Annotated in this window: 86 protein-coding genes, 3 tRNA genes and 1 pseudogene (1 of these 90 cut by a window edge); 69 read left to right on the top strand and 21 right to left on the bottom strand. The window is 48.1% G+C overall.

What is annotated here, in order from left to right; genetic code table 11:
- On the bottom strand, positions 1-776 hold a 776-nt coding region (gene fliG, locus GBAG_RS12050; protein ID WP_034496255.1), incomplete at its 3' end, for a flagellar motor switch protein FliG.
- Positions 773-2,452, bottom strand: a complete 1,680-nt coding sequence (gene fliF, locus GBAG_RS12045) for a flagellar basal-body MS-ring/collar protein FliF (protein ID WP_034496252.1) — start codon at positions 2,450-2,452, stop codon at positions 773-775. The genes fliG and fliF, both read right to left, overlap by 4 nt.
- A gap of 230 nt (positions 2,453-2,682) precedes the next feature.
- Between fliF and fliE the strand changes: the two genes are divergently transcribed.
- On the top strand, positions 2,683-2,994 hold the full coding sequence (gene fliE, locus GBAG_RS12040) for a flagellar hook-basal body complex protein FliE (RefSeq protein WP_034496249.1): 312 nt from the start codon (positions 2,683-2,685) through the stop codon (positions 2,992-2,994).
- Positions 2,995-3,029: 35 nt separating this feature from the next.
- Here the strand turns inward: fliE and GBAG_RS23100 are convergent.
- Positions 3,030-3,278 (bottom strand): annotated as a pseudogene (locus GBAG_RS23100) (integrase); the annotation flags it as partial.
- Positions 3,279-3,390: 112 nt separating this feature from the next.
- On the opposite strand from GBAG_RS23100, the gene GBAG_RS12035 reads away from it, so the two are divergent.
- From GBAG_RS12035 to GBAG_RS22915, 7 genes are read left to right on the top strand one after another with little or no spacing between them, the layout of a single operon-like run.
- Positions 3,391-4,056: a hypothetical protein gene (locus GBAG_RS12035; protein WP_034496247.1), complete on the top strand. Its 666-nt coding sequence runs from the start codon at positions 3,391-3,393 to the stop codon at positions 4,054-4,056.
- A complete protein-coding gene (locus GBAG_RS12030; RefSeq protein WP_034496244.1) occupies positions 4,056-4,283 on the top strand; it encodes a hypothetical protein in 228 nt (75 codons plus the stop codon). The genes GBAG_RS12035 and GBAG_RS12030 overlap by 1 nt, the downstream gene beginning before the upstream one ends.
- Before the next feature lie 41 nt (positions 4,284-4,324).
- Complete coding sequence (locus GBAG_RS12025) at positions 4,325-4,822, top strand: hypothetical protein (RefSeq protein ID WP_034496241.1); 498 nt, start codon at positions 4,325-4,327, stop codon at positions 4,820-4,822.
- Positions 4,822-5,289: a DUF1833 family protein gene (locus GBAG_RS12020; RefSeq protein ID WP_034496239.1), complete on the top strand. Its 468-nt coding sequence runs from the start codon at positions 4,822-4,824 to the stop codon at positions 5,287-5,289. Before GBAG_RS12025 ends, GBAG_RS12020 begins: the two co-directional genes overlap by 1 nt.
- On the top strand, positions 5,282-5,749 hold the full coding sequence (locus GBAG_RS12015; RefSeq protein WP_051873703.1) for an NlpC/P60 family protein: 468 nt from the start codon (positions 5,282-5,284) through the stop codon (positions 5,747-5,749). Before GBAG_RS12020 ends, GBAG_RS12015 begins: the two co-directional genes overlap by 8 nt.
- Positions 5,661-8,144, top strand: a complete 2,484-nt coding sequence (locus GBAG_RS12010; RefSeq protein ID WP_034496236.1) for a host specificity factor TipJ family phage tail protein — start codon at positions 5,661-5,663, stop codon at positions 8,142-8,144. The genes GBAG_RS12015 and GBAG_RS12010 overlap by 89 nt, the downstream gene beginning before the upstream one ends.
- A 60-nt stretch (positions 8,145-8,204) precedes the next feature.
- Positions 8,205-10,124 (top strand): tail fiber/spike domain-containing protein, encoded by a 1,920-nt coding sequence (locus GBAG_RS22915; protein ID WP_034496234.1) that lies wholly within the window; start codon positions 8,205-8,207, stop codon positions 10,122-10,124.
- Positions 10,125-10,167: 43 nt separating this feature from the next.
- On the opposite strand, the gene GBAG_RS12000 is transcribed toward GBAG_RS22915, so the two are convergent.
- A complete protein-coding gene (locus GBAG_RS12000) occupies positions 10,168-12,162 on the bottom strand; it encodes an acyltransferase family protein (protein ID WP_034496232.1) in 1,995 nt (664 codons plus the stop codon).
- Positions 12,163-12,327: 165 nt separating this feature from the next.
- Here GBAG_RS12000 and GBAG_RS11995 point away from each other — a divergent pair, with 165 nt between their 5' ends.
- Both GBAG_RS11995 and yedD read left to right on the top strand, forming a co-directional pair.
- Positions 12,328-12,708: a HumD family translesion DNA polymerase gene (locus GBAG_RS11995; protein WP_034496229.1), complete on the top strand. Its 381-nt coding sequence runs from the start codon at positions 12,328-12,330 to the stop codon at positions 12,706-12,708.
- Positions 12,709-13,115: 407 nt separating this feature from the next.
- A complete protein-coding gene (gene yedD / locus GBAG_RS11990) occupies positions 13,116-13,529 on the top strand; it encodes a lipoprotein YedD (RefSeq protein ID WP_034496320.1) in 414 nt (137 codons plus the stop codon).
- Between the two features lie 47 nt (positions 13,530-13,576).
- Here yedD and amyA read toward each other — a convergent pair whose 3' ends face one another.
- The 4 genes from amyA to fliD form a co-directional block, all read right to left on the bottom strand.
- A complete protein-coding gene (gene amyA, locus GBAG_RS11985) occupies positions 13,577-15,064 on the bottom strand; it encodes an alpha-amylase (protein ID WP_034496227.1) in 1,488 nt (495 codons plus the stop codon).
- Between the two features lie 102 nt (positions 15,065-15,166).
- The gene (gene fliT, locus GBAG_RS11980) at positions 15,167-15,529 is read right to left on the bottom strand and encodes a flagella biosynthesis regulatory protein FliT (protein ID WP_034496224.1); all 363 of its coding nucleotides are present in this window, start codon (positions 15,527-15,529) and stop codon (positions 15,167-15,169) included.
- Positions 15,529-15,936 carry a flagellar export chaperone FliS gene (fliS, locus tag GBAG_RS11975; RefSeq protein WP_034496222.1) on the bottom strand — a complete coding sequence of 136 codons (408 nt, stop codon included), beginning with the start codon at positions 15,934-15,936 and terminating at the stop codon, positions 15,529-15,531. Before fliS ends, fliT begins: the two co-directional genes overlap by 1 nt.
- 15 nt (positions 15,937-15,951) lie before the next feature.
- Complete coding sequence (gene fliD, locus GBAG_RS11970) at positions 15,952-17,352, bottom strand: flagellar filament capping protein FliD (RefSeq protein WP_034496219.1); 1,401 nt, start codon at positions 17,350-17,352, stop codon at positions 15,952-15,954.
- A gap of 242 nt (positions 17,353-17,594) precedes the next feature.
- Between fliD and GBAG_RS11965 the strand changes: the two genes are divergently transcribed.
- From GBAG_RS11965 to sdiA, 8 genes are all read left to right on the top strand, one after another.
- Positions 17,595-19,169, top strand: a complete 1,575-nt coding sequence (locus GBAG_RS11965; RefSeq protein WP_034496216.1) for a flagellin N-terminal helical domain-containing protein — start codon at positions 17,595-17,597, stop codon at positions 19,167-19,169.
- A 175-nt stretch (positions 19,170-19,344) separates the two neighbouring features.
- The gene (locus GBAG_RS11960) at positions 19,345-20,064 is read left to right on the top strand and encodes an RNA polymerase sigma factor FliA (RefSeq protein ID WP_034496214.1); all 720 of its coding nucleotides are present in this window, start codon (positions 19,345-19,347) and stop codon (positions 20,062-20,064) included.
- Positions 20,065-20,096: 32 nt separating this feature from the next.
- A complete protein-coding gene (fliZ, locus tag GBAG_RS11955) occupies positions 20,097-20,648 on the top strand; it encodes a flagella biosynthesis regulatory protein FliZ (RefSeq protein WP_034496211.1) in 552 nt (183 codons plus the stop codon).
- Between the two features lie 85 nt (positions 20,649-20,733).
- Positions 20,734-21,534, top strand: a complete 801-nt coding sequence (tcyJ, locus tag GBAG_RS11950) for a cystine ABC transporter substrate-binding protein (RefSeq protein WP_034496208.1) — start codon at positions 20,734-20,736, stop codon at positions 21,532-21,534.
- A 124-nt stretch (positions 21,535-21,658) separates the two neighbouring features.
- Positions 21,659-22,645, top strand: coding sequence for a D-cysteine desulfhydrase (gene dcyD, locus GBAG_RS11945; RefSeq protein ID WP_034496206.1), 987 nt, complete (start codon positions 21,659-21,661; stop codon positions 22,643-22,645).
- A gap of 22 nt (positions 22,646-22,667) precedes the next feature.
- Positions 22,668-23,336 (top strand): cystine ABC transporter permease, encoded by a 669-nt coding sequence (gene tcyL, locus GBAG_RS11940; RefSeq protein WP_034496204.1) that lies wholly within the window; start codon positions 22,668-22,670, stop codon positions 23,334-23,336.
- The gene (tcyN, locus tag GBAG_RS11935; RefSeq protein ID WP_034496202.1) at positions 23,333-24,085 is read left to right on the top strand and encodes an L-cystine ABC transporter ATP-binding protein TcyN; all 753 of its coding nucleotides are present in this window, start codon (positions 23,333-23,335) and stop codon (positions 24,083-24,085) included. The genes tcyL and tcyN overlap by 4 nt, the downstream gene beginning before the upstream one ends.
- 116 nt (positions 24,086-24,201) lie before the next feature.
- Complete coding sequence (gene sdiA, locus GBAG_RS11930) at positions 24,202-24,924, top strand: quorum-sensing transcriptional regulator SdiA (protein WP_034496200.1); 723 nt, start codon at positions 24,202-24,204, stop codon at positions 24,922-24,924.
- Between the two features lie 73 nt (positions 24,925-24,997).
- On the opposite strand, the gene GBAG_RS11925 is transcribed toward sdiA, so the two are convergent.
- Positions 24,998-25,222 carry a DUF2594 family protein gene (locus GBAG_RS11925; RefSeq protein ID WP_034496197.1) on the bottom strand — a complete coding sequence of 75 codons (225 nt, stop codon included), beginning with the start codon at positions 25,220-25,222 and terminating at the stop codon, positions 24,998-25,000.
- Between the two features lie 422 nt (positions 25,223-25,644).
- Here GBAG_RS11925 and uvrY point away from each other — a divergent pair, with 422 nt between their 5' ends.
- The 20 genes from uvrY (at position 25,645) to GBAG_RS11825 (ending at position 46,063) form a co-directional block, all read left to right on the top strand.
- Positions 25,645-26,304, top strand: coding sequence for a UvrY/SirA/GacA family response regulator transcription factor (uvrY, locus tag GBAG_RS11920; protein ID WP_034496195.1), 660 nt, complete (start codon positions 25,645-25,647; stop codon positions 26,302-26,304).
- Entirely contained in the window at positions 26,297-28,129 is a 1,833-nt protein-coding gene (gene uvrC, locus GBAG_RS11915) for an excinuclease ABC subunit UvrC (protein WP_034496192.1), read from the top strand. Before uvrY ends, uvrC begins: the two co-directional genes overlap by 8 nt.
- A 57-nt stretch (positions 28,130-28,186) precedes the next feature.
- A complete protein-coding gene (gene pgsA / locus GBAG_RS11910) occupies positions 28,187-28,735 on the top strand; it encodes a CDP-diacylglycerol--glycerol-3-phosphate 3-phosphatidyltransferase (RefSeq protein WP_034496190.1) in 549 nt (182 codons plus the stop codon).
- 158 nt (positions 28,736-28,893) lie between these two features.
- Positions 28,894-28,969: transfer RNA gene (locus GBAG_RS11905), tRNA-Gly, on the top strand.
- A gap of 49 nt (positions 28,970-29,018) precedes the next feature.
- Positions 29,019-29,092, top strand: a tRNA-Cys gene (locus tag GBAG_RS11900).
- Between the two features lie 12 nt (positions 29,093-29,104).
- Positions 29,105-29,191, top strand: a tRNA-Leu gene (locus GBAG_RS11895).
- A 316-nt stretch (positions 29,192-29,507) separates the two neighbouring features.
- Positions 29,508-30,419 carry an N-acetylmuramic acid 6-phosphate etherase gene (gene murQ / locus GBAG_RS11890; RefSeq protein WP_034496318.1) on the top strand — a complete coding sequence of 304 codons (912 nt, stop codon included), beginning with the start codon at positions 29,508-29,510 and terminating at the stop codon, positions 30,417-30,419.
- On the top strand, positions 30,419-31,861 hold the full coding sequence (murP, locus tag GBAG_RS11885) for a PTS N-acetylmuramic acid transporter subunit IIBC (RefSeq protein ID WP_034496187.1): 1,443 nt from the start codon (positions 30,419-30,421) through the stop codon (positions 31,859-31,861). Before murQ ends, murP begins: the two co-directional genes overlap by 1 nt.
- 163 nt (positions 31,862-32,024) lie before the next feature.
- Positions 32,025-32,609, top strand: coding sequence for a UPF0149 family protein (locus tag GBAG_RS11880; RefSeq protein WP_051873702.1), 585 nt, complete (start codon positions 32,025-32,027; stop codon positions 32,607-32,609).
- A gap of 322 nt (positions 32,610-32,931) precedes the next feature.
- Positions 32,932-34,347, top strand: coding sequence for an undecaprenyl-phosphate glucose phosphotransferase (locus tag GBAG_RS11875; RefSeq protein ID WP_034496185.1), 1,416 nt, complete (start codon positions 32,932-32,934; stop codon positions 34,345-34,347).
- The gene (locus GBAG_RS11870) at positions 34,337-35,623 is read left to right on the top strand and encodes an outer membrane beta-barrel protein (protein WP_034496183.1); all 1,287 of its coding nucleotides are present in this window, start codon (positions 34,337-34,339) and stop codon (positions 35,621-35,623) included. Before GBAG_RS11875 ends, GBAG_RS11870 begins: the two co-directional genes overlap by 11 nt.
- 1 nt (position 35,624) lies before the next feature.
- Positions 35,625-36,182 carry a polysaccharide biosynthesis/export family protein gene (locus GBAG_RS11865; RefSeq protein WP_034496180.1) on the top strand — a complete coding sequence of 186 codons (558 nt, stop codon included), beginning with the start codon at positions 35,625-35,627 and terminating at the stop codon, positions 36,180-36,182.
- A 2-nt stretch (positions 36,183-36,184) separates the two neighbouring features.
- Entirely contained in the window at positions 36,185-38,323 is a 2,139-nt protein-coding gene (locus GBAG_RS11860) for a GumC family protein (protein ID WP_034496179.1), read from the top strand.
- Complete coding sequence (locus GBAG_RS11855; protein WP_034496176.1) at positions 38,320-39,531, top strand: lipopolysaccharide biosynthesis protein; 1,212 nt, start codon at positions 38,320-38,322, stop codon at positions 39,529-39,531. The genes GBAG_RS11860 and GBAG_RS11855 overlap by 4 nt, the downstream gene beginning before the upstream one ends.
- The gene (locus GBAG_RS11850; RefSeq protein WP_034496175.1) at positions 39,528-40,901 is read left to right on the top strand and encodes a hypothetical protein; all 1,374 of its coding nucleotides are present in this window, start codon (positions 39,528-39,530) and stop codon (positions 40,899-40,901) included. Before GBAG_RS11855 ends, GBAG_RS11850 begins: the two co-directional genes overlap by 4 nt.
- Position 40,902: 1 nt before the next feature.
- Positions 40,903-41,892, top strand: a complete 990-nt coding sequence (locus GBAG_RS11845) for a glycosyltransferase family 2 protein (protein WP_034496173.1) — start codon at positions 40,903-40,905, stop codon at positions 41,890-41,892.
- Between the two features lie 9 nt (positions 41,893-41,901).
- Complete coding sequence (locus GBAG_RS11840) at positions 41,902-43,113, top strand: glycosyltransferase family 4 protein (protein WP_034496171.1); 1,212 nt, start codon at positions 41,902-41,904, stop codon at positions 43,111-43,113.
- Position 43,114: 1 nt separating this feature from the next.
- Complete coding sequence (locus GBAG_RS11835; RefSeq protein ID WP_034496169.1) at positions 43,115-44,227, top strand: glycosyltransferase family 4 protein; 1,113 nt, start codon at positions 43,115-43,117, stop codon at positions 44,225-44,227.
- A gap of 2 nt (positions 44,228-44,229) precedes the next feature.
- Positions 44,230-44,637 (top strand): hypothetical protein, encoded by a 408-nt coding sequence (locus GBAG_RS11830; RefSeq protein WP_034496166.1) that lies wholly within the window; start codon positions 44,230-44,232, stop codon positions 44,635-44,637.
- Between the two features lie 31 nt (positions 44,638-44,668).
- Complete coding sequence (locus tag GBAG_RS11825; RefSeq protein WP_034496164.1) at positions 44,669-46,063, top strand: DUF4832 domain-containing protein; 1,395 nt, start codon at positions 44,669-44,671, stop codon at positions 46,061-46,063.
- 56 nt (positions 46,064-46,119) lie between these two features.
- On the opposite strand, the gene galE is transcribed toward GBAG_RS11825, so the two are convergent.
- The 4 genes from galE to yecR form a co-directional block, all read right to left on the bottom strand.
- Positions 46,120-47,136: a UDP-glucose 4-epimerase GalE gene (gene galE, locus GBAG_RS11820; protein ID WP_034496161.1), complete on the bottom strand. Its 1,017-nt coding sequence runs from the start codon at positions 47,134-47,136 to the stop codon at positions 46,120-46,122.
- An 88-nt stretch (positions 47,137-47,224) separates the two neighbouring features.
- Complete coding sequence (locus tag GBAG_RS11815) at positions 47,225-48,148, bottom strand: glucosamine inositolphosphorylceramide transferase family protein (protein ID WP_034496158.1); 924 nt, start codon at positions 48,146-48,148, stop codon at positions 47,225-47,227.
- Between the two features lie 249 nt (positions 48,149-48,397).
- Positions 48,398-48,898: a non-heme ferritin gene (gene ftnA / locus GBAG_RS11805; RefSeq protein ID WP_034496153.1), complete on the bottom strand. Its 501-nt coding sequence runs from the start codon at positions 48,896-48,898 to the stop codon at positions 48,398-48,400.
- Between the two features lie 201 nt (positions 48,899-49,099).
- A complete protein-coding gene (gene yecR, locus GBAG_RS11800; RefSeq protein ID WP_034496151.1) occupies positions 49,100-49,444 on the bottom strand; it encodes a YecR family lipoprotein in 345 nt (114 codons plus the stop codon).
- Positions 49,445-49,782: 338 nt separating this feature from the next.
- Between yecR and GBAG_RS11795 the strand changes: the two genes are divergently transcribed.
- Together GBAG_RS11795 and GBAG_RS11790 are read left to right on the top strand one after the other, a co-directional pair.
- Positions 49,783-50,937 carry a methyl-accepting chemotaxis protein gene (locus GBAG_RS11795; RefSeq protein WP_034496149.1) on the top strand — a complete coding sequence of 385 codons (1,155 nt, stop codon included), beginning with the start codon at positions 49,783-49,785 and terminating at the stop codon, positions 50,935-50,937.
- 161 nt (positions 50,938-51,098) lie between these two features.
- Positions 51,099-51,737 (top strand): RpiB/LacA/LacB family sugar-phosphate isomerase, encoded by a 639-nt coding sequence (locus GBAG_RS11790; protein WP_034496146.1) that lies wholly within the window; start codon positions 51,099-51,101, stop codon positions 51,735-51,737.
- Positions 51,738-51,795: 58 nt separating this feature from the next.
- Here the strand turns inward: GBAG_RS11790 and GBAG_RS11785 are convergent, their stop codons facing one another.
- Positions 51,796-53,214, bottom strand: a complete 1,419-nt coding sequence (locus GBAG_RS11785) for an MFS transporter (RefSeq protein ID WP_034496144.1) — start codon at positions 53,212-53,214, stop codon at positions 51,796-51,798.
- A 216-nt stretch (positions 53,215-53,430) separates the two neighbouring features.
- Between GBAG_RS11785 and azuC the strand changes: the two genes are divergently transcribed.
- The 6 genes from azuC to GBAG_RS11760 all read left to right on the top strand — a co-directional run bounded on the left by azuC (position 53,431) and on the right by GBAG_RS11760 (position 59,127).
- Positions 53,431-53,514, top strand: a complete 84-nt coding sequence (azuC, locus tag GBAG_RS22745) for a stress response protein AzuC (RefSeq protein WP_115628089.1) — start codon at positions 53,431-53,433, stop codon at positions 53,512-53,514.
- A gap of 201 nt (positions 53,515-53,715) precedes the next feature.
- Positions 53,716-55,308, top strand: coding sequence for an ABC transporter substrate-binding protein (locus tag GBAG_RS11780; protein WP_034496141.1), 1,593 nt, complete (start codon positions 53,716-53,718; stop codon positions 55,306-55,308).
- A 75-nt stretch (positions 55,309-55,383) separates the two neighbouring features.
- Positions 55,384-56,337 carry an ABC transporter permease gene (locus tag GBAG_RS11775; RefSeq protein ID WP_034496139.1) on the top strand — a complete coding sequence of 318 codons (954 nt, stop codon included), beginning with the start codon at positions 55,384-55,386 and terminating at the stop codon, positions 56,335-56,337.
- 4 nt (positions 56,338-56,341) lie between these two features.
- Positions 56,342-57,187 carry an ABC transporter permease gene (locus GBAG_RS11770; RefSeq protein ID WP_034496137.1) on the top strand — a complete coding sequence of 282 codons (846 nt, stop codon included), beginning with the start codon at positions 56,342-56,344 and terminating at the stop codon, positions 57,185-57,187.
- Positions 57,180-58,163, top strand: coding sequence for an ABC transporter ATP-binding protein (locus tag GBAG_RS11765; RefSeq protein WP_034496135.1), 984 nt, complete (start codon positions 57,180-57,182; stop codon positions 58,161-58,163). Before GBAG_RS11770 ends, GBAG_RS11765 begins: the two co-directional genes overlap by 8 nt.
- A complete protein-coding gene (locus tag GBAG_RS11760) occupies positions 58,150-59,127 on the top strand; it encodes an ABC transporter ATP-binding protein (RefSeq protein ID WP_034496132.1) in 978 nt (325 codons plus the stop codon). Before GBAG_RS11765 ends, GBAG_RS11760 begins: the two co-directional genes overlap by 14 nt.
- A 13-nt stretch (positions 59,128-59,140) precedes the next feature.
- Here GBAG_RS11760 and GBAG_RS11755 read toward each other — a convergent pair whose 3' ends face one another.
- Positions 59,141-59,713, bottom strand: a complete 573-nt coding sequence (locus GBAG_RS11755) for a sugar O-acetyltransferase (RefSeq protein ID WP_034496129.1) — start codon at positions 59,711-59,713, stop codon at positions 59,141-59,143.
- A gap of 98 nt (positions 59,714-59,811) precedes the next feature.
- On the opposite strand from GBAG_RS11755, the gene GBAG_RS11750 reads away from it, so the two are divergent.
- Positions 59,812-60,063 carry a DUF2766 family protein gene (locus GBAG_RS11750; RefSeq protein WP_034496127.1) on the top strand — a complete coding sequence of 84 codons (252 nt, stop codon included), beginning with the start codon at positions 59,812-59,814 and terminating at the stop codon, positions 60,061-60,063.
- A gap of 58 nt (positions 60,064-60,121) precedes the next feature.
- On the opposite strand, the gene GBAG_RS11745 is transcribed toward GBAG_RS11750, so the two are convergent.
- The 3 genes from GBAG_RS11745 to GBAG_RS11735 all read right to left on the bottom strand — a co-directional run bounded on the left by GBAG_RS11745 (position 60,122) and on the right by GBAG_RS11735 (position 64,888).
- A complete protein-coding gene (locus tag GBAG_RS11745) occupies positions 60,122-61,465 on the bottom strand; it encodes an anaerobic C4-dicarboxylate transporter (protein ID WP_034496124.1) in 1,344 nt (447 codons plus the stop codon).
- A gap of 145 nt (positions 61,466-61,610) precedes the next feature.
- On the bottom strand, positions 61,611-63,629 hold the full coding sequence (locus GBAG_RS11740; protein ID WP_034496122.1) for a heparinase II/III domain-containing protein: 2,019 nt from the start codon (positions 63,627-63,629) through the stop codon (positions 61,611-61,613).
- A 20-nt stretch (positions 63,630-63,649) separates the two neighbouring features.
- Positions 63,650-64,888: an alginate lyase family protein gene (locus GBAG_RS11735; protein ID WP_051873701.1), complete on the bottom strand. Its 1,239-nt coding sequence runs from the start codon at positions 64,886-64,888 to the stop codon at positions 63,650-63,652.
- A 496-nt stretch (positions 64,889-65,384) separates the two neighbouring features.
- Between GBAG_RS11735 and GBAG_RS11730 the strand changes: the two genes are divergently transcribed.
- The 5 genes from GBAG_RS11730 (at position 65,385) to GBAG_RS11710 (ending at position 70,771) form a co-directional block, all read left to right on the top strand.
- Complete coding sequence (locus tag GBAG_RS11730; RefSeq protein ID WP_034496119.1) at positions 65,385-66,680, top strand: ABC transporter substrate-binding protein; 1,296 nt, start codon at positions 65,385-65,387, stop codon at positions 66,678-66,680.
- A 113-nt stretch (positions 66,681-66,793) separates the two neighbouring features.
- A complete protein-coding gene (locus GBAG_RS11725) occupies positions 66,794-67,672 on the top strand; it encodes a carbohydrate ABC transporter permease (RefSeq protein ID WP_034496117.1) in 879 nt (292 codons plus the stop codon).
- Between the two features lie 10 nt (positions 67,673-67,682).
- Positions 67,683-68,522 carry a carbohydrate ABC transporter permease gene (locus GBAG_RS11720; protein ID WP_034496115.1) on the top strand — a complete coding sequence of 280 codons (840 nt, stop codon included), beginning with the start codon at positions 67,683-67,685 and terminating at the stop codon, positions 68,520-68,522.
- Positions 68,523-68,532: 10 nt separating this feature from the next.
- Complete coding sequence (locus tag GBAG_RS11715) at positions 68,533-69,621, top strand: ABC transporter ATP-binding protein (RefSeq protein ID WP_034496114.1); 1,089 nt, start codon at positions 68,533-68,535, stop codon at positions 69,619-69,621.
- A gap of 13 nt (positions 69,622-69,634) precedes the next feature.
- On the top strand, positions 69,635-70,771 hold the full coding sequence (locus GBAG_RS11710) for an alginate lyase family protein (RefSeq protein ID WP_034496112.1): 1,137 nt from the start codon (positions 69,635-69,637) through the stop codon (positions 70,769-70,771).
- Positions 70,772-70,815: 44 nt separating this feature from the next.
- On the opposite strand, the gene GBAG_RS11705 is transcribed toward GBAG_RS11710, so the two are convergent.
- Both GBAG_RS11705 and GBAG_RS11700 read right to left on the bottom strand, forming a co-directional pair.
- Entirely contained in the window at positions 70,816-71,319 is a 504-nt protein-coding gene (locus GBAG_RS11705) for a non-heme ferritin-like protein (protein ID WP_034496110.1), read from the bottom strand.
- Positions 71,320-71,577: 258 nt separating this feature from the next.
- Positions 71,578-72,447, bottom strand: a complete 870-nt coding sequence (locus GBAG_RS11700) for an AraC family transcriptional regulator (protein WP_034496107.1) — start codon at positions 72,445-72,447, stop codon at positions 71,578-71,580.
- Between the two features lie 228 nt (positions 72,448-72,675).
- On the opposite strand from GBAG_RS11700, the gene GBAG_RS11695 reads away from it, so the two are divergent.
- The 14 genes from GBAG_RS11695 to otsA all read left to right on the top strand — a co-directional run bounded on the left by GBAG_RS11695 (position 72,676) and on the right by otsA (position 87,602).
- Positions 72,676-74,511: a DUF2264 domain-containing protein gene (locus GBAG_RS11695; protein ID WP_034496104.1), complete on the top strand. Its 1,836-nt coding sequence runs from the start codon at positions 72,676-72,678 to the stop codon at positions 74,509-74,511.
- Positions 74,508-75,788 carry an oligosaccharide MFS transporter gene (locus GBAG_RS11690; RefSeq protein WP_034496102.1) on the top strand — a complete coding sequence of 427 codons (1,281 nt, stop codon included), beginning with the start codon at positions 74,508-74,510 and terminating at the stop codon, positions 75,786-75,788. Before GBAG_RS11695 ends, GBAG_RS11690 begins: the two co-directional genes overlap by 4 nt.
- A gap of 14 nt (positions 75,789-75,802) precedes the next feature.
- A complete protein-coding gene (locus GBAG_RS11685; RefSeq protein WP_034496101.1) occupies positions 75,803-77,008 on the top strand; it encodes a glycoside hydrolase family 88 protein in 1,206 nt (401 codons plus the stop codon).
- 45 nt (positions 77,009-77,053) lie between these two features.
- Complete coding sequence (locus GBAG_RS11680) at positions 77,054-77,611, top strand: DJ-1 family glyoxalase III (RefSeq protein ID WP_034496099.1); 558 nt, start codon at positions 77,054-77,056, stop codon at positions 77,609-77,611.
- 260 nt (positions 77,612-77,871) lie between these two features.
- Positions 77,872-78,375, top strand: a complete 504-nt coding sequence (locus tag GBAG_RS11675; RefSeq protein WP_034496097.1) for a DUF2778 domain-containing protein — start codon at positions 77,872-77,874, stop codon at positions 78,373-78,375.
- Positions 78,368-78,883 carry a hypothetical protein gene (locus tag GBAG_RS11670; protein WP_167333343.1) on the top strand — a complete coding sequence of 172 codons (516 nt, stop codon included), beginning with the start codon at positions 78,368-78,370 and terminating at the stop codon, positions 78,881-78,883. Before GBAG_RS11675 ends, GBAG_RS11670 begins: the two co-directional genes overlap by 8 nt.
- Positions 78,884-78,886: 3 nt before the next feature.
- Positions 78,887-79,036, top strand: coding sequence for a hypothetical protein (locus tag GBAG_RS22740; protein WP_156104879.1), 150 nt, complete (start codon positions 78,887-78,889; stop codon positions 79,034-79,036).
- 99 nt (positions 79,037-79,135) lie between these two features.
- A complete protein-coding gene (locus GBAG_RS11665) occupies positions 79,136-79,615 on the top strand; it encodes an Hcp family type VI secretion system effector (RefSeq protein ID WP_034496095.1) in 480 nt (159 codons plus the stop codon).
- Positions 79,615-80,451 (top strand): DUF4225 domain-containing protein, encoded by an 837-nt coding sequence (locus tag GBAG_RS11660; RefSeq protein WP_034496093.1) that lies wholly within the window; start codon positions 79,615-79,617, stop codon positions 80,449-80,451. Before GBAG_RS11665 ends, GBAG_RS11660 begins: the two co-directional genes overlap by 1 nt.
- Before the next feature lie 1,121 nt (positions 80,452-81,572).
- Positions 81,573-82,562: an arabinose ABC transporter substrate-binding protein gene (locus tag GBAG_RS11650; protein WP_034496091.1), complete on the top strand. Its 990-nt coding sequence runs from the start codon at positions 81,573-81,575 to the stop codon at positions 82,560-82,562.
- A gap of 94 nt (positions 82,563-82,656) precedes the next feature.
- Entirely contained in the window at positions 82,657-84,171 is a 1,515-nt protein-coding gene (gene araG / locus GBAG_RS11645) for an L-arabinose ABC transporter ATP-binding protein AraG (protein WP_034496089.1), read from the top strand.
- Positions 84,172-84,185: 14 nt separating this feature from the next.
- Positions 84,186-85,235: an L-arabinose ABC transporter permease AraH gene (gene araH / locus GBAG_RS11640; protein WP_081908406.1), complete on the top strand. Its 1,050-nt coding sequence runs from the start codon at positions 84,186-84,188 to the stop codon at positions 85,233-85,235.
- 164 nt (positions 85,236-85,399) lie between these two features.
- Entirely contained in the window at positions 85,400-86,203 is an 804-nt protein-coding gene (otsB, locus tag GBAG_RS11635; protein WP_034496086.1) for a trehalose-phosphatase, read from the top strand.
- Positions 86,178-87,602: an alpha,alpha-trehalose-phosphate synthase gene (gene otsA, locus GBAG_RS11630; RefSeq protein WP_034496085.1), complete on the top strand. Its 1,425-nt coding sequence runs from the start codon at positions 86,178-86,180 to the stop codon at positions 87,600-87,602. The genes otsB and otsA overlap by 26 nt, the downstream gene beginning before the upstream one ends.
- A 124-nt stretch (positions 87,603-87,726) precedes the next feature.
- On the opposite strand, the gene uspC is transcribed toward otsA, so the two are convergent.
- The gene (gene uspC, locus GBAG_RS11625) at positions 87,727-88,149 is read right to left on the bottom strand and encodes a universal stress protein UspC (RefSeq protein ID WP_034496083.1); all 423 of its coding nucleotides are present in this window, start codon (positions 88,147-88,149) and stop codon (positions 87,727-87,729) included.
- 806 nt (positions 88,150-88,955) lie between these two features.
- Between uspC and flhD the strand changes: the two genes are divergently transcribed.
- The 3 genes from flhD to motA form a co-directional block, all read left to right on the top strand.
- Positions 88,956-89,306, top strand: coding sequence for a flagellar transcriptional regulator FlhD (gene flhD / locus GBAG_RS11620; RefSeq protein ID WP_034496082.1), 351 nt, complete (start codon positions 88,956-88,958; stop codon positions 89,304-89,306).
- Between the two features lie 4 nt (positions 89,307-89,310).
- Positions 89,311-89,889: a flagellar transcriptional regulator FlhC gene (gene flhC / locus GBAG_RS11615; RefSeq protein ID WP_034496081.1), complete on the top strand. Its 579-nt coding sequence runs from the start codon at positions 89,311-89,313 to the stop codon at positions 89,887-89,889.
- Between the two features lie 127 nt (positions 89,890-90,016).
- On the top strand, positions 90,017-90,064 hold the beginning of the coding sequence (gene motA, locus GBAG_RS11610; protein WP_034496080.1) for a flagellar motor stator protein MotA. It continues 849 nt past the right edge of the window; only the first 48 of its 897 coding nucleotides appear in the window; it begins with the start codon at positions 90,017-90,019; its stop codon lies off the right edge, out of view.

The following is a 90,064-nucleotide window of genomic DNA, read 5'->3' as shown; positions in this document are numbered from 1 at the left end:
AGCAGCGACTCGGACTCCACTTCCTGAAGCAGGCGCTGGATGCTGCGGTCGTCGACTTCCACCAGGTTTTCGAACAGGAACATCTCGTCGATAATTTTCTGTGCCAGTTCGCCGTCGAAGTCGCGCACTGCGGAGATAACCGCTTCTTCCTGCTGGGTTTTCATCAGGTTGATAATTTCGGCTGCGGTTCTTACGCCGCCCATTTTGCTGCGCTTGAGGTTCTGGCCGTCAAGCAGGTTGTTGAGCACTTCGGTCAATTCGGCCAACGCTGCCGGTTGAACACCGCCGAAGGTGGCGATACGCAGCATTACGTCGTGGCGCAAACGCTCGTCGAACAGCGCCAGAATATCGGCCGCCTGGCCACGTTTGAGGTGTACCAAAATCGTGGCGATAATCTGCGGGTGCTCGTCGCGAATAAGGTCCGCAGCACTTTGCGGCTCCATAAAGTTGAGCGTTTCCATGCCAGAGGTGGTTTCGCGAGTTTCCAGAATGTCTTCCAGCAAGCTCGATGCACGCTCTTCGCCCAGCGCTTTGATCAGCACCGAACGCAGGTAGTCGTTGGCGTTAATCGACAGCGCCGCAAACTGTTCGGCTTCTTGCTCGAATTCGGCCAACACTTCGGTTAACTGTTTATTGGAAATCTGGCGAATGCTGGCCATTGCCGCACTGAGATGCTGGACTTCACGCGGGCTAAGGTGCTTAAACACCTCTGCCGCACGGTCTTCACCAATGGTCATCAACAGAATTGCGCTTTTCTCTGTTCCGCTAATACTCATAGTTCGTTACTCATCCATTGGCGTATCACCAGCGCAACCACGCGCGGATCGTTATCAGACATCTCGCGAATGCGTTGGCTCATCACTTCAGCGCTAAGTTTTTGATTCATTTTACGTTGCTGCTGTTGCTCATCTTTTGTCAGGCGGACTGAAACAGCATCTTCTTCTTCAACTTGCTGGCGTTTGGCTTCCACTTGTGCCTGCTGCACCGCATCTTTACGCTGGACGAGCGGACGAACCACTTTGCGCCACAGCAGCCAGGCGACAATCAGCACCACCAACCAACGGCCCGCGGACATCAACATTTCGAAGAAGGCTTGTTGCTTCCAGAACGGCAGTTCGTTGCTGGTTTCTTCGGTTGCGCTAAACGGTGAATTCACCACGTTAAGCGTGTCGCCGCGCTTATCGGAGTAGCCCATCGCTTCACGCGTCAGGTTCTCAATTTGCTTCATCTGGTCAGCGGTCAACGGCAAAGGCTTGCCATCCGACAACTGGCGGTAATTCACCACTACTGCCACAGAAAGGCGTTGCACATCGCCAGTGTTCAACTTGGTGTGGCGAATGGTGCGGTCGACTTCGTAGTTGGTGGTTTCATCACGCTGAGTGTTGCTCGAGCCGGTTTGAGCTGTAGTCGAAGTCGATTGGTTCTGCGGCTGCGCATTCGCCGCATTATTTTGCGGTGGCGTAGAAATTGGCGCGTTATTTGGCGGAGCAGGTTGGTTGGACAGCGCACCCGGCACGCCGCCTGGGTTACGGCCATTCACTTGCTCGCTTTGGTTTAACTGGCGTGAACGCACCGCCGACTGAGACGGGTCGCTGTTCGGGCGATACTGCTCTTCAGTCTGTTCTTTATTGGAGAAATCAATCTGTGCGGTGACCTGCGCGTGAACATTACCGCTACCAACAATGGGCGCAAGAATGGTTTCAATGCGGCGCTGGAAGCGGTTTTCGACATCCATCGCATATTTCAGCTGTGCGTCGTTCAGGTCACGCCCGGCAGTATTGGACTGCGTGAGCAGATGACCGCCTTGATCCACGAGCGTGACATTGCCCGGCGGCAAACCGGCAACCGCGCTGGAAACCATATGCACGACCGCGCTGATTTGCCCTTCATCCAATGCGCGGCCAGGTTCGAGGCTCAGCGTGACGGAAGCAGAAGGAGATTTTTGTTCGCGGACGAATAAAGAAGGTTTTGGCATCGCAAGATGCACACGCGCCGTTTTAACCGGGCCGAGGGTTTCGATGGTGCGGGCCAGTTCACCTTCCAGCGCACGCTGGTAGTTCACTTGCTCGCTGAACTGGCTGATGCCGAATTTTTCCTGGTCCAGCAATTCAAAGCCGACCGCTCCGCCTTTCGGCAACCCTTGCTGGGCAAGGCGCAGACGCAAGTCGTAGACTTTATCGGCAGGGACTTCAATCGCACTGCCGTTATCCGAGAAGCGATAAGGCACGTTCATTTGAGTCAATTGCGTGACGATGGCCCCACCGTCCTGATCCGCCAGATTGCTATAAAGCACCTTATAATCAGGCGCTTTTGCCCAGAGTACGAGGGCCATAATAATGGCGATAGTCGCGGCACCCGCAACCATCAGTGGGATTTTAGGATTTGCACGAATGCGGGTCAGCCACTCCTGGGTTTTGTTTTGTGGCGTTTGTGCCAGGCCAGCTGCGGTCATTGAGCACCTCGCGAGCGAGCGTAGACATCATTTTTAATATAAAGAGTGAACAAAACGAGCTCCCGGTTCGACAACCACAACAAAAGTTCCACATAGATGGCAACGTCATTATTTTCTTTTACAAAAATTTCGATGGCTGAATTAGCTCTATTTATTGCTGCTATTTACCGCCTTTATCCTATTGACAAGGTGTTAATCTTGCCGCGTTAAAAATTACTGGGGCAGGGGAAATGGCAATTCAGGGTATCGAAGGCGTACTTCAGCAGTTGCAGGCCACTGCACTGTCGGCGGGGAATCCGGTTCAAAATGTCGAGCCAAAAGTGAGCTTTGCTGGTGAATTACAGGCAGCACTTGGCCGAATCAGCGAGACACAATCCGCTGCCCGTACCCAGGCTGAAAACTTTGCCATCGGCAAACCCGGTGTTGCGCTCAATGATGTGATGGTCGATCTGCAAAAATCTTCAGTTTCATTGCAGATGGGCATTCAGGTGCGTAATAAGCTGGTATCGGCGTATCAGGAAGTGATGAATATGCAGGTTTAGTTGCTTAAGCTATTTGATATATATAGAGAATATTATCAAACTGCTTTTGCGTGGGGCATGGATGGGACAAATGACGATAATTTCTGGTTCAAAATTGCAATCTGGTCGCTGTCACTATCAGCCATCCATTTCCCATAAACCTGGTAAACCATCTGAGCATTTGAGTGGCCCATTTGCGAAGCGATAAAGTTCGGGTTGGCTCCGGCTGTCAATGACCAACATGCATATGTATGTCTGGATTGATACGCTTTCCGATAGCGTAATCCTGCCCGACGTATTGCAGCTCAGTGGGAGATATTAAAAAACCAGAGCCAGGCCAATCAGATTCTGGCCGCTGGATTTGAATCACTGGCTGGCAATACCTCCAATGCTTTCACGGGAATAATCACCGGAAGCATGACCGCAGAAGATGCCATGAACTCGCTCGTAAGTAATGCATTGAACAGCCTGATAAACGGCTTTGTTCAGATGGGTGTAGAGTGGATTAAATCAGCTGTCACCGGCAGCGCGGCGCAGGTAGCAGCAACGGCGGCCACAACATCAGCCGCGGTCGCCGGAACCGCAACCACCACGGCAGCAAGCACCGCAGCGGCAGCCACAACGACAGTTGCATGGACACCTGCTGCAATCGCAGCATCAATCGGCTCATTCGGCGGCGCGGCGGCAATCGGGATCGGCGCAGTTATCGCAGCGATGGCGTTATCAAGCTCTATCGCAGGTAAGCGCAAGAACGGCGGCCCGGTAGCGGCTGGCTCAATGTACCAGGTGGGTGAGGGCGGTATGCCTGAAATCTACCAATCCAGTAATGGCAGCCAGTACATGATCCCCGGCGATAACGGCAAGGTGATCAGCAACAAGGATATGCAGGGTGGAAGCGGGGAAATTAAGGTTTCCATAACCTTTAATGACTACACAACAGGAAGTCATTCATATGATGCTCAGGCCACTCAAAATGGAAGCGCTATTACTGTTCAAGCATTTATAATGGACATGAATCAAGGCGGCGAAATGAGCCAGTCAATATCCCAAAATCTTCAGGCTCCAAGAAAAGCGAGAGAATAATGGAAATTAAACCCGGCGAAGCAGGAAGGATGGATATTCCTTTAGGCAAGGAAACGGTGTTCACCCATAACAAGCCAGTAACTTATCAAGTAGCAACCTCGGGAGGTTCGCTGATTGAGGTTGAGCTACCTGGAGGCGTTGAATTCAAAGTAACCAGTGCGGGTGACATTAAATCTATCACCGTCAACATATTCGACTCACAAAATGGCCCGATTGAAATAGTTTAATAGAACCCGCTTCGGCGGGTTTTTTATTGCCTGGAGTAACCATGCCAATACCCTACCCGGACTGGCTACCGCTGGCCCAGAAGTCGAAAACACCAAAGCCAGATACCGGCTTTCGCACTGACCTGCCGCAAGTTGGCGCGCCAATATTCCAGAAGCTCACCGACGACCTGAAAACCGGATTCTCGCTGACATGGGTATTCACGCTGGCACAGCACCGTGCATTCATGCAGTGGTTGCGCAGCCCTAACTATCTGGACAACTGCAATCAGTGGTTCCTGATGCCAGTGGGTATAGGCTCGGGTGCATATGGTGAGCCTGAGATGCAGGAGCTTCACTTTACCGCTTACCCGACATGGAGCCAATCAGGATCAGTCTTCACTTGGTCTGGTGATGTTGTCACTCGCAAGCTGAATAACTCCGATGATGACTACGACGACATTGTTATCGAACTGCCGCCACCTTGGGCAAGCTTCCTAGATATTGTCGTGACCGGGTATCCAGATAATCGCGACCAAGAGTCTTTGCCGAGGTCTCCATAATGAATTTCAGAGAGTACAAGAGCCGCCGCCCGAACCGCATCCTCTACGACACAATCACCATCTACAGCGAAACTTTCGGCTATATCAGGCTTGTCAAAGACCAGATATTCGCCAAGACATTCGCCGGGCAGGTGTATCAGCCGTGCCGGATGGAAATTGCAGATAGCCCGCAGAGTTCGACGCCTGTCATTACTTCCACAGTGAAATTCAGCAGGCTGGCGACGGATTTCAAGCAGCAATTGAAACAGTGGAAGGCCTTCGATCGCATCGTGCCAATTCAGTTCACATACCAGCGCTTCGATGCCTCCGACATGAACGCGCCACTGAAGCCGTGGACGCTATTTGTGAGCGATATCAGTCTGGATGCAAGTGATGTCACCGTGTCGCTGACTATCAAGAACCCACTCAACGCCAACATCGGCATGCTCTATAACGTCGAAGAGTTTCCGGGGCTGCAAAATGCTTAAGTCTGAATTTCTTGAAAGGGTGATTGGTATACCCTGGCACAACCGCGCCTGCACATTCGAAGCGGCTGATTGTTGGGGTCTGGTAACACTCTATTTCCGGCACGTTCTCGACATTGAGCTGCACCACTCGCCTGACTACGAAGCGGGCAAGGACTTCATGACATGCTTTGAGAGTGAGGTTGTTTACTGGAGATCAGTGGAGAAGTTCAGCGACGGCGATATCTTCATTGCCTATTACGGCGCGCAGCCGGTGCATGTGGGGATGATTGTAGACGGCAGGGCGCCGCACAGCCGCGGCGAGAATGGAAATGTCCGTTCCGACCAGGTCCGCACCATCCAGAAATTATTCACGAAAACGGAGTTCCTCAGATATGCCGGTAATCGAAATACAGAGAGTGCCGGGGCTGCCGAAGCAACGGATGCATGCGCGCGCGGGAGTGAAGTTCAGCGAGTGGCTTGAAACAGCAGGTGTTCATTCTGATGTTCGGGCCATCATTAACGGCCGCGAGTTGCAGGATGATGATGACATTGATTTCTGCATCAGCGCTGACGACCGAATTCTCATCTTCGACCAGCCAAAGGGAGGCGGCCTGGTTAAAACCCTGCTTAATCCCTTCGAGCACCTCAATCCAATAAAATTCACGCAAAAGGTAATGGGCGCTTTCATCAAGCAGCCTAATGCTGGCGGCGGCGCGGCGGGACAAGCCAAGACTTCACCGAACAACAGCCTTAAGGGGCAAACTAACATCGCCCGTAACGGCGAGGCGCGCCCGGATAACTACGGCCTTGTTCGCGCTTTCCCGGACATGATTCAGCAGCTTATTTTCGAGTACGTGAGCAACAACAAAGAAGTGACTCAGTTCATGAACTTTGGGCTGGGCAAATACGATTACAGCTCCGTTCGCTATTCGGAAACTAACATCGGCTCAATGGCTGGCGCATCCTATACCGTTTACGGGCCTGGAGAGGTCATTCCGACCGTCATCGAGGGGTATCAGCTTGATGATGTCGACGGGCAGGAGTTACCCGGCCCGAATGAAAGCAGTGAGCTTCCAGTAGAGACGGCCACAGCCAATACAGTGGTGAGTGGTAGCTATACCAGTGGGCAAGTGGCAATGAAAATTGTCAGGCAGAGTGAGTTTGATTTCTTCAAAGACCTGCCACGACCATCACCGGTTAAGTTCACCATCAATATAACTTACCCCACAACTACCGGGTCGGTTACTCAGGATGTCACGCTAACCGGCAACCTGATCAACTGCATTGAAAGCGATGACGGCTCCGTAACCACGCCTGTTTATTATTACGAGTTCATATTCGATCAGCTAAACGGCCCCGGCGTGCCGATTGAAACAGCGACCATCAATACCACGAAGTTTGTGCTGATGCAGAACTCAGGGGTTTCAGTTGGCCCGTTCTTCTCGCCGCTCGTATCTTCGCAATTGTGGATACACACGCAGTCAAAATTAGGTGGGAATGACTACACCGACTGGCGTGTTGATATCTGGAAGGTTGACGATGACAACAACCAGATCCCCGGCACAAATCAGTCCTTGAGCTTCCATGTGCAAAACCCGCGAGACGACCTGTCGGACACATTCTACAGAACGGACAAGATAACGCCGCTGGCGGGTGAGGGGCGTTACTCCATTACGATGACCAGGACGAATAACAGCCATGACAGGAGCATCCTGGAAGTTGAGGAAATCCACGCTGTTAACGTCAGGACGAATGTGGTTCATCCGGATGACACAACGGTCATCATCAAGGTCAGGGCTACGGAGAACTCCACCGGGCGCGAAATGAAATATAACGCGCTCATTAATCGCCACACCATCAGCTACTCACTCAGCACGCAGTCAGTCGATTACACGCTGAGGCCGTCCCGCAAGTTTGCGGATGCCGTGGCACATACATGGCTGGTCATGGGCGGGCAGCCTGAAAACAATATTGACCTGTACGGCCTGTACCAGATTCAGGCTGAGATTGACGCGATAGACCCACGACTTGGACGCTTCGATTTCACCTTTGATGATGAAGATGTGTCGCTCGGCGCGCGACTGGAAACCATCTGCGACGCTGCCAGCGTAACGGCGTTCTGGGATGACGGCGTGATGTCATTTGTGCGTGACAAAAAGCGGACTACTCCGGCGACGGTATTCAACCGGAACAACACGGTTGAGGTGGGTTACTCACTCAGCTATGACATGACGCTGCCTGGTGGATTCGATGGTGTGGAGGTGCAGTACCGTGACCCGAACACAAACAAGCAGGCATTCATCCGCTACCGGATAAACGGAAACAGCATCATTTCTGGCTCGCCAGTGAAGGCGAGAAAGTTCGAGATGATGTATGTCCGAGACTCGTTCCAGGCTAACGACAGGGCGCTCAGAGAGTGTAAGCGCCTTATCTACTCACGCATGGCTATGAGCATTACCGCGCTGGCAGACGGGGAGTGGGTGGGCGTTGGCGACATGGTTCAGATAGTCGATACATACGACACCAACCAGCAGTCAGGCTATATCGTATCTCGCATCGGCAATGATTTTGAAACCAGTGAGCGCATCACTTTTGCAGGCTCAATGTTCGTGGTGGTCACGGACTATCTCGGTACGCCGACAGCGCGCTACCCGGCACGGCCTTTGCCAGATACCGCATTCGGCTTTAGCGCTGCCATCCCAGATATCGAACTCAACATCTATGACGGCATGAATGTTCAGTCACCGTCGCGTTACTTCATTGCTTCGACAGAGGAGCTTGATGCCACCAAGTGGGAAGTTACAGACAAGAGCCCCGGCACTGACGGCACCACAGCGCTAACAGTTCGCGAATATAGTGATCTGATTTACTCCTAAACAACCTTTAAACCCAACTCCGAACCCGGCCAATGCGCCGGGTTTTTTTATGGAAAAATTATGGCGACTACACCGACTACACCTACTCAACTTCCAGTTCCAAGCGAAAAACCACAAGACCTGAAATTTAATGCCGGGAAAATTGACGAGTTCGTAACGTCCATGGAATGGACGTACACGGACCGCTTTGACAATAAACATTACACGATTGAAGGCATTAATTACCTTGCACAGCAAGTAATGAGCTCCTTTGGATACGTAACTCTCTCAGGCGTCACATTTACAACCGGTGCGACAGTGTCCACTCCTAATGAGGTGCTTTTTAACACTGCCGATAATTCTTATTACAAGTGGTCAGGCTCATTCGCAGCAGGGCCGAAAATTGTACCTTCAAATTCGACACCAGAAAGCACCGGCGGTATTGGACCTGGGAAATGGTTAAATGTTGGCGACACGACGTTAAGAAGCGATCTGGCAGCGGGTGAGAAGGCAAATCTTGTTGGCTACACAAATCCAGAAAATGGAGATGAAAGCACAGTCGATGAAACGCTCACAGCAAAACTCCCAAATGTTATTGGCTCCGTAACTACTCCTGCGACCGGGCAAAAGTTTCTCTCACTAAAAACATACAGTGGCGATCACGATTTTTGTTATATCAATGGCGGGTCTGAAACTAAAGCCACGAAGAAATACAAGAAAACAGGCAATGCGACAGTAACTTTAAGCCCAGTAAATGGAGCCACTCCAGCGGCATTAACGGTGGACACGGTTGGGTATGTTGACCCGACATCACCAGACACGTCAGGAACGCCTGTAGCACCGCAGCGTACTTCATTAAGCCAACTTACATTTGAGGGTGATGACGCTGGTAGCGAGTGCGGGCTCGCTATTTTACAAGGGATGGAATTTAGGCTTGATCGACTTTCTTTCAGAAAAACGAAAATCGCGTTATGGATGAAGGATGTCTGGATGACTGAGATTACGGGGTTATCGGCGTGGGGGCAAATTCGTCATGAGGGAGGTACATCTACAACATATAAAAACTGTTTTGCAAAGGTTATTGACCCAACTGTAAATCACGGTGCATTCAGACTTAGTAATTTAAATTATTCAAACTTAATCAGCTGTGCTTCTGATGGCACATTGAACACGGCCTATTGGTTTGACAATTGCGATGCCGTGAATGTGATAGGTTGTGGGTGTGAGGTTCCAAGCGCTCCTCCTGGCGGTTATGGTGCAGCAATATCAATAATTAACAGCTGTAACATGGTATTTGATAGCTTTAGGTGTCTCCCTAAACCAGATGAGACGCAACCGTTGGTGGCAGTATTTTCCGACAACAGTATTGCATTTAATAATCTTTGCAATGCGACTTCTGGAACATATGGCTGGGATTTATTTGTACATGGAACTGGTAATATAATTACATTCAATGGTGGTAAATTTAATACAGGAGAAATACCCAAAGTTGGAGTTTCTGCAGCAGCGGCAGGTAGCAAGATAATTGTTAATACTAGCAGCAACAAATTTATTCATGTTGTCAGTGAGGGTAATGACTCTGTTATTTTTGAGCCATTCTCAGAATATCTTTCTATAGACTCAACAGTAGCTGTAACATTTGGCTCAACAACCACCGGTGTCACCACTGTGGCGAAGGATGTTAAATATAGAAAGGAGGGGGGGCTAGTAACTGTTGAATTTTATTTAGAGTTCAATGGGGGCCCAGGGCAAGCAGGTGTTATGCTTATGCGTAATCTTCCCTATGTTGCCAAAAATATTGCATCTGGAACGGTGTCAGTTACAAGAGATCTGCCATCCAGCCGAGGTCAGTTTACGGTTACAATAGACCGAGGTTCGAATTCTCTTCAATTCTTTAAATTTGCTAATCCTACTTGTACGGCTGTTAATGAGACCGATATTACTTCTACAACAGCAATCAGAGGAAGTATAACGTACACTGTCAATTCCCAATTCTACTAATGTGAATAATGGAATGCCGCTTCATCGCGGCATCCTTCAATCCTTAGTGTATTAAACCCAGCACCTCTTTTACACCTGAATACGACAGGTGACTTCCACCATTAAAAAGCCCGCCATTAGAATCAATTATTTTGCACTTTCCTTTCTCACATAATGCATCTGCTGGCCTGATTTTGTGAAGGCCGGGCATATTAGGAAGATACGCATCAATCTTGGCTGAGCGTTCTAAAACGGCATCATAAACTCCAGGGGTCGATGTGTATTGAGTGTGAAACTTATAGCCAATATTACGTAATTGACTGAAAACAAGCTTGCCGACATCCTCTGTTGGAGCTGGAGCGGGATAGATCACATAAACATCATGACCAAGCGCTATTAGTTTCTTGATATTTTCAGCATAAGATTTCCACGCCTCATCATCTCCTATTAGAACTCCACCGCTGAATTTCTGCCTTCCCATCTCTAAAGGATTGCTAACGCCGGCCTTAATTCCTGGGAAGAAATCATAGTTCACAGCAACAAGAATATTTTTTTTGCTATGCAGGTTCTCTATTTGTTTCCAGCGTTGCTCATTTACTACAGTACATTCTGGAGTATTACCAAACCACATATTGGTGAGGAAAGGACACTGCTCATAGGCTAGTGACATCAATCCTTTTCCATCTTTGGATAGGCTTTCCTGAAGGGCATATTCGTATTGGCCTGCAAAGCTATCGCCAATAGTAACCCAAGATTCGTCACCATATTTGCAAGGATTATCAAGAGAGCGGAGGCCGCAGGCATAAACTTGCTCACCAGTAAGAATATTATTTCCTGGTTGCGAGCTATCTGACATCCTTCTGAACTCAGGTTCTTTATACATCTCGTAAGTTTCTTTAACCAACCCCTGAAGACGATTAGGGAATCCTTCATATTTTTGCGTGGCGAAAGAGAATGCAATAATCAAAGAGGCAAATGCAGCCAAGGCGGTTACGCTGAATTTCTTCACATCACGCCCCCTGAATGGAGACTCGATGAATCTGTACGATGCATAAGCTAGTGCAAGCGAAAGCAATGTCAGCCCCGCAAAATCTTTCAGTGTTACATATTCATGCCGCATGAAGCGGAAGAAAACGAATACTGGCTGGTGCCAAAGATATAATGAATAAGATATTGCACCTATAAATACAACTGGACGTAGAGAAAGCGCCGCCGTAACAATGTCGTCATCATTTGCAAAGGCAATAATAAGACACGTTCCAATCACCGGTAGCAGTGTAATAAATGACGGATGTTGAACATGGCTATCAATAAACATCATGGCATATAAAACCATGAACATACCAAGAGTTGGGAGAGTTTTGCACGCAATGCCGCCCGGACCAGAGAGCGATAAGTTTCCATATTTCCGGATGCTGATAAATGACATCAAGCCACCTAAAACCAATTCCCATGCTCGTGGAGGAAGCGTATAGAATGCTAAGTCTGGATAGTTTGGTACTATATAATTTGCATAGAAGATGGAAATTATAGCCAAAGAAAGAAGTAGGGAAACTCTATATTTTTTGAAAAACCTATTGATAAAAAGTAAAACGAATGGGTAGAAAATATAGAATTGCCATTCTACTGCAAGGCTCCATGTATGAAGAAGCGGCTTAAAAATACTTGCGTTTGAGACATAACTATCTTCGCCCAAAAAATAATAATTAGATCCAAAATAAAGCGCAGACCTGAGAGATTCAGAGAATTTTATTAAGTCATTTGGGAGTAGTATAAAATATGCCGCTACTGATGTAACGGACAGCATGGCAATCAGCGCAGGAAGTATACGCTTTATACGCCGCCAAAAAAAATCTAGCAAAGAGAAAGCGTTACTATCAAGTTTGTTTATTATAATGTCAGTAATTAAATAGCCCGAAAGAACAAGGAATACATCAACTCCGAAGAAACCACCCTTGAAAAGTTTGATCCCAAACAAAGATATCCCGGCGTGATAAATTATCACCGCCATCACAGCCAGACAGCGCAGGCCATCCAGTTCCTTTCTGTACTTAAGCATTAATCTCTCTCTAATTACGAAAATTTTTTCGGAAGATTCTAACACAGCATCACTAACTTGCTGAACATATCAACCATATAACTGAGCCTCTACGTTTTTGACAATTGATCAAATCCCATTAGTGAATTACTGTATATAAACACAGTGAAAATTAAGGTGATCACCATGGGCTTCCCATCTCCAGCACTCGACTTCGAAGAAAAACGCGTCAGTCTTGACGGCATGTGCATATCAACGCCGAGCGCCACATATCTTGTGCGCGCGGCGGGAGCGCACTGGCGCGCTGGCATAATGAACGGTGCGCTACTCGTCTTGGATAGCAGCAAGCGCCCATGTGATGGCTCGATAGTTGTCGGAACGGTGCAGGGTACTTTCAGGGTGTTGAGGTACAAAAAGTTCCCCGAGCCTCATCTGGAAGAAATTGATCGCCCGGAGAGGAAATTCTCGCTACTGGATGATTTTGAAGACGATGGGGTGTTTGGCGTAGTGACATGGATACTCAACGATGCCAGGAATGGAGAGTTCGACGATGTGCCGGTGATGTGATGGGGCATGGATGGGACAAAAAATTAGCGCGAACTCTCATGAACTGTAACCTTTGTTCTGAAAGTTCGCGCTAAGCATCTGTCTTAATGCGTGATGTTCCGTGTATTTCCGTGTTCTACAAAATCAGAGCCTCATATGATGAATATGCAGGTTTAAATTCCCTTCATACTTGAAGCGGCCTCTGCGTTGGCTGCGCTCGCGCACCCAAATCACTTACTTTAGTAAGTGATTTGGGATTTACTCTCTTGCCGCCTTGATGCAGCTCCAATTATTTCGGGAATTGTGGTGCTTATTTTCTGCAATAACTAAAATTTGAAATCGCCTCAAATAACAGCAAGCTACTGAAACACTGGCGGGCTAAGTGCTTTAATGCGAAAATTATTTTTTCTCCGCAGTCGGGATAGATGATGAAGAAGATTGCATTATTGACAGTGTTGCTGGCGTTAAGCGGCTGTGTGCAAGTTGATGATTACCGCGAAGTGGTGAAAACCCCAGCGCCTGCCGGGCTTGCGAGTTACTGGCAGTCCGAAGGGCCGCAAAGTGAGATGGTCAGCCCAGAGGCGATAGCGACTCTGGTTGTCACCAAAGATGGCGACACGCTGGATTGCCGCCAATGGCAGCGAGTCATCGCTTTGCCGGGCAAACTGACTCAACGTTCAGACGATTTTTATAATGTGACGAATAAACGCGAAGTTTACAGCGTTGAGCGCGAAGGCGACACGTTGGAATATGCGGGCATGACGCTGAAACGTGTTGATCGCCCAACGCAGGAATGCGCCGATTATTTGCAAAAGAATCCACTCGAAAGCAAGTTACCGTAAGCGATAAATTCCCTCTCCGTGAATCGGAGAGGGGTTAATCGGCAACGCTACAACACCTCTTCAATCACCCAAACACTCACGCTGCCGCCGTTACAGGCAAACGTTGCGCTGCCGTTTTCATCGGTAGTGACGGTTTCTTCGCGGTTGCCTAAATAATCCCGCCAGTTTTTTCCGCCGTAGTTATCACCAAGGGTGATGACTTTTTCGCCATCGTCACCATTCGATAACACCACCACGCAACCCGGATACTCTTCTGTGCCGCTGCGGCTGAAAGCGATGCAATTGGGGTGATCAAAATAGAGCGTTTGCACGCCGTGAGCGAAAAGTTCACGGGCATGAATCAGGTCGTCGAGCTGTTCGATAACCGGCATGTCGATGTGATACGTTTCGCCATCGCCACCTTCATCGTCGTAACTGGCGCCAAATAAGTCCGGGTAAAACACGCTGGGCACACCGTTTTCACGCAATAAAATCAGTGCATAAGCCAGTGGTTTGAACCACGGTTCGACCGGGGCTTCGAGGGATTGCAACGGTTGCGTGTCGTGGTTGGCGACCAGCGTCACCGCGTGGAACGGGTCGGCTTCGACCAGCGTTCCGGTGAAGATTTGGCTCATGTCGTATTCGCGGCCTTCTTTGGAAGCCTGGTGGAACTTCATTTGCAGCGGGGCGTCAAACAGCATCGTTTTGCCCTCGACCTGAGCGATGTACTCCTGAAGTTTATCCACTTCGTGGGACCAGTATTCAGCCACGATAAACAGTGGCTGTTCAGCCACTTCCTGAACGTGCTCAATCCACTCTTTGTAGAACCAGGCCGGAATGTGTTTGACCGCATCCAGGCGGAAACCATTGCAGCCCGTTTGTTCCATCACCCAGCGCGCCCAGTATTTTAGCTCTTCCGTCACGGCGTGGTTGCGGAAGTCGATATTCTCGCCCATCAAATAGTCGAAATTCCCCAGTTCGTCATCCACCTGGTCATTCCAGCCGTCGCCGGTGTAGTCATTAATGATTTTGAAAATGCCGTCTTCGTGAGGGTTTTCGATATGGTCAACGCCGCTAAAGCATTTGTAATCCCAGATAAATTGCGAATATTTCCCGGCGCGGACGGGGAAGGTGTAGCGCGTCCAGGCTTCGCATTCGATAACCTCGGCGTCGATTTCATTACGGTTTTCTTCATTGACGCGGTTAACGCGAACCTGCTCTTTTTCGTCGGCACCCATTTTGTGGTTGAGCACCACATCAAGTACCACGGCGATATCATTTTCTTTTAAGGCTTTTATTGCGGCCTGCAATTGCGCTTTGTCGCCGTACTTGGTGGCAACCGATCCTTTTTGGTCAAACTCGCCCAGGTCAAATAAATCGTAAACATCGTAGCCGACCGAGTAGCCGCCAGAGCTACCTTTATAGGCGGGTGGGAGCCAGACCATATTGACGCCGATGTCGTTGAGCGTTGCTGCACGTTCGGCAACTTCCGCCCACAGCTTGCCGCCACCGGGGTAATACCAATGGAAAAATTGCAAAAGGGTTGGGTTTTTCATCGAGTCCACGCTCCAGGAGTCATTTAGCTGACCTCTGGAGTATGGAAGATTTTAAGCGGGACGCGGAATTACTTACTGAAGGCTTTGCGGTATGAAGCAAAATTATTGTGGTGCATCCGGCACCAGCAACTGGCCAGATAAATGTCCGTAAGTGTGATTCAGCGTTTGCTGGCGCGATGACTGGCCGATAAGCGAACTCAGTTCGTCCAGACGCTGCTGTAAAAGGCTTTTTAGCGCCTGCTCATTTGCCAGAATTTGCTCGAGGTTCTGCTGCAACATATCCTGCACGCTTTTCGCCGTCCCCGGAGGGATAGGGTTTGCATTCAGTATTTCGATGCCTTGCAGATAGGCGACTTCTTGCTCCAGCAATAAATCCCACTCGCCGCGCTCAGCCAACTCCAGCAACGACTGACTAAGCAGAACCACGTTCTGCCAGCGGCTGATCAGTTCTACATACGGAGACATTAGGCAGGCTCCCGCGCAGCGTTCAGAGGTGAAATCTGTTTCCAGGCATCTGCAATGTTGGTTAATAGCCCTTCGACTTCCTCTATTAATTCAACATCATTACGTAGGTTAGCCAGCATCAGACGGCGAATCATATAGTCATACAGAGACGATAAATTCTCTGCGATTTCGCCACCTTGTTCGTTATCCAGCCCCGCTTTCAGGCCGTTATCAATAATGTTGATAGCTTTGCTCAGTGCTTCCCCTTTCGCGGCCAGCTCTCCTTGCTGCATAAACAAGCGAGCTCTGACCAGGGCGCTTAATGCTCCATCAAAAAGCAAAACAATCAGTTGATGAGGACTCGCGCTCATCACGGCGCTTTCCACACCAATCTGAGCATATGCTTGTGTACCCCGCGCGCTGTACATAATTACCCCTTGTTATCAGGAACTGCTGGATGAGAATTGTTGAGTCAGATAATTGCTGGTGTTGTTCAGCTTGCTCATCATGGTATCGAGCTGCGTAAACTGAGCTTTATATCGGGCGATGGTGTCGTCGATGCTGGTACTGGTTGCCAGGTACTGTTTCGTCAGGCTTTTTAACGTGGCATTTATGCTGGTGGTGGCGCTGTCGATGATGCCATCATCTGCTAAGTAGCCTTTTACCAGGTTCGCAGTGGTGGTGGTGATGCCGGTAGTCTTGCCGTCTCCGACCAGTAATTTTTGAGTGTCTACAGAATTTTTGGTTAATGCATCACTCAGTTTTTTATCGTCAATCTTCAGCTTGCCGGTTGTTGGGTCTTGGGCAATGCCAATTTGGGATAATGTGCTAAATTTTGAGCCGGTGTCACCTGTCGTAAACTGGCCACGAATGCCTGTCTGAATAGTTCGAACTACGCTATCGCCAAGTAACACTCCATTCCCCGAGCTTTGATCTGCACCCGCTTCAACCGCACTGTATTTTGTCAGTGAGCTAAAGGTATCCAACATGGAGTTATAAGCGTCAACCCAGGTTTTTATAGCGGCTGTTGCTTTGTCATTGCTCTTTGCAACGGTGACGGTAGCATTGGCGACTTCTTTTGTCAGAGTTAAAGTAACTCCTTCCGGTGTATCTTTGACTGTATTACTGCCACTTTCCACTTCGATATTATTGATAGTGAGCAGGGCATTCTGCGCTGGAATGGTTTGAGTTAATCTTCCGGTGTTAGTGGAGGAATCATAACCAAGCAGATCATTGAGCTTGCTGTCACCTTTAACGCTAATCGTCATTGCCTTATCTGTCCCCGTTTCTGCGGAGGAGATAACTAGCTGATACTCGCCACTCTTATTTTTGATTACGCTGGCAGAGATACCACTATCAGCGGTATTAATTGCATCGCGAATGCCGTTTAGAGATGTTTGATCATCGCTAAGTTTGATTTCCAACGGTTCTTTACGACCCGGCTGGTTGATGACTAATGTACGGTCGGAAGAGGACACACTGCTTTGTTTATCTGTGGCGTTAGCACTACCGGTAGTTGCCAGTGATTGTGCTTGTGCCAATTGAGTAACACTAATGGTGTATTTCCCTGCTGCTGCACCAGCATCAGTGCTAACGACTAAATCAGTACTACTGCTGGTGACCGTGCTGCTTTTAAAAAGGGTAGCGTCATTTAGTGCTGTGTTAGCGGTCTGGAATTTTTCAATTGCGCTTTTAAGAGAACCGTAAGCGGTCAGTTTTGCGCTGTAACTGGACTGCTGCGCGGTAATTGGCGTCAATCGACCTTTTTCTGCTGTACTGAGGTTTGTTAACAGTGTATCCAGTGGCAGGTTGGAGCCGACCCCTAATGAAGAAACGCTAGCCATTATTATTCCCTTTTCATTACTAACAATTATTCACAGTGGTATCGGCAATCAGAGCGTAAAGTTTAATGATATTTATGCACAATTAATGGCGGGAATAATGACGGCGTTGCGGGTTATTTCTGCGGCTAGAGAAAAAGTGAAATTATTCTAAAGTTCGAAATTTACATGCCGATACAAGGGTTACGGTGCAAAACCGTGGGCAACAGCCCAACCCCATAATGTGAATTGATAAGGATAAAATCATGGCACAAGTTATCAACACTAACAGCCTGTCGCTGTTGACCCAAAACAACCTGAACAAATCTCAGTCTTCTCTGGGTACTGCTATTGAGCGTCTGTCTTCCGGTCTGCGTATTAACAGCGCCAAAGACGATGCAGCGGGCCAGGCAATTGCTAACCGCTTCACCTCTAACATTAAAGGTCTGACTCAGGCTTCTCGTAATGCCAACGACGGTATCTCTCTGGCTCAGACCACTGAAGGTGCATTGGGTGAAATCAACAATAACTTACAACGTGTTCGTGAGTTAGCTGTTCAGGCTACTAACGGTACCAACTCTGATAGCGATTTGAGCTCTATTCAGGATGAAATTACTCAGCGTTTGGGTGAAATTGACCGTGTGTCAAATCAAACTCAGTTCAACGGCGTAAAAGTCCTGGCAGCTGACAACACAATGAAAATTCAGGTTGGCGCTAACGATGGTGAAACTATCGAGATTCAACTGGACAAAATTGATGCTAAGACCTTAGGTCTGGATAGCTTCAGTGTTGCTCCTGCAGCAGTGCCTACAGCTAAAGATGTCACACTGAAAAGTCAAGCTGCCCCAACTTTAACAAACGTAGATGCAGCTACTGGTGATGTTAACGGTGCTGCGGGTGCTGCATTTGGTGCTACTTTCAAAACTGGTTCAGTAACTACCTACTTCCCTGGTGCGACTGATACTGGCGACACTACAGATGTTACTGGTACTCCAGCTACTAAAGTCTCCCAAATTCAAGTTGAAGGCCAAACATATTTCGTTGCTCAAGATGGGAATACCGCTGGTAACGAATTTTCATTATTGAAACAATCTGGTACCGGTTATGAGAAAGTCCAGGTTGATGGTAAAGATGTCCAGCTTGCTAACTTCGGTGGTCGTGTAACTGCCTTTGTTGATGATGCAGGTGTGGCAAAATCAGTAGATTTGAATACCAACAAAGTCGGCAGCGCATTAGCATTTAATGACGCCCCAATGTCCGTATACAGTGGTGGAAAGAACCTTGAAGTTCATCAGGTTTTGGATAATAAAGGCGCAGTTGTTGCAGGTGCGTATGCTGCAAAAACTTCTGATGGTAAATATCTGGCTGTAAATGTCGATACTGCAACAGGAAACACCTCTGTTGTTACAGACCCTAATGGGAAAGCTGTTGAGTGGGCTGTCGGTTCTGATGGCAATGCAAAAACCATCATGCGTGAAGATGATAAGATTTACAGTGCAACAGTTGCTGGGAATGCAGCAACAAAAGGCACTGAAATTGCTACTTCTGACCTTAAAGCTTTAACAACAACGAATCCTTTGGCAAAACTGGACGAAGCGTTAGCTAAAGTTGACAAACTGCGTAGCTCCCTGGGTGCGGTACAGAACCGTTTCGATTCTGCTATCACCAACCTGGGTAACACCGTAAACAACCTGACCTCTGCTCGTAGCCGCATCGAAGATGCTGACTACGCGACCGAAGTTTCCAACATGTCTAAAGCGCAGATCCTGCAGCAGGCAGGTACTTCTGTTCTGGCACAGGCTAACCAGGTTCCGCAGGGAGTGCTGTCTCTGCTGCGTTAAGTTTCATAAAAAACGCACATTCCTGACCCAACCCCGCGCTTGCGGGGTTTTTTCTTTATGCTTGTTACCCATAACCCCTAAATAACCCCTCATTTCACCCACTATTCTTGCGATTAAAAACCCTCCAGAAACGGATAATCATGCCGATAACTCAACTAACGCAGGGCTGTTTATCGTGAATTCACTGTATACCGCTGAAGGTGTGATGGATAAACACTCGCTGTGGCAGCGTTATGTACCATTGGTGCGTCACGAAGCATTGCGCCTGCAGGTACGCCTGCCCGCGAGTGTGGAGCTTGACGACCTGCTACAGGCGGGCGGCATCGGGTTGTTAAACGCAGTGGACCGTTATGATGCCCTGCAAGGAACGGCATTTACTACCTACGCGGTGCAGCGCATCCGTGGGGCGATGCTTGATGAGTTGCGCAGCCGTGACTGGGTGCCCCGCAGCGTCAGGCGTAATGCCCGCGGCGTTGCGCAGGCAATTGGTCAACTGGAGCAAGAGCTGGGCCGTAATGCGACGGAAACAGAAGTGGCAGAACGGTTGGATATCCCGCTCAACGAGTACCGTCAGATGTTGCTCGACACCAATAACAGCCAACTTTTCTCTTATGACGAGTGGCGTGAAGAGCATGGCGATAGTATCGAACTGATTACTGAAGAGCATCAGCAGGCGAACCCGCTGCAACAACTGTTGGAGGGGAATTTACGCCAACGCGTGATGGACGCCATTGAGGCGCTGCCCGATCGTGAAAAAATGGTGCTGACCCTTTATTACCAGGAAGAGCTGAATCTCAAAGAGATAGGTGCGGTGCTGGAAGTGGGGGAGTCGCGCGTCAGTCAGTTGCACAGCCAGGCGATTAAACGCTTACGCACTAAGCTCGGAAAGCTGTAGGCCGTACATTATAAGACGACCGGGATAACATCATGACGGTGCAGCAATTAAAAAAACGGCCATTAAGCCGCTTCTTAAAAGACTTTAAACACACGCAAACACATTGTGCACAGTGCGCAAAATTGCTCGACCGCATCACGCTTACGCGCCGTGGTGAAATTGTCAGCAAAACGGCAATCGCACAACTCGATACCTTAATTGATGAAAATGGCTGGCAGGTTGAGCGTCAGTCATGGGCGGCGTTGTGCCGTTTTTGTGGTGATTTGTACTGCAAAGAGCAGCAGCACTATTTCGATATCATCGGCTTTAAAGAGTATCTTTTTGACCAGACTGAGATGAGCCACGGCACTATCCGCGAATATGTGGTGCGCCTGCGCCGTCTCGGAAATCATCTGGCCTCGCAGAATATTCCCGCTCCTTCCTCCGCTAAAGGCTATTTCGACGACTCGCTTGAACCGTGGTTGCCGACAACCAGCACCAATAACTACCGCATTGCGTTGCGCAAGTACGGGCAGTTTCAAACCCTGAACCAAAATACCAGTGCCCAATACCAGGAAAATAAATCAACTTCTGATATATATTAAAATGGCATAAGTTGTAGCGTAGTGTTTTTGATTGATTATATTAAGTCGCTACAATACAACCAAATTATCAATCTTCGGGGTGACTATGAAATTTGCAATGGTAGGGCGTCAGGCGCTGATGGGCGTACTGGCAGTGGCAATGGTCGCGGGTGCGAGCGTAAAAACTTTTGCGGCAGAAAATTTACTTAATAAAGTGAAAGAGCGCGGCACGCTGTTGGTTGGGCTGGAAGGAACTTATCCTCCGTTTAGCTTCCAGGGTGACGATGGTAAGCTGACCGGTTTTGAAGTGGAGTTTGCCGAGCAACTGGCACAACACCTGGGCGTGAAAGCTGCGCTCAAACCGACCAAATGGGACGGTATGCTGGCGTCGCTGGACTCCAAACGCATCGACGTGGTGATTAACCAGGTCACCATTTCTGACGAACGTAAGAAAAAATATGATTTCTCCACGCCGTACACCGTTTCCGGTATTCAGGCGCTGGTGAAAAAGGGCAATGAAGGCAGCATTACCGGGCCGGATTCGCTGAAAGGCAAAAAAGTCGGTGTGGGCCTTGGGACTAACTACGAAGAGTGGTTGCGTGCCAATGTGCAGGGCGTTGATATCCGCACTTATGATGATGACCCGACTAAATATCAGGATCTGCGCGTAGGTCGTATTGATGCCATTCTGGTTGACCGCCTGGCAGCGCTGGATCTGGTGAAGAAAACCAAAGACACCCTGGCAGTAGCTGGCGCTCCATTCTCTCGTCAGGAAGCGGGTGTTGCCGTACGTAAAGGCAACGAAGACCTGGTTGAAGCGATCAATAAAGGTATTGCCGAGATGCAGAAAGACGGCTCTTTAGCCAAGCTTTCTGAGAAGTGGTTTGGCGCTGACGTAACAAAATAATTTCTCAAAACCTGAAAAAAGGTGCTGATTTCAGCACCTTTTTTATTTGTATTTGCGGGCATTTTGCCCGGCTGGTGCATAATGAATAAATCTGGATTTTATTCAAAGTGTAATGGAGTTGCTCATGTCACTGCACAATCTGACGCGCTTCCCGCGTCTGGAATTTATCGGCGCACCGACGCCTCTCGAATATCTGCCGCGTTTTTCCGATTACCTCGGGCGAGAAATCTATATTAAACGTGACGACACCACGCCAATGGCGATGGGCGGTAATAAGCTGCGTAAGCTTGAGTTCCTGGCGGCAGACGCGCTGCGTGAAGGTGCAGACACCCTGGTAACCGCTGGCGCTATTCAGTCGAACCACGTTCGCCAGACTGCGGCCGTTGCCGCAAAACTCGGCTTGAAATGTGTCGCCCTGCTGGAAAACCCGATTGGCACTAAGGCTGAAAACTACCTCACCAATGGCAACCGTTTGATGCTTGATTTGTTTGATGCAGAAATCGAAATGTGTGATGCACTGCATTCACCGGATAGCCAACTGGAAGAGATCGCCGTGCGCCTTGAAGCGCAGGGTTTTCGCCCGTATGTGATTCCGGTTGGCGGTTCAAACGCGCTGGGTGCTTTGGGTTATGTCGAAAGCGCGCTGGAAATTGCTCAGCAGTGTGAAGGCGCGGTGAATGTGTCGTCTGTTGTGGTCGCATCAGGTAGCGCGGGTACGCATGCCGGGTTGGCTGTAGGGCTTGAGCAAGTGATGCCTGATGTTGATTTAATCGGCGTTACCGTTTCACGCTCTATCGCCCAACAGTTGCCGAAAGTAGAAGCGTTACAGCATGCCGTTGCGCAGTCTCTCAGTGTCAGCGCAAATAATCCGATCGTGCTTTGGGATGACTATTTCGCCCCGGGCTACGGCACGCCTAACGAAGAAGGCCTTGAGGCCATTAAATTACTGGCTCGTCTGGAAGGGATTTTGCTTGACCCGGTTTATACCGGCAAAGCCATGGCGGGTTTGATTGATGGTGTGGCGCGAGAGCGTTTTAAAGACGACGGTCCAATCATCTTTATTCATACTGGTGGGGCGCCCGCGTTGTTCGCGTACCACCCGCACGTCTAAGTCATAAGAAAACAGGGTATCTATGCAAGAAAGTATTCAACTGGTGCTGGACTCCGCGCCATTCCTGCTCAAAGGCGCGGTATTTACGCTACAACTGAGCATCGGCGGTATGTTCTTTGGGCTGATTCTCGGCTTTTTACTGGCGCTAATGCGTCTGTCGCCATTCTGGCCGTTTTCGTGGTTATCGCGTTTTTACGTGTCGATTTTCCGCGGTACGCCATTAATCGCCCAGCTATTTATGATTTATTACGGCCTGCCGCAGTTTGGTATCGAACTGGATCCCATCCCGGCGGCCATGATTGGTTTGTCTCTGAATACGGCGGCTTATGCTTCTGAAACCTTGCGTGCGGCGATTTCGTCAATCGAAAAAGGGCAATGGGAAGCGGCGGCGAGTATCGGTATGACGCCCTGGCAAACGCTGCGCCGGGCCATTTTACCGCAGGCGGCGCGTGTGGCGTTGCCTCCGCTGAGCAATAGCTTTATTAGCCTGGTGAAAGATACTTCGCTGGCAGCGACCATTCAGGTTCCTGAACTGTTCCGCCAGGCGCAGCTGATCACTTCGCGTACGCTTGAGGTATTTACCATGTATCTCGCGGCTTCATTGATTTACTGGGTGATGGCAACGGTGCTTTCCACGTTGCAAAACTACTTTGAAAATCAACTTAATCGCCAGGACAGGGATCCAAAATGAGCGCCATCGACGTAAAACAACTGGTCAAAAAATTCCATGGGCAGACGGTGCTGCACGGTATCGATCTGGAAGTGAAAGCGGGCGAAGTGGTGGCAATTATCGGGCCGAGCGGTTCGGGTAAAACCACACTGCTGCGCTGTATTAATTTGCTGGAACAGCCGGAGTCCGGAACCATTAAAGTCGGCGAGATTACGATTGATGCCGCACAATCGCTTAGTAAACAGAAAAATCGCGTGCGCGAATTACGCCAGCATGTCGGTTTTGTGTTCCAGAGTTTTAATCTTTTCCCTCATCGGACGGTGATTGAAAATATTATTGAAGGGCCAGTGATTGTAAAAGGTGAGCCGAAAGAAGAGGCGATTGCGCGAGCGCGTGAATTGTTGGCAAAAGTCGGGTTGAGCGGTAAAGAAACTAGCTACCCGCGCCGCTTGTCTGGCGGTCAACAGCAGCGAGTGGCGATAGCTCGTGCGTTGGCGATGCGTCCGGAAGTGATTCTGTTTGATGAACCGACTTCAGCGCTTGATCCGGAGCTGGTGGGCGAAGTGTTAAGTACCATTCGCCAGTTGGCCGAAGAAAAACGCACGATGGTGATTGTGACCCACGAAATGAGCTTTGCGCGTGATGTGGCAGACCGCGCAATTTTTATGGATCAAGGGCGCATTGTTGAGCAGGGTCCAGCCCGCGAACTGTTTGCTAATCCTAAGCAGCCGCGCACTCAGCAATTTCTCGAAAAATTCCTTACGCAGTAAGTATGTTGGCTCTGTTCGGGGCCAACATTAAAATACATTAATAATTTTGATAAATGTGATAGCGTTAAACATAACTTTCGAGAATGATTTAAGTGTCAGGAGAAACGCCAGACATAATGGATGATCACAACTTTTTTCGCTGGCGACAGGATGTACTTAATATCTTCCAGTCGGTTACCGAGGCGGATGAAATAACAAAAATTCTTCGTCAGCAAACAGAATTGATGGAATTTGATTATTTCTCTCTGTGTATTCGCCACCCGGTACCTTTTACCCGCCCTAAAACGTCGCTCAGGTCGTCGTATCCACAAAGCTGGCTTGATCACTATCATGCTGCTAATTATTTCGCGATTGACCCGGTGTTGCGCCCTGAAAATTTCATGCGCGGTAATCTGCCCTGGGACGATGCGCTTTTTGGTGATACGCAGGAATTCTGGGATGCGGCGAGGGATCATGGTCTGCGGCGCGGCATCAGTCAGTGCGTGATGTCGCCGAATCGTGCGTTGGGATTTTTGTCTGTTTCACGCACCGCTAATAAAGGTAAAATATTAGCCGATGATCTCCTGCAAATGCGTCTGCAATATTTGGGTGAATTAAGCCTGATGACATTAACGCGTCTTAATGATTCAACAATGGACGCCGTAACATTGAAACTCAGTAAGCGTGAGCGGGAAATATTGCAGTGGACGGGCGAAGGGAAAACATCTGCTGAGATCGCGATTATTTTGTCGATATCAGAAAATACCGTGAATTTTCACCAGAAAAATATGCAGAAGAAGTTTAATGCGCCTAATAAAACGCAAATTGCCTGTTACGCCGCAGCGATTGGGATAATTTGAAGTAAAGGAATTGAGAGGGTAGTGCTAACAAAACGGCTGGAGAATAAGAACTCATCCAGCCGTTGTGCAGAGATTACTGACGGTAAGCCTGTTTGATTTGCTTAACAGTGTTACCAAACACCTCTGCATGGGACGAGTCTTCCATTTGAGCAATTTGCTTTTCCATTTTGATGATAACCTTGCCTGCATCGGCTTGGCCCATGGCTTTAAGCATCTGAGTCAGCATGGCTTTCAGGCAGGTGACTTCAATAGCCAGTTCACTACTGTTATCTGCAGTGGAAAAATCAGGAGTGCTCATTTGTGTTCCTCGGTCTCGGTTGGTACACCGTCATTTAGTGTAACGGCTTCGTAAGGCGGCGGAGTATAGCACACTCATAAACCATTTTATTAGTGCTTAAGCGTATAGCGTAGATTGCTATCTGTACGATGCAGTTGAATTGTTTTAAAGATGTTTATTAATAGTTAAAAAGCAGTGCATTTATCAACATTAAAAATACTTTAAATTATTATGGGTCATCGTTTTTTTTAATGTGAAAAGCATTTTTATTATTTGGCTGCATGAATTAAACAGCAGGAGTGTACAGTTTCCACTGTACAATTAAATTTCCAAAAGCAGTTTGAATTCTTAAAATCTGCTTTTAGATTTTAAAGTTGCCGAAAAACCCGTTAATATGTCCCGGTAATTTTAGCAGCGTAATCCCTTTTCTGGAGAGTTCCCCTTTGATCAACGTACTTCTTGTTGATGACCACGAACTGGTGCGCGCAGGGATACGACGCATTCTTGAAGATATCAAAGGGATCAAGATATCAGGTGAAGCAAATTGCGGTGAGGATGCCGTTAAGTGGTGCCGTAGTCATCCGGTTGATGTTGTCCTGATGGACATGAATATGCCGGGAATGGGTGGTCTTGAAGCAACACGTAAAATCGCGCGATATTCAAATGATATCAAAGTGATTATGTTGACGATTCACACCGAAAACCCGCTGCCAGCAAAAGTCATGCAAGCAGGCGCTTCCGGTTATTTAAGTAAAGGTGCCGCGCCGCAGGATGTTGTGAACGCGATTCGTTCGGTTAACGCCGGTCAGCGTTACATCGCATCCGACATTGCTCAGCAGATGGCATTAAGCCAGATTGAACCGGAAAAAACGGATACCCCGTTTGCCAGTTTGTCTGAGCGCGAATTACAGATTATGCTGATGATTACCAAAGGCCAGAAGGTCAATGAAATCTCAGAGCAGCTTAATCTCAGCCCGAAAACGGTCAACAGTTACCGTTACCGCATGTTTAGTAAACTGAATATCAGTGGCGATGTTGAGCTGACACACCTTGCAATTCGTCATGGTTTATTTAGTGCGGAGACGTTAATCAGTAGTGAGTGAAATTTTTGACCCACGCGCTTTTCTCAAAACTGTCACCAGCCAACCTGGCGTCTATCGCATGTATGACGCCAGCGAAACGGTCATTTATGTTGGTAAAGCCAAAGATCTAAAAAAGCGCCTGTCGAGCTATTTCAGGAGCAATCTTGCCAGCCGTAAAACCGAAGCTCTGGTGGCATTAATCCAGCATATTGATGTGACGGTGACTCATACCGAAACAGAAGCGCTGCTGCTGGAACACAACTACATCAAGCTTTATCAGCCACGTTATAACGTGCTGCTGCGTGATGACAAATCCTATCCTTTTATTTTCCTCAGCGGTGATACACATCCGCGGCTTGCTATGCACCGTGGAGCGAAACACGCGAAAGGCGAATATTTCGGGCCTTTCCCGAATGGCTATGCCGTGCGTGAAACGCTGGCGTTGCTACAAAAAATCTTCCCTATTCGCCAGTGTGAAAACAACGTCTATCGCAACCGCTCGCGTCCTTGTCTGCAATACCAGATTGGGCGTTGCCTGGGTCCGTGTGTGGCTGGTTTGGTCAGCGAAGAGGATTACGCTCAACAAGTTGAATATGTGCGTTTATTCCTTTCCGGAAAAGATGACCAGGTTCTGAATCAACTGATTGAGCGAATGGAACAGGCCAGCAAAAATCTTGAGTTTGAAGAAGCCGCGAGAATTCGTGACCAGATTCAGGCTGTACGTCGCGTCACGGAAAAACAGTTTGTTTCAAATACCGGCGACGACCTGGATGTGATTGGCGTCTCCTTCGATGCTGGCATGGCGTGCGTACATGTTCTCTTTATCCGTCAGGGGAAAGTGTTGGGTAGCCGCAGTTACTTCCCGAAGGTGCCAAATGGCACGGAGCTTGCGGAAGTCGTTGAAACGTTTGTGGGGCAGTTCTATTTGCAAGGCAGCGCGATGCGCACATTGCCTTCTGAAATTCTGCTCGATTTCAACTTGCCGGATAAAACATTGCTTTCTGACTCCCTGACTGAGTTAGCCGGGCGGCGAATTAACGTGCAAACCAAGCCTCGGGGCGATCGTGCACGTTACCTGAAACTCGCCCGTACCAACGCCGCAACGGCTTTGGTGACCCGACTGGCGCAGCAGTCTACGATACATCAACGTCTGGCGGCCTTAGCCAGCGTGCTGGAATTACCGGCCATTAAAAGAATGGAGTGTTTTGACATCAGCCACACGATGGGTGAGCAGACCATCGCTTCCTGCGTGGTTTTTGATGCCAATGGTCCATTACGGGCTGAATATCGTCGCTACAACATTGAAGGGATCACGCCTGGCGATGATTACGCCGCGATGAATCAAGTTCTGCGCCGCCGTTATGGTAAGGCCATTGACGAAAGCAAAGTGCCAGACGTCATTCTTATTGATGGCGGTAAAGGGCAATTAGGGCAGGCGAAAAAGGTATTCGCGGAGCTGGATGTGCCGTGGGATAAAAATCATCCTCTGCTGCTGGGCGTGGCGAAGGGCGTTGACCGTAAAGCTGGCCTTGAGACATTGTTCTTTGAACCGGAAGGCGAGGGCTTCTCGCTGCCGCCAGATTCCCCGGCGCTTCATGTCATCCAGCATATCCGTGATGAATCCCATGACCACGCGATTTCTGGGCATCGTAAAAAACGCGCGAAAGTAAAAAATACCAGTGCTCTGGAGACTATCGAAGGCGTTGGTCCGAAACGTCGCCAGATGTTGTTGAAATATATGGGGGGATTGCAACCATTAAAGAATGCATCCGTAGAAGAAATTGCAAAAGTGCCAGGTATCTCGCAAGCGTTAGCAGAAAAGATCTTCTACTCGTTGAAACATTAAGGCCTCTGTAGCAACATAGAGACAATTTCCACTTACGACAGACAGTTAACCAGCACTATGCAATTTAATATCCCAACATTGCTTACTCTGTTTCGTATCGTCCTTATCCCATTCTTTGTGCTGGCATTTTATCTGCCGTTTAGTTGGGCGCCATTCCTATGCGCGTTTATCTTCTGGTTTGCCGCTATCACTGATTGGTTCGATGGTTTTCTGGCTCGCCGCTGGAACCAAAGCACGCGTTTTGGGGCCTTCCTGGACCCGGTAGCGGATAAAGTCATGGTCGTGGTCGCGCTGGTGCTGGTGGTTCAGCACTATCACGCATGGTGGGTCACGCTGCCTGCGGCGACTATGATTGCTCGTGAAATCATTATTTCTGCGTTACGTGAATGGATGGCGGAAATCGGCAAACGCAGCAGTGTGGCGGTTTCCTGGATTGGCAAAGCCAAGACCATGGCACAAATGCTGGCGCTGATAGGAATGCTCTGGCGTCCAAATATGTGGATCGAGTACACCGGCATCGGTTTGTTCTTCATTGCTGCGGTATTAACTTTCTGGTCAATGTTCCAATATTTGGCCGCCGCAAGGGGCGATTTGCTCGAACCGTGATCGGTCCGGTGCAAATTTCAGCAAACGGAACGCGGTGGTGGAAAATTTCATTGACTCACCGCGCCATCTAAGTAGAATGCAACGCATCGAACGGCAGCACAGCTTGCCAGAAGATAGTAAAATCAAATGATTAGCGTAAAGCTTCATTAAAAGATTTTGCGGGAATAGCTCAGTTGGTAGAGCACGACCTTGCCAAGGTCGGGGTCGCGAGTTCGAGTCTCGTTTCCCGCTCCAAATTTATGTAGCAGAAATTCTGTTACAGCCTGCAAAGGTAAAAAGTTTTGGCGCGTTAGCAAAGCGGTTATGTAGCGGATTGCAAATCCGTCTAGTCCGGTTCGACTCCGGAACGCGCCTCCACTTTCTTCCCGAGCCCGGGTGGTGAAATCGGTAGACACAAGGGATTTAAAATCCCTCGGCGTTCGCGCTGTGCGGGTTCAAGTCCCGCCCCGGGCACCATGGGAATAAAAGCTATAAAATCAATGATAAAGCAGTGTCGTGAAAACCACCTTCGGGTGGTTTTTTATTGCCTGAAATTCACCTTTCTGTCATTTCTCCTCAAATCGACTCCATACACCTTTTCTTCATCCGTTTTGGCTACCTCCCGCTCCGCTGATCCTCAAGAATATGACTACCGTCACATTCCATCATGAAAGAATAAATTATTCCTTTTAAAATTATTTGTAATAATTAATTATTCCTTCATCTGTGAGGTTCTCTTCATTTAACCTTTACGCCACGGCAAGCCATGTTAACAAACCACTGCGAGACACTGATGAAAATTGATTTATCTGCCCTGACTACCGAAGGCCGCAACACTGATAGTGAAAACATCGACATGCTTTCGACCGAGGAGATGTTGAGAGTCATCAATAAAGAAGATCAAAAAGTCGCTCTGGCTGTCGAAAAGACCATTCCGGCCATTACTCAAGCCGTTGACGCGATTGTTGGGGCTTTCCAGAAAGGGGGGCGCTTAATTTACAGTGGCGCGGGGACGTCTGGTCGCCTGGGTATCCTTGATGCCAGTGAATGTCCACCGACTTATGGCACTCCACGAGAGCAGGTTGTCGCGTTGATAGCCGGTGGGCATCAGGCCATTTTGCAGGCCGTTGAAAATGCGGAAGACAACCTGGCGATGGGCGTAGATGACCTCAAAAACATTCAGTTCAATGCCTCTGACGTGCTGGTGGGCATTGCGGCAAGTGGGCGCACACCATATGTGGTCGCGGCGCTGAATTATGCCAAAAGTCTTGGCGCAACAACCGTGGCATTGACCTGCAACGCTGGCAGCGAAATCACACAAATAGCGGATATCGCCATTACGCCAGTAGTCGGGGCTGAAGTGGTGACCGGATCGTCTCGTATGAAAGCAGGCACAGCTCAAAAACTGGTGCTCAATATGCTGACTACCGGCGCAATGATTCGCAGCGGTAAGGTTTACGGAAACCTGATGGTTGATGTCGAGGCCACAAACCAGAAGCTGGTTCAACGCCAGATTAATATCGTGATGCAGGCGACGGATTGCGACCAACCAACCGCTTCCGATGCGCTACGCAGCTGCAACGGGCACTGCAAAACAGCGATTGTTATGGTTCTGGGAAATCTCAGCGCGACAGAAGCAAATCAACTTCTCAATGAGAGCAATGGATTTATTCGCAAAGCATTAACCAACAGGACGAGTGAATAATGGCCAAAATCACGGAACAGATGATTGCCTCAATTCTGCAACTGGTCGGCAATAAAAATAATGTTCAGAACTGCGGAAACTGTATGACGCGGTTGCGCTTGACGCTGAACAACGACCAGTTAATTGAACATGACAAATTGAAAGCGCTCCCGGGAGTTTTGGGCGTGATTAATACCGACGACCAACTGCAAATTATTCTGGGTCCAGGGAAAGCGCAAACCGCCGCAGAAATGATGAACCTGATGATTAATTCGCAGGCTGATGACTCTGCAGAGCCCGCGGATCTGCGTTCGGTAACCAGTGACAACAAACAAAAAATGAAGGCGAAACAAACCAGCGTGGTGCATCAGTTTCTCGCTAAGTTTGCCACCATCTTTACGCCGCTCATTCCGGGTTTTATCGCGGCGGGCATGTTGCTTGGGTTCGCCACATTAATCGAACAAAGCTTGCTGGCAGGTGCAGCTGAAAAGAATGCGACAATCGTTCATATCGTTGGTTATATGAAAATATTCGGTAAAGGGTTATTCACCTTCTTACCTATATTGATTGGTTACAACGCACAGAAAGCATTTGGTGGCTCAGGGGTCAACGGGGCGATAATTGCTTCTTTATTCCTGTTGGGCTATTCCCCGAACGCGACAGTCGGGTACTTTTCCGGCATCGATAATTTCTTCGGTATGGGCATCGACCCGCGCGGGAATATTATTGGCGTGTTGATTGCCGCCATTTTGGGCGCGTGGATTGAACGCCAGGTGCGCAAAATTATTCCTGATAACCTCGATATGATCCTCACTTCATTGTTGACGCTGCTCATCACCGGCGCGCTGACATTTACCGTCATCATGCCGTTCGGTGGCGAGCTGTTTAAAGGGATGTCATGGTTATTTTTACACCTGAACGGTAACCCGTTTGGTTGCGCTATTCTGGCTGGATTGTTCTTGATTGCCGTGGTGTTTGGGGTTCATCAGGGATTTATCCCGGTCTATTTCGCGTTAATGGATGTTCAGGGCTTCAACTCTTTGTTCCCCATTCTGGCTATGGCAGGTGGCGGGCAAGTCGGTGCGGCACTCGCTCTTTACTTCCGCTCGGCGAAAGATTCTGCCACGCGTATTCAGGTCAAAGGTGCCATTATTCCGGGTCTATTGGGGGTAGGTGAACCCTTGATTTATGCGGTTACACTGCCTCGTGTGAAGCCTTTTGTGACCGCCTGTCTCGGTGGTGCTTGCGGCGGTTTCTTCATTGGTCTGGTGGCATGGTTGGGTCTGCCAGTCGGTTTAAATACCGTGTTTGGCCCATCAGGACTGGTCTCACTGCCGTTGATGACATCGCATGAGGGAATTTATGCCGGTATGGGCGTGTATGCCGTCGGGATAGTTATCTCGTACGCCAGCGGTTTTATTCTGACCTGGTTCTTTGGCCATAAAGATGTTGATCTAGCTTAAGATCATGGGCAGGCGGCTTCCCCCTTCAACTCATATTGCCGTTTGCCCACTTTTATTACCGGAGTAAGCCGGATTTATATTGCCTGAAAATCCTCTTTACTGACATCATTCACCCATTCCGCTAACCCGGCCAGAAAATCGAATAATCTCAGGAGTAAATATTATGAATCACGGGCCTCTAAACGAAGAAGAACTGGAATGGCTGGATGACACGCTGACCCAATACGGCAACGATGATTCTGTGCTGGATGTCTCTGAACTGGACGGTATGCTCACCGCGATACTTTCTGCTCCAACCGTGCTTCCGGCAGCTCAGTGGCAATTAGCGCTCTGGGGTGGGGAAGATCAACTCCCGAACTGGGAGTCTGAAGAAGAAATGAATCGTTTTAATTCACTCGCCCTGCAACATATGAATGATATTGCAGAGCGTTTACGGGATGCTCCAGACCAGTTTGAACCCCTTTTCGGTTATCGCGAAATGGACGGCAAAGACTACACCATCGTGGAAGAGTGGTGTTTTGGTTATATGCGCGGATTAACGCTAGTTGAGCGTACAGCGTTGCCAGCAGCACAACAAAAAATGCTAGATGTCATTGCACTTCACGGCAATGAAGAGAGCATTACCACGCTGGAAAAAATGACCGAAGAAGAATATGAAGCCAGTCAGGCAGAAATTGGGCCTGCGGCATTACAGCTTTACCATTACTGGCAAGAACAGCGTGGCGCTGAGTCCAAAACGTTACATTAATCACAACTGCAAAATATTTGTTCTGAACAATCAGGCAGCGATTTAGTGCGTTGCCTGGTTTGCCTGCATATCTTCCGAACCTTCCTTCTCTTGCGACATAAATTAAAAAAGCAGGGCTAAATGTTGCTCTCGCTATCCCCTGCAAAACAAACCCCCGCATCGCATAGCCCAGAAAGTCACACCGGTTGAAAATCACCTCATGTCAGTAACATTGCCTTTTACAATTCCTAACACCGAAGCCGCGGAAAATTTACAATATGATATAATCAGGTGAGAAAGGAATGTATCAATAACGATAATTCAATGAATAATGAGTCTAACGATGCTGAGCAATTCACTGAAAATTACCCATGGAGGGTACCCGGTATTTATCAAGCTGGCAGACTTTGTCGCTATTACCACGGTTTTAATAATCAGCGCATGGTTATTAGCGATAGCGCCTATGAGCATTGTTATAATGTACAGCTTACTTTTTGCTACCTCTTTTTTGTTATTCGGGGAGTACACTGAGCTTTACATTCGCAATCTCAAAAATATGAGATTGCGCAGTCAACTTCGCTTGTTTTTGTGCACATTTCTATCTATCTGCTTTGTAGAAATTATTCGCATCTTGACCGGTGGGTTGCCCTCTCTGGGATATTTGAGTGCGCTCGAAAACCCATTTATACCCGCTGTATTGCTTTGGTATCTCATCTCACTGATTCCGCTCTATTTGATCCGACTTTTTGTTTTTAAGTATTCCATCAGGAAAAATATTCGCGTGGCCATCGTTGGGGTAACGGCGAATGGTCTGGCTGCGGAAACAGCATTACTGAAAGAATATTCCAATATGCATCTGGATTTGGCTTTTTACGACGAACGAGATGCATCACGGTTTAGCGATCTGTTTGCACAAATAAAAAGTCCATTCAAAGGCTCGGTTAGCGGCCTGGTGGAAGACGCACAGGCGGGGAGGGTAGATGAAATCTATATCGCCTTACCGATGGTTGCGCTGGAGCGCATACGCCATTTTCTGGCCGTGATGTCAGACACCACGGTTGATACCTACATTGTGCCGGACTTCAACTCCTACAGTACGCACATGTCGCAGTTGCGTTCGATAGATAACTTGCAAACGATCAGCATTTTCAGCTCGCCGTTTGAGGGGGTGGGTTCCTTTATAAAACGAGCCGAAGATTTAGTGCTTGGCAGTATTATCCTGGTCATAATCTCTTCGTTGTTGCTGGTGATAGGCATCGGCATCAAACTCACATCGCGCGGCCCGGTATTTTTCAAACAAGACCGTTATGGTTTGAGCGGGCAAAAAATTAAGGTCTGGAAGTTTCGAACCATGCGCGTGATGGAGAATTCGGACACGGTCATTCAGGCAACCAAAGATGACCCACGCGTTACGCCGTTTGGCGCATTTTTACGCCGCACATCGCTTGATGAACTACCTCAATTTTTCAATGTAATACAAGGCAGTATGTCGATTGTCGGTCCGCGTCCGCACGCGGTGACACATAATGAGCAATATCGTAAGCAAGTAGAGAACTACATGATTCGCCATAAAGTTAAGCCTGGGATCACAGGTTTAGCGCAAATTAACGGCTACAGAGGCGAAATCGACGCATTATATAAAATGGAAAAACGTGTCGAATACGATATCGAATATATTCAAAACTGGTCATTATGGTTGGATATAAAAATCATAATTAAAACTATTTTTAAAGGATTTGTCGGCAAAAATGCATATTAAATATATTGTTGCTGCCGGAATGGTTTTATCACAACCGGCCATAGCGGACTTAACACCGAAATCGCATATCGGCATTGCGGGTATTGATTTTCAAAGCAATGTTGGGGTGAATTACGGTCGTGAAAGCAATGTGACTTATCAGCCCTATGATAACGACGCGATTAGCTCAGATTTTGTGAGCGTAACGCCGATGTTGAGCATGATCGGCGAGCGCTACCAGGATAAATATCTACTAATGTACTCGGGTGATTATCGCAGTTATAACAGTGACTCTGCTGATAATTACGCTGACCATTTCTTCCGTTTTAATGGTGTCTGGCGATATGGGCAAATGCATGGCCTGATGTTTAACATTGAAGACTCTTTAGGCCATGAAGAACGTGGGCGCGGAGTGACTGAAGGTTTTATACCTGAGCAATTTCAAGAGTTTGGTGTTAATTCCCCCCTAAGCACTAACTTGCTTAATAGCGAATTACGTTACAGTTACGGGGCGCCAGAAGGGCGTGGAAAAGCAGAAGTCGCGCTGCTGTATAAGAAATTACGATTTGGAAATACTCAGGATACGCAAAATACTGATGAGGATTTTTACAATTATATTCGCGAGCAGGAATGGCACGAAAATAGCCTGATTGCAGAAATTTTTGATCAATACACATCACAAACACGCTTCCGTTATAGCTTTATTACCAACCAGCGGCATTACGATAATGCGTCAGAAAAAGACAGTAACGAATATTATTTGCGTTATGGCGTGAAATCGCAGCTGACGGGTAAAACCAACATCGATATGAATCTTGCATGGCTGTATAAAACATTTGAAAACAATCCCAACTCGCAAGATTTTAATGGACTAAACTGGGATATTCAGGCTGAGTGGAAACCACTCAAACAGTCTATTTTTACAGCACATACCTCGCAGCGCATTAAAGACCCTTCGGAAGTGGGGGGGTATATTCTGGTTTCTCAGTACGGTATTTCTTACCAGCATTATTGGTTAGATGATCGCTTCTCTGCCTTGTTAGATTACTCGTACACCACGGAAGACTATAAAAAACAGGACAAGGACAGGAACGATAAAGACGGCGTATTCACCGTCACCATGAGTTATGACTTCAGACCTTCTATTAATTTTGAACTTAAATATCAGATAGATACATTGCGTTCAAATAAAGATACCGATTCGTTCTACATCGGTCCTGACGACAACCGGGAAGTCCTGAGAACGTTGGGTTATGACAACTCGCTGATAATGTTTACAGCTAAGGTGCAGATTTAAAATGAAAATAATTAAACTGTGGGCATTTTTATTACTCAGTACACTTTTGGCCGGATGTAGCACCTCGACGCCACCATTAATGGATAGCCCGGATGCTGGCTCAAAAGGGTACCAACTTGATGCGGGTGATGCTGTGAATATTACCGTTTACGGCGAACCCGATATGACAATGAAATTTTTAATCGATAAAAGTGGAACGATTACTTTCCCTTATATTGGTGAGTTAGTTCTGAAGGGTAAAACGCCTGAACAGGTTAGCGAAGAGCTAACAAATCGTTTGCGCGGTGATTATCTGCAAAACCCAATGGTGTCGGTGAGCATCACCGATTTCCGTAAATTCTATATCTCAGGTGAGGTGGCAAACCCTAATGGGTACGCTTACGAACCGGGTTTGACCGTTGAGAAAACCATTGCACTGGCGGGCGGTTTCACTGACCGGGCTGACCGCAAAGATATCAACATCCGTTTATCTGGCACTAACCAATTACTTGAAAACGTGGACGTAAGACACTCCGTTCACCCAGGCGACGTCGTGATCATTGGCATGGGGTTCTTCTAACTATGAAACTATCAATAGTGGAAAATGGCAAGAACCGGGAAAGCTCAATCGACTTCTCAAGATTTGCCAAAGAATTGAAAAAGAACAGTTGGAAAATCCTGCTCGCGGGTGTGATTGCGGGGGCAATCGCTTATCCGCTTATCAGCATGATGACGTCGAAATATGTCTCAACGGCAACGGTGCTGGTGAAAGCGCAGCCCGATAATATTTCGCCATTCCCGCAAGTTGATGGCTATGACTCGACACGCAACGGCTACTACGAAACACAGTATGCGTTAATGCAGTCGAGAATTGTGTTGGAGCAGGCAGTCAAGAATTTGAAACTGGATGAAAATCCCGATTTCAACGGCGTCAAAGCAGGGAGCAAACAGGTTAACACCCCTGAGAATCAACAACAGCGCGTCGATCGTGCTTTGAAAACGATGCTCAAAAACCTGACGTTCAACCCGGTTCGCACCACTCATCTGGCGACTATTTCTTACGAATCAGCCTCGCCACAGCTTGCAGCAGAAATCGCAAACGGAGTGGCACAGGCGTTTATTGACTACACCGTTGAACAAAAACGGACGAATACGCTGAAAGCTCGTGAGAGTAATCAGCAGCGAATGGATGAGTTGCAAAAGCAGATAACCGAGCAAAAACTGGCGATTAATGACTATCTGAAAAAAGAAGGTCTGCTGACCTTTCGTGGCGTCGATGGTTTTGAAACAGAACAGTTGGGCATCGTCACCAATCGTTTAGCCGATGCCACTCAGCGTCGTATTGCGGCGGCTTCGCTGTATAACGAAGTACGCCAGAATGCCGGAAAATCATTGGAAGATGTGATCTCACTGCCCGCAATTTCTAGTCACGCACAAATTCAGGACTTGCGTATTGCGCTCATTCAGGCGAAACGTTCGCTCTACGAACTACGAAAATCGTATGGCCCGAAACACGCTAAAATTCTGGAAGCGCAGGCTCAAGTTCAGGCGATTCAGGATCAAACCTCACTCGTCCTGGGCGAGCTGGAATCGGGGTTACGTCAGCAGTATCAGGCCGCGTTGACTGACGAAAATAGCTATCAGCAGCAATTGGATCAGCAAAAAGAAATCTTCCAGAAAATTGCATTGAAGCGCGATGGCTATAATGGCCTGAAACTGGCGCTTGATAAAACCGAAGACATGTACAAAGCACTTTATCAGCGCACCCAGGAGCAGTCTTTATCCGGCAGTTACGCCGACGCCGATGCAGTTTTATATGACCCGGCGGTGCCAGCCGATCGTCCAGCGAAGCCGAATAAGTCTCTGCTGCTGATCATGGTTGTGATGCTGGCGCTGGCGTTCTTCATCATGTACATCATTGTGAAAACCGCGATGGACAGCACCATTAATAATCTCAGCCAAATGCGAAAACGTTTGAAACTCGAACCTTTAGGCGAGATTCGCCGTTATCCAGGTGTCGGGAGTCGGGCGCAAATCCGCGACGTTATTGCCAATAACCCATTGAACGCCGACATCATTCACAGCATTCGCACGCGTATTATGCTGGATAATCGGCAGCTTCAAACCATAGCAATTACTTCTTCAGAACACGGCGAAGGGCGCACGCTGCTGGCGAATTTGCTGGCTAACTCCTTTAGCTTTGATCAAAAAACGCTGTTGATTGATTTAGATTTTTTCAATAAAGATGGACTGTCGAGTGAGCTGGCAAAACCAGCGGCACCCGGCGTTGCCGAGCTGCTTCGTGGTGAAGCGACGCTTGAAAATCTGAGCGTTAAGGTGAATGAGAATCTTGATTTTCTGGCGCGCGGCAATGCCAAAGTCTCATCGTTACTGATGCTGTCTTCAGAAAATCTTGAGCATTTGATGCGTGAGTTAAGAAGCCGCTATCAACGCATTATCATTGATGTCGCTGCGCTCAACCAAAGCCAGGATGTTCAACTGATTAGCCGCGTAACGGATGGCCTGATTTTCGTGCTCAAAGCCGGGACGGCGCCTGCGGAAAACATTAGCCAGACGCTGGATAAAATCGAATCAAACCAGTCGGTTATTATTGGCGCTGTCATCAATCAGGTGATGGATAAAAATCTGGAAACGAAAGAGGGATTACGCTCACTTAACCTCCAGACGAACGAACTGATGCACGGTACAGGTCAGTTATGAGTTTACTCAGGAGCGCATCCACTATAGCCGGTTCATCAGTCATTTCGCAGTTGATTGGTGCACTGTCTATTTGGTTGATTTCGCACAAGTATCATCTGGCGGAAGTGGGGCTTTACGCGCTCAATTATAGTATTGCGTTGATAGGTGCTCAGGTTTGTACCTTTGCATCACAGCTATTGATTCCCAAACAGCATGACGAAGATTTAGCGCAAAATGTGGTGTTTTGCTTATTACAAAGCGTGAGTATCGCGGTGCCTTACGCGTTATTCACGGCATGGTTATTCGATCAAAATATCTTTTTCCTTTATCTGCTTACGCTTTCAAATACGTGGGTTTTGATTTCGGAAAACTTATCGCTACGTACGGCTAATTTCAGTTTTCTGGTCTTTCAACGTATTTCTGTCTCGGTTGTCGTTGTGCTTTCTGTGTTGCTCACTTCAAGCATTCAGGCATTTTATTGGGCGTGGGCGGGTTCCATGATGCTTCTGACCATTGGCTGCATCCTTCGTGCGTTTGATATCCGCACGGTCACGATGCAGCATTTGAGTCCGAAAAATAATCTGGAATTCTTTAATAAACACGTTCATCACATAACTAAAGTGGGCAGTGCAGAAGTGCTGGCGATGGCCAACAGCAACCTGCCGATCATGTTAATTAACTTCTGGTTCTCGGCACTGACCGCGGGCTATTTTTCTATTGTCAGCCGCTTCTGCCTGGCACCCGTCGTCATCGTCGGGAATGCGGTGCGTAATGCCATCTTCTCGAAATGGTCGATTGATTTCAGACATAACACGTTTAATTTCCATGAGTATAAAAAAGTACGCCTGCTGCTATTAGTGTTAGGCATCGTCTGCACGCTGGGGGTGTTTATTTTCTATCCCATCGTTATGCATCTCGGTTTTAGTGAGGACTGGATAAACTCCATTCCTACTTCGCGCTATATGCTGCCTTACTTATTCCCGGCGCTGGCCGTTTGTCCGCTCACGGTTATCGAGCTGATTTTTGGCTCCCACCGCTACTTCTTACGTATCCAGTTTGAACAGCTGGCTATCGTGTTGATTGCCTTTATTGTTGTCCCTTATTTTTATAATGACTATGCAACATCGATTATCTTGTTCTCCATTTTAACTTTCGTGCGCTATGCGTTTATTTACCTGAAGGTTAATAAACGCGCTAATTTGTTGAAAGACAGGCCGGCTGTTTTATGAATCTAAATACTGGGCATTACTTACAGACTTACACGTTTGTTGCGTTGGTGTTTTGCGGACTGGTGCAATATTTCACCGGTGTGCTTGCGGTGCTGTGGCTGCCATTCTTCCTGACTTTGCTGATGCTTGGGTTGCTGGTGATGCAAACGCGCTATGAAGCATTGCAGCTTGATAAACAAGAGATTGTTGTTCTGGCGCTGTATTTCATCTTCCTTGCGATGGCGGGTGTTTCGACGCTATTGCAGGGAGGTTTAACGGTTGCCATCGTCGGTTTTAAAAATGAAATTGCGATTTCGCTGGTGATGCTGTGTTTATTGCTGGGTTTCTGCCGGGAATCGCAAATTTATCGCGTGACCAAAACCTTGTATTGGGTGTTTTACGCGCAATTTCCGATAGTCATTTATCAGTTACTGTTCGTGGTTCCACAACGTGTAGCCATGCGTGGTGAAGATGAGAAATGGGATTCCGTAGTTGGAACGTTTGGCGGCGATCCGATGGGCGGCGGGAATACCGCAGCCATGGGATTATTCTGCCTGCTTATTATGCTGTTAAAGGTTTCCGAATTTAAGCATGGGCTGACCACATTTAAATCAATGGCGCTGCATGTCATTCTCGGTTTTGCGCTGTGCATTGTGGGTGAAGTGAAGTTTGTTATCCTGCTTTCACCGCTTTTACTGGCATGGGTATGGATTATGCCCAGCTATGTGAAAGGGGTAAGCAAAGTGAATATCAAAGCGCTGCTGCTGATAATCGCGGGTATGGCGTTATTAATTGCCCTGGCGGTTGTCATTTTAGCTTCTGGTTATTCATCTGCTTTCGGCAGTGACCCGACGCAAAGCTCATTCAGCATCTTCTTAGACTCGCTAAGTTATATTTTCGACCCCAATTACATCATGCCAAATGGTGAAGTCGGGCGCTTTACGACGTTGATATTCTGGTTAAAAAATAATGATCTTTGGGGATTATCAGGCACTTTATTTGGCTATGGTTTGAATGCGACCAACAGTGGGAGCACGGTTTCACCGGGCTTTTTGAATCTTACCTACAATTTGATTCTCGACTCAACTTCGCTGAGTATGCTGCTTTGGGAAGTGGGTGTCATTGGAACACTGATCTTCATTGGTTTAATTATCTATATTTTGAAAATTGCACGGCCTCAACCCTTACTGGAACGCGAGCAATTAGACCCGCAAGATCTCCAGTTATTAAGTTTTGCACCTGCCTTTAATGCCTTTGCTATCAGTTGCTTACTGAGTCTGCCATATAGCCAGATACTGATGATCATTCCGATGTTACAATTCCTCTTCTATTTGTCACTAGGCGCAAGTCTGGTTATTCGTCGGTCCGTTCATCGTTATGCAGAGCAATAGTATGATTAATAAACCCTTTATCTCCGTCAGCATCAAAACGCTCAACGAAGCGGAATGTATCGAAAAAACTATTGATAGCATTCGGCAGCAACTTACTGATTACCCGCATAAAATCATTGTTGCCGATAGCTTATCGACCGATAACACCCAGCAACTTGCCAGTGACAAAGGCGTTACCGTTGTCTCACTGACTCAGCCTTCCGACCGTTGCTGTGGTGTGGGTCATCAATTAGGTTATCTGTACAGCGAAGGTGAGTTTCTATTGCTGATGGACGGTGATATGGAACTGGAAAAGGGTTTTATTGATAACGCCGTTGCCTTCCTGACTGAGCATCCAGAATATGCGGGTGTTGCGGGTACGGTTGAAATGGATGATGCGACAAATTATGAATTTAAATCGCGTAAGCAGCGGTTGCATAAAATATATCCGGTTGGGGATAGTGATCATCTGGGTGGCGGCGGCTTATATCGCCGCTCCGCCATTGAAAAAATTGGTTATCTGACAAATCGTAACCTCCACGCCTATGAAGAGGCGGAACTCGGTATGCGTTTGCTTGATGCCGGATACAAGCTACATCGTCTGGATATCCCTTATTTCAGCCACACCTCGCACAACATGCCGACCTTTAAACTGCTGAAGTACCGCTGGCGCAGCGGTTATCATCAGGCGCCCGGTGAATTATTGCGCAGTGCGTGGGGAAAACCTTACCTGCGTAATGCGTTAAAAATGGTCAAAAATGAAGTGGTATTTCTGCTTTATCTTCTGTTTTTATTCATTGCCATCCTGACGTTTGATTTGGACGTTATTGGCCTGGCATTACTCCCCCTGATAGCCTTTATTATTTTGAAAACGCTTAAGAATCGATCGTTAAAAAGCGGGATTCAAAGTGTGATCAATTTATCAGTGCTTTCTGTTGGGCTATTGAAAGGATTAAGTCATCCGGTGCGTGACCCGATGACACCACCGGATAGCAAAGTTATTCATGAATAGGCAGGCATAATGAAAATTCTACTGGTGAATAAATTTTTCTACATCAAAGGTGGTGCAGAAACGGTTTATTTTCAAGAACGTAATATGCTCAAACAAGCCGGTGTTGAGGTCATTGATTTTTCAATGCAACACGAGAATAACTTCCCGTCTGATTACGCAGACTATTTTGTCAGCAATGTGGATTATCATAAAGGTAATAACTTACTGGGCGGAATTAAAACAGCGGTAAACTTTATTCATAACGCTGAAGCCTGCAACAAAATGCAGAAGCTACTGGAGACAGAACGCCCGGATATTGTTCACTTCCACAACATTTATCACCAGTTAACGCCTGCCATAATAAAAGTAGCCCGCGATTTTGGCTGTAAAACCGTATTAACGGCTCACGATTATAAAATTGTCTGCCCGTCTTATTCGATGCTGCGTGATGGAAAAGTCTGTGATTCCTGTATTACTGGCACAGTATTTAATGCCTTCAGATATCGCTGCCAGGACGGTTCAGCATCGAAGAGTTTATTACTTTCTTTAGAGGCGACGTGGCAATACATTGCCAAAAATTATCAGGCTCTGGATGTGATTGTTTCCCCCAGTGAGTTTTTACGTGGGGTTATTAAACGAACGTTGCCCGACTCACGTATCGACGTCATCGTGAATGGTATTGATGACAGCCTACCTGTGGAAGATATTGCAGATAAAGGCTACTTGCTGTTTGTGGGCCGTTTAAGTCGTGAGAAAGGTGCGGAATCTTTGTTGCGCGCGCATCAGCAAATGGCCAGCAAAATCCCCCTTAAAATAGTGGGTCACGGCCCACTGTATAACCAGCTTATTGAGCAATATCCCAATGCGGAATTCCTTGGCTATGTACAACAAGGTGAAGGTTTAGACCATCTGATTAAACATGCCCGTGCCGTTATTGTGCCTTCGGAGTGTTATGAGAATTGCTCCATGTCGGTACTTGAGGCGATGTCATTTGCTCGCCCGGTTATAGGTGCGCGAATTGGCGGCATTCCTGAACAAATACGTGATGGCGTGGATGGTGTTTTATTTGAGCCAGGAAATGTCGAGGAGCTAGCCAGTGTGCTTGATGATTTTGCGCAACGTCCCGAAAAGGCTCATCTTATGGGACGAAATGCTCGCGAACGTTTATGCGAAAAATACGCGCTGCGCAAACACATGGACACGCTTCTCAATCTGTATCAAGAACTACTGAGCAAGCCATAATATGACTCAAAAAATAACCGTTATCGGTACGCGTGGCATTCCTGATGTATTAGGTGGCGTGGAAACGCATTGCCAAAATATGTATCCCGCTATAAAGCAACAGTGTGATGTTGATATTTGTGTCATTGCCCGCTCTCCGTATGTTGGATATACCCAATCGAGCTATAAAAATATCGAAACACTGGCTTTGTGGGCGCCGAAAAAACGTTCGCTCGAAGCGATAGCCCATTCAGTTTTAGCCGCGTTTAAGACCTGTTTTGATAAGTCTGATATTGTCCATGTTCACGCCATTGGTCCTGGTCTTGTCGTCCCTTTATTGCGTTTACTGGGTAAAAAAGTAGTCTTTACTCATCATGGCCCGGATTATGAACGCCAGAAATGGGGAGGGCTTGCCAAACAGGCTTTACTGCTGGGCGAAAAGTTTGCGGTTAAATATGCCAGTGAAGTTATCGTCATTTCTGAGGTGATCAACCAATTGATCCAGAAAAAACATGGCAGGATGGATGCACATTTGATTTACAACGGCGTGAATAAACCGCTGCCTTTATCCGATGAAACCATCAGCAAGACTTTAGGGCGTTATAACCTTCAGCCTAAGAACTATCTTGTCGCTGTGGGGCGTTTTGTCGAAGAAAAAGGCCTGCATGATTTAATTACCGCTTATCATCAATCAGGAGTTTCAATTCCGTTGGTATTAATAGGCGATGCCGATCATCCTTCGGATTACAGTCTGCGCCTGAAGGAATTAGCACTAAAAACTCCCAATGTTATTTTGACCGGTTTTTTAAAAGGTGATGCACTCGCGGCGGTATTTTCACAGGCCCGAATGTTTATCATGCCGTCTTATCATGAAGGCTTGCCGATAGCGCTCCTGGAAGCCATGTCTTATTCACTTCCGGCAATAGTCAGCGATATCCCTGCTAATCTGGAGGTAGCCTTGCCGGGCGACGCCTATTTTAACGTGGGTAATGTGGCGGATTTAGCCGAAAAAATTAACACCCGAGCAGCTCTCGATACCGCCGACTACAGTGATTTTTTGAAAACTTATGACTGGCGTGAAATTGCCAGAAAAACCATAAGCGTCTACCATACAATAGATAAATCAATAGGTTAAATTTGACCAATTCAACCCGACGCCCGCTCGTTATTGACCGTTTTTATGATGTTCTTGATGAGCAAACCCAGGCACAACTGACGCCGGAACAAAAGCAAGAAATTGAGGACGCGATAGTTTCCATCACTCTGGCGTCCCGTCACCGTATTGATGTTCGTAAAAGCTTCCCCTTTTTTGGGGCGCGGTATTACCTGGTATTTTTACTGGGCAGAGATTTGCGTAAACGGCCGCGTAAAGAATCGACTTTGGTGCGCATTATTGTGACCATCCTGATTCTGTTCGGCATATTGTTCGCCACCTTATGCGTGTTATTGACGCTCTATATGCTGAAATCTGCGGCGGGTATCGATCTTATTCGTAATTTTCACGTCGGCATCTGGGACTGGTGGCTCAGTCTGAGAAATCACTAAATTTCAACGCCTGGAATCAAACGGAAACCCTATGACGATTAAAACTTTAGTTGCGTTGATGTGCATGGCATTTCCGGGCGTTGTTTTGGCCGCGCCGATGACGGTCGTAACGCCAAAAGCACTCACCGTTCCCATAACCAATCCCGGAACAGGTGTTGCCAGCTTTCATGAGGGTTACGGTGAGAAGTTGAGCCAGGCGCAGTATCCCAATACCGGATTTGAGTATGAGCGTTTTTATTGGCGTGATCTGGAACCGGTGGAAGGGCAGTATAATTTTGCGCTCATTGATGAAGCTTTTAAGTTTGCGGCGATGCATCAGCCAGCTATGAACGTAGGTCTGCGCTTTATGGCGCTCGATGGCCCTGAAAGTGGCTCAAAAATTCCAGACTGGCTTATCCAAAAAGGAGTGAAAGGGGAATGGACTTCCGATCACAAAACCTTTGCCCCAAATCTCGATGACCCAATATTTCTGGCCTATAGCCAGAAATTGCTGAATGCCCTTGGCAAACGTTACGACGGAAATGAAAACCTGGCGTTTGTGGATATCGGCATGGTGGGTTCGTGGGGGGAGTGGCACAACAGCAATTTCCCCTCCATGACGCCATTGTTAAAGCGCTACGCGCCAGCGCAGTTAGATAAATACGTCAAAATGCATTTTGCTGCATTTCCGAAAACACCCAAAATTATGTTAATAAGCGGCGGCGATACGCTTGCCAGTGCGGTTCGCCAGGGGGCGGGTTGGCGCGCGGATTGTTGGGGCGACTGGCGTAATTTCTCAACCACCTGGAATCATATGGAAGATGATTATCCCCAGCGTTTAGAAGCCGCACAGGCAGCATTTTCAGGTTTTAACGATGCCTGGAAAAAGGCACCGGTTAGCTTAGAAATTTGTGGTTATATGCCGGAATGGAAAACTGAGCAGCATTACTCGCGTGATGAAGTAAAACGCACATTCGACTGGGCGCTGGAAAACCACGCCAGCACTATCAATTTAAAGTCGCGTGCAGTGCCGGAAGTTTATCGCGATATTGTTGATAACGCGCTGATGAAACTGGGCTATAGATTCCGCTTAGCCTCACTGAGCCATGAATCGGTATTGGCCAAGGGAAATAGCCTGACGCTTAATAGCCGCTGGATTAATGAAGGCGTGGCGCCAATCTACCTGAAATATGCCGTGAATTACCGTGTTGTGGATGCCTCGAATAAAGTGGTTGTGCAGGTTCAAACGGTAGATGATATTCGCACCTGGTTGCCGGGCGAATATTCCACAAATTATCAACTGACCATTCCAGCAAACTCAGCAAGCGGGCAATATTATATTGAAGTGGCAATGTTGGATGGGCAGGGCAAGCCGAGAATTAATCTGGCTAATGAAGGCCAGCAGAGTAACGGCTGGTATCGGGTATCAAAGATAAACATTCAGTAGTTAATACACCATGAGCCAGTTTTCTGGCTCATGGTGGCAACAGTGAAGATATGAAATTAAGAGCTGAAACCGTTAGGGTTATTCTTCTGCCAGTTCCAGGTGTCACGCATCATTTCGTCCAGAGTATGAGTGGCCTGCCATCCCAGCTCTTTCTTCGCTAAAGATGAATCTGACCAGCACTCAGCAACATCGCCCGCTCTACGCTCAACGATTTGATAATTAATTGTCGTTTCAGCGGCTTTTTCAAATGCCTTAATCAGATCAATGACGGAATAACCCACGCCCGTTCCTAGGTTGATGGCTTTGAAAGCGGCTCCTTGCGATTTATTGTCCAGCGCCGCGAGATGGCCACTTGCAAGATCCTGTACGTGGATATAATCGCGCACGCCGGTGCCATCTGGAGTGGAGTAATCATCCCCAAACACGGACAGGCAATTAAGTTTGCCAATGGCGACCTGGGAAATATATGGCACCAGGTTATTAGGAATACCGTTGGGATCTTCGCCAATTCGCCCTGATGGATGAGCACCAACCGGATTGAAATAGCGCAAGCAGGTGATGCGGAAATCAGGTTGCGCGTGAGAGAAATCACGTAAAATCTGCTCAACCATTAATTTAGAGGTACCGTACGGGTTGGTGGTTCCCCCGGTCTGGCATTCTTCGCTCAATGGAACTCTTTCTGGATTGCCATAAACGGTTGCGGATGAACTAAAGATCAGGCTATTAACGCCTGCGAGTAACATCTCATTGAGCAATACCATCGACCCAACGACATTGTTCTCATAATATTCCAGTGGTTTTTTAACCGACTCACCCACAGATTTCAAACCTGCGAAATGGATAACATCGGTTATCGAATGCGTAGAAAAAATCTCTTTCAGAACGTTCTTGTCTAAAATATCAGCAACGTATAACGTCGGTTTTTTCCCGGCAAGTTCTGCAACTCGGTCTAAAGATTCTTTAGAGGAGTTAGAGAGATTATCGATGACAATGACGTCGTCCCCGCGCTCCAGTAATGCCAGAACAGTATGCGAGCCAATATAGCCAGCACCACCCGTTACAAGAATAGCCATAGTCTCTCCAGATAAGATTTTCTACCGATGTTACTCCACTAAAGTTGAGCCAGTGTACCAGCAACGAACAGGTTGTTCATCTTGAGTTTCAGGCAAAAAACTGTTTGCGGAATTTGACCTGGAATTTATAGGAAATCTTTTTAAGAGGAGATAATAAGCTGAAGATTAAATTTTTAGTATCATAAACGATATAACTATCGGTGAAGTTTAGGGTATGAACACCTGCGCTCTGATTAATAAGAGGGGAGATGTTTGCAACAAGTTTTTCTTCAAAATTTAAAGGGCTGATGCCAATTAACTCTTTGATATAAATGGATTTACCATAACAGTCGGGATGGCACTCTTGTGTCAGGATATAATTTTTGTTATTGACGAAGTACGGTTTTCCCGCGCCGCGATGATGATAATTACTTAATTTAAGAGTAGGGGTTATTTTCTCCCATTTGCCAAACAGGCTACAAGCAGTATGAATGACCATCTCATTTTTCATCGTTGTAGAAATGAGATAACTCTTATCACCTGACGTAAAGTAAATATTGTCGGTGAATTCTGCATCAGAAATTAATACCTTTATCATCTCCCAGCGCCCAGGGAATTCAGTACATCGGAATAACATCACTTCCTTTCGTTCCGATGACTCAGGGATCATAAATAACTCACCCTCATGATAAAACAAGAAGGGAAATGAGAGGTGGCACTTTAATCCGTCAAAACCTTCAAGTTTAATATCCTCGACTTCACCCAGATTGCTGTCCAGAACACGGCATTTCAGCATGCCTCTGGAATTAAGAAAGCTGAACGCCTCATAGAACACATACAGCTTGTCCTCTTTTTCAATGATAAAAGGGTCAGCCTGGAAGGTGTACTTTTTACGTAATAGTTGTGCTTTAGAATTATTTAAAATATCCAGGGTATTTTCAGGGAACAAATGCGAGTTATTTTTAATGATCATGATGTCCCATGATTCATGGAAGAATAACTTCTTAATTAACATGCTGTATGTGTTTAACATTTATCTTCGTGTCCATGTTAGTTAACACTATTATTAAGAAAAACAGCGGGATTTTTATTTATAATAATAAGAAACAAACACTTACCTGGCGGCAGATGAAAATGATAACCACCATGCTAAAGCAGTATAGACGCACAAACGTGATGTGCCATCAACCAAAAGTCGTAGACGAAACGTTGGGCAGACAGGAAGGAATTGATGAGGTTGGGGCAGAAAAAACGGCAAGCCAGGCGGCCTGCCGATGACAATTTACTGAGCCTGAGAATCCAGCGTTGAGAGTTCTTTATCAACGAAATACAGACCTTCGCCGCTTTTACCGACCAGACTTAATTTATCCAGTACAGATTTAAACAGCTTCTCTTCTTCGTGTTGCTCGGAAACATACCATTGCAGGAAATTAAAGGTTGGATAATCCTGAGAGGTCATCGCGGCGTGAGCCAGTTCGTTAATTTTACGCGTAATTAACTGTTCGTGTTCGTATGTGGCGTTAAACAGATTATCCAGAGACGAATAGTCGTGTTCCGGTGCTGGAATCGCATTAATACGCGGCAGGCTTCCGGTATCTGTTAAATAAGCGAACAGGCGCTGCATGTGCTCCATTTCTTCCTGGGCATGGCGGCGCAGGAAAGCGGCTGCACCTTCAAAACTGTGATAGCTGCACCAGGCGCTCATTTGCTGATAAAGCAGGGAAGAGTAAAGCTCAAGATTCATTTGTTCGTTCAGTTTTTCGATCATTTCAGCTTTTAACATGACACGCTCCGTGGAATTCGCTTCTCAATAATAGGGCTACTTTAATTTTATTATTTCAATAATGCAAAGAGAATGTTAATTAAATTCTCGTAATGAGAATGGTTGCCAATATTATTCTTTTTTAAATACCAATCCTGAAATGGAATAAGAATGATTGCTATTTAAAGCTTGCCAATAATTATCGACAAGCTTTTATATGCATTACTGAACAATCATTTCATCTCTGAGGAACGTTTCCATTCCCGTTCCGTGACACTGATATTCAAGCGTTACCTTTTGATTCAGGCACAGCGCCCCGCTGCGCACGCTACAGGTTTTGATTGGCTCGCCATAAGGGAAAGCTGAAACGTAGCCCCATTGTTGACACTGATGGCTGGCCGCTGATTGAGCAATGTAAGTATCTACTTTTCCGTTTTGTAAGGGAGCAAGATCGAAGCCCAGACGGACCACGCCAGCGACTTCGCTGCCTTTGACCGGTTGCGGTGTTTTATTGATGGTGCAACCGGTTAATAACACGGTGGCTAATACTAAATAGACAATTTTCATCACGCTGATACCCGAGTATTTTTTATTATTTTAGCACGCAGAAAAATAGAAAATGAGCATCAGTATAAAGCGAGGTAATTTCATTTAAGGTGCGTCATTAAATAAGACCTAACGCAAATTAAAGCGAGAAGGCTAATTAATAGTAATCAACAGTAACATTAATGATTTGATTAAAAATTGATCATGGCGGGCATCAAGTTTGGCTGAATCGTGCCGACAATACAGATAATGCATGGTTTAACTTCAGTTTGTCATACAAAAACCGAATAAACGGCGATGAAGCGATCTCAGCTGATGCAGGAAGTTAATTTCATTTTTTCACCGGGGAAATACATCACATGAATTTTATTCGCAATATCAAAATCCGCGTCATGGTGGTACTGATACTCATCTTCTCGACGGTTGCCTGGCTGGCTATTTCCGGCCTGGCATTGTGGTTTTTAAATGATCTTGAGCAAAACATTGCCCTGAATGCCGCACAAGCAAAATGGATAGATATTATTCAGTTCTTACTCGGGGCTTCTGTCGTGGCAAGCGTGATTATTACGCTGGTGACAGAACGTTACCTTTATCACTGCCTGGTGAAACCCGTCGAGAGCATTCGCGAGCATATGCATATTCTGGCGCGCGGCGAGCTGGAAACAGAATTACCGGATTTAGGCAGTAACTGTATCGGTCTGATGGTCTCGCCGATTCAAAAAATGCAATCCAACTGGGGAAAAGCCGTTTCCAATATTCGCACCAGTGCAAATACCATTCGAGGGAATGCCACTGAAGTTGCTGGTGTAAACGGCGAACTATCCACTCGTTCAGAACAGCTCGCCGCGGCTCTGGAAGAGACGACGGCCAGCATGGAGCAATTAAGCAGCACCGTTACACTCAATGCTGAAAATGCCAACCATGCGAGTCATCTTGCAAAAAACGCCACTCAAACCGCACGCAATGGCGGAGAGTCGGTGAAAAAAGTCATGACGACCATGGAAACCATCACCAGCAGTTCACACAAAATTGTCGATATCACCACGGTCATTAATAGTATTTCCTTCCAGACCAATATTCTGGCGCTCAACGCCGCCGTAGAAGCGGCGCGAGCGGGTGAGCAAGGACGGGGATTTGCGGTGGTGGCCAGTGAGGTTCGAAATCTCGCACAGCGCAGTGCTCTGGCGGCAAAAGAAATTGAAACGTTACTTAAAGAGTCCGTCGATAACATTTACACCGGTTCAGAGCAGGTGAAAAAGGCCGGCGAAGCAATGGGCGAAATCCTCGATGCTGTAATGCAAGTGAACAATATTATGGGCGATATTGCCAATGCCTCGGGGGAACAGAGCAAAGGCATAGGGCAAGTGGGGATTGCCGTTCGACAGATGGATGCGGTGACACAGCAAAACGTGAGTCTGGTGCATCAATCAGCGTTGTCGTCGGTAGATCTGGAGCAACAGGCGCACCAGCTAAATGACATTGTGGCGATGTTCCGCATCGCCAAATCGGCCTGATCTGGAGACTGAGCTATCATCAAAATGCAGAAGTGTGAGCACACCTTTATTTTTTGAAACAAAATTTCATTAAATTTGAAAGTATGTTTGCTAGATAGTATCGTTACTGCATACCAAGCTATTCACCGCGGGAAATCCCGTGACCCAATCAGGAGACGGAAATGAAAATAGCACTGATGATGGAAAACAGTCAGGCTGGAAAAAACGCCATCATTCTTAATGAGTTGAATGCGGTTGCTGCTGAAAAAGAGTACCCGGTTTACAACGTAGGCATGAGCGATGAGCAGGATCACCACCTGACTTACATCCACCTCGGTATTATGGCCAGCATTCTGTTGAACTCTAAAGCGGTTGATTTTGTCGTAACCGGTTGTGGCACAGGCCAGGGCGCAATGATGTCCCTGAACATCCACCCAGGTGTGGTGTGTGGCTACTGCCTGGATCCAGCCGATGCGTTCCTGTTCTCTCAAATCAACAACGGTAATGCGCTGTCTCTGGCATTCGCGAAAGGGTTTGGCTGGGGTGCAGAACTGAACGTACGCTATATGTTCGAAAAAGCGTTCACAGGCCGTAAAGGCGAAGGCTACCCAATTGAGCGTAAAGAGCCGCAGGTTCGTAACGCCGGTATCCTGAACCAGGTTAAAGCCGCTGTTGTGAAAGAAAACTATCTGGATACGCTGCGTGCTATCGACCCAGAACTGGTGAAAACCGCTGTGTCCGGTGAACGTTTCCAGCAGTGTTTCTTCGAGAATTGCCAGAACAAAGAAATTGAAGCATTCGTTCGCGAAATCCTTGCTTAATCATTTCTGAAAATACATAAGGCCAGCTTCTGCTGGCCTTGATTTTTTGTACTTTCACTCACTGCTTTTTAGACACGCTACTTCCTGCATCACGGGGTAAACGCAGCAAATCAACCAGCCCAAGCAGGCAAATTAACGTGATCATCACAAACGAAATCTTGATTGAAAACCCAGGAATATGGGTAATATCCAGCCACTGACTGAATTTTTCCCCCAACCGAATTCCAATTGCGCCAAGCGTAATTCCCAACCCCACAGAAAGCTGCGTTGCCGTGCTGAATAACGTATTGGCATAACTCATTTGCGCGGACGGCACATCGGAAAAGGCGAGGGTGCTGATTCCGGTAAATTGCATTGAACGGAACATACCGCCAAAAAACAGTATCGCCATCGTCAGCCATGCGGCGGTGTCTGGGGTGAGAAAGGCACAAGCCAGCAAAGAAGCGACGTTCAGCAATCCATTAATTATCAGCAGCTTTTTAAAGCCTAACGCGCGTATCAACGGTGTGGTTGCCGGTTTCATCGCGAGGTTCCCGGCAAATACCGCTAAAACCAGTAAACCTGAATGGAACGCGTCCATCCCAAAGCCAACCTGAAACAGCAGCGGCAGCAAAAACGGCACCGCACTGATGGAGGTTCGGAACAGTGAACCGCCGTACATCGTCACGCCAAAAGTTTGTACCTTTAATGCTTCCAGGCGAATCATCGGGTGTTCTGCGCGTTTAAAATGCCTGAGCGAGAACCAAAGTGCCGCCGTACCCACCATCAGAATACTCACCGTTGGCAGCACATTGACTTGCGATTGTCCGAGCATTTCCAGCCCGTACACCAGGCTAATCATGGCAATGGCGGTACTGGCAAAACCGATGCTGTCAAACGGACGGCGGGAGTCATCATGGATATCAGGAATCAACCGCCATGCCAGTGCCATCGCGATTAACCCCAGCGGCAGGTTGATATAGAAAATCCAGCGCCACGACGCATAACTGGTGATGACCCCCCCGAGCGGCGGGCCAATGATCGGAGCCACCAGCGCGGGCCACGTTAATGTGGCAATCGCGGTTATCAACAAATGCTTGGGAGTTGTGCGCAATACGGCAAGTCGCCCGACAGGCACCATCAACGCGCCGCCAACGCCCTGTAAAATACGCATGGCAACAAACTGCTCGAGCGTATTGGCGATGCCGCACAGCACCGAGGCAAAGGTGAAAATACCCAGCGCGAGCGTGAATATTTTGCGTGCGCCGAACCGGTCAGCAATCCAGCCGCTGGCTGGAATCAACACCGCCAGCGTCAGCAAATAGGCGCTCATGCCGATGTTGAGATCGACGGCATCCACCCCAAATGTTTTTGCCATTTCGGGTAGCGCGGTAGCAATGACGGTTCCGTCGAGAAATTCCATGAAAAATGCGCCAGCAACCAACAGTGCCATACCTGAAATGCCACGTTTAGATGCCGGAGAAGGGGAGTTAGTCATGAGTAAAACTCAAAATTAAAATAATGTTTTAAAAATTAATTGAGCCAATTAACCAGTTAAGTGTTGGATTTGCAAGCCATTTCATGTGACGGAGTTGTAAAATCCACAAGAAAAATGTGTGATGTGCATCACAAAACTATTGATTTGTGTGACGGATGTCATATTATTAGCCGCATAACGAGCAACATCTGCAAAACAAAAAAACTGGAGCACACAATGAAAATGCGCAAAATCCTGAAAAGCATGTTTGAACAATACTGCAAGACCTTTAAAGATGTACCGCCAGCTGGCATGTTCTGATTTGTCAGCCTGAAGAAAAACCTGCTGCGGCAGGTTTTTTTATGCCTGAAATTTGGCTTTTAAATGTCAGTTGCTCGCGTTATATCCACATTTTTTGCTTTAGCACTTTTTCGCATAACGTTATGCGTTTTACACTTATTTACATTGTGGGTATGGCTGGTGCACTATGCGGTCTCTAATTGAGACGGAGTCCGTGAATAAATGCGTAAACCCCTGTTGTTATCTGCGCTGTTTGCCTCTTTGGCCCTGGCCCTTTCTGGCTGTGATGATGCGAAAACCGAAACTGCGGCGAGTCCTGCCCCAGCAAAACAAGCAGCCCAGGATGGCGGCAATTTAATTGTTGGCGTAACCACCGGTGACCCGTTAGCCATGAACCCGTTGTACGCCAGCGACCGCACTACGCTGACGATTATGCAAGCGCTGTATGCGCCGCTTTATAGCTTCAACGGTGACAAAATTGAATGGGGCCTGGCTGAAAGCCTGACACCTTCAGAAGACAACCTCTCATACGTTTTAAAACTCAAACCGAATCTGAAGTGGCAGGATGGCAAAGCCATTACAGCTGATGACGTCGTCTTTACCTTCAACAAATTGCTGGATGAGAAGCAGCACAGTTTCTTCCGCAGCATGTTTGTTTATGGTGGCAAACCTATTCAGGTCAGCAAAATTGATGACCAGACCGTTAAATTCACGCTGCCACAGGTGAGCGCGGCGTTTGTCGGCACCCTGGTTCAAATTTACCCGATCCCGCAGCATGTATTTGCCAGCGAAAATGGCGACCTGGAAAAGAGCGCTAAAAACGATGCTCCCGTCGGTTCAGGTCCCTTTAAATTCAAAGAATATCGCGCCGGGCAATATTATGCGCTGACGCGTTTTGACGATTACTGGAACGGTAAACCAAAACTAGATGCCGTGACTTACCGTTTCGCTAAAGACAGCAACTCCGCCAATCTTGCGCTGCAAAATGGCGAAATCAACATGAAGATGATTGATCCGCAGGATGTCACTCGCCTGAAAACCACCGGGAAATTTGATTTCGTGATTTATCCGGAAGGGCGTCTGGCGTACATGACGTTTAACCAGAACATCGACAGCATGAAGAACAAGGCGCTACGTCAGGCCATTGCTTATGCCATCAATAAAGACGAACTGGTGCAGGCGGCATTTTCTTCGCTCGACTACGCGCAACCGGCTGCTTCTATTCTGACGCCAGATACGCTGTATCAAACCAACGATGTTGAACCCTATAAGTTCGATGCTGAAAAAGCCAAAGCGTTGCTTAAAGAAGCGGGCGCACCGGCCAATCTGAAATTGCGTCTGGCTTATATCAACAGCAATAAAACCCAGGAAAGCATGGGGCTGTATATTCAGCAGCAGCTGAAAAACGTCGATATTGCGGTTGAGCTGATGCCGCTCGATGCTAACGCGATGTCCCAACGCAGCCTGGATATGAAAAACACCGATTATGAGCTGAGTTTGGGCGGCTACATTATGGGGATGGAACCTGACGGTTATAAGTCTCTGTATATGAGCAACGAAGCCTATAACTACGCGCATTATAAGAACCCGGCGCTCGATGCGTTGTGGAACCAGGGCGCGACTGAAACCGACAAAACGAAACGCGCTGAGATTTATAAACAAATCCAGCAGACCGTTGCTAACGACATGGCATGGTATCCGATTGCTTATACCAACGCGGTTGTTGCAGTAGATAAGCGTTTTGCCGGAACCAAAGAGGCGGAACCTAAGCCTGTTTACATGTTCCAGGACCTGTCAAAAATCTATCAACAATAAGAAACAAACTGATTCCCCGGCGTTCGGTTTATCCCGTGCCGGGGTTTTTGTTTTTGATAAAACCTGGAAAGCAGTATGAATAATGTTTTAGTCCGACGCCTGGCGCAATTAGTGCCGATGTTGTTCTTCATTTCGCTGGTGTCGTTTTTGCTGGTTAAACTAGCACCTGGAGACCCGGTTCAGGCCTATATCACGCCGCGTATGAACCCGGAGGATATCGAGCGTATCCGCCAGAGCCTCGGGCTTGATAAACCGCTATTTATGCAATATCTGCTATGGCTCAAAAATGTCCTGCATGGGGATTTAGGCTATTCGCTGATTTACCATCGTCCGGTATTAACCATGATTGCCGAGCGCATTCCGGCCACGCTTGGTTTAATGGGCGCATCGCTGATTATGGCGATGATACTGGCGATCCCATTGGGGTTACTGGCGGGAGCGTACAAGCACCGCTGGCTCGATCACTTCCTGAATATGTTTGCCTACATTGGTATTTCGGTGCCGATTTTCTGGTTCGGCATTTTGCTCATCACCGTATTTTCCGTGCAGTTGAACTGGCTGCCCAGCATGGGAATGCGCACCATCGGTGCGGAAGACTCCTGGTTGGATGTGGTGCGCCACGCCATTTTGCCGTGTATCGCCCTGAGCTTTTATAACCTCTCCACTTACGTGCGTTACATCCGCTCCAACACCATCACTCAATTATCGGCTGATTACGTGCAAACCCAGTTGGCGTATGGCGCCACGCGACGCTCAATCTTGTTCCGCCACGTGCTGAAAAACGTCCTCCTGCCGGTTATTACGTTGTTTGGTATTTCGTTTGGCGAGCTGGTGGTTGGGGCTTACGTAACAGAAAGCGTCTTCTCATGGCCGGGGATGGGTCTGTTAGGGATTCAGTCGATAACCTCGCTGGATTACCCACTGATCATGGCGATGATCATGCTTTCTTCGACGATGATTATCGTCGGTAATTTAGTGGCAGATTTGTTATATCGCGTGGCCGATCCGCGCATTAAGGCCTTGAGGTAAGACGATGAGTAGACGTTGGCAACAAGTTAAACACGGCCTGAAACGTAATCGTCCAGCTCAATTCTCATTACTGGTTCTGATCGTTTTCAGCATTGCGGCATTGCTGGCCGCACTCAGTCCTTTTGACCCCAATCAGATGTCGCTTACCGCAAGGTTGTTAGCGCCGGATGCGACGCACTGGTTCGGTACAGATGACTACGGGCGCGACTATTTTACTCGCGCCCTGTACGGCGGCCAGATCTCCTTAATGGTCGGTTTCCTGTCGATGGTATTTTCAACGCTGATTGGTACGCTGGTCGGCACCGTGAGCGGCTATTTTGGCGGGCGAATCGACAACATCATGATGCGTGTAGTCGATGTGCTGATGTCGATTCCCGCGTTCTTCCTGCTGCTGGTTTTGAATGCTTATTTGAAGCCGGGGATCGCGAACATCATCATGATTATCAGTGCATTGACGTGGATGAGTATGTCGCGTCTTGTGCGCGCAGAAACCTTATCTGTGAAAGAGCGTGAATACGTGGTGTATGCCCGCGCCTGCGGTGAACACCCGTTAATTATCATTGCCCGCCATGTTATCCCGAATATTTTGCCGACCATTATGGTGGCGGCGACGCTGAATATTGCCTCGGCAATCCTGATGGAATCGACGTTGAGCTTCCTCGGCCTTGGCGTCCAGCAGCCGAATGCGTCATGGGGCAGTATGCTCAACAACGCACAATCTTTTATTGGCGAAGCGACGTGGCTGGCGATGTTCCCAGGCGTGCTGATTTTACTGACGGTATTGAGTTTTAACGTGCTGGGCGATGTGTTACGTACCGCTTTCGAGCCGGGAGCGAACCGCGATGAATAACTTACTGGAACTCGACAATCTGCAAACCTCATTCTTCACCCGCGAAGGTGAAGTTAAAGCGGTGCGCGGCGTCAGCTTTGCGGTAAAACGCGGCGAAGTGGTGGGCATCGTCGGTGAATCGGGCTGTGGCAAAAGCGTCACCTGTAAATCAGTGCTCAAATTGCTGGGAAGCAACGGCAAAGTGGTTGGCGGGCACGTGCATTTTATGGGCGAAGATCTGGCCCGGAAAACACCGGAGCAAATGCGCCATATTCGCGGGAATGATATCGCGATGATTTTCCAGGACCCGATGACCGCGCTCAATCCGGTGCTGACGATTGGCAAACAGATGAGCGAAATTCTGATTCGTAATCAGAATCTGGGCAAAAAAGCGGCAAAAGAGAAATCTATTGCCATGCTGCAACAGGTCGGAATTGGCAACGCAGAGCAGCGTTATCACCAATATCCCCACGAGTTTAGCGGCGGTATGCGTCAACGCGTGATGATCGCCATCGCGCTGTCCTGCCACCCGAAGCTACTGATTGCTGATGAACCGACCACCGCACTGGATGTGACCATTCAGGCGCAAATTTTACGGCTGCTTAAACAGCTTCAACAGCAAACCGACACCGCCATCATGTTGATCACGCACGATCTCGGCGTCGTCGCGCAGGTCAGTTCCCGTGTGGTGGTGATGTACGGCGGATTGGTGATGGAGCAGGGAAGTGTGGAAGATATTTTCTATCGCCCGGCGCATCCTTACACTCGCGGATTACTCGCTTCGTTGCCACGGCAGGGAGATGCGGGCGCACGTTTGTCGCCTATCGAAGGCTCGCCTCCAGGCTTACTCAACCCGCCGCCAGGCTGCCCGTTTGCCGAGCGCTGCCCGCAGCGAATGGAACGTTGCAGCAGCCTGCCGCCGATGTATCAAATCAAAGAAGATCATCAGGCGATGTGTTGGTTATGGGATTCGGAGGTGAAGCATGCAGGACGTTAAGCCATTGGTCCGAGTGAAAGGACTGCGCAAATACTTCCATAGCCAGCAGGGATGGTTTAACAAAACGCCCCCGGTTAAAGCGGTGGATGGCGTGAGTTTTGACATTTATCCCGGCGAAACCTACGGGCTGGTGGGCGAATCGGGTTGTGGGAAATCAACACTTGGCCGCAGCGTGTTACGCCTGTTTGATATCACCGACGGTGAAATAGAGTTTGCCGGGCAGGACATCGCCCACATGAGCGACAAACAACTCAAGCCGTTGCGCCGCCGCATGCAGGCTATTTTTCAGGACCCTTATTCGTCGCTGAACCCAGGGATGACCGTCGCGCAGTTAATTGCCGAACCGATGAAAATCCACGGTTATGGCAAAGAACAGCGCGCAGAACGCACGCTCGAGCTACTGGAAAAAGTCGGGCTGAAACGGGAGCATTTGAACCGCTTCCCGCATGAATTCAGCGGCGGTCAGCGCCAGCGTATTAGCATTGCGCGTGCGCTTTCGGTTAACCCGGAATTTGTGTTGTGCGATGAACCGCTCTCGGCGCTGGATGTTTCGGTGCAGGCACAAGTCGTGAATATTTTGCAGGATTTGCAGCAGGCATTTGGGCTGACTTATCTGTTTATCGCACACGACTTATCCATGGTGCGCCATATTTCTGACCGTATCGGCGTGATGTATCTCGGTTCACTGGTTGAAGAAGCGCCCGCTGAAACGCTTTACACCGCGCCGGCGCACCCGTATACCCGGGCGTTGCTGGCTTCTATTCCGGTAGCCGATCCGCATGTACAAATGCTCGACCAGGGTGGCATTAAAGGCGAATTACCTGGTGCGATGAACGACTGGCCGGGCTGCAAGTTTTGCAACCGCTGCCCACGGGCGATGGAGAAATGCCACAGCCAGGCGCCGGTCATGCAGGAAATTTCACCTGGACATCGGGTGGCGTGTTGGCTGTTTGAAGCACAGTAACAACGGCGGGAGCTTATTCCAGCTCCCGTACCACTTTGCACGGCTGGCCCATCGCCAGAACTCCCGCCGGAATATCTTTACTGACGATACTGCCAGCCGCGATGGTGGTGTTATCACCAATCGTCACGCCAGGTAAAATAATCGCATTGCCACCAATCCACACATTGCTGCCCACCACTATCGGTTTGGCGCTGGTCAGGAATGGATAATCCGGGTTTCCCGTCAGGCGCTCTTTGGCTGATAACGGATGTACCGGCGTATAAAACTGAACATTTGGCCCCACCAGCGTGTTATCGCCAATCGTGATGGTATTGCAGTCCAGAAACACAACGTTGGTATTGATAAAGCAGTTGCGACCGATGGTGACATGCTTGCCGTAATCACACCAGAAAGGCAGTTCTATCCAGCTTTCATCGCCAAACCCACCGAGCATTTCACGCAGCAGCGAAAGTTTGGTGTCAAAGTCGTGGGAATCCAGTTGTGTGAGTTTTTTGGTGATGGCTCGAGCGCTGTGGTACATCCCGAGCAGTTCGGGATCGCGCGTGTTATAGCTCAGTCCCGCCAGCAATTTCTCATGTTCAGTCATTATTTAACCCCTATATTTTCTGGCAATATTCTATTACTGATACCGTTCCCGCGCACAGAAATGTACTATGACGCCCATTGCGAAACAGGAGAGAAATAATGTCTGAACAATTATCTGCCGATCAGGAACTGGTTTCCGATGTCGTGGCGTGCCAGTTAGTGATTAAGCAAATTCTGGATGTGATTGATGTGATTGCGCCGGTAGAAGTACGTGAAAAAATGGCGAACCAGTTAAAAACGATTGATTTCGCTACCCACCCGGCAGCGGCAGATCCAGTGACCCGCCGCGCGATTCAAAAAGCCATTTCTTTGATTGAGCTGAAATTCACGCCGCAAAACGAAGCGCATTAATTTCCGAAGTTGTAGGGTGGATAAGCGTTTAGCGCCATCCACCATTTACATCATTGGCTTAGAAGAACGTCATCACCAACAAATAACTTGCCGCACACGCACAGCTCACGCCAATCAAACCTGGCAAAATGAAACTATGATTAATGATGAATTTACCTATTTTCGTGGTGCCTGAACGGTCAAAACCAATACACGCCAAATCGCTCGGGTAAGTCGGCAGAACAAAATAACCGTACGACGCCGGGAAGAAGGCAATCAGCATTTTCGGTTCAACGCCTAACATCAACCCCATTGGTGCGACAGCGGTTAATGCTGCGGCCTGGCTATTCACCAGTTTCGAGACCAAAAACAGCACGATGGCATACGTCCACGGGTGACTTTTCACCACGCCTTCCAGCGCCATTTTCAACTCTTCCAGATGCGCCTGGAAGAAAGTATCGCTCATCCATGCCACGCCGAATACCGAGAAAATCGCCACCATCCCGGCTTTAAACACCGCGCCGTTAGAGATTGCCGAAGCATTCACTTTGCACACCATTAGCATCACGGCACCGGCAATCAACATCATCATCTGGATAACCAGATTCATGGATAAAGGCTTGAGCGCACCTTTGATATCAAACGCCGGGCGCAGGGCGGGAATTGCCCCTAATAACACCACCACTAAAATCCCGGCGAAGAAAATCCACGTTGACCAGTAGGCCTGTTTTGGGAACACCTGATTCATCAGCGTTTCGCTGCTGCCGTAGATAAACTCACGCTGTTTGGGATCTTTGAGCTTTTCCTGGAACTCTTTGTCGTCTTTCAAATCTTTACCGCGGCGTAAACTCCACAGCGCGGCAATCAACACGCCAAATAAAGAGGCGGGCACTGAAATACAAAGAATATCGAGAATGCCCCACGCGCGCCCGATGCCGTGATTAGCTGCCAGAATAGAAATCAGCGAAACCACCGCCACCGAAACCGGAGAGGCCGTAATCGCCATTTGCGAAGCAATCGACGCGACCGCCATTGGGCGCTCCGGGCGAATACCTTTTTTGAGCGCGATATCGGCGATAATCGGGAACATGGTGTACACCACATGCCCGGTTCCGCACAGGAACGTCAGCATCCAGGTGGTGAACGGAGCGAGCAGAGTAATGTGCTGTGGGTGTTTACGCAGCAACCGTTCGGCGAACTGCATCATGACGTTCAATCCGCCAGCCGTTTGTAATGTCGCTGCGCAACCAATCACCGCCAGAATGGTGAGCATGACATCAACCGGCGGTTTGCCAGGTTCAAGACCGAAGATAAACGTGAGGATAAACAGTCCGATACCGCTGATTAAACCCAGGCCCATCCCGCCAAAACGCGTCCCTACCAGCAAGCATAAAATGATGACAATAAATTCAATGGTAATCATGGCAATCCCTTGGAGTTTTACATGCAATTAGCATTACAGAATGTAAGGATTACCATTGAGACATAGATCTTGTTTGTTAAAATTCAATGAAAACAGGTGCTTAATAACATTTTATTAACACCCCGCCCGGAGGCGGAGTGGCGGTTTATAGCGGGCAGTGTGAACGTTGGAGGCGAGGAAGTTTTGTGTCGTCGTCAGCAATATCAATCACCAGCACATTTTCACCACGCTTAAGTGCGATGCGCATGCCTTCACCATCCGGCATGACCTGCATATCGGTGATCGGCTGCTGATTGTCAAAATCCCACGCGCAGACAAATTCAGGGCTTTTTTCAGCGCTGCGCAATACCAGATAACTTAGATCCTCAATAGCCGGATTATCAGGAGCCTTGCCTTGCCAGAGTTCGGCCTGCCCGTGGAGCCACAACGCCTGTCCATTCAGTGCCGTACCAAAATTGCGCGGCTGGCTATTAGTCAGTTGAGCGCAATGCGCATCCTGCATGATCGCAAGCGGCCCGGTGTGGCTGAATGTCGCCAGTTCACCTTCGACATCAAGCGCTTTGCCATGAAGATGAAGTGTCCAGTCAATCTGCTGGCGATGCGGATTTTGCACGTTACTGATGTCAATCAGGGCGTTGTCCAGCCACAGCAAACGGCGACGGAAACGCACATCGCGCCAGGCATCGCTGTCCCACTGCACGCGCGTATGGCTATCCAGTTCCGGTGGGGTTTGCCGCCAGTCCACTTCCGTATCGAGCCAGCAAAACGCCTCGCTTTCATGGTACTGGCGCACCACGGGAATCGCAGGCGGTTGGTTCGTCTGGTTAACGGTAATCGTATTGTGCGTGGCGCTGTTTTTGTAATACGCATAATGCATTGGCGCGCCGTAACCGGTCGTTCCCAGGTCGGGTAAGATTTCTTTAGCACCATTAAACAGCACAAGATTCAGGCGATCGTAGTGGTCATGTTCGCCACCGTAAGGCGTATGTTTCACCAGCAGCGCACGCTGCTTTGCTGCGTTGCGCCAGAGGGTCAGGCCGCAATCCGGGGCATGTAAATGCCCGGTGGGGATCAACTCCGGAACCTGTTCTGGCAGTGGCCTTGTGTAGAGAAATGCATCCAGATTCAGGCGCGGATGATGCTGATTAATCGCCTTTAACGCGGCGGCATATTGGCTATCCTGGTAGTAATACCACGCAAATTCATAAAGATGGCCGTGATCGAGTTTTTCCTGGCCGTAGATACAATCATTGATGCGCGGGAAGGTGCCGTCTGGCATCAACAACGTCAGTGGGAAACTGAGCATCTTTTTATAATAGGCTTCATCAAGCAGGCTCCAGCGTGTGCCCATCGCCAGCTTTTCAAACGCCAGAAAACCTTGCAGGGCGTAGAAATGGTAATGAACCGAGCCTTCAAACCACAACCCTTCTTCAAACAGACCGTGTTCGAGTTGATAACGCAGCCCGTAAGGCTGGTTTACCGCAAACTCCAGCAGCGAATCATCTTCCAGAACCAGGCCCATCACACCCACTGCGCAGCCGATTTTGACCTCATGGTTATGTAATTGCGCAGTGCGGTGAGCCATCAAAAATTGCGCACCTTCTCGCAGCAGGCGCGTGATGATGTATTCACGTTGCTCTGCGGTCAGTGCTTGCGCGATGCAATCAAACCCGAGGGTGAAATCCAGCAGGCAGTTGGCTTCGCACAGCGTCTGGGCGTTCATTTTCCCCGGCCCGTTATAAGGAATATCACCGTGAATGGCATAGCCCGGATAAAACTCCGCATAGCGCATCAGCAAATCACGGACTTTCTCGAAATAAATCTGCTCGCCGGTTAATTGCCATAACACACCAAGCTGGTGGCAGGCTTTGGCATTCAGCCCATTTAGCTCGCGCCACCATGCGCCGTCGTAAGGCTCACCGCTAAACTGCCGCCCGTCTACCGGGCAGCGATGAGAGGCTGGGGAGTGTCTGTCCCACATCAGCCTGACCCCGTGGTCGGGGCAGTAATAATAGAGATTCCACGTTGCCAGCGCCGTTTCAGGCACGTGCAACGGGTTGTTGAGTACCACCGAATTATCGGTAATCAATTGTTCAATAATTGCTGGCTGCTGTTTAATCCGTTGCCGAAGAAGAATAAGTTGTTGCGTGGTGAACTGCTTCATCGCTCGATCCTTATTCTCATTCAGTGTTGTTTTAACGGGGTAATAAGATGAGAAATATCGTCCGGATATTTCGCCATTAACCACTCCGCTTTTTCAGTAAACAGCTTGTCGTCTGGCCACGCGCGAGCGGCGCTCACCATATTCACCAACGCTTTTTTATCATCCATTTTATCAATATCCTTCCATGGCCAGGTTTCATTGCTATTCACGAAGTGCGCGACGTAGGTATAACCCTTGCGCAGGCTGTGATCGTCAAGGTTGAAATTCCACACATCAACCCCGGTCACTTCCCCTAAACGCCCCAGCTTGTTGTAAGCCTCGAGGTGGAAATTGCTGTAATGCCAGGGGCGAGTGCGCTCAATTTCCGCCATCTGGCGGCCTTCTTTATCAAAATGAGAGGGGATGCGGCGCAGTTGCGTGATTTGCAGCCGTTTTTTAGCCGCCAGCACATCGCCACTAAACAGGGCAAATGACGCGGCCTGTAAATCAAAATAAGTGCCGTGGTTGTTGTGCCAGTTGTCCTCTTCAAAACCGTTCTGGCTGGTGGTCATCCAGTGATAAAAATCGCCATACCATTGTTTTATCTGCCCGTAGTCATCGTCGCTTAGAACATTAGCCGGGCGTAACAATTCAACAGCATCAATCACTTCCACCAGCGCGCGACTATCAATCAGGCCGATTCCTCGTCCATCGTTAATGCCTGGAATTGACTGCGCATGTTGCAGATTCGGGTTCATGCGTGTTTCGGATTTCACAAACCAGTTCAAAAGCTGATCGCGGGCTTTTTCAGCGTAGGCCGGGTTTTGAGTAAATTGCCACGCCAGCGCCAGCGTCCAGACATCATTGCTCATGTTGACCAGGCGTTTTTTGTCTGTGGCATCACTGTTGGCATCAGGGTTTGTCTGGCCATCTTTGCGAATATACGGCAGCCCATCTTTGGTCGTTGGGTCCGGCCACCAGTAAGGCGGGAAACTGTAGTAATCATGCTTATCCCCGCTGGCGGCGGTGAGGGTTTTATCCATCACGGAGTACAGCGGCTTGGTTAGCGCTTTATCCGCTCCGGCAATCAGTTTTTGATATGCGCCGATAAACTGCGGATTTTGTGCTTTTACTTGTTGTTGGCTGTAGCGTAAATCATCCAGTTTTATTTGCAGCGGATGCGCATCGGCGGCATACAACGGTGAAGTCGTTAATACTCCTGCAACCGCCAGTGAAATTAATGACAGGCAGGACAATAAAGTGGGTTTGCTCGGGCACATATTTTCTCCGTCCATCGGCAGAATGAATTTAGGGTGATAAAAGCCATCACCTTATTAATTGTCGGTGTTATTCGTATTCATCAATTGTGAGAGTGGAAATAATATTATTGATGTTGCCTGCGCAGTGTAAGAGGCGGAATTAATTTTTATGTGATTTACTTCAAACTCTTGTTTATGATGCTAAATAACCCCTGAAAGCGAGTTATAGATCACGAAAAACAGCACTTTTAAATCTATTTTTATAAGTTGCTAAATTTGTTTAAATTTATATTGTCATGTTTTTATTGAATATTTTTTATTGTGTGTTTTGTGTCGCATTTTTAAATGTGACTAATGACACACTTCTGCATTGTGAAACGGTATTTCTGTTTTTGACCGTTGTGTTTAACACAACCATTCTATTTAATTATCGGGCAGCTTTTCTTTTATCGAAAATAATCTGCTTCACTCCATTTATTCAATTATCAAACCTCTTAAAATAAGGATGTGAAAATAAATGTTCTCTACAAAATTAAAATCCGTATTTCTGATATCCGCACTGGGGTTAAGTGCTTCACAAGCATTTGCAGCCCAAACGCTTAATGTCTGGATTCGTGCCAGCAACGACTCAAAAAATATCTACAAGCAAGAAGCGGAAACCTTTGAAAAAAAGACCGGCATTAAAATCGAATATTTTAATGCCACGACTGATTTCGAGCAGCGCCTGGCGCGTGCGGCGGCGGGGAATGCGCTGCCGGATCTTATCTTCAATGATGCGGTCGCCATTGGGCAATTCATTCAGCTTGGCATCGCCGAAGAAATCGACCCGAAAACCATCGCCGGGGGCGACAATATTTACCCAACCGCCTGGGAAAGTACCCGCTACACCGACGGGAAATACTATGGCGTGCCGACATCCGCTCAAACCTTCGCCCTGTTTGTGCGCAAAGACTGGCGTGAAAAGCTGGGAATGCCTGCACCAAAAACCTGGAGCGATGTCGAGAAACTGGCAAAAGCCTTCACCACGCAAGACCCTGACGGCAATGGTAAAAACGATACCTACGGCTTTCTGTTGCCAGGCTCTACCACTCGCGGTTATGCCAGCTGGTTTATGAGTGCCTTCCTGTGGCAAGCCGGGGGGGATTTTATCCGTGAAGGGGCGACAAAAGGCACATTCAAAGCCTCGCTCGATGAACCCGCTGCGACGGAAACCTTGCAGTTTATGCGCGGCATGTTGTGCGAAAAGGTAGTCCAGCCAGGCGCTATCAATGCCACGACGGCCGATATCATCCCTTCATTCCGCTCCAGCCAAACCGGCATGTTCTTCACCGGGCCGTATCACATCGCGTTATTTGATAAAGACCCCGGCAAAGACCAGTTTGAAGTGGTGACGCTCGAAGGCCCGAAAAACAGCGCCACGCTGGCTGAAGGCACCACGGTCTTCATGATGAAAAGCAGCAAGAACAAAGAGGCAGCCCGCAAGTTCATCGAATTTATGATTTCCCAGGAAGGGCAAGAAATCGGCATGGGTAAAGGCAGCAAACATATGCCGGTGGTGCGTTTACCGGTGAACAAACAGGTGGACACGCAAGCGGTGTATGACGACGCACGCTGGGCGACTTTCGCCAGACTCTACGCCGAACAAGGGCGCTATGTGCCGCAAGTGCCGAACTGGACGCCAATCCGCCAGATCACCGCCGATGGTTTTAACCGTGTTCTGGCTGACTGCAACAGCGATATCAGCGCGGAGCTGAAAGCCACTAACGAGAAGGTCAACGCTGAACTTGCTAAACAGCAGGTGCTGGCGAAGTAGGTTTGGTGCCAAACGGTGGATGACGCTGTGCTTATCCCCCCTTCAAAACCAAGCGTAGGGCGGATAAACGCAGCGCCATCCGCCACTTAACTTCAAAAAAGAGCAAAAAAACGATGTTAACTTCTCGCCAGAAACGAAACCTGGTGCCGTGGATATTTTTGGCTCCGGCACTGGTCATTTTTACCTGGTTTAAATTCATCCCCATGCTGCAAGGGTTGGTGATGAGTTTTTACAAGGTGAACTTCAATCAACCAGATGAATGGGTTGGGTTTGCCAACTTTGCCCGCGCTTTTGCCGATATCGAACTGCATTCAGCCGTGTTCAACACCTTCCTTTATGTCGTGGTGACGATGGTGGTTGGGGCGGTGCTGGCATTCTTCCTGGCGATGTTGCTTGAAGGTCCCGCCCGCCATTTGCGCTTCATCCGTACTGCGATTTTCCTGCCTGCGGTAACGAGTGCGGCTATCGTCGCTGAAATGTGGCGCATCCTGTTTAACCCAACGCCGAACGGGGTGGTGAACCATATTCTGAGTTGGTTTGGCGTGGCCGACCAGGGGTTCCTCGCCAGCTCCGATCAGGCGCTGTGGGTGATCATGCTGCTGCATATCTGGAAAGCGGTGCCGTACAACATGGTGATATTTATCGCCGGCCTGGCGGGTATCAGCCGTGATTTATATGACGCCTCAAACGTTGATGGCGCGAACTGGTGGAACCGCCTGCGCTACGTCACGCTGCCTGGCATGATCCCGGCTATTTCCGTGGTGTTAATGCTCTCGTTTATCCGTGGCTTCCGCGTGTTTGCCGAAGTGTACGCCACCACTGGCGGCGGGCCGTCCGGCGCGACAGAGATGATCATGACCCACATCTATAAACTTGGTTTTGAGCAATTTGACTACGGCTATGCTTCGGCGGTGTCGTTCCTGTTATTCGCCTTCACCGTGGTGCTGACGATTTGTCATCTCACGCTGAAAAAGCGCATTGCCCGCTATTAAGGAGCTGCCCATGTTAGGTAAACGTTGGGATATCGTAGGCCGCTGGATGATTTATGGCCTGCTGTTAATTGTATTTGTCGGGCCGTTCTGGGGCATTGTCGCCACCGCATTCAGCGGTGCGCCCGTGAAGCCTGGTGAACTGTTGGCCTGGCCGAATGAGTTTTCAATGGAGAACTTTATCTTTGCCTGGCAGGACATTGGCGTCTGGCAATACCTGTTGAACTCGATGGTGGTGGTGTTCTTCGGCACCATTTTGCAGGTCTCAGTCAGTGCGCTGGCGGCCTACGCCTTAGCGCGCAAAAAGTTCGTTGGCGTCTCGTTGGTCAGTTTGATCATCCTTTCCACCATGATGCTGCCGGAAGAGGTGATCGCCATTCCGCTGTACATGATTATCAACTGGCAACTGCCGCTGATTGACTCGTCACTCTATAACACCTATCTGGGCATGATCATGCCGGTGGTGGGATGGGCGTTCTCCATCTTCGTGCTCAGCGAATTTATGGCGGCGATCCCCAAAGAATTAGAAGAAGCTGCGCGTATAGATGGCGCGAATGAATGGCAGATTTTCTTCCACGTTATCTTGCCTCTGGTGAAACCGGCGCTCGGCACCGTGGTGACGTTCGGCTTCATCATGATTTGGGACCAGTACCTGCTGCCGCTGATTGTGGTGAACAGCGACAGCCTGAACACCATTCCGGTGATCCTTGGCCGCTTGCGTACCGATGAAAGCATCACACCGAACATCTTTATTGCCATCACCTTACTGGCGATGTTGCCGAGCATCATTGTGTATCTCGGTCTGCAAAAACATTTCAATCGCGGGATTATGTCCGGCGCGGTCAAAGGATAAGGAGCGACACATGGGGTCTGTAGTGCTTAAAAATGTCTGTAAATCATATGGCGACGCACATGTTATTAAAGATGTCTCGTTGACCATTCCAGACGGTGAGTTCTGTGTGTTGGTTGGCCCGAGCGGCTGCGGAAAGTCTACCTTGCTGCGCATGATTGCGGGGCTTGAAGAGATTACCGGCGGCGAGGTGGCGATTAACGAAAAAGACGTCACTGACGTTGAGCCGAAGCTGCGCGATATTGCGATGGTGTTCCAGAGTTACGCGTTATATCCGCAAATGACCGTGCGCGAAAATATGGGCTTTGCTCTCAAAATGGCAAAACTGCCAAAAGCGGAAATCAGCCGGAAAGTGGAAGCGGCGGCAGACCTTCTCGGCCTGGGCGTGTTGCTCGATCGTCTGCCAAAAGATTTATCCGGCGGCCAGCGCCAGCGTGTGGCAATGGGGCGCGCCATTGTGCGTAATCCGCAGGTGTTTTTATTTGATGAACCGCTCTCGAATCTCGACGCCAAGCTGCGCACTCAGGTGCGGGGCGAAATTCGTGAACTGCATCGCCGCCTTAAAACGACCTCGGTCTACGTCACTCATGACCAGATTGAAGCCATGACCATGGGGCAGATGATTGTGGTGTTACGCGAAGGGCGAATCGAACAGGTCGGCAGCCCACTGGAATTATACGACCGCCCGGCAAATCTATTTGTTGCCGGTTTCATCGGCTCGCCTGAAATCAATCAGTTAAAAGGTGAAGTGGTACTACAAAACGGAGAGATGATGTTACGTCTTGCCGATGGCTCTTTATTAAGCTTGCCGCCGGGCGTGCAGGTGAAGCCGCAGCAAAAAGTGGTGTATGCGATACGCCCTGAACAGGTCAATGTGGTGGATGAAAGCGAGCAAAGCGGGGCGCTGAAGGCGACCATCACCGCTATTGAAAACACCGGTTCCGATATGCAGTTATTCTGCAACACTGGCGGGGGAGCCTTTACCTCGGTGTTTAAGCAGCGATTAAATGTACGGGAAGGTGAAACGGTATGGTTGCAGCCCAGAGTGACGGGTATCCACATTTTTGATGCCGACAGTGGGCAGCGCGTAGCGTGTCATTAAGAAGGAGCGATTGATGAAGTTATACACCCTGGATGTTACGTGCCTGGAGAATGCTCGCCGTGGTTTGCAGCAACCTTTTTCGCCGCTGCAACTGGCGCTGGGGAGACTGGTTAGCGAGGCGGATAAACTCCGCGGGCAACCCCCTGAAAGCGTAGTGCATAAAAAGCTGCGCCCGGTGAGTGGCGACCCGCACGACTACTACAGCCTGGGGACTTACTGGTGGCCCAATCCACGCAGGCCAAATGGCCTGCCGTATATCCGCCGCGACGGGCACACCAACCCGCAATGCCAGAACAATGACACTGACACCACGCGCATTATTCGCATGTGTGAACGTAGCCTGACGCTAGGGCTGGCATGGTATTTTACGGGGCATCGCAAATACGCGCTTGCGGCGGCAGAGCAAATCAAGTGCTGGTTTCTTGATGAACAGACGCGCATGAACCCGCATTTGAATTACGGCCAGGCGATCCCTGGAATAGTGTCCGGGCGCGGCACGGGGCTTATCGACACCCGCTTATTGTGGATGGTTATCGACACCATCGGGTTGATAAGCGATGCAGGTGTACTGGACACCGACGATATTATCGGCTTGCATCAGTGGTTCCGGGACTTTAACCACTGGATGTTCTTTAGCGATGTTGGCCATTCGGAATACGTCTGGCACAACAACCACGGCACCTGGTATGACGCGCAACGCGCGGTGAATGCGCTGTTCTACGGGGACAAAGGGCTGGTGGCGCGCATTATCCAGCAGGGAATCACGCAACGTATGGCGGCGCAAATTGACCAGGAGGGCAAACAGACCATGGAACTTGAGCGCCCGGTGCCGTTCCACTATTCCTTGTTCAATCTTGAAGCCCATTTGCTACTCAATCGCTATGCCGAACATGTCGAATTCGACCGCTGGAATGCGGTGCAAGATGGCCGAAGCGTGAAGCTCGGGATTGATTATTTGATGCCGTTTATCGCTGACCCGGATTTGTGGCCATATCGTGATTTAGACGGCATTGTCTGGGATAGCGCATTGCGCCTGTTGTTGCAATCCATGCACGGTTATCCAAAAGACGCGACGCGCTACAAAACGGTACTGGCGAGTTTCCCGGAAGATACGCTGAGTTTGCGTGAGCAACTGATGTGGTGCGCCTGAAATGTGTAGGTTTGTCGGGTGTTGATCACCCGACATGTCAATAATCAGTGCTGCTGATGGTTTACTAAATTGGTCAGATGCACGTCAGTCTGGCTCATACATAACCCGGCTTTGCGTGCATTTCGCACTTCGTCGAGAATCGTATTGAGTAAAACGCCTTCTTCTTCTTGTTCGCGATCCATGGTCTTCAGGAAATTCAGCGTCGGGTAATCCTTTAACTCCGTCGCTTCAGCGGTCAATTTATTTAAAGTGGCACAACGCTGTTGGTAATCTTCTACCGTTTTTTCAAACAGCATTTCCAGAGAGTCGCATTCGCTTTGTGGTGATTCAATCGCCCCCACAATGGGAGTGCCGCCCGCTTGCTTCATAAAGTTAAATATACGCATCATCTGCGTGACATTGCACTGCGCCTGGTTTCTTAAAAATGTCGCGGTACCCGTCAGGCTTTTTTCAGAACACCAGCTGCTTAATCGTAAATAGAGATTGGAAGAGTAAAAATCGCGGTTAATCTGCAAGTTGAGTCTTTGAACCATGCCGGAGGTTGCCATAATCATTTCCTTATTGAAGCGGAACATCGGGTAAAGGTCGGGGGAGAAGCTTTTAAAATAATACCTCTTTTGGGTTATTTTCAATACGTTTAATTCTGCCGTTTTACCCTTATTTACAACATGCTTCACTACGAAATATTAAAAACAAAAAATGAAATAATTATTAGGCTTGAGGTTTATCTTTGGTAATTAAAATTCCATGATCAATGTTGTGATTCACCATCGAAAAATGAATATCTGATCTGGCGTCTTTTTGTTTTAGATCACATTTTGTTCACTCGCTAATTTCGCCCGCGATTGTTTTCGGTATTGCAGCGGCGTCTGGCTCATCATTTTTTTGAAACAGGTAATAAAATAAGTCACCTCGATAAAACCGACTTCCTGCGCGATGGCATCAATGCTTAACGGCGAAGTGCGCAATAAATCGCAACTTTTCTTGATACGCCGCGTCAGCAAGTATTCATGAATGCTGCCCCCGGTTTGCTGGCGAAAAATACGCGAGGTATAGCTGCGAGATAAACCGATGGACTGCGCCAGCTCATCCAGCGAAAACTTGCCGCTGTAATTGCTTTCCACCCATTGCATGATGCGTGACGCAACTGTCTGTTGAGGCTGAATAAATTTCTGCGGCTGCTCGGGCAGGAAAGCCATGATTTGCATCACCAACAGCGCCACATCGCTGGCGGTCGAATGCCCATTAAGGCAAAGTTTGTCGAACTGCTCGAGAATGACCTCCATAAACTCTCCCTGTTCACTTAAATCGTAAACCTGCGCCGGGGCATTGCTGGCCGCAAGGGCCGAAAATTGTGCCAGCTGGCGCGGGAAAGCGTGCAGGGTGCTCATTATTGACGTGTGCTCAATATGCATAGTGGTGCGGTGGTAGTGATTGGTATCGCTGGCATCGACGTGAACCTTGTGCAGACGAAACGCCGGGAAGATAAATAGCCGCCCAGGCCTGGCCGTGTAATGCTGGTTATCGACCACGACTATTCCATATCCCTTTGAAATATAGAGAAACTCAGCACACTGATGCCAGTGGTAATACTGCGCGCTGGAGGCGCGTAGCCGATGAAATGAGATAACCTGGCTATCGAGGGTGATCCGCTCCATAAATTGTTGTTCGCTCATTTCCCCTCCAGGACAATAAATTTAAGTTTTTACGCCATGATTTGTAATTTATTGCCCCTGGATTTAGAAAAAGCCAGTGAAAGTGAAATAACGGTTTATTTTTGTGATGCGGCTCACTCTGACTCAGGAATAAAAGCGACTACTCTTTGCATCAACGCGCAAACTGAGCGCACAGAAAATATGAATAACAACAACTTACAATATTCTCGTGTCTGACGGGAGGAAATCTTGCAACCTGAAAACATTACTCTAAATAACCCTCTGAAAAACAGGGACGATCTTCGTAAATTGGTTAATCAATTATTGAATGCCGTTTCGCCATTCTTTAAAAAAGATGCCAGTCGCGTCGATCTTGCTAATTTCACCGCTCATTACGGGCAGCAAATTGCAAATATGGAAACATTCTCGCGTTTGCTGTGGGGCGTCACCCCACTTTTGGCGGGAGGGCATGAACCGGAACAATTCTCTTTTTATATTCAGGCAATAAAAAACGGCACCAACCCTGAACATGCAGATTACTGGGGGGAAGTCGCACCTTACGATCAGCGTATTGTGGAAATGGCGGCCTACGGATTAATGCTGGCGGTGGCGCATAAACCGCTGCTGGCGCACTTTAGCGAGCAAGAAAAACACCATCTTTGGCAATGGCTGAAGCAGAGTGAAAACCAGGATATCCCGGATAATAACTGGCATTTTTTTCCGATTCTGGTGCAGGTCGGTTTCCACCATTGCGGCATGCCGAATAATGCCGAAGCGCTCGAAAAGCATTTCGCGGCAATGGAGCACTACTACCTCGGCGACGGCTGGTATTCAGATGGTCCAGGTCGCCCGCGTGATTATTACATTTCGATGGGATTCCATTTCTATGGGCTTATCTACGCCAAATTAATGGCCGACGTTGACCCGCAACGCTGCCGGACATTGCGCCAGCGCGCCACACTGTTTGCCGCCGATTTTATCCATTTCTTCGCCGATGATGGCGCGGCGATTCCTTTTGGCCGCAGCCTGACTTATCGCTTCGCGCAGGCTGCGTTCTGGAGCGCTGCGGCCTTTGCAGATCTTGAGGTGTACGAGCCAGGCGTGGTGAAAGGTATCGTGCTGCGCCATTTACGCTGGTGGCTGCAACAGCCGCTGTTTGACCGCGATGGCGTGTTGAGCGTGGGTTACAGCTATCCGAACTTAATTATGGCGGAAGATTACAACGCGCCCGGTTCGCCTTATTGGGGACTGAAAACCATGCTGGTGCTGGCGCTGGGTGAAAACGATAAATTCTGGCAGGCCCAGGAATTACCGTTACCTGCACGGGAAGCGGAACACAGCATTCCTCACGCCGCTCAAATTCTGGTTCATCAGGACAACCATTTATGGATGGTGACGTCAGGCCAGCTGGAGCTGAATAACTTCGTTAATACCGAAGCCAAATACTGCAAATTCGCTTATTCCACTCGCTACGGTTTCACCATCGAGCGCGGACGTTACGGCCTGAATCACGCCGCCCCCGATTCAATGCTGCTGCTTTCTGAGAAAGACGATTATTGGCGCGGACGCAGGGCATGTCAGCAAGTCACCACTGCCGACGGCATGATTTATAGCCGCTGGCAGCCGTGGAATGACGTGACTATCGACACCTGGCTGGTGCCGCTTGGCGACTGGCAAGTGCGGGTGCATTACCTCAAAACCGAACGTGAACTCGATTGTGCCGAAGGCGGTTTTAGCCTGGCCAATCGCCCCTTGCCGCAAACTGAGCTGGCGGCGTCGAAAAGTGTTATGCGGACGGCGACCGATACCAGCGCTATCTACTGTTTAAGCCCGCAACCGCGTACAGGAGAGCAGGTTTTAACGCCGCCAAACAGCAACTTACTGTTCGCCGAACGAGCGGCTGTCCCGCTGCTGCGCGGTGAATTAAACGTGGGTACACATCTGTTAATCAGTGCCGTTTGGGCAGGGGATACTGAAGACTTTAACGAACAATCTTGCCCGCAAGCCATTATCAGCGAGGGCGCTGTACGCCTGGTGATGAGCCACCACCAAAAGCACGTATTGTTTCTGGAGAACCCTCAATGAATAGTTCAACACCAACGCGTACTGCTCAAATAAAAATGAGCACTTTTATCTTCCTCTACTTTTTCACCTGGTCTTCAAGCTTCGGGCTGTATGCCCTGTGGTTGAGCCAGAAAGTAGGGTTGGACAGCATTACCATCGGCAGCGTTTTCGCCATCAACGGCGTCTTTGCGGTGGTGATGAAACCGGTCTACGGCTACATCATGGACAAAATCGGGATGAGCAAATGGCTGCTCTATTTTGTCTGTGCTATCTCCGCGTTAATGGCGCCGTTTTTCGTCACGGTTTATCAACCGCTACTGCTCACGCACACCACTATTGGCATCGTCATTGGCGCGTTTTATCTGAGCCTCGGCTGGTACGCAGGGGTTGCGGCGTCCGAGTCGTACGCGGATAGATTCAGCCGTTTGTATGGCCTGGAGTTTGGGCGCATCCGTATGTGGGGATCGCTCGGCTGGGCGATGGCCGCATCGGTATCCGGTTTGCTGTTCAACTACACGCCGCTGGCAAACTTTTTGGTCAGCAGCACCACTTCCGTCTTGATGTTGGTGGTGTTGGTCAGCCTCAAAATTGGCGATGAACAGCTACGCAATAACAACGTGATTTCAGCGAATAAAATTGTGTTTTCCGATGTCATCATGTTGCTGAAAAACCGCAAATTCTGGATGTTCAGCCTGTATGTGGCTGGTGTGGCATGGATGATGTTTGTCGCCGAGCAGCAGTTCCCGCGCTACTTCGTTTCGTTCTTTGACACCAAAGAGCAGGGCAACGCCTGGTACGGCTATTTGAGCACCGTTCAGTCCGGCATGGAATTCGTGATGATGATGTTCATTCCGGTGCTGGTTAATCATTTCGGTGCGAAAAAGGGTTTGCTGCTGTGCGGCTGTGTGGTGGGTTTGCGCCTGATTGCCTCAGGCCTGACATCCGATCCGCTGGTGATTTCAATCATCAAGCCGTTCTACGGCGTGGAAATCGCACTGTTGCTGATCTCCGTCTTTAAATACATTGCCGAGCATTTCCACAAAAAGGTTAACGCCACCATGTATTTACTGGGTTATCAGGCGATGATTTATGTTGGTTCGGTGGTCGTCGCACCGCCAGCCGGTTATCTGTACGACAAAATCGGCTTCGCACACACCTACTTAATGATGGGCTGCTGCGCGCTGGTCTTCACCCTGATTTCCGCTTTCACACTCTCGCGCTGCCAGTCAACACGCGCGGAGTCTCAAACCTTCTCACCCGCTTTAGACACTTCACCGGTCGAGCCGGTAAAACATTAATTAAAGGAGACGTTATGACCCGTTCTGTAGTCACTGAAAAAGTTGTGACCGAGCCACTGCGCCCTATTGAATTGCATCAAGTAGACCGCCTGGCTCTGAAACATAAGCTTGATAAGGCGTTGCAAAGCGTCACTAAAAAGCTGGATAAGACGATTGTTCTGGTAGGGGATAAATTCCCTAACGAAGCCTGTGAAGGGGGCAAGTGGAAACCTGCTGAGAACAACGAGTGGACCACCAGTTTCTGGCCTGGGCAACTGTGGCTGGCGTGGGAGATGACCGGCGAGGATAAATATCGCCAGGCGGCAGAGCGTTATTTACCCTCTTTTGCGGAGCGTTTAGACCAGCGTATTGAAACCGCGACTCACGATTTGGGTTTCCTTTATACGCTCTCGTGCGTCAATGCCTGGCGCTTAACCGGCAATGAAACTGCCCGCCAGACTGCGCTGCAAGCGGCAGATATCCTGATGGAGCGTTTTAACCCGGTGGCGAAGATCATTCAGGCGTGGGGCGATTTGAATGATCCAGAACAACAGGGGCGGATGATTATTGACTGTAATATGAACCTTCCGCTGCTTTATTGGGCAAGCCAACAAACCGGCGATGCTCGTTACGCCGAGGCGGCAACAGCGCACGCAGAGCAGGCGGCGAAGTACATTGTTCGCCCGGATGCCTCCACATTCCATACCTACTACATGAATGTGGAAACTGGCGAGCCGCGTTTTGGAAATACGCACCAGGGTTACAGCGACTCTTCGTGCTGGTCGCGAGGACAGGCGTGGGGCATTTACGGTTTCTTGCTCACGTATCTATATACCGGCGATAAAAGTATGGTGGATCTCACGCGCAGCCTGGCGCATTACTTTATCAACCGTTTGCCGGAAGATGACGTTTGCCACTGGGATCTGGCGTTGCTGGGTACTGATGCGGTGCGCGACAGCTCGGCCGCGGCGATTACCGCTTGCGGGCTGCTGGAACTGGTGAAAGTGCTGCCGGTTCTGGATGAACATCGCGCCCACTACGAAGAGATGGCGCTGCGCATAATTCAGTCGCTGACCGATAACTACCTGGCGCGGGACGATGAGCCATGCGAAGGCTTGCTGAAACATTCGGTTTATCACATGGCAAGCGGCAAAGGTGTGGATGAATGCTGTAGTTGGGGAGACTATTTCTACCTTGAAGCACTGGCACGCGTGCGCCAGGTGTGGAGTCTCTACTGGTAATTTTCTCGCCCCCGTAATGTTGCGGGGGCAACATGGAGAGTCGTGATGAAAACCGTTGCAGTCTTACTGGCGCCTGGTTTTGAAGAAGCAGAAGCCATTGTTACCATTGATATTCTGCGTCGTCTTAAAATAAATGTGCGTACACTTTCTTGTATTGATTCGCGCGCCGTTGTGAGTTACCACGATATACCGATGGTCGCCGATGCCACCTTGAGTGAATGTTTCGATGACACATTTGATGCCGTTGTTCTGCCCGGAGGCCCGGAAGGCAGCGTATTCCTCGCGAAAAGCGCCAGCGTGATTGCCTTCGTCCGCCGTCACGATGAACTCGGAAAATTTATCTGCCCGATTTGTTCCGCAGCCGCCCGCGTGTTGGGCGGGAACGGTTTACTAAAAGGACGCCGCTATGTTTGTTCCGGTGATTTATGGCAGCAGGTTGGCGACGGCGTTTATGTTGATGCCGATGTCGTTGAAGACGGCAACCTGATATGCGGAAGAGGATTGGGGAAAGTGTTTGATTTTGCCCTCACCGTAGCGGCTCGCCTCGAAGGTGATGAAGCTGCCGCCCGCGATCATGCGGAGCATATTTATTATCCGTGGTAGTGGTGAACACTCAGGAGATTTTCCTACCAGAATACAATTTTTACGTCATAAATAATGAGCAGAAGTTGATGTAGCTTCTGCTCATTATTTGTTAGTTTTGCGTAATATAAGACTGTTTTGGAGGTCACGTATTTAACAATAGAGTTTGTATTAATAATATTGTAGTGCGTGTTAAATGATTGATTAGCTATGTTGTATTTACTAGGTGCTATTTCTATATGGATTAATTGAGTCATTTACAGGGAAGGAGTAAGCAATAAATGATAGCTTGTGAGTTAAACTATAATGACCGAACTCCATATTGGACATTGAGATTAAAATGTTTAGGTGTTGGAGTATTTTATGTTTTTTCAGGCCTGTACGCTTTTGAGAATATCCTTGAATTCTCTGATAGGAAAAACGGCCCGATACCTTTAGGGGAATATTGGATAGTCGATGGGCCGAAGGGGGTATATTCAAGGTTCAAACAGTTTGAAAAAGAAATTAGGACTGGGAATGACTATGACAAGTGGTTTGCATTATTTAAACAAGATAGCGTAACGGATGATTATACATCTGTTGATCTTTTTCAGCGTGGGAGTTTTAGGGTGCATCCCTTAAGGCCTGATGGCAACGGTGTGTCTGATGGTTGCATCACGTTCTACAATCAAGCAGAGTTCAATACAATCCGGGAAGCCTTATTACTTACTCAGCAAAAAGTTATTGGTAGTGCTGGGTTAGTGGCTTATGGGAAAATTAACGTAATAGGAATCCCTCGTGCATAATCGTTCTTATTGCATACATAACTTTCTTTGGGTTTTGTTATCACCAATCGGATTTGTAATTACATTTATAATGTATGAGTTTGATGTGAATTTATTGAGTTTATTTCCCAGTATAGATATGATTTTTAGCAGATGTATGGACATGCTATTTTCAACTTTTTGTTTATCATTGATTTTTTGGTTGTTTGTGAAATATATAGTTAAATCAGCCAGAAGCACCTTCAAGTATGGTGTTTTTTACTTTATTTTGTTTTATCTCACACATGGTTTGTTCGTTTTATCCGATGCGATAATTTTTTCTAAAGAGATGGTTGAGCAATTTTTAAATGAATTGGATTACTTCTCAGCAAACTCTCCCATCGATAATTTTGAAAAGCAGAAAGAGTTGCGAGATTCGATTTTGATTTTTGGTTTCTTCTTGCTTGATACTTTAATTTCCAGCGCTGCTGTCTTCTTCCTAAAATTACTGAAACTTTTCCCTATACTTACTCCTTTACCCAAGGAGTAAGCCATGGCTATCGAGTTGGAAACCCTTAACCTGCCTCAACCAAGCGGCGGTGTGCCTAACAATGTGCTGCCGCTTGTGCTTTATCATCATGTTCCTCACGAATTACGTCACAATAAAAATATTTCAGTATGGCAACTCATAATAACTGAATAGTATGAATTCGGTTGTTGTGAGCTTTAATGTTGTGATTGTCTCTGTTCGGTATTTTAATTCCCCTTAGTTGTTGTTAATTCAAAATATGGAGAAAACAAAATGGCAAGTGTCATTTATATGACGATTAATGGTGAAAAACAGGGCATGCTTTCTCAAGGATGCGGGACTGCAGACTCTATCGGCAACAAATATCAGTTTGGACATAAAGATCAAATTTTAATCTACGAGTTGTCGAACGTAATAACCCGAGAGCAAAATGCCGTTCATCACCCGCTAGAAATAAGAAAACCCATCGATAAATCAACACCTCTTTTGGGTGTGGCCATCTCTAATAATGAAAAAGTAGAATGTGAATTTTTCATGTACCGCACTTCAATAGCCGGCGGGATGGAGCTTTTTTTTAAAGTTAAACTCACCGGTGCGACGCTGAGCCAGATGCGATTTTTCTATCCCAACTCTCTGACCCACAATGATGTACAACCCCAGGAAAGTATCGCCATTCGCTATGAAACAATAACCTGGGAACACATTTCTTCAGGAACAAGCGGGTGGAGTTTATGGAATGATCGGGTGAACTAATGGGAACTTCCGCAATTTCTCATTTGAAATATGACCTGGACAACTATGTTGTCGCGCTAAAGCGAGTGGCTAATCTTGCTGCCAGTTTCTTCCTGGAAGATGCCATCATCAGGATGAACTATTTGAAGGAAATCGATGACTATATAAATGAGATGAATTATCGATTCCATCAGACCCTTGGTCCTAATGAAAGGATGCGAATAGTCAATGATGTGAAAGCCGAAGCTGATATGGCAGAGCGGGAATATCAGCTTTTAAGGCTTGGGAATTATACAAAATACATTTCTACGGAGATTTTTGAAGAGCAAGGTGTTTTGAAATATGTCAAAATTGCCGGTGGGGTGGTTGCTGGAGGAGTTCAAATATCTACCGGTTTGGCTCTGCTCGAAGTTAGTAAGAAACTGCATGTGAAAAAAATGGGCGCCATCGGTGTTGTCCTGGCAGCTCATGGCGCTAACAATATGTTTGAATCATTATCTCCGGTTCTTTTTGAGCATCAAAGTGTAGGACCTGTGAGATGGATTTACAGAAAGGGTGCGAAAATTCTTGGTTATGATAAATATAACGGTGATTTAATTTATGAGGGAGTGGATTTTTGCGCCACGTTATATGGTGCGGTCAAAATGCCGGTTGAATTTCAAAATTCAAATAGGCTGGTTCCTAAAGGATGGTTTGAGCGCCCTGGTACTGGTAAGTTATTCAATAGTTGGCGTGGTGACTATATGTCTAAGTGGACTAAAAAGAATCTGGCGATGAAAGGATTCCTGGTTGGTAGTCAATTCAAGAGGTTTACTGTTGAGTTCATAGAAGATGGGTATAAATATGAAGATAACTAATTTTTTGTGAGTTTTTAAAAAATTAATTTATGTAGTTAGATAGTTGATTGTATAAATAATGGAAGTTTGTTTTAACTGTGGACTTCCATTATCTTAGCAGGTCGGTTATTTGGTTCTTGCTATATATCGAGTGCTTTTAGTTATGATGTAATTACTGCTTCAGGTTTTTTAATTTTATTATGGTGTGAAGTTTAATTAACTTTACTGTTGTGACTATGTTTAAGCTCTCTGATTTTGCGGCGATGTGGATAGCGTAAAGCGTAGAGAATAATGAAATGGAGAACATTAGCAGTGTACTCCGAATGTCACCATACATGAGTATGATACCCATTGTTAGCAAACACCCAATAATGAAACTAACGAATGGTGTAAAACATGATCTTTTGGCAATCAATAGGATATATTTTATAAAATCCTTAGGCTCAGATTCAGGAATCGATTTTCTTTCCAAACGATACCATTTTCTCATCGCATGGAATTTATTTTTCATAGTCAGTAGTTCGCGGTAGGTAAATCCACTGCTCAAGATTATTTTTTTAATATTCATTGTTCACTTAACATCCATGTAGAAGAGAGACTATTTACCAGGAAATGTATGATACAAGTAATGCCAGAGGATGGGTAGATAACAATTTATATTGCACATTATATAAAATTGGTGAATTTATTAGTTGATTGATATAACTAAAAACAATCAATTATATTTCACATCTCTTCATGAACTATTAATAAAGGAGGTTTTTCTATTCTTACTCCTTTACCCAGGGGATCACTCATGGCAATCGAACTGGAAACCCTAACTGGCCGCCATCCTGGGAGAGCAGGGAGGGATCATTAAAGTCTGGTAGCGAACCAGCCGCAGGGAGGCGCTGGCTGAACTTATGGACAAATAAGCTATACGCTTATTCATTTGTCTGACATATGCCTCTATTTTTATGTCTTTAATTGCTAAATACATGCACGGTTTTACTGTATTTCTGCTGTGTGATTGCGCTCTCCTATGGATTATTAATTTCCCGCTACAACTATCCCAAGCCTAAAAAGCTAAAAGCCAGCAGTGCTAATGGCTTGTTTTAACTAAATCTTACCCTACATAAAATAAAATCGAGCGGGAGTATTCCATGCACAAATTTACTAAAGCGTTGGCGGCCATTGGTATCGCTGCCGTTATGTCACAATCCGCTATCGCAGAAACGATGAAACTCGGCTTTCTGGTCAAACAACCAGAAGAGCCATGGTTCCAGACTGAATGGAAATTTGCCGATAAAGCCGGGAAAGATCTTGGTTTTGAAGTGATAAAAATTGCGGTTCCGGACGGCGAAAAAACATTGAATGCCATCGACAGCCTGGCGGCTAGCGGCGCGAAAGGCTTTGTGATTTGTACGCCTGATCCAAAACTCGGTTCAGCGATCGTTGCCAAAGCAAAAAGCTACGACATGAAGGTGATTGCTGTTGATGACCAGTTTGTTACTGCCAAAGGTAAGCCAATGGATACGGTGCCATTAGTGATGATGGCGGCGACCAAAATTGGCGAACGTCAGGGGCAAGAGCTTTATAAAGAGATGCAAAAACGTGGTTGGGATGTGAAAGATTCTGCCGTGATGGCGATTACCGCTGACGAACTCGATACCGCTCGCCGTCGTACTTCGGGTTCAATGGAAGCTCTGAAAGCCGCCGGGTTCCCGGAAAAACAAATCTACAAAGTCCCAACCAAATCTAACGACATCCCAGGCGCATTCGACGCCGCAAACTCCATGCTGGTTCAGCATCCGGAAGTGAAACACTGGCTGATTGTTGGCATGAATGACAACACGGTGCTGGGCGGCGTGCGTGCTACGGAAGGTCAGGGCTTCAAAGCGCCGGATGTGATTGGTGTGGGTATCAACGGCGTGGATGCGATCAGTGAACTGTCGAAAGCGCAGGCGACAGGCTTCTACGGTTCCTTGCTGCCAAGCCCGGACGTACACGGTTATAAGAGCAGCGAAATGCTCTACAACTGGGTGAGTAAAGGTGCGGAGCCACCAAAATTCACCGAAGTGACTGATGTGGTGCTGATTACTCGCGATAACTTTAAAGAAGAGCTGGCGAAAAAAGGCCTCGGCGGTAAGTAATCTGCGAATACACGGTGGATAAGCGCAAGCTTATCCACCCAACCCAAACTGTAGGTCGGATAAGCGCAAGCGTCATCCGACATTGAGGTCTGTCATGCAGCATCAGACACCGTATCTCTCTTTTCGTGGTATAGGCAAAACTTTCCCTGGCGTGAAAGCCTTACAGGACATCAGTTTCGACTGCTATGCCGGGCAAGTTCACGCACTAATGGGGGAGAATGGCGCCGGGAAATCCACACTCCTGAAAATTCTTAGCGGTAACTACGCGCCGAGCGAAGGCAGCATTGTTCTGCGCGGCGAAGAAGTCACTTTTGCCGACACGCCTGCGGCCCTGAATGCCGGGGTCGCCATTATTTATCAGGAACTCCACCTGGTGCCGGAAATGTCGGTTGCCGAGAATATTTACCTCGGGCAACTTCCGCACAAAGCGGGCTTCGTGAACCGTTCTTTATTGAATTACGAAGCGAAATTGCAACTTGAGCACCTCGGTTTGGATATCGACCCGAGTACGCCACTCAAGTATTTATCTATCGGCCAGTGGCAAATGGTGGAGATTGCCAAGGCACTGGCGCGTAACGCAAAAGTTATCGCTTTTGATGAGCCAACCAGTTCGCTATCCCGCCGTGAAATTGACAATTTATTCCGCGTGATCCGTGAGTTGCGGGCTGAAGGGCGCGTCATTCTTTATGTTTCGCACCGCATGGAAGAGATTTTCGCTTTAAGTGACGCGATCACCGTATTTAAAGACGGGCGTTACGTGCGCACTTTCGACGATATGCAGCAGGTGAATCACGATTCGCTGGTGCAGGCGATGGTCGGGCGCGATTTGGGCGATATTTACGGCTGGAAACCGCGCGAGCATGGAGCCGAGCGCTTACGTCTTGATGGCGTAAAAGCTCCGGGCGTGCGCACCCCGATTTCCCTGACGGTACGCAGCGGTGAAATCGTCGGGCTGTTTGGCCTGGTGGGTGCCGGGCGCAGCGAATTAATGAAAGGGATGTTTGGCGGCACGCGCATCACAGAAGGTAAAGTGTTGATTGATAGCAAAGTTATCAACATCAACAAGCCCGCCGATGCGATTCGTGCTGGCATGATGCTCTGCCCGGAAGATCGTAAAGCCGACGGTATTATTCCGGTGCACTCGGTGCGTGACAACATCAATATCAGCGCGCGGCGCAAGCATATCAGCGCCGGTTGCCTCATTGATAACCGTTGGGAAGCCGAGAACGCCGCCTCACATATTCGCTCGCTGAATATCAAAACCCCGTCAGCCGATCAGCTCATTATGAATCTCTCCGGCGGCAACCAGCAGAAGGCCATTCTTGGGCGCTGGTTGTCAGAAGAGATGAAAGTGATTTTGCTGGATGAGCCAACGCGCGGCATTGATGTTGGCGCAAAACACGAAATCTATAACGTGATTTATGCCCTTGCGGCGCAAGGCGTGGCGGTGTTGTTTGCCTCAAGTGATTTACCCGAAGTGCTCGGCCTTGCTGACCGCATTATTGTGATGCGCGAAGGGGAAATAGCCGGTGAACTGCTGCATGGTGAAACCAACGAGCAGCAAGCATTAAGTCTGGCAATGCCAAAAACCAGCGCGTCTGCCGCATGACCAGGGAGAGAAAAATGTCTGCATTAACTCCATCATCAACGAAAGCATCATCAACGAAAGCATCATCAACGAAAGCATCATCAACCAATACCTCATCTGGCGGCAGCAAGAAAACGTCGTCGCTAAGTCTTGGACGTATCTGGGACAACTACGGCATGTTAGTGGTGTTCGCAGTGCTGTTCCTCGCCTGCGCCATTTTTGTGCCGAATTTCTCTTCTTTTGTGAACATGAAGGGGTTGGGACTGGCCATTTCGATGTCGGGAATGGTGGCGTGCGGCATGTTGTTCTGCCTGGCATCCGGTGATTTCGACTTGTCAGTTGCGTCAGTGATTGCCTGCGCGGGTGTCACCACGGCGGTAGTCATCAACATGACCGAAAGCCTGTGGATTGGCGTGGCGGCAGGTTTATTGCTCGGTATGTTAAGCGGCCTGGTGAATGGTTTTGTTATCGCCAGACTTAAAATCAACGCCTTGATTACCACATTGGCCACCATGCAGATTGTGCGCGGCCTGGCGTACATCATTTCTGATGGTAAAGCGGTGGGTATCGAGGACGAGCGCTTCTTTGCCCTGGGTTACGCCAACTGGCTGGGGCTGCCTGCGCCAATCTGGTTAACGGTCGGCTGCCTGATCATCTTCGGTTTGCTGCTTAACAAAACCACGTTTGGCCGTAACACGCTGGCGATTGGTGGCAACGAAGAAGCCGCCCGCCTGGCGGGTGTCCCGGTGGTGCGCACCAAAATCATCATCTTTGTCCTTTCAGGTTTAGTCTCGGCGGCAGCGGGGATTATTCTGGCATCGCGTATGACCAGCGGCCAGCCGATGACCTCTATCGGCTACGAGTTGATTGTGATTTCGGCTTGCGTATTGGGCGGCGTTTCGCTCAAAGGTGGGATCGGTAAAATTTCTTACGTCATTGCCGGGATTTTAATTCTCGGCACCGTGGAAAACGCCATGAACCTGTTGAATATTTCTCCGTTCTCGCAATATGTGGTGCGCGGTTTGATTCTGCTGGCTGCGGTCATTTTCGACCGCTACAAACAGAAAGCAAAACGTACCGTTTAAGCTTCTTCTCAACCCTGCCACACCGAATCGCCAGGCCATTCGCGGCCTGGCGATTTATCCTGGAAAATTGCGACACCCGTCACCCTGTCTATACTTACATGGCTAATCATAATTTATCGTTACCGTCACGGTGGCGCATTTAACTGTGTAAGGAGGAGCCGCTGGTGGCTGAAGTTTCATCTGTACCGCCTCTAATTTCAGGCAATCTTGCCTTTTTCTTCGACCTCGATGGCACGCTGGCAGAAATCAAACCGCACCCGGATCAAGTCTACATTCCGGCCGCCGTGCGTACGCTGCTGCAAAAAATGTCTGTCATGAGTGACGGGGCACTGGCATTGATTTCAGGGCGCTCAATGTCAGAGCTGGATAAGCTCGCGACTCCTTTTCATTTCCCGCTGGCTGGAGTGCACGGGGCTGAGCGCCGCGATATCAATGACAAAACCCACATCGTTACCCTTCCTGAACCCATGGTTGCGGCTTTGCATCAGCAATTGAGTGAGGCATTGCAATACCATCCGGGCACCGAACTGGAAGCGAAAGGAATGGCTTTCGCGCTGCATTACCGCCAGGCCCCTGAGGCAAAAGAAGCCATATTTGAATTGGCTCAGGCGATGATTCAGCGATATCCGGAACTGGCGTTACAGCCGGGGAAATGTGTTGTGGAGCTGAAACCATTAGGAATAGACAAAGGAGCGGCCATTCGCGCGTTTATGCAAGAAGCCCCTTTTGCGGGGCGCAAACCGGTATTTATCGGTGATGATTTAACCGATGAAGCAGGGTTTAAACAGGTTAATGCTCTGGGTGGCGTGACCATCAAAGTTGGGAGCGGCGACACCATTGCCAATTATCGCCTGGCAAATGTTCGCATGGTGTATCACTGGCTTGGCAAATTGACGCAACACATAGAACAACAAAAGCCAGATATTTTACGGGGAGAAAATTATGAGTCGCTTAGTGGTAGTCTCTAATCGCATTGCACCACCAGATGATAAGAAAAGTAGTGCTGGTGGCCTGGCAGTGGGCATTTTGGGGGCATTAAAAACGGCTGGAGGATTGTGGTTTGGCTGGAGCGGTGAGGTCGGTTGCCCCGATGCACCCTTAAAAAAGACCAAACGCGGCAACATTACCTGGGCATCTTTCAACCTGAGCCAGGAAGATTACGAAAGCTATTATCTGCAATTTTCGAATGCGGTGCTGTGGCCCGCCTTTCACTATCGTCTTGACCTGGTCGATTACCAACGTGAAGCGTGGGATGGCTACAGCCGCGTTAATACGCTGCTGGCAAATAAGCTAAAACCACTGCTGGAAGAAGACGACATCTTATGGGTGCATGACTATCATCTGCTGCCATTTGCCGCCGAATGCCGCAAACAGGGGCTTAATCATCGTATCGGCTTCTTCTTACATATTCCTTTCCCGACGCCGGAAGTTTTCAATGCGCTGCCGCCACACGAAGAGTTACTCGAGGCGTTGAGCGAATACGATTTACTGGGGTTCCAGACCGAGAGCGATCGCCTGGCGTTCCTTGACGGTATTGCCAGCCAGACACGGCTCGACCATCTGGGCAAAAACCAGCATCAGGCATACGGCAACACCTTCCGCACCGAGGTTTATCCGATAGGCATTGAGCCTGAGGAGATCAAAAAGAGTGCGCAAGGTCCGCTACCGCCGAAACTGGCGCAGCTCAAGGCGGAACTGGGCAGCATTAAAAATATCTTCTCAGTTGAGCGTCTGGACTATTCCAAAGGCTTACCTGAGCGATTTCTGGCATTCGAGGCGTTGCTGGAGAATTACCCGCAACACCACGGCAAAATACGCTATACGCAGATTGCGCCCACCTCGCGGGGAGATGTTCAGGCGTATCAGGACATCCGTCATCAGCTGGAAACAGAAGCAGGGCGCATCAATGGCAAGTATGGGCAATTGGGGTGGACACCGCTCTATTATCTCAACCAGCATTTTGATCGCAAATTAGTGATGAAAGTGTTCCGCCACGCCGACGTCGGGCTTGTGACACCGCTGCGCGATGGCATGAACCTGGTGGCGAAAGAGTATGTTGCCGCGCAGGACCCCGCTAACCCCGGTGTGCTGGTGCTATCGAAATTTGCTGGTGCGGCTAATGAATTGTCTTCAGCGCTTATCGTTAATCCGTATGATCGTGATGACGTAGCCGCAGCGCTTGATCGGGCATTAACCATGCCACTCGCCGAACGGATTTCGCGCCACAGTGAAATGATGGCGGTGATTGAGAAGAACGATATTCACCACTGGCAGAAGAGGTTTATTGAAGACCTAAAGAAGGCTGAGCCGCGAAGCGATGAGTCGCATTTAGATAAGAAGGTGGCGACATTTCCGAAATTAGCTTAGGGGCATTTTTTTGTAGGGTGGATAAGCGCGAGCGCCATCCACCATTTACATCTGTCGTAACGGATAAAAATGTCGGATGGGCGCTAATGCTAATCCGACCTACTTAGAATTTCATTTTCAATTTTTATCCGAGTGGCACCAACAACACATCAACCTGACTCGATGCCACCACGGCCTTCGCGGAGCAAATTATCTTGCTGAAAAAGCTTTGATTATGGTTGCCGCAGATCACCAAATCCACCGAACCTTTATTACATATCGCCAGAATATGCTCACTTAATTCACCGGTTGTAATAACTGTTTCGACAATAGGATAATTGGCCTTCGCAATAAGCTCATCAATAAAAAGCTGAGTCTCTTCAAGCATTAATTCCCGTAGGTTCTCCATCATCGGTGCGGCAAATTGATTATAAAGTTCAGGATCTGATGCGAGTGAAATCAGAGTGATTTTTGCATTTGCTGGTCGGGCGATTGAAACGGCCTTTTCCACCAGTAACTGGCTTTCCGGACTGACGGCGACAGCAACCAATATATGTTGGTAACTCATTACAACCTCCTGTTGACTGAAAATCAGACGCTTAACATTTTTCCTACAACAATCTGCCAAAGAGCGCAAGGATAGTAACCGTAGAAAATGTGAGCCTGCTCATGAAAAAAGATTAATAACTCTAATGTAATGAACTTGTAACGGAATTGAGATGCAGGCAACGCTTAAATTTCCATCAAACTTTCGTATTATTTTAATAAGATTTAATCGCTGACCCTGTTAAGTAAGAATTTATTCTTTTCCATCAACAAAAGGTAATTTTACAAGGTGTTATGTACTGAAAAAGGCGAGTAATTCAGTGTATTTGATGGTGATAATAAAAATACGATATAAATCACATAGCTAAGTGAGCTTACGGAAGCGATATTGATAGCAGGTCATGAGATTGTTAGTCAGAAGAAAAGGTTTTTCCAGATAAACGTAACGGATATTCCGATTTTGGTTGCAAAGCACTCAATTGAAAAGTCTTACTGATGTTTTAAGGGGATGTATAAAGTAAATATATGTGATCTCTGTCACATAAATCCCAAAATTCAACGGCAACCGCATTGTATGTCTACAGGGCTACGAGTAGAGTTTGCCCGGAATTAAGAAAAATCTTAATTTCACCATAAGAATTTACTCTCGGATAAGAACGCACCAACAAGGAAGTCTCCACCACATTTTTGTGTCGGTGGATTCAGTGCGTGTTATCAGTCAATTGATATTGGCTTTTTGCTTGTTTTAATTTTAACCGGAATTTTCCGGCGACTCACGGGGTGCGGCATCGCCGCATGTAAAAAAGTTAGTTTTTCAGGATGAACCAAATGCATACATCCGAGTTGTTAAAACATATCTACGATATTAATTTATCGTACTTACTGCTTGCTCAACGCCTTATTAGCAGTGATAAACCCTCAGCAATGTTTCGTCTGGGCGTGACTGAGGATATGGCCAATTCCCTGAGCGAATTAACCTTGCCACAAATGGTAAAATTAGCGGAAACGAATCAATTGATTTGTCAGTTCCGCTTTAATGATGAGCAAACAATTACCCGTTTAACACAAGACTCTCGTGTGGATGATTTACAGCAAATTCATACTGGCATTTTGTTATCCACCCGCTTATTAAATGAGGTGTCCGCGACAGACGAGGCACCGCGCAAAAAAAGGGCATAACAAAATGAGCGACAAAAGTATTGTTCAGGAAGCCCGTGATATTCAACTCGCGATGGAGTTAATCACGCTGGGTGCAAGATTGCAGATGCTTGAAAGTGAAACACAATTAAGCCGCGGCAGACTGATCAAACTGTATAAAGAGCTACGTGGTAGCCCGCCGCCAAAAGGAATGCTGCCTTTTTCTACCGATTGGTTTATGACGTGGGAGCAAAATATTCACGCTTCTATGTTTTGCAACGCCTGGCAGTTCTTACTACGCACGGGTTTATGTACCGGTGTTGACGCGGTCATAAAGGCTTATCGTTTATACCTTGAACAGTGCCCTGCGCAAGAGGGCGGCCCGCTACTGGCGCTGACTCGCGCCTGGACACTAGTGCGGTTTGTCGAAAGCAACATGCTGGAATTGAGCCGTTGCAACTGCTGCGACGGCAATTTTATTACTCACGCACACCAACCCGCAGGCAGCTTTGCTTGTAGTTTGTGCCAGCCTCCATCAAGAGCGGTAAAAAGACGTAAACTTTCTACGAATACTGCCGATATTATTCCACAACTGCTGGATGAACAGGTCAAACAGGCCGTTTAACAGTTCGGTGTGGTAAACACTCCAGCAGCGATAAGCCATTATCGCTGCTTTTTTTTGCCCCGCATCTGACTGTTTTTCCCTTTGATTTGTGATTCCTCGTCACATTTAACAGCAGAAGGATGTACTCGTGCTGATTGTAATAGGTTATCTGGTCGTAATTGCGACAGTATTCGGC

The sequence above is a fragment of the Buttiauxella agrestis ATCC 33320 genome, assembly GCF_000735355.1.
GTDB lineage: Bacteria > Pseudomonadota > Gammaproteobacteria > Enterobacterales > Enterobacteriaceae > Buttiauxella > Buttiauxella agrestis.
Note: the sequence above shows the minus strand (reverse complement) of the source record. Positions and strands in the feature narration are given on the sequence as shown.

Excerpts from the sequence above, each read along its gene's own strand:
- GBAG_RS11735 (WP_051873701.1), bottom strand. The coding sequence starts at position 64,888 with ATGTGCCCGAGCAAACCCACTTTATTGTCCTGCCTGTCATTAATTTCA.
- GBAG_RS11965 (WP_034496216.1), top strand. The coding sequence starts at position 17,595 with ATGGCACAAGTTATCAACACTAACAGCCTGTCGCTGTTGACCCAAAAC.
- GBAG_RS11780 (WP_034496141.1), top strand. The coding sequence starts at position 53,716 with ATGCGTAAACCCCTGTTGTTATCTGCGCTGTTTGCCTCTTTGGCCCTG.
- GBAG_RS11725 (WP_034496117.1), top strand. The coding sequence starts at position 66,794 with ATGTTAACTTCTCGCCAGAAACGAAACCTGGTGCCGTGGATATTTTTG.
- GBAG_RS11680 (WP_034496099.1), top strand. The coding sequence starts at position 77,054 with ATGAAAACCGTTGCAGTCTTACTGGCGCCTGGTTTTGAAGAAGCAGAA.
- otsA (WP_034496085.1), top strand. The coding sequence starts at position 86,178 with ATGAGTCGCTTAGTGGTAGTCTCTAATCGCATTGCACCACCAGATGAT.
- tcyL (WP_034496204.1), top strand. The coding sequence starts at position 22,668 with ATGCAAGAAAGTATTCAACTGGTGCTGGACTCCGCGCCATTCCTGCTC.
- GBAG_RS12025 (WP_034496241.1), top strand. The coding sequence starts at position 4,325 with ATGCCAATACCCTACCCGGACTGGCTACCGCTGGCCCAGAAGTCGAAA.
- araG (WP_034496089.1), top strand. The coding sequence starts at position 82,657 with ATGCAGCATCAGACACCGTATCTCTCTTTTCGTGGTATAGGCAAAACT.
- GBAG_RS11845 (WP_034496173.1), top strand. The coding sequence starts at position 40,903 with ATGATTAATAAACCCTTTATCTCCGTCAGCATCAAAACGCTCAACGAA.
- GBAG_RS11660 (WP_034496093.1), top strand. The coding sequence starts at position 79,615 with ATGGGAACTTCCGCAATTTCTCATTTGAAATATGACCTGGACAACTAT.
- GBAG_RS11685 (WP_034496101.1), top strand. The coding sequence starts at position 75,803 with ATGACCCGTTCTGTAGTCACTGAAAAAGTTGTGACCGAGCCACTGCGC.
- murP (WP_034496187.1), top strand. The coding sequence starts at position 30,419 with ATGGCCAAAATCACGGAACAGATGATTGCCTCAATTCTGCAACTGGTC.
- GBAG_RS22915 (WP_034496234.1), top strand. The coding sequence starts at position 8,205 with ATGGCGACTACACCGACTACACCTACTCAACTTCCAGTTCCAAGCGAA.
- GBAG_RS11745 (WP_034496124.1), bottom strand. The coding sequence starts at position 61,465 with ATGATTACCATTGAATTTATTGTCATCATTTTATGCTTGCTGGTAGGG.
- yecR (WP_034496151.1), bottom strand. The coding sequence starts at position 49,444 with ATGAAAATTGTCTATTTAGTATTAGCCACCGTGTTATTAACCGGTTGC.
- GBAG_RS11715 (WP_034496114.1), top strand. The coding sequence starts at position 68,533 with ATGGGGTCTGTAGTGCTTAAAAATGTCTGTAAATCATATGGCGACGCA.
- GBAG_RS11775 (WP_034496139.1), top strand. The coding sequence starts at position 55,384 with ATGAATAATGTTTTAGTCCGACGCCTGGCGCAATTAGTGCCGATGTTG.
- GBAG_RS12010 (WP_034496236.1), top strand. The coding sequence starts at position 5,661 with ATGCCGGTAATCGAAATACAGAGAGTGCCGGGGCTGCCGAAGCAACGG.
- GBAG_RS11785 (WP_034496144.1), bottom strand. The coding sequence starts at position 53,214 with ATGACTAACTCCCCTTCTCCGGCATCTAAACGTGGCATTTCAGGTATG.
- GBAG_RS11705 (WP_034496110.1), bottom strand. The coding sequence starts at position 71,319 with ATGGCAACCTCCGGCATGGTTCAAAGACTCAACTTGCAGATTAACCGC.
- GBAG_RS11730 (WP_034496119.1), top strand. The coding sequence starts at position 65,385 with ATGTTCTCTACAAAATTAAAATCCGTATTTCTGATATCCGCACTGGGG.
- GBAG_RS11860 (WP_034496179.1), top strand. The coding sequence starts at position 36,185 with ATGAAACTATCAATAGTGGAAAATGGCAAGAACCGGGAAAGCTCAATC.
- GBAG_RS11925 (WP_034496197.1), bottom strand. The coding sequence starts at position 25,222 with ATGAGCACTCCTGATTTTTCCACTGCAGATAACAGTAGTGAACTGGCT.
- GBAG_RS11790 (WP_034496146.1), top strand. The coding sequence starts at position 51,099 with ATGAAAATAGCACTGATGATGGAAAACAGTCAGGCTGGAAAAAACGCC.
- GBAG_RS11700 (WP_034496107.1), bottom strand. The coding sequence starts at position 72,447 with ATGAGCGAACAACAATTTATGGAGCGGATCACCCTCGATAGCCAGGTT.
- fliD (WP_034496219.1), bottom strand. The coding sequence starts at position 17,352 with ATGGCTAGCGTTTCTTCATTAGGGGTCGGCTCCAACCTGCCACTGGAT.
- GBAG_RS12000 (WP_034496232.1), bottom strand. The coding sequence starts at position 12,162 with ATGCTTAAGTACAGAAAGGAACTGGATGGCCTGCGCTGTCTGGCTGTG.
- dcyD (WP_034496206.1), top strand. The coding sequence starts at position 21,659 with ATGTCACTGCACAATCTGACGCGCTTCCCGCGTCTGGAATTTATCGGC.
- fliT (WP_034496224.1), bottom strand. The coding sequence starts at position 15,529 with ATGTCTCCGTATGTAGAACTGATCAGCCGCTGGCAGAACGTGGTTCTG.
- GBAG_RS11770 (WP_034496137.1), top strand. The coding sequence starts at position 56,342 with ATGAGTAGACGTTGGCAACAAGTTAAACACGGCCTGAAACGTAATCGT.
- fliE (WP_034496249.1), top strand. The coding sequence starts at position 2,683 with ATGGCAATTCAGGGTATCGAAGGCGTACTTCAGCAGTTGCAGGCCACT.
- fliS (WP_034496222.1), bottom strand. The coding sequence starts at position 15,936 with ATGTACAGCGCGCGGGGTACACAAGCATATGCTCAGATTGGTGTGGAA.
- fliF (WP_034496252.1), bottom strand. The coding sequence starts at position 2,452 with ATGACCGCAGCTGGCCTGGCACAAACGCCACAAAACAAAACCCAGGAG.
- GBAG_RS11710 (WP_034496112.1), top strand. The coding sequence starts at position 69,635 with ATGAAGTTATACACCCTGGATGTTACGTGCCTGGAGAATGCTCGCCGT.
- GBAG_RS11650 (WP_034496091.1), top strand. The coding sequence starts at position 81,573 with ATGCACAAATTTACTAAAGCGTTGGCGGCCATTGGTATCGCTGCCGTT.
- pgsA (WP_034496190.1), top strand. The coding sequence starts at position 28,187 with ATGCAATTTAATATCCCAACATTGCTTACTCTGTTTCGTATCGTCCTT.
- GBAG_RS11690 (WP_034496102.1), top strand. The coding sequence starts at position 74,508 with ATGAATAGTTCAACACCAACGCGTACTGCTCAAATAAAAATGAGCACT.
- GBAG_RS11740 (WP_034496122.1), bottom strand. The coding sequence starts at position 63,629 with ATGAAGCAGTTCACCACGCAACAACTTATTCTTCTTCGGCAACGGATT.
- GBAG_RS22740 (WP_156104879.1), top strand. The coding sequence starts at position 78,887 with ATGGCTATCGAGTTGGAAACCCTTAACCTGCCTCAACCAAGCGGCGGT.
- GBAG_RS11840 (WP_034496171.1), top strand. The coding sequence starts at position 41,902 with ATGAAAATTCTACTGGTGAATAAATTTTTCTACATCAAAGGTGGTGCA.
- GBAG_RS11665 (WP_034496095.1), top strand. The coding sequence starts at position 79,136 with ATGGCAAGTGTCATTTATATGACGATTAATGGTGAAAAACAGGGCATG.
- murQ (WP_034496318.1), top strand. The coding sequence starts at position 29,508 with ATGAAAATTGATTTATCTGCCCTGACTACCGAAGGCCGCAACACTGAT.
- sdiA (WP_034496200.1), top strand. The coding sequence starts at position 24,202 with ATGGATGATCACAACTTTTTTCGCTGGCGACAGGATGTACTTAATATC.
- yedD (WP_034496320.1), top strand. The coding sequence starts at position 13,116 with ATGAAGAAGATTGCATTATTGACAGTGTTGCTGGCGTTAAGCGGCTGT.
- tcyN (WP_034496202.1), top strand. The coding sequence starts at position 23,333 with ATGAGCGCCATCGACGTAAAACAACTGGTCAAAAAATTCCATGGGCAG.
- flhD (WP_034496082.1), top strand. The coding sequence starts at position 88,956 with ATGCATACATCCGAGTTGTTAAAACATATCTACGATATTAATTTATCG.
- amyA (WP_034496227.1), bottom strand. The coding sequence starts at position 15,064 with ATGAAAAACCCAACCCTTTTGCAATTTTTCCATTGGTATTACCCCGGT.
- GBAG_RS11765 (WP_034496135.1), top strand. The coding sequence starts at position 57,180 with ATGAATAACTTACTGGAACTCGACAATCTGCAAACCTCATTCTTCACC.
- flhC (WP_034496081.1), top strand. The coding sequence starts at position 89,311 with ATGAGCGACAAAAGTATTGTTCAGGAAGCCCGTGATATTCAACTCGCG.
- GBAG_RS11760 (WP_034496132.1), top strand. The coding sequence starts at position 58,150 with ATGCAGGACGTTAAGCCATTGGTCCGAGTGAAAGGACTGCGCAAATAC.
- galE (WP_034496161.1), bottom strand. The coding sequence starts at position 47,136 with ATGGCTATTCTTGTAACGGGTGGTGCTGGCTATATTGGCTCGCATACT.
- GBAG_RS11850 (WP_034496175.1), top strand. The coding sequence starts at position 39,528 with ATGAATCTAAATACTGGGCATTACTTACAGACTTACACGTTTGTTGCG.
- GBAG_RS12020 (WP_034496239.1), top strand. The coding sequence starts at position 4,822 with ATGAATTTCAGAGAGTACAAGAGCCGCCGCCCGAACCGCATCCTCTAC.
- GBAG_RS11865 (WP_034496180.1), top strand. The coding sequence starts at position 35,625 with ATGAAAATAATTAAACTGTGGGCATTTTTATTACTCAGTACACTTTTG.
- GBAG_RS11755 (WP_034496129.1), bottom strand. The coding sequence starts at position 59,713 with ATGACTGAACATGAGAAATTGCTGGCGGGACTGAGCTATAACACGCGC.
- GBAG_RS11875 (WP_034496185.1), top strand. The coding sequence starts at position 32,932 with ATGCTGAGCAATTCACTGAAAATTACCCATGGAGGGTACCCGGTATTT.
- azuC (WP_115628089.1), top strand. The coding sequence starts at position 53,431 with ATGAAAATGCGCAAAATCCTGAAAAGCATGTTTGAACAATACTGCAAG.
- ftnA (WP_034496153.1), bottom strand. The coding sequence starts at position 48,898 with ATGTTAAAAGCTGAAATGATCGAAAAACTGAACGAACAAATGAATCTT.
- GBAG_RS11795 (WP_034496149.1), top strand. The coding sequence starts at position 49,783 with ATGAATTTTATTCGCAATATCAAAATCCGCGTCATGGTGGTACTGATA.
- uspC (WP_034496083.1), bottom strand. The coding sequence starts at position 88,149 with ATGAGTTACCAACATATATTGGTTGCTGTCGCCGTCAGTCCGGAAAGC.
- araH (WP_081908406.1), top strand. The coding sequence starts at position 84,186 with ATGTCTGCATTAACTCCATCATCAACGAAAGCATCATCAACGAAAGCA.
- fliZ (WP_034496211.1), top strand. The coding sequence starts at position 20,097 with ATGACGGTGCAGCAATTAAAAAAACGGCCATTAAGCCGCTTCTTAAAA.
- tcyJ (WP_034496208.1), top strand. The coding sequence starts at position 20,734 with ATGAAATTTGCAATGGTAGGGCGTCAGGCGCTGATGGGCGTACTGGCA.
- GBAG_RS11995 (WP_034496229.1), top strand. The coding sequence starts at position 12,328 with ATGGGCTTCCCATCTCCAGCACTCGACTTCGAAGAAAAACGCGTCAGT.
- GBAG_RS12035 (WP_034496247.1), top strand. The coding sequence starts at position 3,391 with ATGACCGCAGAAGATGCCATGAACTCGCTCGTAAGTAATGCATTGAAC.
- GBAG_RS11870 (WP_034496183.1), top strand. The coding sequence starts at position 34,337 with ATGCATATTAAATATATTGTTGCTGCCGGAATGGTTTTATCACAACCG.
- GBAG_RS11835 (WP_034496169.1), top strand. The coding sequence starts at position 43,115 with ATGACTCAAAAAATAACCGTTATCGGTACGCGTGGCATTCCTGATGTA.
- GBAG_RS11855 (WP_034496176.1), top strand. The coding sequence starts at position 38,320 with ATGAGTTTACTCAGGAGCGCATCCACTATAGCCGGTTCATCAGTCATT.
- GBAG_RS11815 (WP_034496158.1), bottom strand. The coding sequence starts at position 48,148 with ATGTTAAACACATACAGCATGTTAATTAAGAAGTTATTCTTCCATGAA.
- GBAG_RS11750 (WP_034496127.1), top strand. The coding sequence starts at position 59,812 with ATGTCTGAACAATTATCTGCCGATCAGGAACTGGTTTCCGATGTCGTG.
- GBAG_RS11675 (WP_034496097.1), top strand. The coding sequence starts at position 77,872 with ATGATAGCTTGTGAGTTAAACTATAATGACCGAACTCCATATTGGACA.
- GBAG_RS12015 (WP_051873703.1), top strand. The coding sequence starts at position 5,282 with ATGCTTAAGTCTGAATTTCTTGAAAGGGTGATTGGTATACCCTGGCAC.
- GBAG_RS11825 (WP_034496164.1), top strand. The coding sequence starts at position 44,669 with ATGACGATTAAAACTTTAGTTGCGTTGATGTGCATGGCATTTCCGGGC.
- GBAG_RS11720 (WP_034496115.1), top strand. The coding sequence starts at position 67,683 with ATGTTAGGTAAACGTTGGGATATCGTAGGCCGCTGGATGATTTATGGC.
- GBAG_RS12030 (WP_034496244.1), top strand. The coding sequence starts at position 4,056 with ATGGAAATTAAACCCGGCGAAGCAGGAAGGATGGATATTCCTTTAGGC.
- GBAG_RS11880 (WP_051873702.1), top strand. The coding sequence starts at position 32,025 with ATGAATCACGGGCCTCTAAACGAAGAAGAACTGGAATGGCTGGATGAC.